This is a genomic window from Streptomyces achromogenes (assembly GCF_030816715.1).
Taxonomy (GTDB): Bacteria; Actinomycetota; Actinomycetes; order Streptomycetales; family Streptomycetaceae; genus Streptomyces; species Streptomyces achromogenes_A.
The window spans coordinates 6,929,563-7,044,905 of record NZ_JAUSYH010000001.1 but is presented as its reverse complement, the minus strand read 5'-3'; the positions used below and the strand labels follow the sequence as shown (position 1 = coordinate 7,044,905).

At 69.8% G+C, this 115,343-nt stretch carries 92 protein-coding genes and 6 pseudogenes (2 of these 98 only partly in view); 52 read left to right on the top strand and 46 right to left on the bottom strand.

Annotated features, from left to right (window positions below):
* The 4 genes from QF032_RS31355 to QF032_RS31340 all read left to right on the top strand — a co-directional run.
* Window positions 1-908 carry the 3' portion of a restriction endonuclease-related protein gene (locus tag QF032_RS31355; RefSeq protein ID WP_307058504.1) on the top strand. The gene continues 124 nt to the left of window position 1, outside the view, so only the last 908 of its 1,032 coding nucleotides appear in the window; the start codon falls outside the window, past its left edge; the stop codon is at window positions 906-908.
* A 29-nt stretch (window positions 909-937) separates the two neighbouring features.
* A complete protein-coding gene (locus QF032_RS31350; protein WP_307058502.1) occupies window positions 938-4,213 on the top strand; it encodes a pPIWI_RE_Z domain-containing protein in 3,276 nt (1,091 codons plus the stop codon).
* Window positions 4,213-6,855, top strand: coding sequence for a pPIWI_RE module domain-containing protein (locus QF032_RS31345; protein WP_307058500.1), 2,643 nt, complete (start codon window positions 4,213-4,215; stop codon window positions 6,853-6,855). Before QF032_RS31350 ends, QF032_RS31345 begins: the two co-directional genes overlap by 1 nt.
* Window positions 6,856-7,228: 373 nt before the next feature.
* Window positions 7,229-7,435: a hypothetical protein gene (locus QF032_RS31340; RefSeq protein ID WP_306948088.1), complete on the top strand. Its 207-nt coding sequence runs from the start codon at window positions 7,229-7,231 to the stop codon at window positions 7,433-7,435.
* Window positions 7,436-7,438: 3 nt separating this feature from the next.
* Here QF032_RS31340 and QF032_RS31335 read toward each other — a convergent pair whose 3' ends face one another.
* Window positions 7,439-7,939: an NUDIX domain-containing protein gene (locus QF032_RS31335; protein WP_307058498.1), complete on the bottom strand. Its 501-nt coding sequence runs from the start codon at window positions 7,937-7,939 to the stop codon at window positions 7,439-7,441.
* A 609-nt stretch (window positions 7,940-8,548) separates the two neighbouring features.
* On the opposite strand from QF032_RS31335, the gene QF032_RS31330 reads away from it, so the two are divergent.
* Window positions 8,549-9,646, top strand: coding sequence for an SMI1/KNR4 family protein (locus tag QF032_RS31330; protein ID WP_307058496.1), 1,098 nt, complete (start codon window positions 8,549-8,551; stop codon window positions 9,644-9,646).
* 70 nt (window positions 9,647-9,716) lie between these two features.
* Here the strand turns inward: QF032_RS31330 and QF032_RS31325 are convergent, their stop codons facing one another.
* The 3 genes from QF032_RS31325 to QF032_RS31315 are packed head-to-tail and all read right to left on the bottom strand — an operon-like array spanning window position 9,717 to window position 12,359.
* A complete protein-coding gene (locus QF032_RS31325; protein ID WP_307058494.1) occupies window positions 9,717-10,661 on the bottom strand; it encodes an FAD-dependent oxidoreductase in 945 nt (314 codons plus the stop codon).
* Window positions 10,662-10,665: 4 nt separating this feature from the next.
* The gene (locus QF032_RS31320; RefSeq protein ID WP_306948098.1) at window positions 10,666-11,235 is read right to left on the bottom strand and encodes an isochorismatase family cysteine hydrolase; all 570 of its coding nucleotides are present in this window, start codon (window positions 11,233-11,235) and stop codon (window positions 10,666-10,668) included.
* 23 nt (window positions 11,236-11,258) lie between these two features.
* Window positions 11,259-12,359, bottom strand: a complete 1,101-nt coding sequence (locus QF032_RS31315; protein ID WP_306948100.1) for a helix-turn-helix domain-containing protein — start codon at window positions 12,357-12,359, stop codon at window positions 11,259-11,261.
* A gap of 252 nt (window positions 12,360-12,611) precedes the next feature.
* Here QF032_RS31315 and QF032_RS31310 point away from each other — a divergent pair, with 252 nt between their 5' ends.
* From QF032_RS31310 to QF032_RS31270, 9 genes and pseudogenes are all read left to right on the top strand, one after another.
* A complete protein-coding gene (locus tag QF032_RS31310; protein ID WP_306948102.1) occupies window positions 12,612-13,079 on the top strand; it encodes an NUDIX hydrolase in 468 nt (155 codons plus the stop codon).
* 6 nt (window positions 13,080-13,085) lie between these two features.
* Complete coding sequence (locus QF032_RS31305) at window positions 13,086-13,727, top strand: hypothetical protein (RefSeq protein ID WP_306948104.1); 642 nt, start codon at window positions 13,086-13,088, stop codon at window positions 13,725-13,727.
* A gap of 16 nt (window positions 13,728-13,743) precedes the next feature.
* Entirely contained in the window at window positions 13,744-15,546 is a 1,803-nt protein-coding gene (locus QF032_RS31300; RefSeq protein WP_307058492.1) for a DUF4254 domain-containing protein, read from the top strand.
* 51 nt (window positions 15,547-15,597) lie between these two features.
* On the top strand, window positions 15,598-16,173 hold the full coding sequence (locus QF032_RS31295) for a phosphoribosyltransferase family protein (protein ID WP_306948108.1): 576 nt from the start codon (window positions 15,598-15,600) through the stop codon (window positions 16,171-16,173).
* On the top strand, window positions 16,170-17,330 hold the full coding sequence (locus QF032_RS31290) for a glycosyltransferase family 9 protein (protein WP_307058490.1): 1,161 nt from the start codon (window positions 16,170-16,172) through the stop codon (window positions 17,328-17,330). Before QF032_RS31295 ends, QF032_RS31290 begins: the two co-directional genes overlap by 4 nt.
* Complete coding sequence (locus QF032_RS31285; protein WP_306948112.1) at window positions 17,330-18,466, top strand: hypothetical protein; 1,137 nt, start codon at window positions 17,330-17,332, stop codon at window positions 18,464-18,466. The genes QF032_RS31290 and QF032_RS31285 overlap by 1 nt, the downstream gene beginning before the upstream one ends.
* Complete coding sequence (locus QF032_RS31280; RefSeq protein ID WP_307058488.1) at window positions 18,451-19,212, top strand: SDR family NAD(P)-dependent oxidoreductase; 762 nt, start codon at window positions 18,451-18,453, stop codon at window positions 19,210-19,212. Before QF032_RS31285 ends, QF032_RS31280 begins: the two co-directional genes overlap by 16 nt.
* Window positions 19,205-19,780 (top strand): histidine phosphatase family protein, encoded by a 576-nt coding sequence (locus tag QF032_RS31275; RefSeq protein WP_307058486.1) that lies wholly within the window; start codon window positions 19,205-19,207, stop codon window positions 19,778-19,780. The genes QF032_RS31280 and QF032_RS31275 overlap by 8 nt, the downstream gene beginning before the upstream one ends.
* 105 nt (window positions 19,781-19,885) lie before the next feature.
* Window positions 19,886-20,686 (top strand): annotated as a pseudogene (locus tag QF032_RS31270) (RNaseH domain-containing protein); the annotation flags it as partial.
* Window positions 20,687-20,706: 20 nt separating this feature from the next.
* Here the strand turns inward: QF032_RS31270 and QF032_RS31265 are convergent.
* The 3 genes from QF032_RS31265 to QF032_RS31255 form a co-directional block, all read right to left on the bottom strand.
* Window positions 20,707-21,597 (bottom strand): DUF5655 domain-containing protein, encoded by an 891-nt coding sequence (locus QF032_RS31265; RefSeq protein WP_306948120.1) that lies wholly within the window; start codon window positions 21,595-21,597, stop codon window positions 20,707-20,709.
* A gap of 680 nt (window positions 21,598-22,277) precedes the next feature.
* Entirely contained in the window at window positions 22,278-23,255 is a 978-nt protein-coding gene (locus tag QF032_RS31260; protein ID WP_306948121.1) for a hypothetical protein, read from the bottom strand.
* Window positions 23,256-23,620: 365 nt separating this feature from the next.
* On the bottom strand, window positions 23,621-25,669 hold the full coding sequence (locus tag QF032_RS31255) for an ATP-binding protein (RefSeq protein WP_307058484.1): 2,049 nt from the start codon (window positions 25,667-25,669) through the stop codon (window positions 23,621-23,623).
* Window positions 25,670-26,260: 591 nt separating this feature from the next.
* Between QF032_RS31255 and QF032_RS31250 the strand changes: the two genes are divergently transcribed.
* The gene (locus tag QF032_RS31250; RefSeq protein ID WP_306948125.1) at window positions 26,261-26,536 is read left to right on the top strand and encodes a helix-turn-helix transcriptional regulator; all 276 of its coding nucleotides are present in this window, start codon (window positions 26,261-26,263) and stop codon (window positions 26,534-26,536) included.
* Window positions 26,537-26,698: 162 nt separating this feature from the next.
* On the opposite strand, the gene QF032_RS31245 is transcribed toward QF032_RS31250, so the two are convergent.
* On the bottom strand, window positions 26,699-27,787 hold the full coding sequence (locus QF032_RS31245; protein ID WP_444875858.1) for an IS110 family transposase: 1,089 nt from the start codon (window positions 27,785-27,787) through the stop codon (window positions 26,699-26,701).
* A 563-nt stretch (window positions 27,788-28,350) separates the two neighbouring features.
* Here QF032_RS31245 and QF032_RS31240 point away from each other — a divergent pair.
* From QF032_RS31240 to QF032_RS40700, 3 genes and pseudogenes are all read left to right on the top strand, one after another.
* Window positions 28,351-28,579 (top strand): annotated as a pseudogene (locus QF032_RS31240) (IS3 family transposase); the annotation flags it as partial.
* A gap of 736 nt (window positions 28,580-29,315) precedes the next feature.
* Window positions 29,316-31,004, top strand: a complete 1,689-nt coding sequence (locus tag QF032_RS31235; RefSeq protein ID WP_373430502.1) for a sensor histidine kinase — start codon at window positions 29,316-29,318, stop codon at window positions 31,002-31,004.
* A gap of 83 nt (window positions 31,005-31,087) precedes the next feature.
* Complete coding sequence (locus tag QF032_RS40700; protein ID WP_373430501.1) at window positions 31,088-31,267, top strand: anion permease; 180 nt, start codon at window positions 31,088-31,090, stop codon at window positions 31,265-31,267.
* Window positions 31,268-31,442: 175 nt separating this feature from the next.
* On the opposite strand, the gene narI (QF032_RS31230) is transcribed toward QF032_RS40700, so the two are convergent.
* The 6 genes from narI (QF032_RS31230) to QF032_RS31205 all read right to left on the bottom strand — a co-directional run bounded on the left by narI (QF032_RS31230) (window position 31,443) and on the right by QF032_RS31205 (window position 40,312).
* Entirely contained in the window at window positions 31,443-32,213 is a 771-nt protein-coding gene (narI, locus tag QF032_RS31230; RefSeq protein ID WP_307058478.1) for a respiratory nitrate reductase subunit gamma, read from the bottom strand.
* Entirely contained in the window at window positions 32,210-32,881 is a 672-nt protein-coding gene (narJ, locus tag QF032_RS31225) for a nitrate reductase molybdenum cofactor assembly chaperone (protein WP_307058476.1), read from the bottom strand. The genes narI (QF032_RS31230) and narJ (QF032_RS31225) overlap by 4 nt, the downstream gene beginning before the upstream one ends.
* A complete protein-coding gene (gene narH / locus QF032_RS31220) occupies window positions 32,878-34,584 on the bottom strand; it encodes a nitrate reductase subunit beta (protein WP_307058474.1) in 1,707 nt (568 codons plus the stop codon). Before narH (QF032_RS31220) ends, narJ (QF032_RS31225) begins: the two co-directional genes overlap by 4 nt.
* On the bottom strand, window positions 34,584-38,273 hold the full coding sequence (locus QF032_RS31215) for a nitrate reductase subunit alpha (protein WP_307058472.1): 3,690 nt from the start codon (window positions 38,271-38,273) through the stop codon (window positions 34,584-34,586). Before QF032_RS31215 ends, narH (QF032_RS31220) begins: the two co-directional genes overlap by 1 nt.
* Window positions 38,274-38,578: 305 nt before the next feature.
* On the bottom strand, window positions 38,579-39,055 hold the full coding sequence (locus QF032_RS31210) for a hemerythrin domain-containing protein (RefSeq protein ID WP_307058470.1): 477 nt from the start codon (window positions 39,053-39,055) through the stop codon (window positions 38,579-38,581).
* Window positions 39,056-39,100: 45 nt separating this feature from the next.
* Window positions 39,101-40,312, bottom strand: a complete 1,212-nt coding sequence (locus tag QF032_RS31205; protein ID WP_307060438.1) for an MFS transporter — start codon at window positions 40,310-40,312, stop codon at window positions 39,101-39,103.
* Between the two features lie 401 nt (window positions 40,313-40,713).
* Between QF032_RS31205 and QF032_RS31200 the strand changes: the two genes are divergently transcribed.
* The gene (locus QF032_RS31200) at window positions 40,714-41,136 is read left to right on the top strand and encodes a pyridoxamine 5'-phosphate oxidase family protein (RefSeq protein ID WP_307058468.1); all 423 of its coding nucleotides are present in this window, start codon (window positions 40,714-40,716) and stop codon (window positions 41,134-41,136) included.
* Window positions 41,137-41,250: 114 nt separating this feature from the next.
* Here QF032_RS31200 and QF032_RS31195 read toward each other — a convergent pair whose 3' ends face one another.
* On the bottom strand, window positions 41,251-42,267 hold the full coding sequence (locus QF032_RS31195) for an Acg family FMN-binding oxidoreductase (RefSeq protein ID WP_307058466.1): 1,017 nt from the start codon (window positions 42,265-42,267) through the stop codon (window positions 41,251-41,253).
* A 319-nt stretch (window positions 42,268-42,586) separates the two neighbouring features.
* On the opposite strand from QF032_RS31195, the gene QF032_RS31190 reads away from it, so the two are divergent.
* The 6 genes from QF032_RS31190 to QF032_RS31165 all read left to right on the top strand — a co-directional run bounded on the left by QF032_RS31190 (window position 42,587) and on the right by QF032_RS31165 (window position 46,575).
* Complete coding sequence (locus QF032_RS31190) at window positions 42,587-42,928, top strand: ArsR/SmtB family transcription factor (RefSeq protein WP_307058463.1); 342 nt, start codon at window positions 42,587-42,589, stop codon at window positions 42,926-42,928.
* Window positions 42,925-44,658, top strand: a complete 1,734-nt coding sequence (locus tag QF032_RS31185; protein WP_307058461.1) for a SulP family inorganic anion transporter — start codon at window positions 42,925-42,927, stop codon at window positions 44,656-44,658. The genes QF032_RS31190 and QF032_RS31185 overlap by 4 nt, the downstream gene beginning before the upstream one ends.
* 134 nt (window positions 44,659-44,792) lie before the next feature.
* Window positions 44,793-45,011 carry a hypothetical protein gene (locus QF032_RS31180; RefSeq protein ID WP_307058459.1) on the top strand — a complete coding sequence of 73 codons (219 nt, stop codon included), beginning with the start codon at window positions 44,793-44,795 and terminating at the stop codon, window positions 45,009-45,011.
* A complete protein-coding gene (locus QF032_RS31175) occupies window positions 45,008-45,433 on the top strand; it encodes an ATP-binding protein (RefSeq protein WP_307058457.1) in 426 nt (141 codons plus the stop codon). The genes QF032_RS31180 and QF032_RS31175 overlap by 4 nt, the downstream gene beginning before the upstream one ends.
* Window positions 45,434-45,468: 35 nt before the next feature.
* On the top strand, window positions 45,469-45,897 hold the full coding sequence (locus QF032_RS31170) for an STAS domain-containing protein (protein ID WP_307058456.1): 429 nt from the start codon (window positions 45,469-45,471) through the stop codon (window positions 45,895-45,897).
* A gap of 327 nt (window positions 45,898-46,224) precedes the next feature.
* Window positions 46,225-46,575 (top strand): ArsR/SmtB family transcription factor, encoded by a 351-nt coding sequence (locus QF032_RS31165; RefSeq protein ID WP_307058454.1) that lies wholly within the window; start codon window positions 46,225-46,227, stop codon window positions 46,573-46,575.
* A gap of 562 nt (window positions 46,576-47,137) precedes the next feature.
* On the opposite strand, the gene QF032_RS31160 is transcribed toward QF032_RS31165, so the two are convergent.
* The 6 genes from QF032_RS31160 to QF032_RS31135 all read right to left on the bottom strand — a co-directional run bounded on the left by QF032_RS31160 (window position 47,138) and on the right by QF032_RS31135 (window position 54,383).
* Window positions 47,138-48,157 (bottom strand): Acg family FMN-binding oxidoreductase, encoded by a 1,020-nt coding sequence (locus tag QF032_RS31160; protein WP_307058452.1) that lies wholly within the window; start codon window positions 48,155-48,157, stop codon window positions 47,138-47,140.
* Window positions 48,158-48,191: 34 nt separating this feature from the next.
* Window positions 48,192-48,638, bottom strand: a complete 447-nt coding sequence (locus QF032_RS31155; RefSeq protein ID WP_307058450.1) for a hypothetical protein — start codon at window positions 48,636-48,638, stop codon at window positions 48,192-48,194.
* Window positions 48,638-51,259, bottom strand: coding sequence for a multicopper oxidase domain-containing protein (locus tag QF032_RS31150; RefSeq protein ID WP_307058448.1), 2,622 nt, complete (start codon window positions 51,257-51,259; stop codon window positions 48,638-48,640). Before QF032_RS31150 ends, QF032_RS31155 begins: the two co-directional genes overlap by 1 nt.
* Window positions 51,246-52,514 carry a TIGR04053 family radical SAM/SPASM domain-containing protein gene (locus QF032_RS31145; protein ID WP_307058446.1) on the bottom strand — a complete coding sequence of 423 codons (1,269 nt, stop codon included), beginning with the start codon at window positions 52,512-52,514 and terminating at the stop codon, window positions 51,246-51,248. The genes QF032_RS31150 and QF032_RS31145 overlap by 14 nt, the downstream gene beginning before the upstream one ends.
* A 401-nt stretch (window positions 52,515-52,915) precedes the next feature.
* Window positions 52,916-53,419 (bottom strand): hypothetical protein, encoded by a 504-nt coding sequence (locus QF032_RS31140; RefSeq protein ID WP_307058444.1) that lies wholly within the window; start codon window positions 53,417-53,419, stop codon window positions 52,916-52,918.
* 130 nt (window positions 53,420-53,549) lie between these two features.
* Window positions 53,550-54,383 carry a DUF2249 domain-containing protein gene (locus tag QF032_RS31135; protein ID WP_307058442.1) on the bottom strand — a complete coding sequence of 278 codons (834 nt, stop codon included), beginning with the start codon at window positions 54,381-54,383 and terminating at the stop codon, window positions 53,550-53,552.
* Between the two features lie 401 nt (window positions 54,384-54,784).
* On the opposite strand from QF032_RS31135, the gene QF032_RS31130 reads away from it, so the two are divergent.
* From QF032_RS31130 to QF032_RS31105, 6 genes and pseudogenes are all read left to right on the top strand, one after another.
* On the top strand, window positions 54,785-58,483 hold the full coding sequence (locus QF032_RS31130; RefSeq protein ID WP_307058440.1) for a nitrate reductase subunit alpha: 3,699 nt from the start codon (window positions 54,785-54,787) through the stop codon (window positions 58,481-58,483).
* Between the two features lies 1 nt (window position 58,484).
* The gene (gene narH, locus QF032_RS31125; protein WP_307058437.1) at window positions 58,485-60,029 is read left to right on the top strand and encodes a nitrate reductase subunit beta; all 1,545 of its coding nucleotides are present in this window, start codon (window positions 58,485-58,487) and stop codon (window positions 60,027-60,029) included.
* Window positions 60,026-60,817 (top strand): nitrate reductase molybdenum cofactor assembly chaperone, encoded by a 792-nt coding sequence (gene narJ / locus QF032_RS31120; protein WP_307058435.1) that lies wholly within the window; start codon window positions 60,026-60,028, stop codon window positions 60,815-60,817. Before narH (QF032_RS31125) ends, narJ (QF032_RS31120) begins: the two co-directional genes overlap by 4 nt.
* Window positions 60,814-61,596 (top strand): respiratory nitrate reductase subunit gamma, encoded by a 783-nt coding sequence (gene narI, locus QF032_RS31115; protein WP_307058433.1) that lies wholly within the window; start codon window positions 60,814-60,816, stop codon window positions 61,594-61,596. The genes narJ (QF032_RS31120) and narI (QF032_RS31115) overlap by 4 nt, the downstream gene beginning before the upstream one ends.
* On the top strand, window positions 61,593-62,228 hold the full coding sequence (locus QF032_RS31110; protein WP_307058431.1) for a vitamin K epoxide reductase family protein: 636 nt from the start codon (window positions 61,593-61,595) through the stop codon (window positions 62,226-62,228). The genes narI (QF032_RS31115) and QF032_RS31110 overlap by 4 nt, the downstream gene beginning before the upstream one ends.
* 69 nt (window positions 62,229-62,297) lie before the next feature.
* Window positions 62,298-62,558, top strand: a pseudogene (locus QF032_RS31105) (DUF6457 domain-containing protein); the annotation flags it as partial.
* Window positions 62,559-62,643: 85 nt separating this feature from the next.
* Here QF032_RS31105 and QF032_RS31100 read toward each other — a convergent pair.
* The gene (locus QF032_RS31100; RefSeq protein WP_307058428.1) at window positions 62,644-63,057 is read right to left on the bottom strand and encodes a NifU family protein; all 414 of its coding nucleotides are present in this window, start codon (window positions 63,055-63,057) and stop codon (window positions 62,644-62,646) included.
* Between the two features lie 361 nt (window positions 63,058-63,418).
* On the opposite strand from QF032_RS31100, the gene QF032_RS31095 reads away from it, so the two are divergent.
* The 3 genes from QF032_RS31095 to QF032_RS31085 all read left to right on the top strand — a co-directional run bounded on the left by QF032_RS31095 (window position 63,419) and on the right by QF032_RS31085 (window position 65,341).
* Complete coding sequence (locus QF032_RS31095; RefSeq protein WP_307060436.1) at window positions 63,419-63,952, top strand: pyridoxal-phosphate dependent enzyme; 534 nt, start codon at window positions 63,419-63,421, stop codon at window positions 63,950-63,952.
* 181 nt (window positions 63,953-64,133) lie between these two features.
* On the top strand, window positions 64,134-64,979 hold the full coding sequence (locus QF032_RS31090) for a class I SAM-dependent methyltransferase (RefSeq protein WP_307058425.1): 846 nt from the start codon (window positions 64,134-64,136) through the stop codon (window positions 64,977-64,979).
* Window positions 64,980-64,990: 11 nt separating this feature from the next.
* Window positions 64,991-65,341 (top strand): cupin domain-containing protein, encoded by a 351-nt coding sequence (locus QF032_RS31085; RefSeq protein ID WP_307058424.1) that lies wholly within the window; start codon window positions 64,991-64,993, stop codon window positions 65,339-65,341.
* A 28-nt stretch (window positions 65,342-65,369) separates the two neighbouring features.
* On the opposite strand, the gene QF032_RS31080 is transcribed toward QF032_RS31085, so the two are convergent.
* On the bottom strand, window positions 65,370-66,071 hold the full coding sequence (locus QF032_RS31080) for a PE-PGRS family protein (protein WP_307058422.1): 702 nt from the start codon (window positions 66,069-66,071) through the stop codon (window positions 65,370-65,372).
* A 168-nt stretch (window positions 66,072-66,239) separates the two neighbouring features.
* Between QF032_RS31080 and QF032_RS31075 the strand changes: the two genes are divergently transcribed.
* Both QF032_RS31075 and QF032_RS31070 read left to right on the top strand, forming a co-directional pair.
* Window positions 66,240-66,818, top strand: coding sequence for an Rv1733c family protein (locus QF032_RS31075; RefSeq protein ID WP_307058420.1), 579 nt, complete (start codon window positions 66,240-66,242; stop codon window positions 66,816-66,818).
* 409 nt (window positions 66,819-67,227) lie between these two features.
* Window positions 67,228-68,208 carry a hypothetical protein gene (locus tag QF032_RS31070; RefSeq protein WP_307058418.1) on the top strand — a complete coding sequence of 327 codons (981 nt, stop codon included), beginning with the start codon at window positions 67,228-67,230 and terminating at the stop codon, window positions 68,206-68,208.
* 422 nt (window positions 68,209-68,630) lie between these two features.
* Here the strand turns inward: QF032_RS31070 and QF032_RS31065 are convergent, their stop codons facing one another.
* Window positions 68,631-69,623 (bottom strand): Acg family FMN-binding oxidoreductase, encoded by a 993-nt coding sequence (locus QF032_RS31065; protein ID WP_307058416.1) that lies wholly within the window; start codon window positions 69,621-69,623, stop codon window positions 68,631-68,633.
* 352 nt (window positions 69,624-69,975) lie between these two features.
* Between QF032_RS31065 and QF032_RS31060 the strand changes: the two genes are divergently transcribed.
* A complete protein-coding gene (locus QF032_RS31060) occupies window positions 69,976-70,896 on the top strand; it encodes a hypothetical protein (RefSeq protein ID WP_307058414.1) in 921 nt (306 codons plus the stop codon).
* Window positions 70,897-71,389: 493 nt separating this feature from the next.
* Window positions 71,390-71,635, top strand: a complete 246-nt coding sequence (locus QF032_RS31055; protein WP_373430500.1) for an STAS domain-containing protein — start codon at window positions 71,390-71,392, stop codon at window positions 71,633-71,635.
* Here the strand turns inward: QF032_RS31055 and QF032_RS31050 are convergent, their stop codons facing one another.
* The 4 genes from QF032_RS31050 to QF032_RS31035 form a co-directional block, all read right to left on the bottom strand.
* Window positions 71,636-72,154 carry a DUF1003 domain-containing protein gene (locus QF032_RS31050; protein WP_307058410.1) on the bottom strand — a complete coding sequence of 173 codons (519 nt, stop codon included), beginning with the start codon at window positions 72,152-72,154 and terminating at the stop codon, window positions 71,636-71,638.
* A 239-nt stretch (window positions 72,155-72,393) separates the two neighbouring features.
* Window positions 72,394-73,422, bottom strand: a complete 1,029-nt coding sequence (gap, locus tag QF032_RS31045) for a type I glyceraldehyde-3-phosphate dehydrogenase (protein ID WP_307058408.1) — start codon at window positions 73,420-73,422, stop codon at window positions 72,394-72,396.
* A gap of 190 nt (window positions 73,423-73,612) precedes the next feature.
* Complete coding sequence (locus QF032_RS31040) at window positions 73,613-74,335, bottom strand: VOC family protein (protein WP_307058406.1); 723 nt, start codon at window positions 74,333-74,335, stop codon at window positions 73,613-73,615.
* An 84-nt stretch (window positions 74,336-74,419) separates the two neighbouring features.
* Window positions 74,420-74,728 carry a hypothetical protein gene (locus QF032_RS31035; RefSeq protein WP_307058404.1) on the bottom strand — a complete coding sequence of 103 codons (309 nt, stop codon included), beginning with the start codon at window positions 74,726-74,728 and terminating at the stop codon, window positions 74,420-74,422.
* Window positions 74,729-74,831: 103 nt separating this feature from the next.
* Between QF032_RS31035 and QF032_RS31030 the strand changes: the two genes are divergently transcribed.
* Both QF032_RS31030 and QF032_RS31025 read left to right on the top strand, forming a co-directional pair.
* A complete protein-coding gene (locus QF032_RS31030) occupies window positions 74,832-75,404 on the top strand; it encodes a TetR/AcrR family transcriptional regulator (RefSeq protein ID WP_307058402.1) in 573 nt (190 codons plus the stop codon).
* A gap of 57 nt (window positions 75,405-75,461) precedes the next feature.
* Window positions 75,462-76,416, top strand: a pseudogene (locus tag QF032_RS31025) (transposase family protein).
* Window positions 76,417-76,475: 59 nt separating this feature from the next.
* Here the strand turns inward: QF032_RS31025 and QF032_RS31020 are convergent.
* A complete protein-coding gene (locus QF032_RS31020) occupies window positions 76,476-77,174 on the bottom strand; it encodes a response regulator (protein WP_307058400.1) in 699 nt (232 codons plus the stop codon).
* Between the two features lie 458 nt (window positions 77,175-77,632).
* Between QF032_RS31020 and adhP the strand changes: the two genes are divergently transcribed.
* Together adhP and ppdK are read left to right on the top strand one after the other, a co-directional pair.
* A complete protein-coding gene (adhP, locus tag QF032_RS31015) occupies window positions 77,633-78,643 on the top strand; it encodes an alcohol dehydrogenase AdhP (RefSeq protein ID WP_307058398.1) in 1,011 nt (336 codons plus the stop codon).
* A gap of 106 nt (window positions 78,644-78,749) precedes the next feature.
* Entirely contained in the window at window positions 78,750-81,434 is a 2,685-nt protein-coding gene (ppdK, locus tag QF032_RS31010) for a pyruvate, phosphate dikinase (protein WP_307058396.1), read from the top strand.
* A gap of 588 nt (window positions 81,435-82,022) precedes the next feature.
* On the opposite strand, the gene pflB is transcribed toward ppdK, so the two are convergent.
* From pflB to QF032_RS30980, 6 genes and pseudogenes are all read right to left on the bottom strand, one after another.
* The gene (pflB, locus tag QF032_RS31005) at window positions 82,023-84,107 is read right to left on the bottom strand and encodes a formate C-acetyltransferase (RefSeq protein ID WP_307058394.1); all 2,085 of its coding nucleotides are present in this window, start codon (window positions 84,105-84,107) and stop codon (window positions 82,023-82,025) included.
* A gap of 275 nt (window positions 84,108-84,382) precedes the next feature.
* The gene (locus tag QF032_RS31000; protein WP_307058392.1) at window positions 84,383-85,006 is read right to left on the bottom strand and encodes a hypothetical protein; all 624 of its coding nucleotides are present in this window, start codon (window positions 85,004-85,006) and stop codon (window positions 84,383-84,385) included.
* A gap of 151 nt (window positions 85,007-85,157) precedes the next feature.
* Window positions 85,158-87,540: pseudogene (locus tag QF032_RS30995) on the bottom strand (phosphoketolase family protein).
* Window positions 87,541-87,704: 164 nt separating this feature from the next.
* Window positions 87,705-87,872 carry a hypothetical protein gene (locus tag QF032_RS30990; RefSeq protein WP_307058389.1) on the bottom strand — a complete coding sequence of 56 codons (168 nt, stop codon included), beginning with the start codon at window positions 87,870-87,872 and terminating at the stop codon, window positions 87,705-87,707.
* Window positions 87,873-88,194: 322 nt separating this feature from the next.
* Window positions 88,195-89,028: a universal stress protein gene (locus QF032_RS30985; protein ID WP_307058387.1), complete on the bottom strand. Its 834-nt coding sequence runs from the start codon at window positions 89,026-89,028 to the stop codon at window positions 88,195-88,197.
* A 159-nt stretch (window positions 89,029-89,187) separates the two neighbouring features.
* Window positions 89,188-89,628 carry a pyridoxamine 5'-phosphate oxidase family protein gene (locus QF032_RS30980; protein WP_307058386.1) on the bottom strand — a complete coding sequence of 147 codons (441 nt, stop codon included), beginning with the start codon at window positions 89,626-89,628 and terminating at the stop codon, window positions 89,188-89,190.
* A 285-nt stretch (window positions 89,629-89,913) separates the two neighbouring features.
* Here QF032_RS30980 and QF032_RS30975 point away from each other — a divergent pair, with 285 nt between their 5' ends.
* Complete coding sequence (locus QF032_RS30975; protein ID WP_207228704.1) at window positions 89,914-90,294, top strand: STAS domain-containing protein; 381 nt, start codon at window positions 89,914-89,916, stop codon at window positions 90,292-90,294.
* 15 nt (window positions 90,295-90,309) lie between these two features.
* Here QF032_RS30975 and QF032_RS30970 read toward each other — a convergent pair whose 3' ends face one another.
* Both QF032_RS30970 and QF032_RS30965 read right to left on the bottom strand, forming a co-directional pair.
* A complete protein-coding gene (locus QF032_RS30970; RefSeq protein WP_307058384.1) occupies window positions 90,310-91,308 on the bottom strand; it encodes an Acg family FMN-binding oxidoreductase in 999 nt (332 codons plus the stop codon).
* Between the two features lie 320 nt (window positions 91,309-91,628).
* Window positions 91,629-92,552, bottom strand: coding sequence for a carbamate kinase (locus tag QF032_RS30965; protein WP_307058382.1), 924 nt, complete (start codon window positions 92,550-92,552; stop codon window positions 91,629-91,631).
* A gap of 498 nt (window positions 92,553-93,050) precedes the next feature.
* Between QF032_RS30965 and QF032_RS30960 the strand changes: the two genes are divergently transcribed.
* The 3 genes from QF032_RS30960 (at window position 93,051) to QF032_RS30950 (ending at window position 95,052) form a co-directional block, all read left to right on the top strand.
* Entirely contained in the window at window positions 93,051-93,515 is a 465-nt protein-coding gene (locus tag QF032_RS30960) for a cyclic nucleotide-binding domain-containing protein (RefSeq protein WP_307058381.1), read from the top strand.
* A 41-nt stretch (window positions 93,516-93,556) separates the two neighbouring features.
* The gene (locus QF032_RS30955) at window positions 93,557-94,261 is read left to right on the top strand and encodes a CBS domain-containing protein (protein WP_307060435.1); all 705 of its coding nucleotides are present in this window, start codon (window positions 93,557-93,559) and stop codon (window positions 94,259-94,261) included.
* Window positions 94,262-94,695: 434 nt separating this feature from the next.
* Window positions 94,696-95,052, top strand: a complete 357-nt coding sequence (locus QF032_RS30950; protein WP_307058379.1) for a response regulator transcription factor — start codon at window positions 94,696-94,698, stop codon at window positions 95,050-95,052.
* Between the two features lie 93 nt (window positions 95,053-95,145).
* Here the strand turns inward: QF032_RS30950 and QF032_RS30945 are convergent, their stop codons facing one another.
* The 4 genes from QF032_RS30945 to QF032_RS30930 all read right to left on the bottom strand — a co-directional run bounded on the left by QF032_RS30945 (window position 95,146) and on the right by QF032_RS30930 (window position 100,045).
* Entirely contained in the window at window positions 95,146-95,562 is a 417-nt protein-coding gene (locus QF032_RS30945; protein ID WP_307058376.1) for an ATP-binding protein, read from the bottom strand.
* Between the two features lie 514 nt (window positions 95,563-96,076).
* Entirely contained in the window at window positions 96,077-96,580 is a 504-nt protein-coding gene (locus tag QF032_RS30940) for a flavodoxin domain-containing protein (protein ID WP_307058374.1), read from the bottom strand.
* A gap of 16 nt (window positions 96,581-96,596) precedes the next feature.
* Window positions 96,597-97,328 (bottom strand): CBS domain-containing protein, encoded by a 732-nt coding sequence (locus QF032_RS30935; RefSeq protein ID WP_307058372.1) that lies wholly within the window; start codon window positions 97,326-97,328, stop codon window positions 96,597-96,599.
* Between the two features lie 23 nt (window positions 97,329-97,351).
* Complete coding sequence (locus tag QF032_RS30930; protein WP_307058369.1) at window positions 97,352-100,045, bottom strand: bifunctional acetate--CoA ligase family protein/GNAT family N-acetyltransferase; 2,694 nt, start codon at window positions 100,043-100,045, stop codon at window positions 97,352-97,354.
* Window positions 100,046-100,218: 173 nt separating this feature from the next.
* Between QF032_RS30930 and QF032_RS30925 the strand changes: the two are divergent.
* Window positions 100,219-100,326, top strand: a pseudogene (locus QF032_RS30925) (polyphosphate kinase 2); the annotation flags it as partial.
* A gap of 8 nt (window positions 100,327-100,334) precedes the next feature.
* On the opposite strand, the gene QF032_RS30920 reads toward QF032_RS30925, so the two are convergent.
* Together QF032_RS30920 and QF032_RS30915 are read right to left on the bottom strand one after the other, a co-directional pair.
* Window positions 100,335-101,240, bottom strand: coding sequence for a universal stress protein (locus QF032_RS30920; protein ID WP_307058368.1), 906 nt, complete (start codon window positions 101,238-101,240; stop codon window positions 100,335-100,337).
* 26 nt (window positions 101,241-101,266) lie between these two features.
* Window positions 101,267-102,172, bottom strand: a complete 906-nt coding sequence (locus tag QF032_RS30915; protein ID WP_307058366.1) for a universal stress protein — start codon at window positions 102,170-102,172, stop codon at window positions 101,267-101,269.
* A 413-nt stretch (window positions 102,173-102,585) separates the two neighbouring features.
* Here QF032_RS30915 and QF032_RS30910 point away from each other — a divergent pair, with 413 nt between their 5' ends.
* The 4 genes from QF032_RS30910 to QF032_RS30895 all read left to right on the top strand — a co-directional run bounded on the left by QF032_RS30910 (window position 102,586) and on the right by QF032_RS30895 (window position 108,066).
* Window positions 102,586-104,298, top strand: coding sequence for a SulP family inorganic anion transporter (locus tag QF032_RS30910; protein WP_307058364.1), 1,713 nt, complete (start codon window positions 102,586-102,588; stop codon window positions 104,296-104,298).
* 336 nt (window positions 104,299-104,634) lie between these two features.
* Window positions 104,635-105,849 (top strand): globin domain-containing protein, encoded by a 1,215-nt coding sequence (locus tag QF032_RS30905; protein WP_307058362.1) that lies wholly within the window; start codon window positions 104,635-104,637, stop codon window positions 105,847-105,849.
* A gap of 38 nt (window positions 105,850-105,887) precedes the next feature.
* Complete coding sequence (locus QF032_RS30900; RefSeq protein WP_307058360.1) at window positions 105,888-106,301, top strand: hypothetical protein; 414 nt, start codon at window positions 105,888-105,890, stop codon at window positions 106,299-106,301.
* Window positions 106,302-106,494: 193 nt separating this feature from the next.
* Window positions 106,495-108,066 (top strand): oleate hydratase, encoded by a 1,572-nt coding sequence (locus QF032_RS30895; RefSeq protein WP_307058358.1) that lies wholly within the window; start codon window positions 106,495-106,497, stop codon window positions 108,064-108,066.
* Between the two features lie 822 nt (window positions 108,067-108,888).
* Here the strand turns inward: QF032_RS30895 and QF032_RS30890 are convergent.
* Together QF032_RS30890 and QF032_RS30885 are read right to left on the bottom strand one after the other, a co-directional pair.
* Window positions 108,889-110,214 carry an esterase/lipase family protein gene (locus QF032_RS30890; protein WP_307058355.1) on the bottom strand — a complete coding sequence of 442 codons (1,326 nt, stop codon included), beginning with the start codon at window positions 110,212-110,214 and terminating at the stop codon, window positions 108,889-108,891.
* A gap of 18 nt (window positions 110,215-110,232) precedes the next feature.
* Entirely contained in the window at window positions 110,233-114,426 is a 4,194-nt protein-coding gene (locus QF032_RS30885; protein ID WP_307058353.1) for a caspase family protein, read from the bottom strand.
* Here QF032_RS30885 and QF032_RS30880 point away from each other — a divergent pair.
* On the top strand, window positions 114,356-114,871 hold the full coding sequence (locus QF032_RS30880) for a gamma-glutamylcyclotransferase family protein (protein ID WP_307058351.1): 516 nt from the start codon (window positions 114,356-114,358) through the stop codon (window positions 114,869-114,871). The genes QF032_RS30885 and QF032_RS30880 overlap by 71 nt on opposite strands.
* Here the strand turns inward: QF032_RS30880 and QF032_RS30875 are convergent.
* Window positions 114,844-115,343, bottom strand: partial view of an amidohydrolase family protein gene (locus QF032_RS30875; protein WP_307058349.1) — the 3' portion only. It continues 487 nt past the right edge of the window; the window shows 500 of its 987 coding nt (coding positions 488-987); its start codon lies off the right edge, out of view; the stop codon is at window positions 114,844-114,846. The genes QF032_RS30880 and QF032_RS30875 overlap by 28 nt on opposite strands.

Sequence of the window (115,343 nt, the reverse complement as noted above, 5' to 3'; positions counted from 1 at the left end):
CGCTGTCCCTCACCGAGGGCGATCTCGAAGCGGTGCTGCTGGAGGGTGATGCCCTGTCTGAGTTCGCCGAGCAGGCCGCAGACCTGATCCAGCACGCTGACGTCGAGGCGGAACTCGTTCAGAATCAGGTTTTTGCCGCCCTGATGCTGTGTGCACGGATGAACGGTAAGGACGACGACGCTGTCCAGCGGGTCTACTGCCGGCTGCGGCGCCTGCTGATCGACCATCCGGTGCTCAGCGACCGCGAGGTCCAGGCGCTGGCGCGGGAACTCCCGGCAGCGGACTCCGACCATGACTCGTTCTTCGCGAAGTTCGTCCGCATCGCCTACGTCCACCACCCGGTCCAGGCGCCGGGGAAAGTTCGCCTGCGGCGTTGTGCCGACTGCCGGAATCCGGTTGACGACGGGGCCGTTGGCTGTGGGGCTCCCGGCTGTACAGGGGTGCCAGAGCGGTACGAGGTGACGTGTCTGGGCGCGTATTGGACCCAGCACCGGGCAACCCGCCAGTTCTTCCACGACCCGGGACTGCTGGAGGGACGGCTGCTGGACCACCTGGGCGAACTCACCGACGGCACACTGTGCGTTGAGGACTGGCCGTGTCTGGATGCGTGGGATATGGCGTTGACGTTCAAGGCCCGGGAACCGGGTGCAGAGGCGGAGCGCTGGGCCGTCGACGCCAAGGACTGCTCAAGCCCAGCCCTGCTCGCCCGGGGCTTTCGCTGCGATCCACGCGTGCCGGCGCGGCGACGCATCATCGTCATCCCCATGCATCGCCTCAGAACTCCCGGGTACCGCGCGGATCTGGAGCGTGAACTGCAGGGCCGCGTTTCCGGCGTCGAAGTCCTCGACGAGAAGACGTTCCTGCGGCAGGCCACCGTCCGTGCGCGTCAGGCAGGAGGAGCGCGATGAGGGACACTCGCGCCTGGAGCAAGTCACTGGTGAAGGAGCTGGCGGACGACAGCGTACGCCCCTTGCTCGGACCCCTCAGGCCCTGGGAGATCTGCGCGCTGGAGATGGGCCTGTCGTTCCTGGACGACCATCTGCCCGGCCAGGGTGTCGGCGCGCTGTGGCCGGTTCTGTCCGGTTACATGCGTCTGGAAGAGGACCTGGGTCCGCAGCTCCGGACCCTGCGGGAAGTGATGGGCCCGCTTGCCAAGGCCGGGACCATGCGGGAGAAGCTCGATCAGTACGTGAAGCTGCCGGTACAGGTGCGGGGCTTCGAACCCTGCGACATGCTTGGCCACAAGCCGGAGTTGTCGACCGTGTTCACCCGGCGGTCCACCCCGTACGCAGCGGCCCGTCATGACCTCTACCGTCAGACGCTGCAGAAAATCGCCCCCTATCAGACGGCGTCCTCTTACCGGCCGGCGCCGCCGGGTTCGGTGTGTTCTTTCGAGCGGGCCGACGGCAGGCGGGAACAGATCCGCGTCCCCGAGACTCTCATCCCAGCGCCGGCACCCGCAGTGTTGCCCGCAGCAGCCTCCCGAGTGCAGGAGCCCCTCCCCCTCACGCGGGATGACTTCCAGTGGGCTGCCGAACAGATCGACAAACTCCTGGAAGCCCATCCGGAGATTGAAAACCGGGACTTCGTCAAACGGTTCGAGCAGATGGAAGCCCTGCTGGCCGACCACGCCGAAGGTCGTCTCCTCGATCAGCAGTGGCGGATGACCATTGACCGCCTGTGGCACGTGGTCGGCCTGATGAACAGCGGCAAGTCCACCCTGCTGGACCTGATCGCCTTCATCGCCGCCCGCCGCGGCGGCAAGGTCGGGTTCGTCCTCGCCTCCGGCAGCGACGTGTTCGCCAAGGTCAGCTTCCTGCAGGCCCTGGGCATCGATGCCGTGCCCATCTTCGGGCGCACCCGGGAAGGCGTCCACAAGGACCGGTTCTGGCGCTCGCTCCTCCACGACGGCGAGACGACCTTCCCCACGGGTCTGGACCCTGCCGCGGAGTTCGCTGACGACCAGTGCTACCTGGAGGAGCTGCGGCTGACCAGCAGGACCGACCGGGCCCCGCTGCCCCGCGAGGAGCGGCCCTGCACAGGCCGTCTCGCCGTCGCCGGCGAGAGCGGGCGTCGAGACTGCCCGCTTCTGTCCCGGTGTCCTTCGCATACGGCGGCACGCAAGGTTGCCGACGCTCAGGTGTGGGTGACGACCGCTGCGGGCCTGGCCTCGACGAGGATGCCTCAGTCCCATATCGAGGTCCGCGTCGCCGAAGCGGCACAGCACCACCTGTCCGTCCTGCTCGTCGACGAAGCCGACACCGTGCAGCAGCAATTCGACGACCGGTTCCTGCTGCACGAAATCCTTTCCCAACCCGGCAGGGGCTGGAGTCACCGGGTAGGCGACCGCATCGGGCAGCGGCTGGAGCACTCCTGGTTCCTCGATCTGCTCAACCCGGAGGTGACGGCCGGCGACAAACATTTCCGTCGGCACGATCAGGCACTGACCGAGTTGTACCGGCTGGTCATCGCCTCTGGTGCTGACGCCCTGCGCGACGTCATCGCCGAGGGACCGTTCACCGGCTACAGCCTCATGCGACGCTTGGCCCGCAGCCTTCACGGCCTTGGTGAACGGACTGACTTCACGGACAAGGCGGAACAGGAAGAAGCCGCCGACTACTACTTCGAAGAGCACTTCGCCTCGCTGCTCTCCGCCCCGTTCCAGGCTCCTGCGGCGAACTGGGCGGAGCTGATCGAGGCGATGACAGCGGCCCACGACACTCGTGTCTCGGCCCAGGAGGCCGCAGAGGCATGGATCACGACGCACCAGCCCGCCATCGACGAGGCGAATGTCCGAGGCACGCTGGCGGAGTACGCACAACTGCTGCAGGCCGGGGTGTGGGCCGCGCGAATCACGACCTCATTCTTCGAAGTTGCCCAACGGCTGCACGCCATCAGCTCCTCCCCGATCGGCGACGGGGAGGACTTCTGGAGCCGGCAGCCGCCACGTGACCTGATGCCCTTCGTGCCGGAACAGGCTGCTGGGAACCTGATGGCACTTCAGTGGCAGCCCAACCCCGGTGGTGACAGCGGATCGTTCAGCATCCTGTGGCTGCGCGGGGTCGGCCGCTGGCTGCTCTACCACCTCCATGATCTCCTGACAACCGAGGGTATCGAGGGACCGCATGTCGTCCTTGCCTCCGCCACCAGCTGGATGCCCGCCTCACCGCGGTTCCACCTGGACGTCGCCCCGAACCTGGTACTACAGGAGCCGGCAAAGGCCAGGGCGGCGCTGAAGGAGAGCAAGATGTTCTTCCGGCCGCCGCGCTATCCCGACGGCCGCCCCGTGTTCACCTCGGGCACCGGCGGCGACCCCGTTCGCCATGCCCACGCGCTGTGCACGGCCGCCGACTGGATCTGCAACCCGGCCCCCGGTGCGCGCGAGTCCCTGCTCCAGCAGGCCCGTCTGCGTCTGGCCGACGACCGTCAGCAGGTCCTGTTCACCGTGCAGAGCACCCGCGATGCTCAGACAGTCGCCGACTACATCAATCACAAGACGCCCTACACGGCCCTGCACGTCATCCGCGACGACGACCCGCCCACTCGGCACAGCATCCCGAGGCGCCGCCTGCCCACCTTTTCCGCTTCCGGGGCCGACATCCTGGTTGCTGCCGAAGGCGCCGTCCAACGCGGCCACAACATCCTCAACGCCCGCCGCGTCGCAGCCCTGGGCGCGGTGTTCTACCTGGCCCGCATCCACCCGCCCGCCGACGATGCCACCTTCCCGCTGTCCCTGCTCAGCCGCGAGGCGATGCGCCGCCTCCGCAACCCGATCGAGTTGACCGACCCCTTGGTCGATCCCGTCGACCTCGCACGCAAACTCCGCCACGGCGAACGCCGCCGATGGCAGCAGCGGGTCGGAGAACCGGTGCTGTTCTCCCGCCTGACCGACCCGGTCGAACACGCGGCGTTCGTCGGCAACTTCCTCGTCCCGCTCCACCAGACGATCGGCCGAGGCATCCGCGGCAATGAACCGGTTCTGGTGTATCTCTGCGACGCCGCCTTCGCGCCCCGAACCGCCACGCTCGACGAAACCGCGGCCGACACTCCCCGCACGAGCGTGATCGTCGCCGCCCAGCAGCTCCTGCACGGCTGGCTCAGCGATCCAGGCCCGACCGCCACTGCGGCGCAGAGCCTCGACCATGAACTCGCCCACGCCTGCTGGGGCCTGGCCTCCCATCTCCTCGACAACATCGACTGGGGTCACCGCTGATGCCCGCCTACCGCGCCACCCAGGCCACCGTGCTCACCTTTTCCTCCGGGGCCAGTTGGCCCGTCACCGGCTACCGAGCGACCTGCCCACCGGGGATGCTCAGCCTTCTGCAGGACGCCTGGGAGGCACGCCCCGGCCGCCGAAAGCGCAACGGACCGGACAGCCTGCCCACCAGGTCACTGAGGGACTTGATCACCCTCATCGACCCGGACATCACCTCCGTGGGATGGAACCCGCGCCATCCGGCCTGGCTTCGCGCGCGTACCGAGATCGACCCGGACCTGCTACTGATCGCGCTGTCGGCATGGGCCTCCGCTCACGTCGCGCCCCACGTGCCGGACACCGACTGGTACGGCCGTCTCGAAAGCGCCGGCCAGTTCGCATGGATCCCTGAAGACCTCGACCTCGCCCAGCACGGCCTTCATCCCAACGGCACCGCCAACCCTCCCGCGCACGTCTTCGACCTCCTGCCCAGCCTCGTCGCCGAACATCTCACCACCACCGGGCTTCAGCTCCTAGGCCACCGCCGTGACCTGCGGCTCGGCCCCACCCAAGCCGACGGCCGCCGCACCCTGCACCTCGGACTGCCGGAGCTCCTCATCGATGACGACGGCGCGGCCGGAGCCAGCGTGGACGTCCTCACCCTCCACCTGGAAACCGTGCCCGGGGTCCCCGAAGTCCACCTCCACATCGACCTGGGTATGACCCGCTTCGCGACGAACGCGCTCGACTACATCCCCCGCCGCGGAAACGGGGACCCCACCGCCAGCGTCCTGCTCTCCGCCAAAGAGGGATTCATCCACCGTCGCGAACGTCCCATGCTCCTGCAGAGCTCCGTCACCATCCGCCGACGCGGACAGGACACCTCCTGGACCTGGCAGCCGGGCGTCACCAGCATCCTCGCCCGCCTCACCCACCACGAGCCACCCAGCCTCGACGAACTGCGCGCCGCCCCTGGCACCGCGGCGGGTCAGCCCTTCGCCGCCCATCTCGTCCACAGCACCGGCATGACCTACCGCCATCCGGACCAGGACGGCGCCCCGCCGGCTCGTGCCACCCACGAGCACCCCGTCGGCCACGGTTACCAGCCCCGCGACCATATGGAGGTCCTCACTCAGGTTGCCCGACAGCTGGAGGACAAGGGGCTGGTCCCCCTGACGCCCAGCCCCAAGGCACGGACCCGTTCGAAGACACGCCTGCCGATGCAGCTGCCCGGCTCCCCCACGTACGAACTCGAAGTTTGGGCCTCCTCCGACCGCACCTGGCAAGGTCTACAGACAGCCGCCGCCGACAAACTCGGCCTGACTCCCGCCGCCTCAACAGCGGCGTGCGCCAGCTTCACCGGACCGATCGACCTCACCCTCCACCGCCACGACCCGCAAGACCTGACCGCCGGTCTGCCACGCTCCACCGAGTCAGACCCGGCAGCCCGGCGGGCCGCCTACGAAGCCAGCGAGGCCGAACGCACGGCGCGAATCACCCGTGCATTCCCCCGCCTTGCCCACCCCAGCGCCTGCATCGTGGAGATGGAAGGCGCGGCCTACTTCTCCCGCACACACCAGCGCGACCCCAAACCCCTCTTCAAGAAGGTCCTCCCGAGCCTGCGCCGCAACGTCCAGGGCCTGCGCCCTATCCCGCCGGCCAACCCCAATCCCAGCAAAGCAGCCCTCGCCAAGCGTTTCCCCGGCACCGACTTCTCGACCACCGACATCGAGCGCGCCACTTCCGCCCTCCGGGACGCCCTCCGCCAGGCCGGTCACCTGCCCAAACTCCCCGCCCCACCCGGCATCGAAGGCCCTTTCGAGCTGATCACCGTCTGGCTCGCCCCCGCTGGCGAGCGGATGCTCGTGCCCATGCTGATCCGTCAGCACACCCACGAGGAGTCCACAGCACAGCTCATGACGACGACGGGCAGCCCCACGGAGCGCCCCATGCCGCTGACCGCCCTGCCGGAAGCCCTCGTGGCCGGCCGCGGACGCGTGCCCCGTACCGCTCGCGCGGCCCTCGCCGAATTCCTCACCAACGCTCTGTCGCTCGACTCCACCGTCAATCGCCTGCTGCTCGTACGCCGCGCCCGGACGAGCGACAAGGACATCTGGCCCTGGCTCCAGGACAGCCGCATCACCTTCGACCAGCTCGTATTGCCGGGCATCGACCTCACGGCCCCCAACGCGGACCCAGACCGCCGTAAGCCCGGCGACCAACCGGGCCTGCGCATCATCCGGCTACGCGAGCGCAGCGATCGCTCTGCAGTGCCCAGAGCTTTCGGTGTCACCCAGGAAATGGTCAGCGCCGGCGACGACACCGACGAACTGATCCCCGTCACCCGGCACGGACGATTCTCCGGTCTGGTCGAAGTCGGGGAACGCGCCTTCTGGGGCATCAACCCGCGCCCCGATCAGAACCAGACCCCTCTCACGCTCACCAAGTTCGACCCGGCCCAGACCGGCAATCGGACCTGGACCTGCTCCAACCCCACCTCCCTGGAGATCGTGCCCGCCTTCCTCCAGGACGGCGACAATCCGGCCGACTGGGCCATGTACGTCCACGCCCAACGACGCTTCCACGCTCACACCAACATCGCCACCACCTGGCCCGCCATCGTCCACCTCGCCGAACTGATGGAGGAATACATCGTCTGATCGGCCAGCCCGTGCCACTGCTGACTGGTCAGTCACACGCGCTAGCCGGATGGGTCGGAGGCCATCCGGCTACGCGTCACCGCACCCAGGTAGGTTCCGCCGGATGCCGCCCAGGTAGGGCTGGCGGATTCTTCGGCGGGTCGTTGTCGTCACCGTACGAACCGCAGCGGCCATGCATCCAAGTCGCGGACAAACAGATCGTCCCACGTGGCTGGTCCTCGCCGTCCACGTCTTCCATGGTCACTGGCAGCTCCGGGTCAGGAGTCGTACGCCCATGCCCGGCCGGTCTGCCGGTACTCCTCAACGCGGATAGGCAGAACCCCTGACCGCATACGATCCGTGGCTATGGGGCAATTCCCTCGCCGTGCCGGCCTTGGCGGAACGTGTGTGGAGCGAACGCCGGTCGGACCTGGAGAGCACGACCGGCCGACTGAGGGCGCCGTTCTTCTGCGCCAAGGTGGCGGGGCCACGCGCGCACCCCGAAAATCCCCGGCTGGAGCTGGCCAAGAAGGAAGCCGCGCGGCTCATCGCTGAGCTTCACACCGCTGCAGGGCGGCCCTACGGCAGCTGCCGGGACTGACCGTCATCCTGCCTCTGGCCAGCCGTCGAACGACAGGATCGGGCCCCCGTCCAGATACCGTTTGACGGCGACCAGAGTGGTGTGTGTGAAAGGTCGTGGAAGGTCGTCTGCCGGCACCCAGGCGATGGTGTCGTGCTTGTGCGGTTCCGCATTGTGCGGAGTACCGCTCCACCGGTCAGTGTGGAAGACCAGAGCCATGAACATCCCCGGAACCTCCGCTCCCCAGGAGCCATGGACGACGTGGACGAGGCGCAGGTCCGCCTCAGCGGCCACGACGCCCGTCTCCTCCTTCAGTTCCCGTACCGCTGTCGCAGTGATCGGTTCCCGTGGTTCGCCCTTGCCGCTGGGGACATCCCATTCGCCAGGCGCGAAGTCCAAGTGACTGCCCCGCCGCAGGATAAGGAGTCTGCCATTGTCAGGATCCGTGACGAGAACAGCAGCGATGAGCCGCGTCGTCATCGGTTCGCTCTTCCACCGGGCAGTCGGCTGTTCGGACTCAGTCATCGCCTTCCTCCAAACGGTCTCAAGGCGTGGGTGCGATGCGCCCAGCGCTGGGGCTCGGTCAGTCTGTCGCAGATGCGTCACGGTCGCCTCAACGTTTCGCGGCACGAACGCCTGCTGCCCGCTCTTCATCACCGTCCCTCGCGTTGGTCATCCCGAGCCTGTGGACGAGCTGGCACCCTGTCTAAGCCCTTTGGGACAGCGGCTCGACGAGCCGGATAGGCCCCACGGTCGCCTCACCAGCGTCCGAGGTCCTCGCCTGAGGTGATTGTCCTTTGTTGAATCCCGGCGGGCCTGCGAGCGCACGGCCGCGTAGCGGAAAAGCTCCCAAGACACTCGCATTACCCGCCAGATACTCGAGAGGGATAGGCGCTGCCTGGCGATGAGCCGAGAGCGGCTGGTTGGTTTGTAGGGTCTCGCGCCACACGTCATGGGGCGTCGCGCTGATCAGCTGTTTCTCAGGTTGTCTCACGCAGTGGCCGGGGCTCTTGTCTCAGGGCCGGTGGCATTTCCTCACGACCGCTGTGGCGCTCATGGCGGGACGGGCGGCGATGTGCTGGCGCTCGGGTCCCAGTGTGTGATGGGTCGGGGCGCAATGCAAGCGTGGTGACTATGACCACTGACACACCAGCAGATGTGCGAGTCACCCGGGCATGGGGCCAGATCGTGGAATGGCTGGCCGACTACGCCCCGCCGTCGTACGCGGCCCTCAAGCCCGGCGCCTCCGACAACGAGATCGTGGCTCTCGAAGAAGCCCTCGGCGTGAGCGTTCCTGAGGAGTTGAAGGCGCTGTGGCGGCTGTCCGCCGGTGAGGACGGCGTGGCCGGTTCGGGGCTCATGCTGGGCAGCTGGGCCCTGATGCCGCTCGACGCCGTGATCGAGGTCTACCAGATGCAGACGCGGTTCCAGGAGGAGAACGGCGAGGATGAGGACGCCCTGGTGCTGTGGAAGCCGTCTTGGATACCGTTCTGCTCCTTCAACCCCGACGACACCGTCTACGGCCTCTACCTGAACGGCGAGACCGGGGAAGTATGCAAGTGGAGCAGGTTCGGGGAGCGCGAGCGGGAGTACGAGTCGCTGCCCGCCTACCTGGAACTCATGGCGCTCAGCCTGGAAGCCCCCTTGGCGGCGGCCGGCCCGGAGAAGCCCGGCATGATGGGCGGCGCCCTGGTGTGGGGACCCCCTTCTGACGAGGAGCGCAGGGACCAGTGGGTGCGCCACCTTGGCCAGGCCCCGCCGCGCCATCCCGCGAAGACTCTCGGCGCGATCCGGGAAACTCTGCCCGGCGATGAGTGCGCGGGGTTCGACGAGCAGCGCGACGCCCTCGACCTGGCCGACCCCGAGGCCGTCGCCGCCTTCCGGGACCACTGGTGGGAGCGTGCCGTGCAAGCCCAGGAGAAACTGGAGGACGACGTCGCCGCCGCGCTGGGCGGGAACATCATGGTCCAGCCCGGCCACGAGCTGGCGCCGGAGTACGAAGCCACGCTGCCGCCCGCCATCCGCCACCGCCCGCCGTCCATGGACGACATCCGCGCCGCCCTGCGCTACGAGAGCGTCCGCGCACGGTTCGACCGGGAGTTCATGGACGCGATCCCACCGCACTATCCGGCGCTGCTGCTGCGGTGGTGGGACATCGCCCGCCTGATGGCCGACCCTCGCGGCGACCGGGCCGTACGCGCTGTCATCAACGACCGCCGCACCTCGGGCTAGGCCGTGCCGAAGGGCACAGTCATTGAGTCAGCCGTGAGAATGTGCAGCCGAACTTGAGATCCCACATGGTTCAACGGGAGTTCCCAGGGAGCATGTCCCGTGCCGCATAGTAGGCGTGCAGGGCCGCTTCGCTGCCGGAACCCATAGCGGTCATGATCCGTTGGAAGCGGGGCGAGCGAAGGTCTCCCGCGATGATGACACGAGGGTGCTGGTTGGAAGGGGGACAGTAGCCGGTGGCATCGCGAATGAGGTCGCCATTCGGGGCGGTGGGTGCGGTGCCGATGCTGAGGAAGGTGAGGTCGGCTGTCACGTGCTGGTGTTCGCCGTCGCGACCCACGATGTCGGCCGACAGAACTGTCGTTTCCAATAGGTCCAGGGTCAGATGGTCTGCCGGGATGAGGGTGACACGAGGGTCGTCGCGAATCTCTTCGATCTTGTAGTCGTCGCTCGGCGGGTAGGCCACAAGCAGGCGCGTGTCGGTGGTCGGATTGGCTCGAAGGAAGGTTCCGATCGGGCGGTCTCCGCCGAGGATGAGAAGAGTGCGGCCTTCTGCCTGATCTTCTTCGGCCTGCCACAGCGGCATCAGGGTGAGGCCGGAGGGGGCTGTGATCCAGGGGGCGTCTTCTGGTTGAACGGGGCCGACGCCGGTGGCGACGATGGTGTGGGGCGCGACCAGTTGTTTTCCGGTGTCCAGGGTGACGGTGACGTGGTCGTCAGCGGAACGGATTCGGGTGGCGTGTCGGCCCAGTTCGATGCGGCACAGCGTGGTGCTCTTCAGTTCTGCCGTGATGGAGTCGGCCAGTTCCGGGCCACTGGCGTATCCGCCCAGGACATTGTTGAGCGCAGGGATCCGGTAGAGGTTGCGGCACAAGGCATCCGGCTCGATCAGCACAGATCTGGTGCCGACGCTGGCGGCCATGCGGGCAGCCGCGCAGCCGGCCGGGCCTCCGCCAATGATGATCACGTCGGTATCGGGGGGCACGGGTGTTCCGGTGCGTGAGGGTGTGACGGCCATGGAGTTATTCCAGCACCATGGCCGGGTCGTACGAGGCGAGTTGCTGCATCACTTGGTTGGTGGTGACGAGTTGCCCGGGACTGATCAGGCGGCGTGCCACGGTCAGGCCGGCGTCGTGGACGTCGGGTCCGGCATCGCTGGCACAGGCGTCGGTGACGATCCAGGGCGCGTAGCCGTGCTCGAAGGCGTCGGCGGCGGACTTCAGGACGCAGCTTTCGGTGGCCACTCCGCAGAAGACCAGGTCGGTCCAGCCAGCCTGGTGGATCAGCCCGGCGGCTTCTGGTGTGAAGAGGGTGTAGCCGGTCTTGTCGAGGACGGCGTGGGCGCCGACGGCGTGGTCGGCGAGTTCGGGCACGATGTCGGTCTCGGGCGGCCCCTGGAGACGGCGCCAGTGGAAAAACCGCTCGTAGGGGCTGTCGGGGTAGTTGAAGTAGCGGGTGAAGAGCACCGGCCTGCCCGTCGCGGCCCACCTGGTGACCAGGCCGGCGATCGCGGGAACGGCATGCACACTGTGGCGGTTCACGAAGCCGTTCTGCATGTCGATCACGACCAGTGCCGCGTTGCCGATGTCCATCCGGTGTCTCTCCTAGCTCGCTGTCAGCCGACGCTTTCGCGCAAGGCGTCCTGCGCGGCACTCAGGCGATCGGCGAGGCCGCTGGTCTTCATGATGGCCTCCCGCATGAGGACGTGCTGAGCGGTCTCCTGCGCGCGGGCCGTGGTGAGCCGGGAGGACGCGGCGCGAAGGAAACGCCAGCCGTACTGCTCGGGCATGGAGGGGTCCTGGCCCTCCTCGATCATCTGCTGGATCTGCCGGGTGAAGCACCATAGGGCCTGGACCGTCAGCTCGCAGGCCACCAGCTCGTCCACGGTGAGGCTGCGCTCGGGCGCGATGGATGCGTAGGCGACGCCGGACCATCCCGCGTAGCCGGCGGAGACACCGCGTACGCCGAAGGACACGATGTCCGGATGGTCGAAGCCCGTGGTCAGGAGCGTCTCTTCCACCGTGCCGTCCAATGGCGCGGGGCCGCCGGCCGCGCCGCGGTCCACGAGTACGGACGGGGTAGACAGCAGGCGCAGAGCGATGTCGTACTCGCTGCCCGTCCACGGGCTCGCGGTGAGCCAGTACAGGGACAGGACGTACTCGGGGCTAGGTACCCACGTGTGGTCCTCGCCAAGGAGATCGCGGATCTTCGCCCTGGCCCAGGGTAGGTCGGTGGCGTAGGAGCGGTAACGCCACACGGCAAGTTCGGTGAGCGACGCGGGCGTGTGGGGCTGAACGAGGTGGAACACCGCGACGCCGCAGGCGAAGACGTGAAGCGTGCACTCCTGGGCTTCCGGGTGGTCTACCCGGGCTGCTGAAGACTGCAGCCACTCGTCCTCGGCGCGCTGCGTCATGTCGGCGCGGAGCCCGTGGGCGCGCTCGGCGCCGATGAAGACGGGCAAAAACTTGTGGGAGTCGACTTCGATCCCGCCTGCTGCGGGCGGTGGCCCGGCGCCGTTCAGTCCAAGAGCTTCGCCAAACCGTGCCTTGGCCTCGTCCGAAGCGCGGACGAGAGCGGTATCGAGAGCTGCCTGCGAATCAGCGCGCGGACGGTAATTCTCCCCGCCTGCCTCCCACTTCGATACCGCACGGTCGCTCACGCCCAGGTACGCGGCAAATTCACGGACACTCATGCGCAGGGCGTCGTCGCGCAGCACCCGGGCGCTTCGACCGGTCCACTGCCTCACCGTGACCACCGCCGTACCCCCGTTCACCGTTGATCGACCACCGAAGTACCCAGCGTAACCAGGCATGTTCGGCGCTGGTGCGGCACTGGTGCAGCACGCGTACGTCACACCCTGGCCACGAACTGCCCCATGCTGGGTCCGCCAGGCTGGAAATCCGATCGCCGCAAGGCGACGCTCCGCCTCTATTTCTTGCTGTACCCGCGACCAGAAGGAACCCATGCCATGACCGACGTCGTCAAACGCAGCGCCCGCGTCATCCTCCTCGACGGTGACGAGCTTGTCCTGATCAAGCGCACCAAGCCGGGCCGCGAACCGTACTGGGTAACGGTCGGCGGCGGAGTGGAAGCCGACGACGAGACCATCGAAGCGGCCCTGCACCGCGAGGTGTTCGAGGAACTCGGCGGCACGGTGGAGCGCGCAGAACTCGTCCATCTGATCACCGACGAACTCGAAGGCGGCATCGGTATCCAGCACATCTTCGCCGCGCGCCTGGTGTCGATGGACCTGACCGCGCGGACTGGCACGGAGTTCAGCAAGCCGGAACGGGGCGGCTACGAGGTGGTACGAGTGCCGTTCACACCAGCTGTTGTTCGCGAACTGAACTTGATGCCACCGCAGTTGGCCGACTTCATCGTCGCCAACACGGGGGCGATCGACTCCGTTCTCGATACGCCGGTCCGCAAGGCGTGAACGCCGATGCCCGCCGCGCAGCCTGACTTTGTCAGTCTCAACGGTCCTGACAATGTCGGCAAGACGACGCAGCTGCGACGCCTGGACCGGCACCGCTCCGGCTTCCAGCCGCTGGGTGCGATCCATGACCACGATCCTGAGCCGTGGGCACGGGTGGCGTCCGACGACTACGCGCGGTGGTGGTTCCGGACCTCCACCACGGTCGAGCTGACCGAGATGCTGTTGGCCGGCCACGCCAAGCGGGCCGCCGCCCGGGCGGCGGGCCGTACGGGGCTGCTCGACCGGGGCCTACCCATGCTCCTCGCGGTGGCCTCCGCGACCTGCGTGATCAAGGATCGGGTGACGGTGCAACAGGCCATGGACACCGTGGCCGGCATCGTTGGTTCACACGCCGTCCCGGCGGAAGCGTCCGTCCTCCTGCTTCCCTCCCTCGACGCCGAACGCAGCTACGCGATCACCAGTGCCCGAGAGGGACGTCCCTGGACCGGCGTCTACCCCGCCTACCAGAGGACGCTGCACGCAGTCCTGCTCCAGCAAGCCGACCACAACATCTATACCTGGGTCGTGAACTGCGAGGACCTATCCCCCGACCACGTCCACGCCCAGGTGTGCGCCCTCCTCGACACCCACTTGCCGGCCCAACGCTGACGGACGGGAACCTCCGATGACCCCACACACAACACCCCTGGTGATACCGCCGGGGCTCGCCCGCGCCATCGCCACTCTGGCGGAGAAGGACCGGCGGCGCCTGGATGACGCCGTCACCCGCCTCCACACCGTCAATGGACTGCTGTGGGACGCCGAGGACCGCGTGCGCGGCACGGCACTGACCACCGCGCAGGTCACCGACTGCAAGCGGGAGATCGACCAGCTCAACGCCGAGCGCAACCAGCTGGCCGAGCGGGCCGACGAGATCCTCAGTACGTTCGCCGGCGGCCCCACCCGCCCTGATGCCCCGCTGCACACCGAGACCCTCGCCTCGGTGCTGGACCGGCTCTCCGTCCTCACCCTGCGCATCTGGCACAGCGAACGCGTTTCGGATCGCGCTGAGCTGACGCGCCGCCGCATCCCCGCTCTGCACCGCCAGCGCGAGGAACTGTGCGCTGGGCTCGACGCCCTGATCCATGACCTCCTCGCCGGAAACCGGCGCCTGCCCGTACCGGCCCGTTACAAGCTGTACGGCCAGGACGAGGCCGTGGCGTTGGAGATCCAGCCGAGTCCCCGTCTGCAGCGGGTCCTCGCCTTCGGCGGGCTGAGCGAGTGCGGTAAGAGCACGAGCGCCGAGTTCGTCCGGGACACCTGCGGCGCCCAGCGCTTGAAGATCGGTTTCCTTCTGCGGCAGGCCGCGCTCCGGCGCGGTCTCGCCGACCCCTATGCGCTCTCCGCCCGCCGCCAGGCCGAGCTGCTGCTCGATGAGCTGAACCGCTTCGCCGAAGGAAACCCCGGCACGCGGCTGTTCACCATCGAGTCCGTTCACGACGACGCCTCGATCGCCGAACTCAAGCAACTCATGGGCGAGAAGCTGCAGATCGTCTTCCTGGACGTCGCCTTCGGGGTGCGGGTCGCCCGGTCCGGCACCGCGCCGCAGGCCGTGGCCGCCAAGGACGAGGTGAAGATGAGCCGCGGTGCCCACCAAGTGGCGGCGCTCGCCGACCACGTGATCGACAACTCCGGCAGCATCACCACCCTGCGCGCCCAACTGCGGCGGATAACCGCCCCGCCCGCCCCCTCGGCCCTACGCGTCGCCACCCCCTACGGGCTCGGTCTGCCGGCCGACGTCGCGTCGGCCACCGCCGACTTCGTCGACGCCCTCCGCGCGAACGGCCATGGCGTACGGCTCGCCGCCCTGACCGGCAGCCCGGGCGAAGGAACCTGGTTTTCCGGCTGGTCGGACCTGGATCTGCTCGTGGTCGCCGACCACGAGGCCACCCCCCAGGTACACACGGCCCTCGCCGACTACCGAAGCTCTCTGGAGGGCGTCACCTCCCTCGGCCCGTCCCTGATAACGCCGGGGGAACTGACCGCACGGCACCTCACCCCGCGCCTCGCCTTCGCGCTGTACCAGCTCCAGCAGGGGCACCCTGTCCTGCACGCCGCACCCGGCGTCGAGCTCCCCTCGATCACCCGCGCCGAACTCGACCTGGCCGCCGTCCGTGAACTTCCTCAGGTCATCCTCACCATGCGCCGCCTGCGCGCCAGCGCCGAAGCGAATGCCCTACGGCCGCTGTACAAGCACCTCGTCCTGGCCTGCCGCCTGCTGCTACGCGAGCACAACCAGTGGGAGACCGGCCCCGACCGCATTCTCGCCGCCGCCTCCGTCATGCCCGGCCTGCCCGCCTTCAGGGTGCCGCCACTTGCCGACATCTCCGCCGCCTGGCGCGACGGCGACCGGGAGAAGGCGCTGAAGCCGGTCACGATCGCCATCGACTGCCTCCTGGACTGGTACGCCACACAAGTCGCGGCCTGACGCCCTGCCGCCCCACTCTCCCCTGCTTCTCCTCGCCCCAGGAGCTTCGCCATGCCCGAAACCCTTGCCGTGCCACCCTTTTCGGCACGCGTCGTCGAACGCCTCAGCATCGGCGCCACCAGCCGCCGCGAGCGCGTCATCCACTCCCTAGACGGTCTCGAAGACCCAGTCCACCCCGAGACTCTGGCCGTCGTTGGAGGGCTGCTGTGGGAGCGCCTGCACGCCCAGCTGTCTTACGCCGACCGCACCGCTGACTTCCTGCTCGGCCTGGATGCCGGTGGCATCCTGCCCACCCTCAGCCTCGCCACCGTCTCCCGGCTGCCGTACAAGATCGCCTGGAAGCTCCACCTGCCGCTCAAAGGCGCGGTCCGCTTCCGCGAGCCGCACGCGATGCGCACCGACGTCTTCGCCTACGGCATCGCTCCCGGGCAGCGGATCATCCTCGTGGACGACGAGATCACCACCGGCCAGACCCTCGCCGACCTCACCCGCCGGCTCCGCGAGGCCGGGGCCGAACCGCTGGCTGCCGCCTGCCTCGTGGAGGACACCACGCGCGGGGCCCGCGCCCTGCTCGACGGGCTCGGCCTCCCGCTGGTCTCCCTCACCACGATCGAGGCAGCCCCGTGACCACACTCGCCCCCGTCGACATACTGTTCCGCCCCGGAACGAAGATGGTCTCCGCTCAGGCAGTCCACACCACACCCCTGGGGTACGACCGCGCGAGTATCCCACTCGGCGCATCCCTGCCCATGCCCGCCGCTACCGAACTCGTCGACCGTCTCAACACCTGCGACGAGATCGAAGTCAGCTTCCACGGCAAGCTCGGCGACACCCTCCTCGCCCTCGCCACCGTCCGCGCGCTGTCCGACTGGCTGGCTCTGCGCACTCTCTCCACCACCATCCGGGCAACCGGACCGTACGCGCACCTGATCTCCCGCTCCGGACTGTTCACACACACGCCACCCGACGCCCGGCCCGGCATCGGCCGACGGGCTGTCATCGGCGATCGGGAAGGCATCGAGGCATCCGGCGCGGGGGCTGAGGTGAGCCTGGTCTGCGACCCCGCAGCGCCTCCCTGCTGGTCCAGCGACGACCGCGCCCACCCCGACCTCCCCGCCCGCTACTACCTGGCCCTGGAACGCCGTCTCGGCATCCGCCTGCCCGCCACCACGCCCTTCGCCCCACTCCTGGTCAGTCAGCGAAGTCGACTGGTCGAAGAGCTGCACACGACCGGGTGGCTGGAGGGTATGACCATCGCGGCCATCACCGCGACCAGCTGGCCGGAACTCAAGGACTACACCCCCCGCCGGTACATCCAGATCGCCAGCCATATCGCCGACGCCTACCAGACACAGGTCCGCCTGCTCGTCATCGGCGGCGACCCCGGCACGGGGACGCATATCTCCACCCAGACCACGCGCAGCGGCGTAGAGATCCTCTACCTGGACGGGATACCAGCCATCGACCTCGCCGATGTGTTCCCCCACTGCCGCCTGGTCATCGGCAACGACACCGGCCTCACCCACCTCGCCGCCCTCTCCCGTACACCCAACGGGAGCGGCCCACCGGTCGTGGGCCTGTACGCACGGCACAGCCACAGCAAGTGGCGCACCGGTTTGCCCCACCACCACGCGGTGGCTGCCGCTCTGTCTGAGCGTATGCACCAGGGCGATCTGTGCCCCGTACGCGACGCGATCACCCCGGACACGGACATCCACATGGACGCCTTCACCCCTGCCGCTCTGGCACAGGTCTGCCTCGATCTGCTGAATGGAGTCCGCTGATGCCCCTACAGCCACGTCTGCGTATCGGACCAGTGCGGCGCTTCACCCGCAACCTGCTGTGCCCCGTCGACGTCCAGGGCCATCGCCTGCTGATGAAGTACACCCGTGACCCGGCCGAGGCCCGCCAGGAAATCCGCGGTCACGCCCGCTTGGCCGGCCACTACCGTGTACCGGCACTCCACGCCTACCTGCGCGTCCCCGGCGGATACCTCCTGGCGTACGAACGCCTGCCCGCTGACAGGAACCGGGGACTGCTGCTCGACCTGTTCAACACGGCTGAGACGCCCGAAGAGTTGTCCGCTTACCTCCGCCAACTCGCAGCCACGTACCGGGAGGTCATCCTCAGGACCGCTCAGCTGGTCGATCCGTCGCTCGTGGTGGGCAAACTGTACCGAGACCGTGCCGCGCCGGGAGGCCGCCTCGACGCGTACTACGCCGGAGCGGACTTCCCCGTCGCCGACGGTCTCGTCGACGTCCCTGTCTCCCGCCTCGGCGGGTACGCGCTGCGCATCAACGGCCAACGACATCATCTGGACTGGCCCGCCGTCCTGACGCGCCTGCGGGAAGACTTCGGCGCGACGGCACCGGTGTGGGCAGCCCTCACCCAGGGCGATCCCACCGACGTCAACCTCGCCCACCCCCTGGCCTGGCTCGACTACGACACCGCGGGACTGAACAGCATCGCGGGCGAGTTCGCGAACTTCCTCTGGTACACCTCTGCCCTCGGCGGATGGCTCGTCCCCACTTACAACTCGCCCGCCTTCGCCGACCACTCAGCCACCTTCGACCACGTCCCGGCCAACACACCCGAGATACACAGGGCCGACGTCGAACACACCGCCCGCACCATCCACATCGACTACACGCTGCGCCTCTCACCACCGCGCCGAGCCGCCGTCACCGCCTACTGGCACCACTTGGTCCACCCCGTAGCCGAACAGCTCTGGCCCGGCGGCAGCCTCGCCGAACTGCTGCGCCCGTATGTGGCGATGCGCATCCTCGGCGTCTACAACCTCGCCAACCTGGCACCCCACGACCGGCTGATCCTCCTGGCCCGGCTCGCCGAAGCCATGAGCCCGTCCTTCGACCCCACCCTCTACTTCTGCCCGCAGGAGACCTCATGCCTGGCGACCTGAAAGGACACACCGCCCTGGTCACTGGGGCCACCGGCGGCATCGGCCCAGTCCTCGCCGAACGCCTCGCCGCCGACGGGGCGGACGTCGTCCTCGCCCACCTCGACGACCACGAGGAAGCCGCCGCACTCGCCAAACGCTTCTCCCGGGCCGCCGTGACAGTCTTGTCCCTGGCTGCAGATCTCCGCGACCCAGCCTCTGTCCACGCACTCTGTCAGCAAGCCCACGAACGCCTCGGACCGATCGACATCCTCGTCAGCAACGCCGGCGCCTACCCCCGCATGCCCTGGGCGCAGACCACCCCCGGCCGCTGGCGCGAAGCCCTGGACACGAACCTGACCAGCCACTACCTCCTCGCCCACGAGCTCACCCCCGCCATGATCGCCCGCGAGTGGGGGCGCATCATCACTATTGGATCCGTTCTCGCCACCGCAGGCCGCCACGACCTCTCCGGCTACATCAGCGCCAAAGCCGGGCTCGAAGGGCTCACCCGCGCCCTCGCCCGCGAACTCGGCCCATCCGGCATCACCACCAACTGCGTTGCCCCCGGCTCCATCCGCGTCCCCGCCGAGGACACCGTCGTCGACGACCCCGAAGCCATGGCCGCCCGGCAGTTCGCCCGCCAGTGCATCCAGCGACGAGGCCATCCGGACGACGTAGCGGCTGCCGTCGCCTTCCTCGCCTCCGAGAGCGCCGGCTTCATCACCGGCCAGACCCTCCGCGTCGACGGAGGCTGGGTCCTTGGCTGACATCCATCTCATGCGCCACGGAGCCTACGAAAACCACCGGCCCGGCTATCACGCCCCACTCGACGCACCCCTCACCGCCGAGGGCCGCGACCAGGTCCGCCGCTCCCTACCCCTCCCCGACGGCATCACAGGCATCCTCACCAGCCCCATCCTGCGAGCCCGCCAGACCGCCGCCGAAATCACACGCCTCACCGGCCTGCCGATCATCACCACCACCGGCCTCCTGGCCGAATGGCGCGCTCCCACCATTGTCCTCGGGCACACACCCGACACCTATCCGCCTACCTACCGGGCATGGAAAGAACGCCGACTGGAAAACCCCTCTCTGCGATGCAGCGACGGGGAAACCCTCACCGAACTCCATATCCGCGCCACTCGCTGTGCCGACTTCCTCCACGCCACAGCCGAAGCAAACGGCCGCCTGTTGGTGATCTCCCACGCCGTCTTCCTGGGCGTCCTCACCCACCTTCATGAAGGACCAACTGCCTTCACCGCCGCTGCAAGGCACCCATGGCCATTCACCGAACGCCGTCCGCTCGCCCAGCCACACAACAGACCACTCGGATAGCCGTCACGCCATCCGCCTGAAACACAAGACACGGAACGCACCCGGCTCGGTCCCCGTCCCCCAGCCCCACAGACCTACCACCGGCCTGGCCATCTCCTACCCAGCCGTGCTCGACAGCGTCCCCGAGACCTATCGGACGAGGTGCCACAGCCGATCAGCGTCAGCCGGTTCGACGCGGACAGGAAACTGATCGGCACGAACAGCACCACGACCTCGCTGTACCGGCTCGACACCGACCTCGGCACTGCCGCCTGGATCCTGTCGAACGTCCCTCACCAGTACGACGGGAACGGGGCGGGGCGCCTCGGTGGAGACAAAACCCGCTGGACCGCCAGCCACGGCTCCAGGGAGGAAGGCAACGTCTCAAAGAACGAGGGCGCCGCCAACTGGTACACGATGAACGGCACCGAGAACTACCCCTCCCTGGCACAGGGGGTAGACCCGGAGGCGCTCGCCAACCTCACCGCCCGCCTGTGCAACCGCCCCCTGGCATGGAGCAACCGAACCCGCTACCCCGTCCATCTCCACGCCGCCCAGCAGATGGACCCAGACCACCCGCAGTACCGTCGCACCGCCCCCAGGAAGACAACGAGGCGGAAGCACCCGGCGACACACCGCCAACCGCCGACCCGGAGTAGCCCAGCCATCCTGGCGGCGGGCCGTGACGCCGAACCGCGGGGATGCCGACGTAGTGCAGTGCACGTCAACGCGACACGCTACGCGCAGCGACGATCGCTCAGAGCGCCTCGCTCAAGTAGATCAAGACGGCGGGACAACATAGCGGGGGATCGCCGGTTAGCCAAACCGGCGATCCCCCGCATCATTGATGGTCCACCGCCGCTACCTGCCCGTACATCGAAAGGCATCCGAGACGACCATCGAATCGACGCCCGAAGACGCGCATGATCGAAGTGACCGTTCGCATTTCACGCCGCCGCGTAGCTCGTGCGGAACAGCTCCCGAGCACGCTCCAGATCCCGCGCGGTGCGGAGCTGCACCTCCAGGTCGCCCGTTCCGTGGTGCCCAAGCCCCCTCACGTCCCGGGTGAACCCGGGAACCAGGTCGACATCCTTGGGATCAGCCTTGAGATAGACAAGGAGCTTGGTCTGCTGCGGCGGGCAGACGCAGGCGAAGTTCCGCAGCCGCTGGTAGGCGACGTACTGCTTGCGCCGTACCCGGGTGACGCCGTCCCCGAGACCGAGCAGCGCCTCGTCGACCGCCTCGGCCAGCTCCGCCATCGCTCCGTCCTGTCTTCGGGCTGACGACAGCCCGGCCGCACGCCGACGGGCCCGCTTGGCAGCGGCCGAGTACCCGGTGACCGACGCCACGGTCTCAAGGCCGATGTGCTCATTGCCGAAGTACCGGTAGCGGACCAGGTCGATACTGCGCCGGTACTCGCGTGCGGCGTGCGTGTCGTAGCGCGTGAAGTCGCCAGCGACGCAGATCAACCGGGGTGCGCTCCACAGGACCTGGGACGCGGCCGAAGCCCCGAGTCTGTCACGGACCAGATTCCGGAAGGCGTCCTTGTGCGCCATCAGCCACGCAATGTAATAGAGGCCCTGATTTATCACGCCGGCTGCCGTGCCGCGCTTGTACTCGATCACCACGGGTGCGTTGTTCTCGTCGAGCCCCAGGGAGTCGATCCGCCCGCCGTCGACACAGTCGATGACGTACTCGCTCGCCAGGAACCGTACCCCCAGCATCGTCTCCATGTGCGCCTCGACGAGGCCCTGCACATCCGCCTCGACCTCGGCAAGCCGCGGCGCGACCTCCGCCACGCCGCCATTCGTCGTGTGGAACAGCTTCAGGCCCGACACCTTCCCCTCCTCGGCTCGAAGATCGAGAACGCAAGAGGGGGTAGATCTATTTCCGCGCGGGCGCACCGAACAGGTGAGGAGACGTGAGACGGTGAGCACCTGACACAGTCGGGAGCCCCTGCCTCCCATCCGTCCCAGCGATGCCCTCGTCCCACATACGTCCCACAAAACCCCTGACAGCGCGTCAGTGATGAGGAAAGTGGCAGGTCAAAGCACCTGCCGACGAGATGCGCCAGGCGCCTTCTAAGCACCTGCTACACAAGGCATCCCGCACCTCTTCCCCGCCGGCCTGCGGCATGCCTCCGGGGCCGCGCCGGCGGCTGAGCACACGAAGGGCCGGCAGCCAATGCGATGCTGTCGGTGATGCCCGCCGGCCGGAAGATGGCCGTGGGCGCAGGTCAGCAGGTGGACCAGGACGGCGAACAGCACGAAGACGGCCGCCGCTCTCCCATGCGTCGAGGCCGTCGGCAGGGCGCCCGAACCTCACCCTTACAGGTACGGGCTGTAGTTGAACTAAGCACATAGAGTGCGCGTGAAGGAGGAGGGTGTGCCCAGCCCGGATCCGGTCGTGGGTCACCACCAGGTCCTTGGTCGCGAGCACCGGTGGTGTAAGACGCACCCCTGGCCGATTCCCGGATCGGGTCAATCGGATCGCCGTACCCTGACCTCCGACTACACCCTCAGAAGTTGGCCAGGCGGATCTCGTAGCAGTCGCCACACATGTCCATGTCGGGGACGAGTTCGGCGGCCTGGTCACAGAAGGTGCAGACGCCTTCGTACGTGGATCCGCAGTCGAAGCAAATCCAGGAGTCCTCTCCGGGCGAGCTGGCCAACGGAGTGCTGATCACGGAGTAGGCGCCGCAGCTGCTACAGCCGTTGAGGTCGCAGCCTCCGTCGGTGATGCTGACGTGCTTGCTGGAGCCGATGAACTCCCACGCGGCATCCTCGCCGGTGCCGTACTGCCTCGCGCACAGGAGGCAGGCGAGATCCTGGGCTCCTGCGTCGAGTACGACGGTGAACTGACCGCAGGAGCGGCACGAGGCCGTCGAGCTCTCATAGCCGTCCAACCGACTGCGCAGGGTCTCCATGCGCAGGGCGAGGAAGTCCGTGAGGTGCTTGAAACCGTCGCGTACCTGCTCCATGTGCTGCTCAACCGACCATGCCTCATCGGTCTCGTGGACCTGGGGCAGGATGTCGGTGTTGATGAAGCCGACCAGCAAATCGAGTACGGGAACGGTGCGCGCCTGTACGGCGAGGACCGTGTCCTTCAACCCGAAGTGCATGATCCGGTTGCGGAGGCTGCCCAGGGCCCTGAGGCCAGCGTCCTCCGGATCGATCGTGCTCTCGATCCGCACAGTGTCACGCAGACGTTCGATCGCTGTTTTGACGCCGCAGCTTTTGAAGTCACCGGCCTCGTGCTTGCGCTGGTCGAACAGCTCGACCTTTGTCCACACCAGCGCCGGATCGTGCATCTCCAGCCGGGCCTTCAGCAGCGTCTCAGCCGCAGCCTGGAGGTGCAGGACCGCGTACTTCATATCGCGCGGTCCCGGCTGCCCGTCGTCACCAGACAGTGAGCCGACGGCACTCACCAGGAAGTCGAGGCCGTTGACCAGAGCGGGGAAGTGGAGGTCTGCCGGTTGCTGCCCGGTACCGGTCACCAGCGAACCCCGTACGCCTTGTCGTCTTTCACCCTCATCGCCCTCCCCTACGTCAGGTGCCGGATTCTCCAGGAAGAGTACCGGCGAAGGGCTGCCCCACCTCCGGGACAGCAGACGTCGGGAATGAGCGAAGGACCCTGCAAGCCCCTCATGCGCCACCTGTCCACCTGCATCCTGTCCACCACGCACCCCTGATCGCGGTGACCACTCTGGCCAGACACCTACGCGAGGCAACACAGTAGTCCTGAGCCGACGGATGGGCACCGGGCCTCGACTCTGCACGAGCGGCCCCTTCCGAGCTCTCTGGGGCCAGCCGGAGCATCGACGCCTACTGATCCTCCGGGGGTCGGACGGAATAGCTCCACTCATTGCCAGCTGGAGGGGAGTCCGAGTTTGTCGAAGAACGCCCGGTTGCGTTCGGTGGCGGCGTTGACGAGACGGTCGAAGCTCACTACTTCGATGTATGCCTTGCACGGCTCGTTGAAACCGAAATAACCCATGCCGTCATGGGTGGGCCGCAGGCCCGCGTATTCGCATCTGTCCACCATCGTCTTCGTGAGGTCCGCGAGGACGTAGCAGAAGGCAGGTGCCTCACGCGTCGGGGGGATCGGCCGCCCCAGCGCGGTCTTCACTCCGCCGGCGCGTACACGCTTCACGTACTCCAGGCACTGCTGGATCGGGTCCTTGTCTTCCGAGGCGTCATTGCGCATCGGCCGTTTGACCTCGATCACGACGATGGACGGCAGTGGGAGCGTTCCCCCTTCCGCGGCCAGCACCGGCGAGCCGACGAGCCGAGTCGCGAGCAAGTCGGGCTCCCGCGTCGAATCGGAACCCGTGATCGGCATGCTCTTGAGCGTCTTGTCAGAGGCGAGGTAGTCGTGGAACGCGAGCCGCTCGTCGATGATCCAGAGGTTGGAGGCATCGGTGCCGATCTCGTTCGAGTCGGTCCGCATCGGCATGAGCAGGGAGTGGATCGCGTCCTCCTTGCTGTACCTACCCTGGTCGTCGGACCTGATCTGCCTGGCGAGCACGTCGAGGATCGTTCTTCGGCGCGAGACGTAGGCGGCCAGGTCGGACTGGTTGATGTCGGTCACTGTGTTCAAGTACCTGGCGAGCCGTTCGTCGTAGCCCTCCGGCTGGGCGGAGCCTGCTTCGCCCAGGACGGCGTGGCCCTCGGCGAGCGCGGACGCTTCGAGCTTCTGGAGGTTGCTGTGCAGCAGTAGTTCGAGGTCTTGGTCCTTCATGGACGGATCCACGGATACCCCGAGCTGCTCGAGTCGCGACAGGACGGGCCGGTACCTCGGAGCGCGGTTGCTGACGAACTCGTGGACCCGGGCCTTGCCCTCCTCGCGTGCTGCGCTGAGCGGTCCGGCGAGGATGCTTTCGACTTCCTTGAGCACGCTCTCCCGGATGTCGTCCATCGACACATCTTCGATCAGTGGGGTGCCCGGCACACGTTCGCTGATGTCGAAGGCCGTACGGTCGGCGCGGACGTGGCTGTCCAGGAAGTCGGAGGACAGGTAGCAGACGTACGTGAACGGGGAGGACTCCGCGTCTTTGAGCCTTCCGTAGAGCCCTGGCACCTTGCTGGTGAGGTTTTCCTCCACCACCACACGGTTCGCAGCGCACCAGTACAGCCGTGGCGCGAGATTCCTCGGCGAGGACTTCAGGCGGAGGCTCACCATCTCAAACCTCTCCCCCTTGACCTCGATCGATGTCCTTTGCATGTCGGAGTACACGAAGTCGTGCATGAGGCTATTGAGCGAGACCGCCCCGTCATCGTCGGCCACCGTGATGTCGGGCGCGCCGCCGGGGCGCAGGAAGTACCAGATGCAGTGCTCGAAGACCTCACGGGCAATAGCCTCGACGGTCTTCAGCGCGCTCTGCTGGAAGGGCCTTTTAAACCCGTCGAGGCTCACGGTCGTGCCGACCTCAGCTGGAGTTTCCCCTTCCCCGTCCGGCTCGACCTCTCCCTGGACGGAGAAGCGGAACTGCCGCCCGTTAAGGCATCCGGCTTCGTCCTCGTAGGCGCTGCGGACCGAAACCCTGTCGAACGCCTTAAGCCAGAGCAGGCGCCCCACACCGCGGCAGCCCATGTCGGCCTTGTGGTCGCTGTCCAGCGTCTCGAACGATGTCATGTTCTCCGGAGTGAAGCCCACTCCGTTGTCCTCGACGCTGAAGCCGACGATGGGCTTCAACGCCGCGCGCCCTGGGCCGACGTGGCTGAAGTCGAGTGCTTCCTGCTGACTGCGCCGGATCCTGATGCTCAAACGACCGGGCTCCATGTCGTCGCCGAACCGGGCGTCGATCGCCTGGATGCCGTTGACCACGGCCTCCAGGAGCGGCAGAAGGGCATGGCTTTTCGGCAGACTCGTGTTCCGGACCCGGCCGGCCAGCGACGTGGTCAGCGCCATCGTCTTCCTCCTCGCTCCCAGGCCGCCCACCCTATCGGCGGGCTCGGAGCAAAGCGTGCTGGGCGGCCGAAGTACCGACGAAGTGACTTGCTCGCCACGGCCCGTTGCTGAACCCGCAGTCCGCCACCCGCAGCCCCGGCTGAAGCTGCCAAGTGCCTGGCTTGATGTCCCGCCGACTCGCAGAGCCTAACCAGCCCGGCAAGCCGCCTGACACCCCATCAGAACGAGCGTCAAATGAGCGTCACGGGCGTCATTTCAGCGTCAAGATATCGCCCGCAACGCCCACCCCGCACATAACGCACACGCACAAAACCACAGGTCAGGAGCCTTTCACGGCCGATTCAAGGATCGCGACGCACTCCACATGGTGCGTCATCGGAAACACGCGGAGACAATGCCGACGGCCTCACTAGCGGTGCTGGCACCGTTTGAGCCCTACGCAACTCACCTCCAACGCTGAGCGGAGCAGGGTATCCGTCAATGGCCGGTTACCGAAACCGGTGATTCCGCGGACTATTGGCAGTCCACCACGTCTCCCCGCTTCCTCACTACCGCGGAAGCAACTAAACCCGAAAGGCACTGCTGACAGGAATGCCCAGTCAGAGCGGCGAAACGCCTCACGGCCAGTTCAGCCCCGAGCACATCCGCGCCACCTGGAGTGGGACGGCGAGCGTAGAGGACGCCGCCCAGGCGTTCGGCTTGTCGAGATCGAAGAGCTACGACCTCGTTCGCCGCGGAGAATTCCCATGCCGCGTGCTACCAATAGGCCGCACCGCCCGCGTCGTCACCGCCTCGCTCCTCCGCGTACTCGAGAGCGGCGAGCCGGAGTACAACGGAGCCTCCGGTGCAAGCCCCAATCCGTCATGACCAACTGCACGACGACGCCCCGCCGCAGCAACCCGGCGGGGCGTCGCCGTATCAGGTCCCCGTCTACGCAGGACCCCCGCCGGAGCAAGCCGACGGGGGGGCCTCACCTGTCACGAGCGATCACAAGCGATCACGGGCGGGTCACCAACTCCACGGACGCCCCTATAACGCGGGGGTGCGGGAAACCGTTCTGACCAGGTTGAAGACCTCTCGGGCGGCATATCGCTTGAGGCATCGGATGATCTCACGTCGGGTCTTGCCCTCCTGGGTGCGGCGTTCGTAGTACGCCTGGGTGCGCGGGTCGTGGCGCAGCCGGGTGAACACGATGCGGTGCAGGGCGGCGTTTGCCTGGCGGTCGCCACCGTAGTTGAGCCGGCGCGAGCTCCGCCGGCCCGACGAATACTCGACGGGGCTGGCTCCGCAAAGGGCAGCAAAGGATGCCTCAGTGTTCAGCCGCTCGGGGTTGTCTCCCATGGTGATCAGCAAGGTGACTGCGCTGTCCGGGCCGATGCCCACCCGTTCGAGCAGCTGTGGGGCGTGGTGTTCGACGAGCTGGGTCAGGCGTTGGTTCAGCTCATTGATCTGCCCGGTGAGCTGTTCGATACGCTCCGCGAGCATTCTCAGGGTCATGTGGGTGGCCTGGGCCACCGCGTTCTCGCCGTCGCCTGGCCCGAGGCGTGCACAGGTGCGGAACAGCTCGCGGTTGCCCAGGCTGGACAGTCGTTCCCGCAGTGCGGGATCGGCGATGACCAGGACGGCTTTGAGCTGGTTGATCGCCTGGGTACGGGCCTTGACCGCGGAGTCCTTGGCGAGCTTGAAGATCCGGGCGCTGTGCACCGGGCCGTCGCCGGACTTGGCCCGGGCCCGGGCGCGGCCACTGAGCACGGCTCGCGCGGCGGCCTGAGCGTCGAGCGGGTCCGACTTCCCGAGCAGTCGGCGGGCCGAGCGGTCGGGCCGGTTCACTTCGAAGACCTGAATCTGCTGGGACAGCAGGTAGCGAGACAGGCCCGCGCCGAAGGTGCCGGTACCCTCCACACCGGCCCGGCGCACCGTCCCCCGCTTGCGGGCCCACACGAGCAACTGTCGGTAGCCGGCCGCCGTCGCGGGAAAGGACTCCGTCCCCAGGATCTTCCCGAGCGGGGAGATCACGGCGGCAACATGCACCTCGCCGTGCGTGTCCACGCCCAGGACGACCTCGCGCCGAACGGGCGGATCTGTGCTCGAGGAGGTGCTGCGCTGTCGGGTCGTCATGATGGTTCGCCTCCCATGTGGTGACGTGCTGGCTAGGGTGATGGCACCGGCCTGCTCGGGCGGTCTGAACCGTGATGGCGCCTGAAACTCGGCAAGGCCCCTATTGGGACACGCCCTGTGGCTCGGTGGCAGGCAGCATCCCGCAACGACAGTCGACAGGCCCGTGACTGGACACTTCGGTCATAGATCTCATGAGTCAGACCCCCGTCCGGGACGGCACTGCGCAACCGTCCCATTGATCCCGGCACGACGGCATGACCCGATCACGGCCGGATGCCTTCGTCCGAACCGGCGCTCAAACAGTCCCGGACGGGCCGACAATGAGTTGACTTCCCGTCCACTCGTGACCGGCATTGACGGAAAGCCGTACGGCCCGCCTTACCGGCTATCGTTCGTCGGCCGGGCCTTGGCCCTTGATCCTTGACACACGAGACACTGGATCCTCAGGATCTGAGAACGGACATCTCGTGGTCATGAATATCTATCCGCCGCATTTCAAGGCGGACGCGGTCGCGCTGTACCGGTCGCGGCCCGAGGCGACGACCCGGCAGGTCGCCGCCGTCCCCAGGATCACGGCCCAGCTCCGCGAGGCGGGCGAGCGCGTCAACCGCAAGCGGATCGCGCGGGTGATGCGGGACGCCGGTCTGTCAGGCGTGCGCTTGCGCCGCAGACACCGCACCACTGTGGCGGACCCGACCGCGGCGAAGGCCCCGGACCTGATCGGCCGAGACTTCACGGCAAGCGAGCCGAACACGAGGTACGTCGGCGACATCACCTATCTCCCGCTGCACGGTGGGGTACGTGAGGCCCGCCTCGACGCGTTCCGCTGGCTCCACCGCTGCAACACCCGACGCCGTCACTCCCGCCGGCTTGCGTGCCGCAGCTTCGTTGACCGGTTTGCGTTCGGTCCACCGGCGGATTTCCCACCGGCCGCATCGGGCTGCACGGGATACGGCCCAACGCACGCGCGGCATTCCTCACCCGCTGCTGCAGGCGGGCCGTGCCTTTCCCACCCATGACCGCCGACGCCCTGCCCCCCGAAGCATTCGACGCCCGCCCGGCCATGCAGTTGATCACCGCGAGCCGTTCTCTCTTGACCTCGCATTTCACGCACCGACAGTGCGCTGGGAGCAGGCTGGCCAATGGCCGACTCCATGTGCCAGGCCGCGCACCGGCGGGGGCCGAGGATCTGGCCGTTCGCGTGGCCCAAGGGGTATCTGTCATGACAACCCCAGGGCTCCTCACGGCGCCGGGGAACTTTCCCCAGCGATCTGGCGGGAAGCCGGAAGTGGAACGGACGGTGGCCGGGTTGTGGGGGGGGGCGGGTTTGGCCATACACGGCGCTTGAGTCACGGCACCGGGCCGTAGGATCTCGGGTACCGGGGCCATCGCGATTAATACATGCGTTCGGGTGCCGATGGGGCTGTTCAGGCATGATGGCAGGGTGCCAGCGGCACCTTTTCTGGGAGGAGCGGCAGTGGCGGAGAGTCCGGCGCAAGATCGGAAGGGCGGCCCTGCGGCGCCCCAGTTGCGGCTGGACGAGCTGCTGGAGGGCCTGCAAGCACAGGTGGCACAGGTCCGCGCGACCCGGGACCGGGTGCACACGCTGCTGGACGCGGTCCTCGCCATCGGCTCCGATCTCGATCTCGACGTGGTGCTGCGGCGGATCACCGAGTCCGCGGTCACCCTGGTGGACGCCCAGTACGGAGCCCTGGGCATTGTCGGCGAGGAGGGGAAGATCCGGCAGTTCATCACGGTCGGCATGGACGAGGACACCATCCACGCGATCGGCCACTATCCCGAGGGCCAGGGCATCCTCGGGCTGCTGATCCGCGAACCGGAGCCGCTGCGCCTGACTGACCTGGGCCGCCACCCCGATTCGGTGGGCTTCCCCGCCGGGCATCCACCGATGACCACCTTCCTCGGAGCCCCGGTGCGCGTGCGCGACCAGGTCTTCGGCAACCTGTACCTGACCGACAAGCAGGGCGGGGCGGAGTTCGACGAGGACGACGAGGCGGTGCTGCGCACGCTCGCTGCCGCGGCCGGCGTGGCGATCGACAACGCCCGCCTGTACGAGGACTCCCGCCGCCGGGAGCAGTGGCTGGCAGCGAGCAGCGACCTGACCCGCAGCCTGCTGTCGGGCACCGACCCGGACCAGGTGCTGTACAAGGTCGCCTCGACCGTCAGGACTCTGTCCGGAGCGGACCTGGTGACGCTGGCGGTGCCGTTCGACGGCGGCGACGAGCTGGTGATCGAGGCCGCCGACGGCGAAGGCGCCGAGCAGGTCCATGGGCTGGTCCTGCCTGCTACCACGCTGGCCGCGAAGGTCCACCTCTCCAACGAGCGGATCACCAGCAGTGCGCTGTCCGACGAACCGCAGGCCGGGGGCGGCTCCGCTGCGCAGATCGGCCTGGGGCCCGGATTCCTGCTCCCTCTGGGCGGTGCCGGGCATGTTCGCGGGGTCCTGCAGGTCGCCAACCTGCCCGGCGGCGCGGAGTTCTCGGACACCACCATGGCCATGATCAGCAGTTTCGCCGACCAGGCCGCGCTGGCCCTGGAGATCGCCGAGCACCGGCGCGAGGCCGACCACCTGCTGGTCCTGACCGACCGCGACCGCATCGCCCGCGACCTGCACGACCTGGCCATCCAGCGGCTGTTCGCCTCCGGACTGACCCTGAACTCGGTGCTCGGCCGCGTGTCCGACCGGCCCGAGGTGGCCGAGCGGGTCCAACGGGTCGTCGACGACCTCGACGACACCATCAAGACCGTGCGCGGCACGATCTACGCTCTGCGCGAGCGCGACCGCTCCGACGGGCGCGGCGGGCTGCGCGCGAGACTGCTCACCGAGACCGACCAGGCCGCCGCCGTACTCGGCTTCACCCCCGCCCTGCGCATGACCGGCCTGCTGGACACCGTCGTACCAGCCGACCATGCCGAGCACCTGCTGGCTGTGCTGCGCGAGGCTCTCTCGAATGCCGCCCGGCACGCACACGCTACCGCGGTAGAAGTCACCGCCGAGACGGACAGCATCCGGCTCCAACTGCGCGTCGCCGACAACGGCACCGGCATCGACCCGGCCGTCAGCCGCCGCAGCGGCCTGGACAACCTCCGTCAGCGTGCCACCGACCTCGGGGGCAGCTTCACTCTCAAGCCGAACGATCCCACCGGCACCATCGTGGAATGGACGGCGCCCCTGTCCGTGCAGGTCGAAGCCTGAGTCCCGTAGATCGCCGACCTTCCTCGCGGCCGCCACCGCCACCGGCGCGCCGCCCATGATGGCCGCCCTGGTCCTCCGGCTTCATCAGCTCCCTGTACGGCGGGCTGACCCACTACGCCTCCGGCCCGGCCCCCGTCCTCTTCGGCGCCGGCTACGTCACCCTCGCCGAATGGTGGCGCACCGGGCTGATCGCCGCCGGTGCCAACCTCGTCATCTGGATGGGCGTGGGCGCCCTGGGGCTGAAGGTCCTCGGCCACTGGTAAGACCCTCCCGGGGCGTGCCGACGGCCCGGCTGAGCAGCTGGTCCGTCGGCACGCCCCGGGGTATTCCGGTCCAGCGGTTCTGCCGACAAGCCGGAGACCGGTGGCGGCCCCACTCAGGCCACTACCCCGCGGTGCTGTCGCGGGCGCCCAGGCCGCGGGGCGGTGGACCGGGTGCTCATGACCCCACGCGCTCCCAGCCACGGCGTGGAGGACGGGCGCCGAGCCGGCTGTCGCGACTGCGGTAGACGATGTAGGGGCGGGTCAGGTAGCCCAGCGGTGCGGTGAGCATGTGGACGAGCCGGGTGAACGGCCATGCCGCGAAGAGCAGCAGGGCGCTGATCGCGTGCAGTTGGAACAGCACCGGGGCACTTGTCATCAGGTCCGGGTCGGGCTGGAAGTAGAAGATCGACCGGAACCACGGGGAGATGGTCTCCCGGTAGTCGTACCCTCCGCCGACGACGTTCGCGGCCACCGTGGCGGACAGGCCGAGCACGATGGTCAGGGTCAGGGAGACGTACATGGCCTTGTCGTTGCGGGTGGTGGCGGAGAAGACCGGGCCGACGGTGCGGCGCCGGTAGATCAGGATGGCCAGCCCGCCGAGCGTGGCGACGCCCGCGATCGTGCCGAGGACGACCGCGCCGATGTGGTAGGTGTGCTCGCTGATCCCGGCCGCCTCCGTCCAGCTCTTGGGGATGACCAGGCCGCCGATGTGGCCGAGGAGCACGACGAGGATGCCGAAGTGGAACAGCGGGCTGCCGATGCGCAGCAGCCGCTTCTCGTACAGCTGGGAGGAGCGGGTGGTCCAGCCGAACTTGTCGTAGCGGTAGCGCCAGATGTGGCCGAGGACGAAGACGGCGAGCGAGACATAGGGCAGGACGACCCAGAGCAGGATGCCGCCGGTGCCTGCCTCCGCCGCCAGGGTGAGGGGCTGCGCCGGTGCGGTCATCGGGGTCCTCCTACGACGGGGTCGGGCAGGAACACGGGGGATGCGTACGGGTCGAGGCCGACCTGTTCCTCGGGCGGGCCCTGGGCGGCCAGGCGCATGACGGCTTCGCGGTCGTCGCCGGCGAGGGCGGGCAGGGTGGCGGAGACGGAGTCCAGGACGTGGGCCCAGGGCGAGCCGTCGTCGTTCAGGGCCAGGCGCAGGAGTTCCAGGCCGGCGCGGTGTTCGGTGAGCAGGCTGTGTCCGGTGGCCGGGTCGGTGGCGGCGAATTCGAGGACGACGGCGAGGTGGTCGGGCAGTTCGTCATCGCCCAGTTGCCAGCCGGCCGCGGCGTAGGTCTGCTTCAGCCGCAGCAGGCCGATGCCGCGCTTCCTGGTGTCGCCGTGAGCGTAGTACGTCAGGTACGGGCAGCAGCGTTTGCGGTGGTCGAAGGTGGCCACATAGGCGGTGGCCAGGTCGGCGGGGGTGGTCCGCTCGGCGTGTTCGGTGAACCGGAGCAAGGGCCGGGCGACCGGTTCCGGCAGGGTGGCGGCGACCCGGCCGGCCAGGGCCAGGTGGCGCTCGAACTGTTCGTCGGGGTAGGCGAGCAGCAGGGACTGGGCCTGCCAGGCGGCGGGGTGCCAGTGGTCGGTGGGGGTTGTGCGCGTGGTCTTCCTTTTCGGGGCTTTCATGGCTTCGGCTCGACCTCCCCGCCGTTGTTCTCGCCGGCGCCGCTGCCGCCGCCCGATGGGTGGTCCGGGAACAGGCCCGGTGGGGAGCCTTTGCCGTCCCAGTTGAGGAGGTTGACGCGGGTGGCCTTGTCGGTGGGGGTGGCCGGGGTGTCGGAGGTCTGCCGGTCCCGCAGGGCGTGGAAGTTCTCCACGGCGATCGGGGCGGCGCCGCCGGAGGTTTCGCCGAAGGGGCCGGAGCCGCCCATGCCGGGGCCGCCCTCGTAGTCGAGGCTGCACTCGGTGGCGAGTTCTTCGAGTTTGTGGGCCTGTTCGGCGTGGGCGGGCGGGATGACGTACCGCTCGTCGTACTTTGCCAGGGCCAGCAGCCGGTACATGTCGTACATCTGCTCCTCACCCATCCCGACCGCCTCAGGGATGGAGGCGTCCGGCTCGCGGCCGAGGTTGATGTCGCGCATGTACGCGCGCATGGCGGCCAGTCGCCGCAGCACCGCGTCCACCGGCTGTGGATCGCCGGCGGTGAACAACTGGGCGAGGTAGTCGACGGGGATGCGCAGGGCGTCGACGGCGGCGAAGAGGTTGCGGTGGTTCTCGGCATCCTCGCCGGTGTCGCGGACGGCGTCGACCACCGGGGACAGCGGCGGGATGTACCAGACCATCGGCATGGTGCGGTATTCCGGGTGCAACGGCAGCGCCACCTGGTAGGTGTTGATCAGGGCGTGGATCGGGGAGCGCTGGGCGGCTTCGATCCAGTCCCGGGGGATGCCGGCCTTCTCCGCCTCCCGCACGACCGTGGGATCGTTCGGGTCGAGGAAGACGCCGCGCTGGGCCTCGTAGAGGTCGGTGTCGACGGGGGTGGAGGCGGCTTCGAGGACCTTGTCGGCGTCGTAGAGGACGAGGCCGATGTAGCGCAGCCGGCCGACACAGGTCTCGGAGCAGACGGTGGGCAGGCCGACCTCGACGCGCGGGAAGCAGAAGGTGCACTTCTCGGCCTTGCCGGTGCGGTGGTTGAAGTACACCTTCTTGTACGGGCAGCCGGTCACGCACATACGCCAGCCGCGGCAGCGGTCCTGGTCGACCAGGACGATGCCGTCCTCCTCCCGCTTGTAGATGGCGCCGGAGGGGCAGGAGGCCGCGCAGGACGGATTGAGGCAGTGCTCGCAGATCCTCGGCAGGTAGAACATGAAGGTCTGCTCGAACTCGAACCTGATCTTCTCCGACACCTGGTTCAGCAGCACGTCCTTGTCGCCGTGGTCGGGCGAGCCGCCGAGATCGTCGTCCCAGTTCGCCGACCAGGAGATCTTCATGTCCTTGCCGGTGATCAGGGACTTGGGGCGGGCGACCGGGGTGTGCTCCTGCAGCGGGGCGTTGGTCAGGGTCTCGTAGTCGTACGTCCAGGGCTCGTAGTAGTCGTCAAGAGCAGGGAGTTTGGGGTTGGAGAAGATCTGGATCAGCTTCTTGAACCGGCCGCCGGCCTTGAGGGCAAGCCTTCCGCGCTTGTTGACCTCCCAGCCGCCCTTCCAGGTGTCCTGATCCTCGTAGCGGCGCGGATAGCCCTGGCCGGGCCGGGTCTCGACGTTGTTGAACCACACGTACTCGACGCCGGTGCGGTTGGTCCACGCCTGCTTGCAGGTGACCGAGCAGGTGTGGCAGCCGATGCACTTGTCGAGGTTCATCACCATCGCCATCTGGGCCATCACGCGCATCAGTACGTCACCTCCTGGTTGCTGCGGCGGCGGATGACGGTGACCTCGTCGCGCTGGTTGCCGGTCGGGCCGAGGTAGTTGAAGGCGTACGTCAACTGGGCGTAGCCGCCGATCAGATGGGTCGGCTTGACCAGCAGCCGGGTCAGCGAGTTGTGGATGCCGCCGCGACGGCCCGTCGTCTCGGTGCGCGGCACGTCGATGAGCCGGTCCTGCGCGTGGTGCATGTAGACCGTGCCTTCCGGCATGCGGTGCGACACGACCGCGCGGGCGGCGACCACACCGTTGCGGTTGACGGCCTCGACCCAGTCGTTGTCGTGCACGCCGATCTTCGCCGCGTCCTCCTTGCTCATCCAGATCGTCGGGCCGCCCCGGGACAGGGAGAGCATGAACAGGTTGTCCTGGTACTCGGAGTGGATCGACCACTTGTTGTGCGGGGTCAGGTAGCGGACTGTCACGCCGAGTTCGCCCGTCTCGCCGATGCGGGGCTCGTCGAACAGGGCGTGCATGTTCAACGGGGGCCTGTACACGGGCAGTTGCTCACCGAGGGCGGTCATCCAGTCGTGGTCGAGGTAGAAGTGTTGTCGGCCGGTGAGGGTGTGCCAGGGCTTGAGGCGTTCGACGTTGACGGTGAACGGTGAGTAGCGGCGCCCGCCGGTCTCCGAGCCGGACCACTCCGGTGAGGTGATGACCGGGACGGGGGCGGCCTGGGTGTCGGCGAAGGTGATCTGCTTGCCCTCGTGCTCGGCGGCCAGATCGGCGAGCCGGGTCCCGGTACGCGCCTCCACGGTGTGGAAGCCCTGGGTAGCGAGGTGCCCGTTGGTGGTGCCGGACAGGGCGAGGATCGCCTCGCAGGCGTGCGTGTCGCGGGCGATCGAGGGCCGTCCGTCGGCTGCGCCGCCGCGCACGGTGCCGTTCTTGTGCCGCAGGTACTCCAGCTCCCGCTCGAGCTTGAAGGTGACGCCCTTGGTGGTGGCGCCGAGGGTGTCGAGCAGCGGGCCGAGCGCGCCCATCTTCTCGGCCACCGCGCCGTAATCACGCTCCACCGTGATCAGCTTGGGCATGGTGCGGCCGGGCACGGGCTCGCACTCCCCGGCCTTCCAGTCCCGCACGATCCCGTGCGGGTTGGCCAGTTCGTCCGGGGTGTCGTGCAGCAGCGGGGCGGCGACCACGTCCTTGCGTACGCCGAGGTGGTCGGCGGCCTGGCGGCTGAACTCCTTCGCGAGGGTGTGGAAGGCGTCCCAGTCGGTGCGGGTCTGCCACGGGGGTGCGATCGCGGGGTTGAAGGCGTGCACGAAGGGGTGCATGTCCGTGCTGGACAGGTCGTGCTTCTCGTACCAGGTGGCGGCCGGCAACACCACGTCGGAGAAGACCGTGGTGCTGGTCATGCGGAAGTCCAGCGTCAGCAGCAGGTCGAGCTTGCCCTCGGGTGCCTCCTCCCGCCACACCACATCCCGTGGGCGGGCGTCCGGCGGTGCCTCGGTGGCCCGGACCGCGTGGTCGGTGCCCAGCAGGTGCTTGAGGAAGTACTCGTTGCCTTTGGCCGAGGAGCCCAGCAGGTTCGCCCGCCAGATGGTCAGCACCCGTGGGAAGTTCTCCGGGGCGTCCGGGTCTTCGCCCGCGAAGCCCAGCCGGCCCGCCTTGAGCTCCTCCACTACGTGCTCGCCGACGGCGCGTCCTGCCGCCTCTGCCTCGTCGGCCAGATCGAGGGGGTTGCGATCGAAGGTCGGATACGACGGCATCCAGCCCATCCGTGCCGACTGTGCGATCACATCCGCAGTGGTTCTGCCGGCGAACGGGCCGCCCGTGCCCGGGCCGGCCGCTGCGAGGGTGTCCGCGGAGAACGGGTCGTAGCGGAACTGGTCGCCGTGCAGGTACCAGTACGCGGTCTGGATCATCTGCCGGGCCGGACGGTTCCAGTCGGCGGCGGTCGCGATCGTCGAGTAGCCGGTGATCGGGCGGACCTTCTCCTGGCCGACGTAGTGTGCCCAGCCGCCGCCGTTGACGCCCTGGCAGCCGGTGAGTGTGGTCAGGGTCAGGAACGCGCGGTAGATGGTGTCGGAGTGGAACCAGTGGTTTGTCCCCGCGCCCATGATGATCATCGAGCGGCCGCCGGACTCCTCGGCGTTGGCCGCGAACTCCCGGGCGATACGTGCCGCCCGGTCCGCGTCCACTCCGGTGATGGCGGACTGCCAGGCAGGGGTGTACGGCTCCTCCGCGTCCTCGTACGAGGACGGCCACCGGCCGGGCAAACCCTCGCGGGTTACCCCGTACTGGGCCAGCAGCAGGTCATACACCGTGGTCACCAGGCGCCCGGCCACCCGTCGCACCGGCACCCCCCGCCGCAGCCGGGCCGCGTCCCCGTCGGGGGCGTCGAAGCGGGGCAGGGCTACGGCGACCGGCGGCTCGCCGCCGCCCTCGGCGGACAGCAGCGGGTCGGTGTCGCCGAGGTCGAGGTTCCACTTCCCGGCCCCGGCTTCGCCGTAGCGGTCCCCCAGCGTGCCGTTCGGCACCACCGGACTCCCGGTGGTCGCATCCAGCAACACAGTACGGAACTCCGCGTGCTCGGCCTCTGCGGCCTCGCCCCCGAGGTCGGCGGAGGTCAGGAACTTGCCCGGCACGTAGGCGCCCGGCTCGCCCTCGGCCTCATCGAGAGCGACCAGGAACGGCAGATCCGTGTACTGCTTGACGTAACCGGTGAAGTACGGCGTGGACCGGTCGACGAAGAACTCCTTGAGGATCACGTGCCCCATGGCCATCGCCAGGGCACCGTCGGTGCCCGGCTGGGCGGGCAGCCACTCGTCGGCGAACTTGACGTTGTCCGCGTAGTCCGGCGCCACCGCGACGACCTTCTGCCCGCGATAGCGGGCCTCGGCCATCCAGTGCGCGTCCGGCGTGCGCGTCACCGGCAGATTGGAACCCCACATGATCAGGTAGCCGGCGTCCCACCAGTCCCCCGACTCCGGTACGTCGGTCTGGTCGCCGAACACCTGCGGCGAGGCCACCGGGAGGTCCGCGTACCAGTCGTAGAAGGACAGCATCGCCCCGCCGAGCAGCGAGTAGAAGCGGGCGCCTGCCGCGTGCGAGACCATCGACATCGCGGGAATCGGTGAGAAGCCCGCCAGCCGGTCCGGGCCGTACTCCTTGATGGTGTGCACATGTGCGGCAGCGACCATCTCGGTCGCCTCCTCCCAGCTCGCCCGCACCAGGCCGCCCCTGCCGCGCGCCTTCTTGTAGCGGCGCGCGCGTTCGGGGTCGGAGACGATGTCGGCCCAGGCCGTCACCGGGTCGCCAAGGCGGGCCTTCGCCTCGCGGTACATCTGCAGCAGCACGCCGCGCACGTACGGGTAGCGCACACGCGTCGGCGAGTAGGTGTACCAGGAGAACGCCGCACCGCGCGGGCAGCCGCGCGGCTCGTACTCGGGGCGGTCCGGGCCGACCGAGGGGTAGTCGGTCTGCTGCGCCTCCCAGGTGATGATGCCGTCCTTGACGTACACCTTCCACGAGCAGGAACCGGTGCAGTTCACGCCGTGCGTGGAACGCACCACCTTGTCGTGCGACCAGCGGTCACGGTAGAACTCGTCCGCCTGTCGGCCGCCCTTCTTGTGCAGGGTGCGCAGGTCCTCGGAGACCTCCGCCCGGGTGAAGAACCGGCGGGAGCGCACCAGGGCCTCCGCCAGATCACCGTCCATGCCTGCTCGTCCCGAGCTGGTCTCCGCGCTCACCGTGCCACTCCGCTCCGGGCACCGCAGGCCCGTTCGAATCGTGATCGGTTCCGGCCGCACACGACTCTACGACCGCTGCCCACCCGAGGGTCAACAGCCACACCACGGACAACATGCGGCTCGGTAAAGATCGTCTGCTTGTAGGGGTGGTTGCCCGGCCTCCTCGATGCCATTGATGCCATGCCGGCGGCTACACCCGCACCCCCGCTCGGGAAGGGCGGGGGTGCGGGCTCTGGTCGGTGTGCTCCCACACGGGCGGGATGGCGCAGCGGTCAGGCTGCCGGCCGGGCCAGCGCGCCCCCCGCCTTCGCGCGTTCGGCCTCGACTGCTTCCCACTCCTCGGTGCTCAGGTTGGCGAGTGCGGCTGGGAAGACGCCGTCCTGCTCCTTGAGGATGTGGTCGCGCAGCAGGGCCATCGCCTCCATCAGCCGGTCCGGCCAGGCCGGATCCGAGGGCGTCGCGCCGTCGGCGGCCTCCTCGAGCACCGACTCGATGCGGCGGTGCTCGGCCTCCAGGGCGGCGATCTGCTCGGGGAAGTCCCCGGCCAGGGCGGGGAACAGGCCGTGCTCCTCGACCTGGGTGTGCGGGCCGAGCACGGCCACGATCTTCCGGGCGACCTCCGCCATCGGGGCCACCCCGCCCTCCTGGTGGGCGGGGCGGAGGTGGCTGATCAGGCGGACCACCTCGTCGTGCTCACGGGTCAACTCGTCGATCGACGCCAGCGACTGGCATCCGCAGTACTCGCACACCGGTCTTCTCCTGTCCTTGGTCCTCTTGATCGCGTCCGCTCGGCCTTACGCGGTGGTGCCGGCGGCGCGGTGCGCGCGTCGACCGCCGGTGCGCGGCTTCTGCTTGCCGCCCTCGGCTGCGGTGCGGACACCGGTGAGGGTGAAGGCCAGCGCGGCGGCGGCAACGATGGCGAGCAGGACGAGACCGATGGCGTAGGAGCCGTATTCGCCGTACAGCGAGCCCATCACCAGCGGCGGCAGGAAGCCGCCGAGCCCGCCCGCGGCGCCGACCACGCCGGTGACCGAGCCGACCTGGTTCGCCGGGGTCAGCAGGGCCACCAGGGCGAAGGTCGCCCCGCTGCCCGCGCCGAGCGCGCCGGCCATGGCCAGGAAGGCGATGGTCCCCACCGGGGCCAGCGCCGGGGTGAACGACTGCACGACCGCTCCGGCCACGACCACGGTCAGCGCGCCGGCCAGTACCCGGACCGGGCCCACGCGGTCCGACAGCCAGCCGCCGATCGGACGCATCGCGACCGCCAGCAGCACGAATCCCGCCATGCGGTTCGCGGCGTCCGCCTGGGTCAGCCCGTAGCCGGTCTTGAGGTAGGTGGGCAGGTAGACGGAGAAGGCGACGTAGCCGCCGAACGCGACCGCGTACAGCGCGGACGCCTGCCAAGTGATGCCCAGGCGTGCGGTGGCGGCCAGGCGGCGGGCCAGCGGCTCGGTCGGCACCGTGCGTCCCGGCGCGTCGCGCAGCAGCATCGCAGCGGCCACCGCGTACACGGCCAGGACTACGGCGGTGATCAGGAAGGGGGTCTTCATGCTGTTGGCGTCGACCAGCTTGACGGTGGTCAGGGCGCTGATGGCGGTGCCGCCCATGCCGGCGCCGAAGACGCCGATGGCAAGGCCGCGCCGCTCGGGCGGGAACCAGGCGTTGACGAAGGGAACGCCGACGGCGAAGGCGGTGCCGCCGATGCCGAGGAAGAAGCCGCCGATCAGCAGTGCGGCGAGGGAGGAGTGCCCGGCCAGGCCGAGGTAGAGGACCGGCACGATGGTGATTGCCGACACGATCGGGAACATGATCCGGCCGCCGAACCTGTCGGTCAGCGCGCCCACCGGGATCCGGCCCAGTGAGCCGACCACGACGGGCACTGCCACCAGCAGCGACTGCTGGAACGACGACAGGTCGAGGCCGTCCTTGAACCGTGGGCCCAAGGGGCTCAGGAGCGCCCACGCCCAGAAGTTCACAGCGAAACCGACCGTGGCCAGAGCCAGCATCAGCCACGCCCGGCCGGACACCGGAGTACCCGACGGCGAGCTCCCGCTCTTCGACTTCAACGACTGGACCATGTTGTCCGTCCCTTTCCTCTGCCTGGTGGTACGGCGCCACCGGGATCGCACGGGCACGGCAGGTCCCTTGCCTGCCGGGCGGCGTCCCGCTAACCACTGTCCGCATCCGGGCTCACCGACGGGATGGGCCATGAGTCCCTGTCGACGGGCAGACAGGCCCTGGGTGGCGGTCCGGCCGTCCCTCCCTTCCCACCACCCCGCGCACCGGGTTGCCGGCGCGGCCTCCCGCGAAACAGCGGCCCCGGCCGGCGCTCCCGTAGGGATGGATCCTTCAAAAGGAGGGCCGGTCGGCCCTACCGCCTCCCTGCACCTGCGGGGACCCTGGGCTGATGTCCCAGAACGACGCCTTTCGCGCACTCGACCGACAGGAGTGCCTGCGCCTGCTGACCAAGGTGCCTGTCGGCCGTGTGGTGTACACCCGGCAGGCACTCCCCGCGGTCCTGCCGATCAACTTCTCCCTGGACACGGACGCCTCCGTCCTGCTGTGCACCTCGCCGGACTCGGACCTCGCACGTGCCATCGACGGCGTCGTGGTCGCCTTCGAGGCGGACGAGTTCGACGCGGCCGCCCGCTCCGGTTGGAGCGTGGTCGTCACCGGACGGGCCACCGTGGTGACCGACCCCGCCGAGCACGAACGCCTGTCGCAGGCTGGCCCCAGCTCCTGGATGCCTCTGCAGGACGCGGCCTTCGTGCGGATCGAGTCCGAGATGGTCACTGGACGCGAGCTCAGGGGAGCGCGCGGCACGCAGTGAGCCGTGTCCCGCAGCGACCGCCGGGTTCTGACGCCTGTCGCGCGGGCACGGCGCGAGCCGACGGCGCGGAGGCAGTCCGTCGGCTCGGACCTCGTATCGTCCTCGCGTCAGCCTTCACATGAGGGCCCCCGGCTCCGGCCCCGCGGCGGAACCAGGCACAGGGATCGCAGACGCGCGGGGGGTCCAGCCCCCGTCCGGGCCATATCCCAAACGGATCAGCAGCTGCGGGCAGCAACGCTGCCTCGATCCGGCCATCGCCGCCCGCAGTTCCGGCCACTCCATCGCCTGGTGCAGCATCGAGGTGCGCACCCCGCGCCGGGTCGCCGTGAGAAGCACGCGCTGAAGGGCCTGGCCCGCCCTCAACCAGTCCTCCCGCCGGTCGCGCGCGGTCCACAGCAGGGCCACCTGGGCATGGCGTTCGAAGCGCAGGGCGGGCAGGTGTGGCGCCGACAGCTCACGGGTGAAGTCCCGCACCGGCATCCGCCCGGACGCATCCCGCGGGCCCAGAGCTGTCATGGGAATGCCGTAGGACGTATCCGCTCCCGGGGCGGTGACCCAGGTGCGTGTCTCGGCCGTGCGGTCCGGGTGGCCCGCGTTGCGGGTCTCGGCCGTCTGGGTCAGGCGCAACAGGTGCCGGGTCCCGATGATGTCGGGGACGTCCAGGTGCGCGCCCTCGGCGCGGGCGGCGGTGATCATCTCCGTCACGATCGGCTCCGGCACCGGCCGGCCGGTGAAGGGCATCCGGCTCGTGTGGCGCCGCTCGATGGCCTCATACAGACCGTCCTGGGACGGCTGCCCGTCGGCCACGGGCGCGATCGTCAGTCGCACCGTGGCCAGCGGATCGGAATCGTCCGTGGCGGGGAGGAGCCGCACGACGGGGGTCCAGCCCAGATGCGCCGCGGCCAAGCGGAGGTTGAAAACGGCCGCGCCCACCGACAGGCACTGGGCCCGCCGCTCCGGGTCGGCCCTCGGCAGCACCCGTCCCTGGTCGGCACGGACCTCGATCGACCGGCTGTCAGGGTCCAGGCGGAACCGCCAGGGCTGGGTGTTGTGGATCGACGGTGCCGCCACCGCCGCGGCCAGCAGAGCCTGAACGGCTTCGGCGTCGACTTCCCGGCTATGGGTATGCATCTCGGCTCCTTCGAACGCTCCCTCGTATCCGTCAACCCTCCCCCGTCACCGGCGCTCAGAGGAGGGTTGACCGGCCCCTGGCAGCGGGCCATGGGGCCTCGAAGGACGAGCGGGACGAGCAGAGCGGATCCGCCGCGAACAGAACCATGGCCCCAGGGGCCCATGGCAGACCTCGGATGCGGCGACCACGGATGCTCACCTATGTAATTGCAAAATCTTGCAATTCGTTAGATGCTGCATTGACTGTTCTCGCAGATGACGCGGGCGCAGCTTCGCTTGCCTCCGGTGGAGGCTCTGCCGGGGAAAGAGGGGGCCTGCCGTGTCCGTTCCGCTGTACCAGGCCAAGGCCGAGTTCTTCCGCATGCTGGGACATCCCGTACGGATACGGGTGCTGGAGCTGCTGCAGGACGGGCCGATGCCGGTACGTGATCTGCTGGCCGCGATCGAGGTGGAGCCCTCCGCTCTGTCGCAGCAGCTGGCGGTGCTGCGACGCTTCGGCATCGTCACCTCCGAACGCGAGGGATCGACTGTGGTCTACGAACTGGCCGGCGGGGACGTCGCCGACCTGATGGGGGCCGCTCGCCGGATCCTGACCGAGATGCTGGCCGGGCGGAACGAGCTGCTAGCCGAGCTGCGGAAAGCCGAGGTCGTCGCGCGATGAGGATCTCGTTCGGCCGGGTCGGGGCCCGGCTCACCGCATTGCTGCCCGGCCGTACGGATGTCGCGGAGATGCGCCGCGATCCGCGCCGTGATCTGCTGGCCGGTCTCACGGTGGCGATCGTCGCGCTGCCGCTCGCGCTCGGTTTCGGCGTCTCCTCCGGACTCGGCGCCGAGGCCGGCCTGGCGACCGCGGTCGTCGCCGGTGCGCTCGCCGCGGTGTTCGGCGGGTCCAGTCTTCAGGTGTCCGGCCCGACCGGCGCGATGACGGTCGTGCTGGTGCCGATCGTCGCGGAGCACGGGCAGGGCGGTGTGCTCACAGTGGGGCTGATGGCGGGAGTGATGCTCGTCGCGCTCGCCCTGCTGCGGGCCGGGAAGTACATGCAGTACGTGCCGGCTCCCGTCGTCGAGGGCTTCACACTGGGCATCGCCTGCGTGATCGGCCTGCAGCAGGTCCCGAACGCGCTCGGGGTGCCCAAACCCGAGGGCGACCGTGTCCTCGTGGTGACCTGGCGGGCCCTGGCGGAATTCACGAGAAACCCGAACTGGACCGCCGTCGCCTTCGCCCTGGCGGTAGCCGCCGTCATGGTCGTCGGTGCCCGCCTGCGGCCCACGGTCCCCTTCTCCATCCTCGCGGTGATCACGGCCACTCTGGTGGCCCAGGTGGCCGGCCTGGACGCGGCGAAGCCGATCGGCGACCTGCCGTCCGGCCTGCCCGTGCCTTCCCTGGCGTTCCTGGACCCGGGTGCGCTCGGCTCGCTGCTCGCTCCGGCGCTCGTGGTGGCGGCGCTGGCCGCGCTGGAGTCGCTGCTGTCGGCCTCCGTCGCCGACGGCATGACGGTGGGCCAGAAGCACGATCCGGACCGTGAACTGTTCGGCCAGGGGCTGGCGAACATCGCCGCGCCGCTGTTCGGCGGCGTACCCGCGACCGGCGCGATCGCCCGCACCGCGGTCAACGTCCGCACCGGCGCCGGGTCCCGGCTGGCCGCGCTCACCCACGCCGCGGTCCTCGCTGTGATCGTCTTCGCTGCCGCGCCCCTCGTCTCCAAAATCCCGCTCGCCGCGCTCGCGGGTGTGCTGCTGGCCACGGCGATCCGCATGGTCGAGGTCGGCTCGCTGCGGGCGATGGCCAAGGCCACCCGCTCGGACGCGCTGATCCTTGTCCTGACCGCCGTCGCGACCCTCGCCCTCGATCTGGTGTACGCGGTGATCATCGGCCTTGTCGTCGCGGGGGCCCTGGCCCTGGGGGCGGTGGCGGGGCAGGCCCGCCTGGACCAGGTGCCCCTCGACCGCGGCGACCACAGCGCCGAGGAACACGCGCTTCTTGCCGAGCACATCGTGGCGTACCGCATCGACGGCCCGCTGTTCTTCGCCGCCGCCCACCGCTTCCTCCTCGAGCTGGCGGAGGTCGCCGACGTACGTGTGATCATCCTGCGCATGTCCCGGGTCACCACCGTCGACGCCACCGGCGCCCTCGTCCTCAAGGACGTGGTCGAGAAGCTCAACCGTCGCGGCATCGTCGTCATGACCTCCGGAATACGCCCCGAGCAGCGGCGGGTCCTCGATTCCGTCGGCGCGTCGGAGCTGCTGGGTCTGCGGGGGCGCGAGTACCCCACCACACCGGCGGCGATCCAGGGCGCACGCGCCCATCTGGAGTGCGCCGGTGTCCTGCCGTCGCTCCCCGCCCGGACGCACCGGCCCCGCACCCAGGAAACAGAGGAAACCGTCGGATGAGCACTCCGCCCGCATCACCGCCCATGGTCGAGGTCTCCCGGTGTCGAGGCCCGGTGGCTGCCGGAGGACAACGCATGGGGGCGACTGGTGTACCCGCAGCGGGAGTCGGCCGTCGCCCCGCCCGGCATGCGCACGTGGAAGGACGGCCGCATGGCGGTGCGCCCGCCCACCCCGGCCCCACTGTTGCCGCCGCGACGTCCCACGTGGACGAGGTCCGCACGGCGACCGTCACCGACCGGACGGTCGCCGTCGCCGGACCGGTCGACGTGATCACCGATCCCGCACACGCCACCCTGCGCCTCCGCCCCAAGACAGTGAGCGGATTCCGTATCGCCCGTGTGCAGGCACGATGAGCACCCGGCTCGAAACCCTTCCCCACCGCCACGTGCTGACGCTGGCGGCAATCCCGTCAGCGGTTCGGACGGCCCGGCAGACCGCCGAGCAGGCCCTGGTCCAATGGGGCATAAACCCGCGCCATCCCACCGTGGATCCAGCCCTGCTGATCCTCAGCGAGCTGGTCACCAACAGCGTCCGGCACGCCGCGGCCCTCTCCCCACAGGTGACGGTCATCTACGCGGCGGGCGCGGACTGTCTGGCCTTCGCCGTGCACGACCGGCACCCCTACCAGCCGACGCTGTACGCGACGGTCACCGACACCGGGACCGGCGGCCTGGCCACCGTCATGGAGCTCACGCTCGGCCTGGGCGGCACCGCGGTGGTCCGGGGCGACGCCGACGGCAAGGGCAAAAGCATCTGGATCACCCTTCCACTCTGACCGAACAGAACGGCCACACAAGGAAGTTGACGACCATGACCATCGAGTGGCGCTATACCGTCGAGCGGGAACGCTGCATCCTGTCCGTCTCCGGATACCTGGGCCCGGACGCCGCTCGCCGCTTCGCCGGTGCCATCGGCTGGGTGGTGGGACGCGGCAGCGGTCCGGTCATCGTCGACCTGACCGAGCTGCGCGGCTGGTCGACCGAGGGGCAGCTCGCCATCACCGAGGCCGCGCGGCGTCTCACCGAAGCGGGCCGCCACCTGGAACTGGTCGCGATCCCCGCCGACGGGTCCCTCGTTCCCTGTGGGGACTGTCCGACTGTCCCCGTGCACGCGGACCTGGCCGGCGCGCTCGCGGCACACCGCACACTGCACGGCGAGCCGCCGGAGGGCCGCCATGAGTGGCGGACGACTGGGTGGCCGACCGGAGACGACGCGAGCGAATGGACCCGGCGCAGATGACGGGCCGGCGAGAGGGAGCAGGGACTGTCGGGCGTTCCGCGCGACGGGCCACGCTGCGACGGCGACGACAGCCGCGCTCCGGAATGGCACGCGGAGAGTGCGGCGGCCTTCTCCCGTTCCTCTCGATCGCTGCGACACGTAGGGAGTTGGAAATCTCGGCAATTGTCGAGTTCGTCACCGCTGAATTTCTCGGTGCTCGTGCGCGGATTCGGCGTGGCCTCTGCCGGAGACGAGGATGGGCCACATGTGTGTGACGAGTGGGTGGATGCGATGCGCCGAGGACCGGCCGGTACGGCCGTGCCGCTTCGCCGGGGAGGAGCCGGCACGATGAGTACGCCGCTGTATCAACTGAAGGCCGAGTTCTTCAAGACGCTGGGGCATCCCGTGCGGATCCGGGTCCTTGAGCTGTTGAGCGAGCGTGAGCACGCGGTGGCGGAGATGCTGCCGGAGGTGGGGGTCGAGCCGGCCCACCTGTCGCAGCAGCTCGCGGTGCTGCGCCGGGCGAACCTGGTGGTGACCCGGAGGGAAGGTTCGACCGTGTACTACTCGCTGACCAGCCCGCAGGTCGCCGAGCTGCTGAGGGTCGCGCGCACCATCCTGTCCGGCGTACTCGCCGGACAGGCCGAGCTGCTCGCCGACCTGCAGGCCGTCCGGACTCAGGCTGAAAAGCAGTCGTAACGACCGCCCGCAAGTGGCGTCCTCCTCCCGCGAGTTGACAGCGCTCTGTGGTGCGGGAGGCGGTCGCTTCACTTGGCGAATGACGTAACTCCGGTCGCGTGGGTGCCTGTGGGGCGCCCGCCGGCGAGTCCTGACCGTGTCCGGGACGGTTCCTGTGCCTGTCACGCAAGAGCCGGACACCGGCGAGGTGGCCGAACCCGCCCCACGGCACATCACCCGGAGGGTGACGTGCCGCCGAAGGGATGGGAGTCCGGTGGTCCAGGTGCAGGTGCGCTGCGTCGACGCGGGGTCCTGCGGCGGCTGCGACATCGAGATCGTGTCCGTCTTCAACTGGTGTACGACGCAGAGCGGTACGGCGTGCGGCTGGTGGCCTCGCCCCGGCGAGCGAACGCGGCCTGGTGACCGGGCCGGTGCCCCGGAATCTTCCTGTCTGTGCCGACGACGTCGACCGGCCCCGCGAGCGCGGGGCATCCCCGACGAAGGCTGACGGGCCCTCCTTGCGGCGGACAGGAGTGGTCTGTCCGCCACGTCCCCTGGGTTGAGGTCCGCGAGACCGCAGCGTTCAGCTCGTCTGCGTATCGGCTGCGGGTGGTGCCGCGGGGCGGGCCGCGGAGTGTGCGGGCGCGCGCGGCGTGCGGGCGCCGTCGGGGCCGTAGCCGAAGCGGATCAGTAGCTGCGGATGGCACCGCTTGTGCTGCGGGAGCGCTGTCGCAGCCCGCAGGTCGGGCCATTCCATGACCTGGTGCAGGAGCGAGGTGCGCAGCCCTCGTGCGGTCGCCGTCAGCAGGACGTACTGCAGGGCCTGGCCCGCCCGCAGCCAGTCCTCACGCCGGTCGTGACCCGTCCACAGCAAGGCCAGTTGAACGTGGCGTTCGAACCACAGGGCGGGCAGGCGGAGAGTGGGGAGCGCGGCCGTGAAGTCCCGCATCGGCATCCGACCTGCCGCGTCGGGCGGGCCGAGGGCGGCGACGGGCATGCCGTAGGGGGCATTTGCTCCTGGGGCGTTGATCCAGGAGAGGGTTTCGGCGGTGCGGTCCGGGTGGGCGTGATTGCGTGCCTCGGCCGCCGCAGTCAGACGCAGCAGCCGCCGAGTTCCGGCGATGTCCGGCACGTGCAGCCGCGCTCCCGCGGCATGCGCGGCTGCCGTCATCTCCGCCACGATCGGCTCGGGCACGGGTCGGCCGGTGAACGGCTTCCGGCTGGTGTGCCGCCGCGCGATCGCCTCGTAGAGCCCGGGGTCCGCCCATTGGTCGTCTGCGCCGAGTGGTTCAGCCAGTCGTACGGTGGCCAGCAGCCCTGGTCGGCGTGGATCCGGCAGCAGTCTCACCTCTGGTCGCCGGCCCTGGTGGACGGCGGCGAGCCGGAGATTGAGGACCGCCGCGCCCACGGACAGGTACTGGGCGCGGTGCATCGGGTCGGCCAGCGGCAAGGTGCGCTCCGGCGTCGAGTGCACCTCCAGTACCTGGTGGTCGGGGTCCAGGCGGAAGCGCCAGGGCTGGGTGTTGTGGATCGACGGGGCCGCCACGGCCGCCGCCAGGAGCGACTCCACGGTGGCGGCGTCCAGCCGGGATCGGGTGCGCATGATGCCTCCTCTATCTCTTCGTCGTGGCCGCGGGTCAGGTGGCGGGCAGGGCGGTGGCCAGGAGTACGACGCCGAGCGAGCCGACGAGGGAGACCACCGCCAGGATGCGGGCCAGGTCGGCGCGGCCCTTGGCGTGGGCGATTCCGTGTCCGGCCGCGGCGAGCATCACCACGGCGAACAGGGCGAGTTTGGTCGCCAGGGTGCGGCCGTAGCCGGGTTCGGCGAGGGAGGCCCAGGTGACGCCCCGGTGCCAGGCCATGGCCCAGCCGGTGGCCAGTTGTGCGGGAAGGAACAGCGCCCCGGTCAGCATGCCGAAGCGGCGGCCGGCGGCCGCGGTGAAGCGGTCCTTGGCCTCCGGGGCGAGCAGATGGCGGGCCAGCGGCAAAATCACCAGGGTCAGGGCCAGTTGGCCGCCGACCCAGAGAGCGGCGCCGGCCACGTGCGCGAACCGCACCAGGGACCACCAGCCGACGGTGTCCATCAGCCGCTCACCTCCACCATGCCGTGCGCGCCGGCCTCGGCATGGCGCATGTCGTGGTCGACGAACGCGTAGTGGCCGGCCGCCGGGAACGTCGTCTCGACGAACCCGCCCTGGCCTGTAGCCAGGTCCAGCACCTGCGATCCCCCCGCCTGATGGGGCTTGAGCAGGTAGCCGCCCTCCTTGTACACGGTGTCGAAGACGGTTCCGACGATGTGGAAGGCGATGCCGTCGCTGGGGCCGGCTGCGACGACCCAGAAGCGGGCCCGCTCGCCGTCCCTCACCGTCAGGGGCCGCTGGGTGTACTGGTTGGCGACGCCGTTGAACACCCAGGCGTCCGGGGTGTTCTGGCGCATCTTCGTCACCTGGGCGGTGCTGCCCGGTGTACCGAGGTAGAGCTCGGAGGAGACCAGCACGTACTCGTGATCGGCCTTGGCCAGGCCGGGCGGGTCGATGATCACTGCGCCGTACATGCCATTGCCCATGTGCTGGAGCATGGGTGCGGTGCTGCAGTGGTACAACCATGCCCCGGCCTTGTCGGCGCGGAAGCGGTAGACCAGCCGTTTGCCGGGCTGGATGGTGCGCATGGGCTGGTCGGGGGCGAGGGAGCCGGCGTGGAAGTCGATGCCGTGGCCCATGGCGGTGTCGTCGTTGACGAGGGTGACCTCGAAGACGTCGCCGACCTTGCCGTGCAGGGTGGGGCCGGGTGCGGTGCCGCCGAAGGTCCACATCTGCTGCCTTACACCCGGGGCGACTTCGATCTGGGTGTGCCCGGCGTGCAGTTCGATCTTGTGGACGGTTCCGCCGGGCGCGGGGGCCAGGTCGGCGTCGCGTGGCTGCCATCCGGTGGAGAAGTCGGCGGAGAGGTCCAGGCCGCCGTCGGTGGTGGCGGTCATGGAGTGGCCCTCGTGCGCGCCGGCATCGTCGGTGGAGCCCGTGACGACGATGTCCATCGTCATCCCGGCCGCCCGGTGGCCCGGCAGAGTGCACCACGCCTCGCGGTTCTTGGTGACGGGTCCGAGGTCGAGTGTGCGGGTGTGGCCCTTGGCGAGCATCGGGGTGGTGGGGCCGTCCTCGACCTTGAGGTCGTGGCGCTGGGCGTCGGTGTTGGTGACCTTCAGCTTCAGGGCGGTGCCCGCGGTGACCTCGATCCAGGCCGGGTGGATGCGCATGTCGAACAGGGTGACGGAGACCGTGCGGGTGGTGCCGGTGCCTGCGCCTGCGCCTGCCGTCCCGGCGGCGAGGGGAGGGCCGTCGGTGTTCCCGCCGCTGTTCGCCACGAGCACGGCCAGCACGATCAGTACGGCTCCTGCGGCGGTGCCCCACAGGACGGGGCGCCGCGCTGCACCCGCCTTCTCCGTATCTTGGAGGACACCCCGTGCGCTGCGGACCAGCACGCGAACCGCCAGGGCGAGGAACACGGCCCCGGCCGCTCCAGCCAGCAGGATGCCCGCCGTACCGGATGGGCTGGGAAGCGGAAGCGCGAGCAGCGCCACGCCGAGATTGAGCGTGGCGAGGCGCGGCATCCAGCCCCGCTCGAGCACCGCCCGCAGTGCGGCCCGTTCCTTGGGGCCACTGGCGAGCACGATGGGCAGCAGGTAGGTGAGGGCCCCGATGAGGACCTGTGCGACGAGCCCGACGAGCAGCACCGGGACCAGGGACCCGATGTCGTCCCGTACCGCGGCGAGCGGCCGCGCGGCCAGGAGTGCCAGGTCCACGACCACGCCGACGAGCAGCCATCCCGCAGCGGCTGCCAGCATCCACGCGGCTGCCGCCGAGATCGCGGGCCGCCTGCGCACCGTACGGGCGAACAGCTGCACCGCGACGGCGACGCCGACCGCGTAGAGGGCAACGCCGAATACGGCGGGGACGCGAAGGCCGGCCGCCAGTCCGGCAACGGCGGTCAGCAGGCCGCCCCCGGTCAGTGCCAGCACCCGGCGTGCAAGCCGGGTGGTGCGCTCGGCCATGCGCACGCCCAGCACGGTGGGCCACAGCATGAACAGCGTGCCCAGCACGGGCAGCCCGATCCAGCCGAGGAGCGTGACGTGCACGTGGGCCAGCTTCAGGCCGGTGTACTGCTGCGGGCCGACGTTGCCGGTGGCCAGCAGCCAGCCCAGGACCGCGCCGACGATCAGTGCCGCCGCGGCGGCCCGGTAGTAGTCCGCGATCGGGGCGAGCCGTCCGCCCAGCGCGCCCCGGCCCATGCGAACCAGCACCACCAGGTGTGCGGTGGCCGCGGTGACCAGCAGCGCGCACCCGGCACCGGTCAGGACGGGCAGGTCGGCCCACACGCCGGTGAGGACGCCCAGGGTCCCGGTGTTGACACCGGCCAGCCGAGCGTTGTTCCACCGCCGGTCGGGCAGCGGGGCGTGGAGCATGGCGACGGCGAAGTGCTCGCTCCACACCACGATGGCGGTGGTGGCGGCGCCGAGCAGGAACAGGTGGATGGCCAGCCAGCGGGCAACCGGCAGTGTCTGCTGGGCGCTCGCCGCCAGCAGCGCGAGCACCACCCAGGCCGCCACCAGGACATGGGCGGCCAGATGGCGGCTGCGCAGGCCGGACGCCTTGAACCTGCTGGGCGGGCTGCCACCGCCCACGGCCGGGTCATCGTTATTGCTGTACACGGTGCTCCTTGCCACCCTCGGCGGCGGTCGGACCTCGACGAACCGGCGGTTCCGCGCCCCCGCCGCGGGACAGCAGCGCGGCCAGTTCCCGCTGGTGCGGGAAGGAACCGGGGACGTAACCGCACCATGGCTCCTCGGCGAACGGGTCGCCGGTGACGCCGTAGGCGCGGGAGCGCGAGCCGCCGCACACGCGGCGGAACTCGCACTGCCCGCAGCGGCCGCCCAGCATGTCGGCGGCCCGCAGGCCGGTGAACAGCGGTGAGGTCCGGTAGATCGATGTCAGCGGAGTCTTGCGCACGCTTCCCGCGCTCAGCGGCAGGAAGCCGCTGGGATGCACGGTGCCGGTGTGCGAGACGAAGACGAAGCCGCGGCCCGCGTTGACGTCCAGCGGCGGTCGCCGTACCCGGCGCGTGGCGGCATCCAGGCCCAGGGCGGCGGCCCGCTCGCGCAACTCCTGGTAGAGCCGCCCGAGTCCGAGCACCGCCACATGGTCGTCGCCGACGTCGGCGAGGACCTGGCGTTGCAGGGCGACGCGGCGGAAGTGGTGGGCCTCTGTGGTCTTGGCGGGGACGGTCAGGCCCACGTCGTAGACGAAGTTGAGGACGTCCTCGACCTCGTCGGCGGTCAGTGCGCCGAGGGTGCGGCCGCGGCCGGTGGGGACCAGGAAGAACGCGCTCCACAGCATCGCGCCGTGCTCGGCGACGAGGCGGACGATGTCGGGGAGGTCGTGCAGGTTGTGCCGGGCGACCGTGGTGTTGATCTGCACCTTCATCCCCCGGGCGCGGGCGGTGTCCCAGGCGTCCAGGGTCCAGCGAAACACCCCGGGCACGCCGCGGAAGTCGTCGTGGAGTTCGGCGGTGGAGCCGTCCAGGCTGAGCGAGAGGCCGGTCGCGCCGGCGGCGTGCACGGCCCGCAGCCGCTCCTCGGTGAGCGTCGGCGTACCGGAGGGGGACACGGCCACCCGGACCCCGATCTCCCCGCCGTAAGCGATGAGTTCGATCAGGTCGGGGCGCTGGAACGGGTCACCGCCCGTGATCACGAACAGCGGGGCGGGCTGCCCGAAAGCGGCCACCTGGTCCAACAGGTCCTTGGCGGCGGCGGTGTCCAGCTCCCGCGGGTCGCGGTCGGGCACGGCCTCGGCGCGGCAGTGACGGCAAGCCAGCGGGCAGGCGCGGGTGGACTCCCAGATGACGATGAAGGGCCGGTCGGCCGCGTCGTGCCGCTGGCGGCGGATGGCGTGGGCGGCGGCGCTCATCGCACGGCCCTTCCCAGCGCCTTGGGGCTGTGTCCGGCCGCCCTGGAGTCAGGGCAGACGAGGCGGGCGGCCGGACGGTGACCGGACCGGACCGTGCGCGGCACCCACCACGAGCGACAGCGGTGGAATCGGCCTCGAGGGCGGTCGACATGGTGGTCGTGCACGGGACACCTCCGGTTCGGTCGCCGTCAGCATCCACCGGCGGCGGTGGTCGGCGCGGCGGCCGATGGTCATCTCCAACAGGGCCGACAGTCCCTCTTCACCGCGGGTGCAACAGGGCCGGACAGGCCATCAGAAAGGGCGACGACGTGCCGGGGGATGCTCGGGAAGCGCCCCTGCGCATCCCGAGCATCCCCCGGCTGACGAGAGTCAAGGTCCCGTCCGTGCGCGCCGCGACGTGGTCAGGAATGGTTCGGGGAGCGGGGTGCCAAGGCGTCAGCCGTGGCGACCAGCGCGGCCCCCAGGCCGGTCAGTGCGGCGCCCAGGCCCGTGACCAGGGTGGTGAGGTGCCATGCCTGGTAGGCGGACATCAGTGACGCGCGCAGGGACTGGCCCATGAACGCGGTCTGGCGCAGTTCAGTGAGCTTCTCGTCGTCTCCTCCGGCGGCGTGCAGCTCCGCGGTGATGTCGGCGTAGGTTCGGCCGCCGGTGGCGTGGGCGAGATTGCCCTTGATGAACTGGGCGTAGGCATGTGCCTCGGGGCCGGTTTCCACTCGTCGGCCGGCGTAGGCGGCGAGTTCGGCGGGCAGCCCGCGGTCGGGGAAGGCGATCTTCTGAGCGGCCAGCTCGGTACGGATCTCCTTCCTGCCGCTGCGGCCGCGCAGCACCATGACCGGCCCGGCGACTGCCAGGGCTGTACCGACTGTCCCGAGCAGGGCGCCGGCCCGACGGTGTGATCCGTCCATGATGTGTTGTCCTTCAATCCTCGTGTGCTGGGGCAATCCTTGTGCTGGGGTTGCCGGGGTGCTGGGGTACGGCAGGCGCGCATGCCGGTGGAGCAAAGCCCGCGCGCCGGCGAGGAGTGGGGGCGCCGCGTCAGCTGTGGCTGAGCCGAAGCCGCCAGGCTTCCGGGCCGCGTTCCAGGTACTCGACCGAGAAGACCCCGGGGCTGCGCTGTTCGATCTGCGCGAGCAGCGGCAGTGGGTCGTGCGGGGCGACCAGCACCATCGCTGTGCCGGCGGGGATGGCGTCCAGCGCGCCGAAGACCGTGGCATGGCGCAGCGTATGCGGAACCTCCCGCACATCCAGCTCCGGCTCGGCCGTCTCCTGCGCACCGCCGCAGCCGCATACCCCGCCGCAGCCGCCGCTCTCCTCGATCGGTTCTTCCTGCACGTCCTGTCCTTCCTCGGTGTCCTGGGTTTCGCAGGCGCCCTTGGCGGGCGTGTCGTCGGCGAGCCGGTGGTGCATGTCCGCGAGCAGTTCCGCCAGATGGATGTCGGGCGTCATGGCGAGCAGCGGCAGCACGAGGCCGTTCTCCTTGGCCACGTGTTCCTCGAAGAGCACCTGCAGAGCCCGCGCGTCGGCCGCCGCGCCCGCGGGGCTGGGCGCGGTGCGCAGGGCGTCGACGAGCGCGGTGAGGCAGCGGTGTTCGCCGATCAGGCTCTCGATGAGCAGGCGGGCCTCGGGCATGCCGTGGGCTACGGGGTAGAGCGCGGCTTCCTCGGCTACGGCGTGCGGCAGCAGCGAGCGGTCGCAGAAGGCCACGAGTCCGGCGTGGATCTTCTCGGCTGTGCTCGGGTCGCGCTCCATGGCGGTGAGCAGCATCTTCACCCGTCCGGCCAGCTCCCCGGCCAGGCGGGCGTGGTGTGCCTCGGCGCCTTGAAGGGCCGTGGCGTCCTGGGGGTCCGAGGCGAGGGTGAGCACGCTCATGGTCGTGTCTCCAGCAGTTCGGGCCGGCTCGGCCGGCCGATGCGGGCGTGGATTGCATTCCGGGTGCCGACTGGGGAGCGGATGCCGCGTCCGGCCGCGCAGGGCGGCCGGACGCTCGACCGGACCGGGCGCCACGCGCCGTACGCGCTGCACCTGCGGCAGCCAGGGACGGGGGAATTGGCCGCCAGGCAGGCACGGAATGCGGTCGTACAGATGGGCATCTGCGGTTCGATCAAGGCCCAGCATGCAACGCCGGGCACGCCCGACTCCCCGGCCGACCGGACCCCAGCACCGGGACCATTGGGCCCTATTACGACCGCCCGGACTGGGCCGGACGGTCGTCCGGCGGGGACCGCCGGACCCAGGTGCACCAGGCCCCGCCCCGCTTAGCGTTCCCAGCCATGGAGAACGATCAGAACGCACGACAGCGCGAGTCGAGCGGCGCGCAGACCTGGCCGCTCGCGGCCCGGCGACTGCTCACCCGCCGCGAGGTGTCCGCCGACGGACGCGCCGTCTTCGGCACGGGCGACGCCAAGTGGGAGGGCTTCTACCGGGACCGCTGGTCGCACGACAAGGTGGTGCGCTCCACTCACGGGGTCAACTGCACCGGTTCCTGCTCGTGGATGGTGTACGTCAAGGACGGCATCATCACCTGGGAGCACCAGGCCACCGACTACCCGTCCATCGGCACGGACTGCCCCGAATACGAGCCGCGCGGCTGCCCGCGCGGAGCGTCGTTCTCCTGGTACACGTACTCGCCGAGCCGCGTCCGGTACCCGTATGTGCGCGGTGAGTTGCTGAAGCTGTGGCGCGAGGCCCGTAAGCGGCTCGGCGACCCGGTGGCGGCCTGGGCCGAGATCACGTCCGACCCGGCGAAGGCACGCGCCTACAAGAAGGCCCGCGGCAAGGGCGGTCTGGTGCGCGCCGACTGGGACGAGGTGAGCGAACTGGTCGCGGCCGCCCAGGTGCACACCGTCAAGGCGTACGGTCCCGACCGCGTCGCGGGTTTCTCCCCGATCCCGGCGATGTCGATGGCCTCGTTCGCGGCCGGCGCCCGCTTCATGTCGCTGATCGGCGGCACCCTGCTCTCCTTCTACGACTGGTACGCGGACCTGCCGATCGCCTCTCCGCAGGTCTTCGGTGACCAGACCGACGTACCGGAGGCCGCGGACTGGTGGAACGCGGGCTATCTGATCATGTGGGGTTCCAACATCCCCGTGACCCGTACGCCCGACGCGCACTTCCTCACCGAGACCCGCTACAACGGCACCAAGGTCGTCGCGGTGAGCCCCGACTACGCCGACAACGTCAAGCACGCCGACGAATGGGTCGCCCCGCACCCGGGCACGGACGGGGCGCTGGCGATGGCCATGGGCCACGTGATCCTGCGTGAGTTCCTCGTCGACCGTGAGGTGCCGTACTTCCAGGACTACCTGCGCAAGTTCACCGATGCCCCGTTCCTGGTGACCCTGCGCGAGCACGAGCGCGGTCTGGTCCCGGACGGATTCCTGACCGCCGCCGACCTCGGACACGACACGGAACACGCCGAGTCCAAGACGGTTCTCCTGGACGGGGCCACGGGCGAACCCGTGGTCCCCGGCGGCTCGCTCGGCTTCCGGTGGGGGGAGGCCGGGCGAGGCCGCTGGAATCTCGATCTAGGTGACGTCGTCCCCGAGTTGACCCTTATGGAGCGCGCGGAAGACACAGTGGCCGTGGCTCTGCCCCGCTTCGACGAGGGCAGCACGGAGGGCGGCTCGGTCATGGTGCGCGGGGTACCCGTACGCCGGATCGGCGAGCGCCTGGTCACCACGGTCTTCGACCTCATGCTCGCCCAGTACGGGGTACAGCGTCCCGGCCTCCCGGGCAGCTGGCCGTCGTCGTACGAGGACGCGTCGCAGCCCTACACCCCGGCCTGGCAGGAGACGATCACGTCCGTGCCGGCCGAGCAGGCAGCGCGCATCGCCCGGGAGTTCGCCCGCAACGCCGAGCGCACCAACGGCCGCTCGATGATCGCGATGGGGGCCGGCACCAACCACTGGTTCCACTCCGACACCATCTACCGCGCCTTCCTCGCGCTGACCACCATGACCGGCTGCCAGGGCGTCAACGGCGGCGGCTGGGCTCACTACGTCGGCCAGGAGAAGGTCCGCCCGGTCACCGGACAGCAGCACCTGTCGTTCGCCTTCGACTGGCAGCGGCCCACCCGGCACATGGCCGGCACCTCCTACTGGTACCTGAACTCCGACCAGTGGCGCTACGAGGCGTTCGGGCCCGACGAGCTGGCCTCCCCCCTCGGCAAGGGCCAGTTCGCCGGCAAGGGCTTCGCGGACTGTCTCGCCCAGGCAGTACGCCTCGGCTGGACTCCCGGCCACCCCGGCTTCAACCGCAACCCCCTCGATCTCACCGACGAGGCCGCGGCAGCCGGTCGGCCGGTCGCCGAGCACATCGTCGACGAGCTGAAGGCGGGGCGGCTGCGGTTCGCCGTCGAGGACCCCGACGACCCGGCCAACTTTCCGCGTGTCCTGACCGTGTGGCGGGCCAACCTGCTCGGCTCCTCCGGCAAGGGCAACGAGTACTTCCTGCGGCACCTGCTGGGCACAGACGCGGCAGTCCGCTCCGAGGAGACCCCGCCAGAGGGACGCCCGAAGGAGGTGGTGTGGCGGGAAGAGGCGCCCGAGGGCAAGCTGGATCTGCTGGTCACCATGGACTTCCGGATGACCTCCACCGGCCTGCTCTCCGACGTGGTCCTGCCCGCGGCGACCTGGTACGAGAAGGACGACCTGTCCAGCACGGACATGCACCCCTTCGTGCACGCCTTCACCCCGGCCATCGCCCCACCCTGGCAGGCCCGCACCGACTACGACACGTTCCTGACCATCGCCGACAGGTTCAGCGAACTCGCCGCCGAGCACCTCGGCACCCGCACCGACGTCCTCGCCGTGCCGCTGCTGCACGACACCCCCGACGAACTCGCCCAGCCCGGAGGAGTCGTACGGGACTGGAAGAGCGGCGAGTGCGAGCCGATCCCAGGCAAAACCATGCCGAAGCTGGTCGTCATCGAACGGGACTACACAGCCGTCGCCGAGAAGATGCGGGCCGTCGGACCGCTGCTGGACACCCTGGGCACCACCACCAAGGGCATCACCGTCCACCCGGACCAGGAGATCGACGAGCTGCGGCGCCGCAACGGCACCGTCAGGGAGGGGATAGCCGCCGGGCGGCCCTCCCTGGCCACCGCCTCCGACATGTGCGAGGCGATCCTCGCCCTGTCCGGCACCACCAACGGGCGCCTGGCCACCGAGGGGTTCCGCGAGATGGAGCGGCAGACCGGCAGCGAGGGTCTGGTGGCACTGGCCTCCGAGCGCGAGGCGGAACGGATCACCTTCGCCGATACCCGCACCCAGCCCCGTTCCGTGATCACCTCCTACGAGTGGTCGGGGTCGGAGACCGGCGGGCGCCGCTACTCCCCCTTCGTCATCAACACCGAGCACAAGAAGCCCTGGCACACCCTCACCGGCCGTCAGCACTTCTTCGTCCAGCACGACTGGATGACCGAGCTCGGCGAGCAACTACCCGTCTACCGGCCTCCGTTGAACACCCCTCGGCACTACGGGGACGAGCAGCTGCACGAGAGCGGCCGGGCGGAGGTCACCGTCCGCTATCTGACCCCGCACTCGAAGTGGTCCATCCACTCGAACTACCAGGACAACAAGTACATGCTCGACCTGTCCCGGGGCGGCCCGGTGATCTGGATGTCCACCGCCGACGCCGAGAAGATCGGCGTGAAGGACAACGAGTGGATCGAGGCGTACAACCGCAACGGCGTCGTCGCCGCCCGCGCCGTGGTCACCCATCGCATGCCCGAGGGCACGGTGTACATGTACCACGCCCAGGACCGCAACGTGAACGTCCCGAAGACCGAGGTCAGCGGCAAGCGCGGCGGCATCCACAACTCCCTGACACGGCTGCTGCTCAAGCCCACCCACCTCGCGGGCGGCTACGCCCAGTTCACCTACGCCTTCAACTACTACGGCCCGACCGGCAACCAGCGCGACGAGGTCACCGTCATCCGCCGCCGCAGCCAGCAAGTGGAGTACTGACATGCGCGTCATGGCCCAGATCGCGATGGTGATGAACCTCGACAAGTGCATCGGCTGCCACACCTGCTCCGTCACCTGCAAGCAGACGTGGACCAACCGCACCGGAGTCGAGTACGCCTGGTTCAACAACGTCGAGACCAAGCCCGGCGTCGGCTACCCGCGACGCTACGAGGACCAGGAGCAGTGGAAGGGCGGCTGGATGCTCGACAAGCGCGGACGTCTCGTCCTGCGCTCCGGCGGACGCCTCAAGCGGCTGCTGTCGATCTTCTCCAACCCGGACCTGCCCGCCATAGAGGACTACTACGAGCCGGTCACCTATGACTACGACAACCTGGTCAGCGCCCCCGCCGGCCCGGACATGCCGGTCGCCCGTCCCCGCTCGGTGCTCAGCGGCAAGCCCACGTCCATCACCTGGGGCGCCAACTGGGAGGACGGCCTCGGCGGGGCGCCCGAGAACGCCGGCGGCGACCCGAACCTGACCGGGGAATGGGCGCAGAAGGTGAAGTTCGAGTTCGAGCAGACCTTCCTCTTCCACCTGCCCCGGCTGTGCGAGCACTGCCTCAACCCGGCCTGCGTGTCGGCCTGCCCCTCGGGCGCGATGTACAAGCGGGTCGAAGACGGGATCGTCCTCGTCGACCAGGACAAGTGCCGGGGCTGGCGGATGTGCGTGACGGCCTGCCCGTACAAGAAGGTCTACGTCAACCACGCCACCGGCAAGGCCGAGAAGTGCACCTTCTGCTTCCCGCGCATCGAGGCCGGACAGCCCACCGTCTGCTCCGAGACCTGCGTCGGCCGCCTGCGCTACCTCGGACTGCTGCTGTACGACGCCGACCGTGTGGGCGAGGCCGCCGCCACCCCGGACGAGAAGGACCTCCTCGACGCCCAGCGCGGGGTGTTCCTCGACCCACACGATCCCGAAGTCCGCGCGGCGGCGCGGGAGTCGGGTATTCCGGAGGACTGGCTGGACGCGGCCCGCCGCTCCCCGGTGTACGACCTGGTCATGCGGTACAAGGTGGCGCTGCCGCTGCACCCGGAGTACCGGACGATGCCGATGGTCTGGTACGTGCCTCCGCTCTCGCCCGTCCTGGACGCCGTCGACGCGGCGGGTGGCAGCCAGGACGACCCCGACCACGTGTTCGCCGCCGTCACCCGGCTGCGCATCCCACTGGAGTACCTGGCGGAGCTGTTCACAGCCGGGGACGCCGATGTGGTCGCCGGGGTCCTGATGAAGCTCACCGCGCTGCGCTCGTTCATGCGCGAGCGCACCCTCGGTGAGGAGGGCGACGAGGCCGTGCTCAAGGCGGTCGGCCTGACCGCCCGTGAGGCCGAGGACCTGCACCGGCTGCTCGCCGTCGCCAAGTACCAGGACCGGTACGTCGTCCCGGCCGCGCACAAGGAGGACGCCGCCGCGCTGAGCGCGATGGAGAACCGCTGCCCGGTCGAATCGTCCGGCGATCCGGCGGACGCCGGTGGCCGACGGGTGATGCTCGGCCTCCCCACCCTGCGCCGCCGTACACCCGAAGCCCCCGCCGGAGGACGTCCGTGAGCCCGCTGCCCTCAACGATTCCCGCCCTCGTCCGCACTCGCGTCCGCGCGGCCGTGCGCCGCCCGGCCTGGCTCACCCCCGAGGAGACGGCGGGCCGAGCCCTGACCCTGCGGCTCGTGTCACTGCTCCTGCAGTACCCCGACGCCGAACTGACCGAAGCTCGCTCGGAGTTGATCACCGTAGTGGGAGCCCTTCCGGCCACGCCCGCGGCAGAGCACCTGGCCCGGTTCACCGACTGGTTCGCCGCACAGGAGCCCGAGGCGCTGGAGCGGCACTACGTCGAGATGTTCGACCTGCGCCGCAAGAGCAGCCTCTATCTCACCTACTACCTGCACGGCGACACCCGCCGCCGCGGCATGGCCCTGCTCACCCTGAACCAGCGCTACAAGGCCGCGGGCTGGGACACCGACGGCGGCGAACTGCCCGACCACCTCCCGGTCGTGCTGGAGTTCGCCTCCCTCGTAGGGCCGGGTGGTGGCGAGGCGCCGCTGCGCCAGCACCGGCGCGGGCTGGAGCTGATCCACCGGTCGCTGACCGACGCCGACTCCCCCTACCGGCACGTACTGGCGGCACTGCTCACCCTGCTGCCGCCGCCCACCGAGGCGGACCGCGCGGCGGTGGCCCAGCTCGTCGCCGAGGGTCCGCCGAACGAGGAGGTCGGCCTCGACCCCTACGGGACCTACGGGGAGGGCGAGTTCGCCCCGCCGGGCACCTTCGTGCCGCCGGCGCCTGCACCGCCGACCTGTGTGCCGCCCGCTCCGACCAGCCGTACGGGAGGGCCCCGATGAACGCCGTACCCACCCCCCTGGCCGCCGCCTCCACGAGCGGCGCGGATCTCCTGCTGTGGGTCGCCTTCCCCTACATCTGTCTCGCGGTGTTCGCCGTCGGGCACGTCTGGCGCTACCGGCAGGACCAGTTCGGCTGGACCTCCCGCACCAGCCAGCTCCTCGAACACCGCTGGCTGCGCTGGGGCAGCCCGCTGTTCCACCTCGGCGCTTTCATGGTGATCGCCGGGCACGTGGTGGGCCTCGCCATCCCCGACTCGTGGACCGAGGCCGTGGGCATCACTGAGCACACGTACCACACCACGGCCGTCTGGGCGGGTTCCGTGGCAGGCGTCGCCATGGTCACCGGACTCGGTATGCTGTGCGCCCGCCGGCTGCTGACACGATCGATCCGGCTGGGCACCGACCGCAGCGACAAACTGCTCTTCCCGCTGCTGACCGCGACCGTCCTGCTCGGTATAACCGCCACTGCGGCCCACAACGTCTTCGGTCCCGGCTACGACTACCGCGCCACCGTCTCCGTCTGGTTCCGCGGCCTGTTCGTCCTCCAGCCGCAGCCCGAGGCGATCGCCGACGCACCGCTGCTGTTCCAGCTACACGCCCTGACCGCCTGCCTGCTCTTCGCCGCCTGGCCCTTCACCCGGCTGGTCCACGTGTGGAGCGCGCCCATCGGATACCTCGCCCGCCCCTACCTGGTCTACCGCAGGCGCACCACACCGGCACAAGCCCCGACGGCCCCGGGCCGGCCCCGGCCGGCCTCCGGCTCCCGGCGAGCCGCATGAGTCACACACCCGCGCTCGCGCCGGACGCCACGACCGCCCGGCGCACGCACGCGGTGGGCGCGAGCCGCCGAACGGGATGGGTGATGGTCCTCACCGGGATCGTCGGCTGGCTCAGCTCCTTCCAGCTCACCGTGGACGACTGGCGGCTCCTGCGTGACCCCGCCTACCAACCGCCCTGCAACATCAGCCCGATCGTGAGTTGCGGCAGCGTCATGTCCAGCGCGCAGGGCAGCCAGTTCGGCTTCCCCAACATGCTGCTCGGACTCGGTGCCTTCGCCGCCGTCACCGCCCTGGGCGCCGCAGTGCTCGGCGGAGCGCGCCTGCACCGCCGGCTGTGGCTCGCGCTGGACGCCGGAGCGCTGGTGGGGGTGGTATTCGCGCACTGGCTGATCGGGCAGTCGCTCTACGCGTTGGGCAAGCTCTGCCCCTACTGCACCGTCATCTGGATCGCCACCATCGCCCTGTTCTGGTACGTGACCCTGCACTGCCTGGAACGGGGGATCATCGCGGTGCCCCAGGGGGTCCTGCACGTCGTGCGGGACACACACTGGATGCTGCTCGGCGCGTGGTACGGGGTGATCGCACTGCTCGTCCTCACCCGCTTCTGGCCGTACTGGAGCAGCCTTCTGTAGCCAGCCGTCGCGCTGTGCACCACCTGCTCGCGGGTCACACAGACGAAAGAAAGCATGGTCATGGACGACGTACTGAAGGAATGGACGGCCGCGGTAGAGGCCGACCTGGGCATCGACCTCGAAGTGGACCGGGCCCTGCTCCTCGCCCTCGCGGGTGATGCCGCACACGGCGTCGCCCGGCCAGCCGCCCCGCTGACGACCTTCCTGGTCGGATATGCGGCGGGCCGTGCAGGCGGCGGCCCTCAAGCGGTGGCCGATGCGGCCCGACGTGCCGGTGAACTCGCCGCCCGGTGGGCCGGCGAGGCCGACCACGGCCCCGGGACCGCCTGAGAAGACCTTCGCTCCGCCACGCATGGCACATCTGCGCCCCTGACCTTGCGATGGTCTGCAAGGCCAGGGGCGCAGGGGCTTACGGCTATACCGGCGCGGTCAGGCGGTCGCCTCGTGAGCGTCGCGCGGACGACCGAACAGGCTGACCGGTGAGGCGGCGTTGCGGACCTCGCGCAGACCGGGATGCCGTCGCCGCGCGCTCCAGCCGCTGGTGCAGCGTGAACCAGGAGGCGGGGCAGCCGTGGCAGGTACCGCCGAGGCGGACCGTGACGATGCCGTCGCGGACATCGAGGAGTTCGATACTGCCGCCGTGGGAGCGGGCGAAGTCGCCCACCTCTCCGGCGAGGACCTCGCGTGCCACGCGGTACAGCTGTGCGTCGTCATCGCAGGAGGCAGTGCCGGCGGCCGTGATCCATCCGGCGGGGGTGTCGAGGGCGGCGTGCAGCGTGCTCCGGGCCCGGGCGCCCTCTGGGGCCAGGTTCGGTCCGCACCGAGACACGTGACGACGGCCTCGCCTTCGAGGGTGATCTGCGCGAGGGTGCCGTCGGCCAGCAGAGCGGCCAGCGGGGCAGGTACTTCGGCCAGCGGGCCGGTGCCGGCGAGGATCCCGGCGGGTATGACCCAGCGCAGCCGGTCGGGCCGGCCGGACACCTGCTGAGGGTGCATGGGAACCATGGCTGCTGCTCACCCACCCGGCAGGACGGTGACCGTCCGGGCCAGGTAGGCCATCAGCCGGTCACTTTCACCATGCCCGAGAGCATGAGCACCGAGCGGCGTGCCCTGCTGCGCGCCTACGGTGCGGAGCTCGTCCTTACCCCGGCAGATGAGGGCATGACCGGCGTCGTGGCCCGCGCTACCAACTGGCCGAGCGTCACGGCTGGTTCATGCCGCAGCAGTTCCGCAACCCGGCCAACCCGGACGCCCACCGGCGCACCACCGCCCAGGAGATCTGGCATGACACCGCCGGCCAGGTCGACATTCTGGTGGCCGGCGTCGGCACCGGCGGCACCGTCACCGGCGTCGGCCAATTGCTGAAGGAAAAGAAGCCAGAAGTCACCGTGGTGGCCGTGGAACCGGCGGAGTCGGCCGTCCTGTCCGGAGGGCGCCCCCGGCCCGCACCGTATCCAGGGCCTCGGCGCCGGCTTCGTCCCGGGACGTCCTCGACACCGAGGTCTACGACGCCGTGCAGCGCGTCTCCGCACCCCAGGCCCGCGCCGAGGCTCGCCGCCTGGCCCGCACCTGAAGGCATCCTCACCGGCGTCTCCGGCGGAGCCGCCCTCCACGCCGCCAGCACCCTGGCCCACTACCCTCAGCACAAGGGCGCCCTGACGGTCGTCGTCCTGCCCGACACCGGAGAGCGCTACCTCAGCACTGACCTGTTCCACGACCAGTAGGGTGCCGCGCGGTCGGTCAGGCCGACGTTCTCCGCCCCCTCGCACGAGTTGCCTCCGGCCGTGCCGGAGCAGCCTGGCCCACTGGGCCCTCACATCGGGACGTTCGGCCCCCGCACAGCACCGCCACCTCAAGTTAGGTTCGCCTAAGTGTTACCCGTGCGGCAGAGAGCGAGGCACGACCATGGCATCGACCGACCAACAGGCCCGGCAGCAGCACACTCCGCTTCCCGGCGACGGACTGGACGCCGCCCGCATGCCCGGCCACTGGCTGCTGGCCCGTCTGGGCAAGGGGGTACTGCGCCCCGGCGGTGTGGAGCTGACCGGGTGGATGCTGGACGCCCTGGGCGTGGATCCGCAAGACCGGGTGGTGGAGCTGGCCGCCGGGCTCGGAGCCACCGCCCGGCTGGCCCTCACCCGCCGCCCGGCCGCCTACACCGCCGTCGATCGCGACGCCGTCGCCGTGGCCGCCCTGAGTGCCCTCACCGGCCCCGGTCCGACCGAGGTGCGTGCCGTGCGTTCCGATGCCGCGGACACCGGGTTGCCGGAGGGCGCCGCCACCGTCGTGTACGGAGAGGCGATGCTGACCATGCAGCACTACCCCGCCAAGCGGCGCATCGTACGCGAAGCACGCAGGCTGCTCGACGACCCCATCGGCCGGTATGCCATCCACGAACTGTGCCTGCTGCCCGACGGCCTCGACCCCGCGCTCGCCGACCGGATCGCCGCAGACCTGCAGGACGCCATCCACGTGGGCGCCCGCCCCCTGACCCCCAGCGGCTGGGGCGAGCTCCTCGCCATCGAGGGTTTCACCGTCACCGCTCAGAAGACCGCACCGATGGCGCTGCTCGAGCCGCGCCGGCTGATCGCCGACGAAGGACTGATCCCCGCCCTGCGCATAGTCGGCCGTGCCCTGCGCGACCCGGCCGCCCTGCACCGCGTACTCCACATGCACCGCATCTTCCGGCGCCACAGCGCTCACCTCGGCGCGATCAGCCTGGTCGCCGTCCGCACCCCGACCCACGCCTGAGGAGGCACCCCATGCCCGCCACCGTGATCACCGACCTGACCGCCGAACTGACCGTCCCCGAGGACGGCACCCTCAGCCGGGTCCTGTACCGCGACGACCGCCTGCGCGTGGTCGGCTTCGCCTTCGCCGCGGGCCAGGAGCTGACCGAGCACACCTCGGCCCTGCCGGTGGTCATCCAGGTCGTCTCCGGCCGCCTCGACCTCGTCCTGGGCGAGGAGAAGACCGAGGCGACGCAGGGCAGCTGGATCCATCTGCCCGCGCGGCTGCCGCACACCGTGCGTGCCACCGAGCCCAGCGTCATGCTGCTGACCATGCTGCCCGCGCCGGAGCGGGCCGGATCCGGGGCGCCTTCCACACCCTGACCGGCGCCCGGCCGTGTGCCCTGCCCGATCAGCGCACCAGCGCCGCTGCCACGGTGGGCGGCAGCACGTCGCACAGGTCGGTGACCCGGACATGGCCGGCATGGTGGGCCGTGAACCGCGCGACGGAGACGTCCAGGGAGCCGAAGGACTCCTCGAACACGCGGCGTGCGTGCCGGGTGCGGTCCAGTGCCCAGGCCGCCGTCGCCCTGGAGGTGCGCAGGAAATGGCCGGGCTCGGGTCCGACGACGAACAGCTCGGCGCGGCGGCCCGGACGGTCGGCGGCCAGCGTGACCAGGTCCTTGAACGTCTGCCGTTTGCGCGTGGCGTCCGCGCCGCGCCATCGCGCCAGTTTGAACTCCGCGACGCGCCGGTCCGTCTCCAGGTCGAAGGGCCGATGCGGGTCATTGCCGGCGGCCAGCGAAGGGCGCACGGCTATCTCCTCGCCGTCCTCCAGGAGGTGCGGCAGGGCCAGCACGATCCCGGCCGCGTGAATGAGGTCGTTCAGCCGGCCGAGGCTGTCCCGAACTGTCAGGGCTGCCACCATCAGTTCGGGACTGATGCCCCGGGTGGCGGCCAGGTCGCCGACCTCCCTCGCGGGCCGGCTCGCCAGGTCCCGCTCCAGTGTGGCGATGGCCGCGGTCAACGGCTCGGCGCCCAGGAAGTCCGCCAACAGCGCCACGGCTTCACCCAGTTGAGGACCGTGTACGCCATCAGCCATTGCGTCAGTCATGAACGGCATTGTGCCCGGCGGCACTTCGGTTGGCCGGGCCCGGCCGGCTTTCGCAACAGGGCCGGTCGGCCCTCCCAAGACGACCCCGGTGGTCTCTACCGCGATCGATCGCCGATCCGTCACCGTAGGTGTGATGGTCATGTCCGTCGTGCCCGGAGGGATGCACGCATGCTGAAGAAGGTTGGCAGGGTGTTGCTCTGGCGCTGGCGGCGCAACCCGCTCAAGCGGCGCTCCGATGTCGCCGAAGCCTGGATCGGGATGGCAGCGGCGATGCTGCTGCTCATGGCGCCTGCGGTGGGCGTGGTGATGGCTGGACTCGGCGAGCGATCCGCTCTCGAGCAGGCGCGGGGCCTGCACCGCAGCGCCGCTCACCTCGTCGAGGACGCCTCCGCGACGCCGGCACGGTTCTCCGGGATGGCAGACGGCCAGGCGCGCACGACCGTGCGGTGGACGATGCCCGACGGCTCTCGCATGACGGGTACAGCCCCGGTGGCAGCGGGCGCCAAGGCCGGCTCGTCCACCACAGTGTGGCTCGACGACGCGGGCCGCCTTCACCCCGCCCCGCCCACCCCGGCCCAGGCCCGCTCCCAGGGAGCCGCCCTCGGCGCCGCCGCCGGGTCAGGCGTCTGCGTACTGGTAGTGGGCAGCTGGTGGGCCGTCCGGGTACGCCTGGATGCCCGCCGCAGGACACAATGGGACCGAGCCTGGGTCGAGTTCAACGCCAACCGGGGCCACCGGCACGCGTAAGACTCCGCTGACAGCAGGCCCCGAACCCGTATCCATCCGGTGTCGCCGGTGGGCCGAATCCAACGTGTCGGCCGGACAGCGTTGCACGCCCTCACCAGCGCGATACCAAACAGCCATCAGCGGAGAAGCATTCGGGCCACCGCGGAATGGTGGCGAGATAAAGCAGTCAGCCTGATTCTTGCGTTCCCTGCGCGCCCTACACCCCCTTGGAATAGGATCTCCCTCAAGCTGAATCGCGCGCCACCATGGGGGGAACTACGTGCCACGCAAGATATCTGAAGCTGCGGCGATCGAGGCCCTGACAAGCCGCGGAGCGCGCCCGATCGAGCCCTTCCCGGGAACACAACTTCCCTGGAAATGTCTTTGCCTGACATGCAATGAAGTGAGCGCTCCGCGTTACAACGACGTCGTGAACAAGGGAACCGGAGTCTGCAACAAGACCTGCCGATCCCTCGCCATCGCAGCCAAGCTCACCCGCGACGGGGCGCAGGCTGCTGCCGTCATGCTCACCTGGGGCTGGGACCCGCTGGAGGACTATCCTGGAGCGGGCAAGCCATGGCATGCCCGCTGCGTCCACTGCGGGGCCATCAAGCCGAAGAAGCTGTCACACGTCCAGAACGGGCGCGGCGGCTGCACCAACTGCGCCGGGCGCGATGTCACCGATGAGTCCGCACGCAAGCTGATGACGGAGGCTGATCTGGAGCCCCTCGTCGGCTATCCGGGGTCCATGCAACCGTGGTTGTGCCGCTGTATGCGCTGCAGTCATATCGGAACTCCCACGTACGCGAAAGTCCGCGCCCGCGGTCACCAATGCTGGTCCTGTCGCTCGGAGAAGATCGCGGACGCGCTGCGGCTCGACGCCACAGAGGCCATGGCCAGCATGCTGGAGAAGGGGCTCGGACCACTCGTCCCCTATCCGGGCAGCACGGAGCTGCCCTGGAAAGCGCGCTGCGTGACATGTGAGACGGTCTTGGCTCCTGGGCCGACGCTGCACAACATCCGCGGCAGCCAGGGGGGTTGCCCGACCTGTGCCGAGCGCGGCATCAACCCGGCCCGGCCGGGCTACTTCTACCTCGTCGTCCACGACGGCCACGGCGCTTTGAAGTGGGGCATTGCCAACCTCGAACAACGCATCTCCCAGCACGTGTCCCAGGGCTGGCGGCTGGTCGCGCGCTGGAACTTCAAGCAGACCAGTGACGCGTGGGCCGTCGAGCGCCAGATCAAAACCTGGGTACGCGGCCAGGGAATCCCGCGGGCGCTGACTGCTGGCCAAATGAAGTACGGCGGACACACAGAGACCGCCTTCCTTGCCGATATCGACGTTCATCTGGTTCGCCAATACATCGAGTCCTTGATGGGCCGCCGCCCTGAGTCACCCCCGTTGTCGTAGCTCAGTTTTCTGCGCCGGCTGACCACAGGTCCGCGCAGAAGACTTCGTGGCGGAGGTGGCGGGCAGGGATGCCGGCACTGGAGGAACTGGGCTTGTATGGCGTATATGAACGGTAGCGAGCCACGCAGGTAGACGTCCCCGTCCGAGGGCAGATCCACATCGGCCAGGTCCATGAGGCCGTTGCGGGCTCTGGCTTCGCCGGGAGCGTTCGCCGACAAGTCGGCGGATGGCAATCGGCCTTCGCGGCGGCCCTCAGTTCACATCCGGCCGGACACTCTGCGGGCCGGGGCCCGATGGGGGTCACCGGACGGCGACGGTTCTGGGCTCTGCCGATCCCTCCACGTCAGGCTGTCAGCCTGGTCTTCGCCACCGAAGGTTTTCGGTCATAAGCGCGGCCGTCCCGTAGGCCGCCCTTCAGCCGCTCACACGATCTCGAGGACGTCCCTTACGGGGCGGCGGGGTGTGGCCGGGCCCCTCGGGCCGTAGCCAATACGCAGCACCATCTGCACCTGGCCCGTGCCCGACCCCGGGTCGCGGGCCAGCAGGCGCAGCTCGCGGTTCTCCAGGGCGTGGGAGGTCAGGGAGGTGGCCAGGTCGGCCAGGGTGGCCTCCAGCAGGACGCGTTCCAGTGCCTGCCCGGCGCGCAGCCAGTCGGTGGGGGCGTCACCGAGGGTGCTCAGCAGGGCCAGGTGGGGGGTGTGCTCGAAGGTGGTGGTGCCGCGGTCGGCCACGGCACGGCGCCCGGCGAAGTCCCGCACGGGAGCCTTGCCGTCCCGTTTGCGCGGTCCGAAGGCGTACTCGGGGACGCCGTCGACGGCGGTGTCCGCCTCCGGCCCGAGCCGGGTCCAGCGGACCAGGTCCTCGCTCTGGTCAGGGTCCATGACGTCGCGGCTCTCGGCGTCGCGGACGAGGTCGAGCAGGGTCTCGGCATGCCAGGGGCCGGGGAAGAGCAGCTCGGCTTCCTCCCGCGCCGCCGCGTCCTGCAAGGTGGCGCGCATCTCCTGGGGGATGTCCTGTTCGGCGAAGGGGTGGCGGCTGGTGTGCCGCTGCCGGATCGCGGGATACAGCCGCTCCAGGCCGTCGTCTCGCGAGCTCCCGGACCCGTCGGCGAGATGGACGGCGGCGAGCAGCAGCGGGTCCTGCGGCTCGGGCAGCAGCTTTGTCTTCGGGGCAAGGTCCGCGTGTGCGGCGGCGACGCGCAGGTTGAACAGCGCCGCCCCGCAGCCGATGTGGAGCGCCCGGTTGCCGGGATCGGAGCGGGGCATGGCCCGCTCGGGATCGGCACGCAGCAGCAGGAGGCGCTCGTCGGCCAGGAAGCGGAAACGCCACGGCTGCGCGTTGTGCATGGACGGGGCCGCGGTGGCCTCGGCCACCAGCATGGCCACCGTCTTGTCGTCGAGCTGTCGCAAAGTCATGCCAGCCTCCTCGCACGCTCCCGCTGTGACGGTCCTCCCAGCATCAGGTACCCCACTGGGTAGTGAGGCGCACGGGCTGACATCGCTCACCACAGCGGCGGTCGGTCTGCACCCGGCATGCTGATCCCAGTGTCCTCCCGACGGGGCCCGCGGTCCTGCGGATTCCGGACTGTGACACGCACCGGGGGCCGCTCCTGCGGGCGGGGGCTGCGGCCGCTGCGGGGGTCACGGAGCGATCCTGCCCGCTGGCTCGGCTGGTGGGCGGCGGGCAAGCGGCCCTCTTTCGGGGACCTTCGGCCCTGCTCGGCGGCCTGGCGTGCTGCCTACTGTGGGCGCGGGAAAGGGGTGTCCGATGGCCGACCTGCACATCCCCCGCAGCACCTCCCAAACGCCGGACGCGCCGACCGGGGCACGCACCCGTGGCCGACTGCTCGGCACTGGGCTGCTTGTCCTGGCCGCGTTGCTCGTGGCCAACACGCTGTTGGGCCCCGTCGGGTTCGCGGCGATCGACTACCCGATCCCCGCCGACGGGGCGCTCATGAGCCAGCTCGTGGCGCTGGACATCTTCGCGGTCGCGGTCGTCGCTCCGCTCGCCGTGTTCGCGGCCGTCCTCGTGTGGCGCCGGCATCGGCTCGGCAGCATGGTCGCCATCGCACCGGGCGTCTATACGGCGTACATGGTGCCGCAGTACGTGCTGGGACCGCAGTATGTGCGCTACGACGGCAACAGCGAGGCGTTCTTCCCTCTGCAGCTGGCGCTGTTCGTCCTCGGCTGGACCACAGCCCTCCTCGCCTGGCAGCAGGTCAACCCGGCCGCCTGGGCACCGCCCGGCCGACGGGAACGGATCATTGGCGGCGGGCTGATCCCGCTCCTGGCGATCGTGACCTTCACGCGGTACGTGCCGGCCATCCTCGATGCCTCCGGCGCGCATCCATCGGCCGCGGACTACCAGGAGGGCCCCGGCTACTTCTGGACCATCGCCCTGCTCGACCTCGGCGTGGGCCTGCCCGCCGCCATCGCCGCCGCAGCCGGAGTGCGCCACGGCAGCGCGTGGGCCCGCAAGATCGCGCTGACGCTCTCGGGCTGGCTGGCGCTGGTCGGCCCGGCCGTCGCAGCCATGGCGATCAGTGCATGGCTGCGGGATGTCCCCGATGCCTCCCCCGGGCAGGCCGCCGCGATGACGGCGCTCGGTCTGCTCTTCAGCGTCCTTGGTGTCACCTTGCTCACCGCGGAGCGGCCGAGCGCACCGCCGTCACGGAAGAACGTGCACTGACCCGAAAACTGCGCACGCTCTCCTCGCAGCCTCCGTGACGGGCGGCCGCCTGGGAAGGTCCGACCGTATGGTCCGTGGCACGGGGACCACCGAGGAGCTGCATGCGCCTCCGACGCGAACGCATCATCGCCAGCCGGCGGGCGCGTGATCAAGGCCCCCCCGCTGGAGCAGCGCAGTCCGTGCTCCGCCGACGGTACCCACCACCCGCACACCGATTCCGCGCCTTCAGCACCGTCTGATGGGCGATACTCATTGCCTGTGGGCAGCACGGCGGCGCCGTCCACAGGGCCTGGTCCCGGGCCAGGCACCTCTCCCGCAACGCCTGTGCGCGCCTTGCTGGAACCGTGCCCGGTAACGTGGCCCGATGTCCCGACGGGAGGTCAAGCAGCCGTCGCCGGATTCGAGCTGAGTCTGCGAGGTGTCGCGGACGACTGCGTCATCGCCACGGCGGCCGGAGCGTTGGACTACCTAACCCGGCAGACCCTCCAGACCGATACCCAGACGCTACTCGGCCGCGGCCGACGTCTCCTCAGGTCTGAACGCGTTGCTGAGGCTGCACTGGCAGGCCGCTGAAATGGGCGGTTCCCTGGCCCTGGCGCAGGTGCCGACGCGAGTACAGCAAATCCTCTCCCTGACCGGAACGGATGCGGTGCTGGAGGTGTACGTCGCCCTCGACGACGCGGTGGCCGGGCCGCTGCGGGAAGGAGACGCCGGCCATGTCCGCCTCGACGAGCGATGATCAGAGGTTTTTGGGGTTGATCGGCGTACCGTCGATGCCCGCTTTGCTCTGCGCGATGATCTCCTGGACGTGCTCCTCGATCTCCTGCGGGTCCAGGCCCAGCACCTTGCCGATGTGGACCGACCACACCTCGGAGCGCAGGTTGGTCTCGAAATCCAGATCGGCCCGTACGTTCTCCCGCGCCGCCTGACGGTTCTGGCTGACCATGACGAACGTGGACAGGAAGATCGCCTCCAGGCTGACGATCATGGTGAGCAGCCCGAAGGGATACGGATCGAAGATCCCTGCCTTCCCCAGGAGGCCCTCGTTCAGTGCGATCCACATCGTGAACCAGAGGCCGTGGAGGTAGACGAAACGCATCGTGCCCGCGAACGAGGTGATCGCGTCGGCGACCCGGTCCTGCGAGCTGCGCATCCGGGCGAACTGGATCCGCTCGTGGGAAAGGCGCACGACGGGATGCCGAGGGGCGCTCCCGCCCGCGCGCGAAGCGCTGCCGTGGCCGTCGAACTCCGACTTCATGCCGTCCATCCTGCTCGGCCGGGACCCGCCCCTCGCGGCAAGCTGTCACCGGCACCGGAAAGGCGATCTCCGGGCCGGACAGCGCGGGGGCGGATCCCGGTGATGTCCTTGTTGTCGATCTGCCCAGCCCGCACAGTTTCTGCGGGGTGCCCCGTGCGCGGACGACTCGGCGCGGAGGCCGCCGACCGGAAACCGCGCCAGCCCGGCGGACGCTCCGTCGCGTGTCAGCCCCTGACCTGTCAGCGCTGCGGGAGCCGGGCGGCAACGTATTCGGTGAGGTCGAGCAGGCGGTTGGTGTAGCCCCACTCGTTGTCGTACCAGCCGAAGACCTTGACCAGGTTGCCGTGCGCCTGGGTCAGCGGGGCGTCCAGGACGCAGGAGGCGGCATCGCCCACGACGTCCCGGGAGACGATCGGGGCGTCGGAGACCCGCAGGATGCCCTTGAGCGGCCCGTCGGCGGCCTCTCGGAACGCGGCATTGACCTCGTCCGCGGACACGGGCCGTTCCAGGACGACACTCAGGTCGGTCAGCGAACCGTCCTCGACGGGCACGCGGACAGCGATGCCGTCCAGGGTGCCGGCGAGCTCCGGCAACACGAGCCCGACGGCCCGGGCAGCGCCCGTGCTGGTGGGGATGATGTTGACGGCGGCGCTGCGGCCGCGCCGCAGGTCCTTGTGCGGGCCGTCCAGGACGACCTGGTCGTTGGTGTAGCCGTGGATGGTGGTCATCAGCCCCTTGACGAGACCGAAATGCTCGTCGAGCACCTTCACCATGGGCGCCACGCAGTTGGTGGTGCAGGAGGCGTTAGAGACAACGTGGTCCTTGTCCGGGTTGTAGGTGCCTTCGTTGACGCCCATCACGATGGTCGCGTCGACGCCCTTGCCCGGCACGGACAGCAGCACCTTGCGGGCGCCGCCCTTCAGGTGCAGCCCGGCGTCCTCGCGGGTGCGGAAGCGGCCGGTGGACTCGATGACGACGTCGATGCCGAGGTCGGCCCAGGCCAGGGCGGCCGGATCACGCTGGGCGGTCACGGCGATGCGGTGTCCGTCGACGGTGATCGAGGTGTCGTCGTGCTCGACGGTGCGGTGCAGCCGGCCGTACGTGGAGTCGTACTCCAGCAGATGGGCCAGCGCGGCAGGTGAGGTGATGTCGTTGATCGCCACGACCTCCACGGCCGTACCGGCAGCGGTCTCCGCGCGCTCCAGCACGCAGCGCAGGTAGTTGCGTCCGATACGGCCGAAGCCGTTGATGCCCACGCGCACGCTCATGTCCGTCGTCCTCCCGGTCGGCGCCCGGTGGTCTCCGGGCTGCGCTGCCAGCCTGCTCGCTGGGGAGGCATTCGGGCTTGGGCCGTACGGAGTGCGCCGGAGGGACGTTCGGCCCAAGAGCCCGGTGTGCGCTCGGCCTTTCAACATGGTGCGCGATTGCCTGGGGCAACGCGTCCCGGGCGGAGCGGGACTATCGAACGTGCCGGGTAAGGCCGAACAGAGCACCGGTGGGATCTCGCATGACCACGTCTCCGTTGGAGTCCTGGCGAACTTCGGTCGCACCGAGCTGTCGGGCCTGCTGGGCATCGGCATCGGGTCTGTTGCTGGCGAAGCTGACCAGCCAGAGTGATCGCTGCACTGTTGGTTTCCCTGGCGGCGGGCTGGTGGCGGCGATGGAGTTGTCCGGCAACCGGAACTCGGTGTGCTCAGGGTTGGAGTTCCAGTGCAGTGCTGGTCGGTAGAAGGCGGCGGCATGCGCGGAGTGGTCGGTGAGAAGGCTGATGCCGGCGAAGGTGCCCGATTCATGGTTCAGCTGCATGCCAGTGTGGGTGCCGGGCTGCCAGAGTGACAGTGGTGCGCCGACGGGGTCGAGAGCGACGGCGTAGTGGCCGAGTGTCCCGACTTCGGTGGGTGCCACGATGATCTGGGCGCCCAGGTTCGTGAAGCGGGTGGCGGTGGCTTGGATGTCCGACACGGTGACGTTGATCGTCCAGTAGGGTGCGCCTGCGTCCTCGGCCGGCCCCAGGGCGGCGACAAGATGTCCGCGCAGCGTGCAGAGCCGGTAGCCGTTGGGGTCCGGTGGGGCGACGGTCCAGCCGAACAGCGCGGCGTAGAAGGCCGTCGTCGTCTGCGTGTCGGGAGTACCGAGGTCGATCCAGCTCACGCTGTTCTCGGGGTGCCGCGTGATGTTCATCGAGATGACTTTCCGTTGGGGCCGCCTCGCCCCGGAAGTGGAGCGAGGCGGCGTCCAGAGCTGACGCTGCAGCGCCCTGCGGTGTCAGGTGTAGTAGGGGGAGTTCAGGTCGATACTGGCGGCCTTGACGATGTCGCCGTCGAACAGTCGTGTCGTTGCCGGGGCTCCGGCCCGGCGGGCTTCTTCGGCGAAGGGGCCCTGGGCGAAGGCCAGGGCGTTCTCGGCGCTGTCGAACTCGTAGAAGCCACCGATGGTGTGGGTGCCGATCCCGGACAGCCACGTCTTGCGGATCAGGCCCGGTGCGGTCTTCAGGGCCACGTTGACCTGGTGCCAGTCGAACTGCTCGAACGGCACTGCTGCCTGGATCTCGGTGTAGAGAAAGGTCTTGCCCATCACGAACCTCCGGTTTCGGGGCTGTCCAGCCCGCGCTACTAGTACGTGCGTCCTAGTGGAGTGAGCATGGACTAGGATGTCCGTACTAGTCAAGGGAGGCGCGATGGCCGCGGACACCAAAACCCGCATGATCAGCGCAGCGATCGGACTGCTGCAGCGTCACGGCCTGGCCGCGATGTCCTTCACCGACGTCCTGGCCGAGAGTGGTGCCGCGCGCGGAGCGATCTATCACCATTTCCCGGGCGGCAAACAGCAACTCGCACTCGAAGCCGCCCGCCGCAATGCAGAAGACGTCCGCAGCCACCTGCACGAACTGCCGGCCCGCACGCCACGCGAAGTCGTGGAGGCGTTCCTTGGCAACGTCCGCCCTGTCGTGCAGGCGTCCGCCGGGGGCGGCGGCTGCGCAGTCGCGGCGGTCACCGTCGACGGCGGTGCGGCCATCGCCGACCAGGGCAGCCTGCGCACTGTCGCGGCCGAAGGGTTCGCCGGCTGGGCCGGCGAGCTCACCGGAAAACTCACCCACGCCGGAATGAGTGCATCCCAGGCCGCTGATCTGGCCACCCTCATGATCGTCACCCTCGAAGGCGCCCACATCCTGTGTCGCGCTGCGGGCAGCATCGCCCCTTTCGACCGAGCTGCCGCGGCCCTGCTCTCTGGCCTCCCGAGCTCGGGTTGAGCCGGTGCCGGAACACCACAACGTGGCGCGCTGACACGATCAGGCTTCTGCCATGGCATGCCCAGGGCCGCGTGGGCTGGGTGCCGCTGTGAGCAACACCTTGGCCGCACGGCCTTGTCCCATCGTGTCTTCACCGGCCTCCAGCGCCGTCGACTCGGTTCGCTGATCGCAGAGTTGGCCGAGGCGTGGATGGCCGCCGAGGAGGGCCGACTGCGCGAGCGTCGAGGCCGCAGCCGGTTGCGTGCGCCCGGCGCGGGACCGAATCACCAGCTGGTGTTCACCGACCGGGTCATCGCCACGCTGGTCGTCCTACGGTTCCAGCTCCCGCACGGGGCTCTGGCCCTGCTCTACGGAGTGGACCGCCCCACGATCACCCGGGCTGTCCACCTGGCCCGTCCCCTTCTGGCAGCTCGTGGCTTTGCTGTTCCCGGGCAGGGTGACCGGCGGCTTCGCACTCTCGCGGACGTCTTCGCCTACGCGGCGGCTGAGGACGTCGAGCTGCGGCTGGACGGGACGGAGGTCCGGGTTCGACGACCCCGGGCGAACAAGCCAGGCCGTCGCGCCTACGTCTCGGGCAAGATGCGGCAGAACACCAAGAAGGCCACCGTCGTCACTGACGGGCAGGGCCGCACCCTGTGGGCCGGGGCCTTCCGACCCGGCCGAATGCACGACCAGACAGCCGTGAAGACCGAGGGAATCTGCGAGCTGTTCGAGCAGTACCCCCAGGTCAGGGCCAAGGTCGACGCGGGCTACCGGGGACTTGCCAAGCAGTTCCCCGACCAGGTCCAAGCCCCGCCGCTCAAACCAAAGAAGGGCGCCGCGCCCGAAGACGTCGCCGCCTGCGGACGCAGCCCGCCATCAGCAGTCCTCGGAGCGCATCTGCGTCCAGCACGCCAACGCTGAACACAAGCAGTGGCGAACCCTCCAGCGCTACCTCGGACGCCGCGAGTACTTCGCCGAGACCTACGCGGCAGTCGCCGCCCTGGTCTCCGACCGCGCCGCCGAGAGGTGAGCACCCATCAGACAACCCGCCAGGCCAACACGCCCCGACCTCATTCGCACACAAGGCCGTTAGCGTCCTCGGCCGTCCTGCTGGAGGCGGTCCTGGGCCTGGGTCGCGATCACGGCGGCCTGGATGCGCCGCTCCACACCGAGCTTGGCCAGCAGCCGGGAGATGTGGTTCTTGACCGTCTTCTCAGCCAGGTACAGGCGCTGTCCGATCTGGCGGTTGGTCAGGCCCTCGCCGATCAGGGCCAGGATCTCCCGCTCCCGGTCGGTGAGCCCGGGCAGGGCGTCCGGCTTCTCCTCGGGCTGCTGGTCCTGGCGCAGCCGGGCCATCAGCCGGGTGGTGGCACTCGGGTCGAGCAGGGACTGCCCCGCGGCCACCGTGCGTACGGCCGAGACCAGGTCGGAGCCCTGGATCTGCTTCAGCACGTAGCCGGAGGCGCCGGCCATGATCGAGTCGAGGAGGGCCTCCTCGTCGTCGAACGAGGTCAGCATCAGGCAAGCCAGTTCCGGCATGCGGGAGCGGAGCTCGCGACACACGCTCACTCCGTCGCCGTCGGGCAGGCGGACATCGAGCACCGCCACCTGCGGGCGCAGCGCCGGAACCCGGACGAGCGCCTGCTCGACCGTGCCGGCCTCCCCGACCACGGTGATGTCCGGCTCGTCGTCGAGCAGGTCATGCACTCCGCGTCGTACAACCTCGTGGTCGTCCAGCAGGAAGACCCGGATCGGGTTGTCGGGTCCCGGCCGCTCGCTGTCCGCCATCGGATGCTCCTTGTCCTGCGCCGTCTGCTGTCTGTACCGGACTTCGCCCACTGGGCGTGACCGTTCCTTGCCTACCGGAGATCTTGCGTGATTGCGGGCCGAAGGGCCAGGGCCGGTCGGCCCTACAGCCCCGGCGCCCCGATTTCCAACGCGGGACACGATCGGATCGTCTACCCGAAGCCGGGCGCTGCCGAACAAGGATCTGGTCAGCGTTCACGTGGTCGGCCCCTAGGCCACGCCTCCGACGTCGTGCGGACCGCCGCAGGTTCCAGCGGTGCTGCATCACGCCGCCTCACCGGCGCATCCCGCAGCAGTGAACCGTGTGGATCGACGGGTCGGTGGCCGCGGGGTTCGGGGCCGACAGGCCCCATCCGCAAGGACGTCCAGCACCTGCCCTGGCAGCGGGACGCAGCCGACGCTGGAACCGCACCGCACCGACAGAGATTGAGGAGCATTCCATGAAGGCAGCAGTCGTCCGGTCCTTCGGCGAGCCGCTGGTCATCGAGGAGCGGCCGGACCCGCAGCCAGGACCCGGCCAGGTCCGCATCCGTCTCGAAGCGTCCGGACTGTGCCACACCGACATCCATGCCGCGCACGGCGACTGGCCCGTCAAGCCGACTCCGCCGTTCGTCCCCGGCCACGAGGGCGTCGGCATCGTCGAGGCACTCGGCGACGGCGTGACCCACCTGGAGGTCGGGCAGCGGGTGGCGGTGCCCTGGCTGGGCTGGGCCTGCGGGCGCTGCGAGCACTGCCTGTCGGGCTGGGAGACCCTGTGCGAGCAGCAGCAGAACACCGGCTACAGCGTGGACGGCGGGTACGCCGAGAAGATGCTCGCCCCGGCCGACTTCGCCGCCGTGGTCCCCGACGGCATCGACCCGCGCGACGCCGCCCCGCTGACCTGCGCCGGCGTGACCACGTACAAGGCGCTGAAGGTCGCCGGTGTCCGGCCGACCCAGCTGGTTGCCATCTCCGGCGTCGGCGGGCTCGGCCACCTCGCCGTGCAGTACGCGAAGATCGCCGGAGCCACCGTCGCCGCGATCGATGTCACCGACGACAAGCTCGACCTGGCCCGGGAGCTCGGCGCGGACATCCTCATCGACGCCCGCAAGGAGGACCCGGCCGAGGTGCTCAAGCGGCACGGCGGCGCCCACGCGGCGATCGCGCTGGCCGTCGACGAGCAGGCGTTCGCTTCCGTTTACGGGGGTCTGCGGCGCGGCGGCAAGCTGGTCATGGTCGCCCTGCCGGCCGGCGGCACCATCAGTGTGCCGATCTTCGACACCGTGCTGAACGGCACCTCCGTCATCGGCTCGATCGTCGGCACCCGCCAGGACCTGGACGAGGTCTTCCAGCTCCACGCCGCCGGACGCACCAAGGTGATTTATGAGACCCGGCCGCTGGAGTCCGTCAACGAGTCCATCGCGGAGGTCCTGAACGGGCAGATCAAGGCCCGCATCGTCTTCGAGATGTGAGCACGCTCGCACCGGTCCGCCGCGCCTCGGGCGCGCTCCGGCACGGCGGACGCCCCGGTCACGGCAACTCCCCCAGACATCGGCAGCGGGAAGGAAGAGCACCGCCATGGTCCGTTACGTGTACGCGTTCACCGAGGGCGGCCGCGACATGGCCGACCTGCTCGGCGGCAAGGGCGCCAACCTGGCCGAGATGACCCGCATGGGTCTGCCGGTGCCGCCGGGATTCACGGTCTCCACGGAAGCCTGCCGTGCTTTCCTCACCACCGGCGCCGAGCCGGACGGCCTGGCCCGCGAGATCTCCGACCGTCTGACCGTCCTGGAGCAGGCCGCCGGACGGCGGCTGGGACAGGCGGACGACCCGCTGCTGCTGTCCGTCCGCTCCGGAGCCCGCTTCTCCATGCCCGGCATGATGGAGACGATCCTCGACATCGGCCTGAACGACGCGTCCGTGCTGGGCCTGGCGAAGTCCTCCGGGAACGAGCGCTTCGCCTGGGACTCCTACCGCCGTCTGGTGCAGATGTTCGGCAGCACGGTGATGGGTGTCGACAGCGCGCTGTTCGAGAACCTCCTGGCCCGGCTCAAGGACGCCCGCGGCGCGGTGGACGACCTGGGCCTGGACGCGGCCGACCTGGCCGGACTCGTCGAGGCGTACAAGGACCTGATCCGCCAGGAGAGCGGCGACTACTTCCCGCAGCACCCGGCCGAGCAGCTACGCCGGGCCATCCTCGCCGTCTTCCGGTCCTGGAACGGCGAACGCGCCCGCCTCTACCGCCGCCGCGAGCACATCCCCGACGACCTGGGCACCGCGGTCAACGTGCAGACCATGGTCTTCGGCAACCTCGGCCCCGACTCCGGCAGCGGCGTCGCCTTCACCCGCGACCCGGCCACCGGCCGCCCTGGCCTGTACGGCGACTACCTGCCCAACGCCCAGGGCGAGGACGTCGTCGCCGGCATCCGCAACACCGTTCCGCTGGACGAACTGGGCCGCCTGAACCCGGAAGCGTTCGCCCAACTACGCGACCACACGGAGACGTTGGAGACTCATTACCGGGACCTGTGCGACATCGAGTTCACCGTCGAGCGCGGCCGGCTGTGGATGCTGCAGACCCGGGTGGGCAAGCGTACCGCTGAGGCCGCGTTCGCCATTGCCGCCGAGCTGGTCGACGAGGGTCTCATCACCTCGCGCGAGGGGCTGGCGCGCGTCAGCGGGGACGGGCTCGCCCGGCTGATGTTCCCCCGCTTCGACACCTCGGCCGTCGGGGCGGCGCTCGCACATGGCATCTCCGCCTCGCCGGGTGCCGCCGTCGGTGCGGCGGTGTTCGACTCCGCCGAGGCGGTCCGGCGGGCCGCGGCCGGGGAGAAGGTCGTCCTCGTACGGCAGGAGACCACCCCCGACGATCTGCCCGGCATGGTCGCCGCCCAGGCCGTTCTGACCAGCCGTGGCGGCAAGACCAGTCACGCGGCCGTGGTCGCCCGCGGGATGGGCAAGGTGTGCGTCTATGGTGCCGAGGAGATCAGCGTGGACGTGCGGGGACATCGCTTCACGGTGGGCGGCACCACCGTCGAGGAGGGCACGATCCTCTCCGTCGACGGCTCCGAAGGCGCCGTCTACCCAGGCGCGGTCCCATTGGCCGACTCCGCGGTGATGCGGTACTTCGAGACCGGCGAGACCTCGGACGGGCTGGTCGACGCCGTGGCCCGCGCGATGCAACAGGCGGACGGCGTACGGCGGTTGGGGGTACGGGCCAACGCCGACACCCCCGAAGACGCCGCCCGCGGCCGCCGGTTCGGCGCCGAGGGCATCGGCCTGTGCCGCACCGAGCACATGTTCCTCGGTGACCGCCGTCAGCTGGTCGAGGCGATGATCCTGGCCCGCACCGACGCCGAACGCGAGCGAGCTCTCGACGCGCTGCTGCCGCTGCAGCGGCAGGACTTCGTCGGCATCCTGGAGGCGATGGACGGCCTGCCGGTCACCATCCGCCTCCTCGACCCGCCACTGCACGAGTTCCTTCCCGACCGCACCGAACTCGCCGTCCGCCTCGCCGCCGACCAGGCCCACGGCACCCCGCCCAGCCCACACGACGCTGAACTGCTGGACGCCGTGAACCGCATGCACGAGGAGAACCCGATGCTCGGCCTGCGCGGCGTGCGCCTGGGCCTGGTCGCGCCCGGACTCGTCGCCATGCAGGTACGGGCCATCGCCGAGGCGGTCGTGGAACGCAAGCGCGCAGGTGGCGATCCTCGAGCGGAGATCATGGTCCCGCTCATCGACACAGTCGAGGAGCTGCGGCTCGTCCGCGAAGAGGTGGAGCAGGTCCTGGCCAAGGTCTCCAAGGCCACTGGCGTGTTCGTCCAATGCCCGGTGGGAACGATGATCGAGCTGCCCAGGGCCGCCCTCACCGCTGGCCCGATCGCCCAGGAGGCGCAGTTCTTCTCCTTCGGCACCAACGACCTGACCCAGACCACCTGGGGCTTCTCCCGCGACGATGTCGAGGCGGCGTTCTTCTCCGCCTATCTCGACAAGGGCATCTTCAAGGTGTCCCCGTTCGAGACGATCGATCGCGACGGCGTGGGACGCCTGGTCGAGATCGCCATCGCCGAGGGCCGCGCCGCACGGCCCGACCTGAAGATCGGGGTCTGCGGGGAGCACGGCGGGGATCCGGAGTCGGTGCACTTCTTCCACGCGGCGGGACTCGACTACGTCTCCTGCTCACCGTTCCGCGTCCCGGTCGCCCGGCTGGAGGCCGGACGGGCCGCGCTCACCGAGACGGAGGCCGACGACACCAGGTGAGGGTCAGCCCGGCCTTGCTGGATGGCCGGTCAACCACAAAGCGGTCCCTCAACGAGTCGATGCGGGCCGCCGAAGGCGCCGAACTGCCCTCCGGAAGCACAGGGGCGTCCTGAGCGAGCGGACCTGGCTCTGCCCCGGTCTGCACCGCGAAGCGCGGACCGGTCCCCAGTCACTGCCCAGTCCATGGACGACGGCCCAGGTGGCGGCGGACGGCGTCAGGGTACCCCTTGGCGCGGCGACCTGTGCCGATGCTGATCGGCCTCGGTACGTGCGGCAGCGGAGGTGCGATCCGGCTGCGGACCCTGACGGCCGTGCCGGCTTGAGCGATCGTCGGGCAGCCCGGCGAAGCCTTCGTGTGCGGGCCGGGACACGGGCACGGGGTGTGGCCGCGTACCGAACGGGCCCATTACGCCGGGGGCATTCGGTCCCCCGGTTCCAGGACGGTCGGCCCTCCTGCGGGTGGAGGGGTGTGCGGAACGCTGGAGAGGCATCAGGGGACGGTCCGAGGGGCCGGCGACGACCGCTCGGCCGACACTGCCCGTGCGCCCCGGCCCCGATGCCGTCGCAGATGCCGCGGCCCACACGACTTCACGCCGACGGGCGTCCCGGCACGGCAGCATCCATCGCCCTCCGCTCACGGGCGGCGGAGGCGGAAGGGAGTCGGACATGAGCCGCACCGTCTCGCGCGGACACCGCGACCGCCGCGGCCCAGGCCCCGACCCCCACCGAGAGGGCCGAGGCGGCCACACCGTGCCGGTCCCTGCCGTTCATCGGGTTGGCGCCGGGCGCGAACGGGGCGCCCGCGCGGCGGCCGTCGGGCGTGTGGCCGGTGTGCTTGCCGTAGACCACGTTCGAGGTGATGGTCAGCACCGACTGCGTGTGCTCGGCGTCGCGGTAGGTGGGGTGCGTGCGCACCTTCGCCATGAACGAGCGCACCAGGTCGGCGGCGAGGGCGTCGGCGCGGTCGTCGTTGTTGCCGTACGCCGGGTAGTCGCCCTCGATCTCGTAGTCGACGGCCAGTCCCGTCGCGTCCCGGACGATCCGCACGCGCGCGTGCTTGACGGCGGACAGGCTGTCGGCGGCGACCGACAGTCCCGCGATGCCGCAGGCCATGAAGCGGTGCACCGGGTGGTCGTGCAGGGCCATCTCGATGCGCTCGTAGGCGTACTTGTCGTGCATGTAGTGGATGACGTTGAGCGCGTCCACGTAGGTGGCCGCCAGCCAGTCGAGCATGTGGTCGTACGCCGCGACAAGCTGCTCGTAGTCCAGGTACTCGCCGGTCAGCGCGGGCGCCTCGGGGGCGATCTGCTCGCCGGTCATCTCGTCCCGGCCGCCGTTGATCGCGTACAGCAGCGCCTTGGCGAGGTTGACCCGCGCCCCGAAGAACTGCATCTGCCTGCCCACGGCCATCGCCGAGACGCAGCAGGCGATCGCGGTGTCGTCGCCGGTGCGCGGGCGCATCAGGTCGTCGGACTCGTACTGGATGGCGCTGGTGTCGATGGAGACCTGCGCGCAGAATCGCTTGAATCCCTCGGGCAGCCGGGGCGACCACAGGACGGTGAGGTTGGGCTCGGGTGCCGGGCCGAGGTTGTACAGGGTCTGCAGGAAGCGGAAGGAGGTGCGGGTGACGAGTGTGCGGCCGTCGGTTCCGATGCCTCCGATGGACTCCGTCACCCAGGTGGGGTCGCCGGAGAACAGGGCGTCGTACTCGGGCGTGCGCAGGAACCGTACGATCCGCAGCTTGATCACGAAGTCGTCGATCAGCTCCTGGGCGCGGCTCTCGTCGAGGACGCCCTCGTCCAGGTCCCGCTGCAGGTAGACGTCCAGGAAGGTGGAGGTGCGGCCCAGCGACATCGCGGCGCCGTTCTGCTCCTTCACCGCGGCCAGGAAGCCGAGGTAGAGCCACTGCACCGCCTCGTGCGCGGTGGCGGCGGGGCGGGTCACGTCGCAGCCGTAGGAGGCGGCCATCTGCGCCAGCTCTCCCAACGCCCGTATCTGCTCGGCGAGTTCCTCGCGATCGCGGATGACGTCTGGGGTGGAGGGCTGGGCGTCCAGGAGGGCGCGTTCGGCCCGCTTGGCCTCGATCAGCCGGGTCGTGCCGTACAGCGCCACGCGCCGGTAGTCGCCGATGATCCGGCCGCGGCCGTAGGCGTCGGGCAGGCCGGTGATGATGCCGGCCTTGCGGGCGGCGCGCATCTCGGGGGTGTATGCGTCGAAGACGCCCGCGTTGTGGGTTTTGCGGTAGGTGCCGAAGACGCGGGTGACGAAGGGGTCGGCCCGGTAGCCGTACGCCTTGAGCCCGTTCTCGACCATGCGCAGCCCGCCGTTGGGCATGATCGCCCGCCGGAGCGGGGCGTCGGTCTGCAGGCCGACGATCAGCTCGCGGTCGCGGTCGATGAAGCCCGGCCGGTGGGAGGTGATGGTGGACGGGTTGCCCGGGTCGACGTCGAGGATGCCCCGGCGCCGCTCTTCCGGGAACAGGGAGGCGACCTTGCCCCAGACGGCGAGCGTGCGCTCGGTCGGCCCGGCCAGGAACGTGGAATCGCCTTCGTAGGGCGTGTAGTTGGCCTGGATGAAGTCGCGCACGTCGACGTGGTCCCGCCAGTGCGTGCCGGCGAAGCCCCGCCATGCCTCGGTCCTCGCACGGGGTCCAGCTGTCACCGTTGCCGTCATCGCCGGTCTCTCCCTCAGTCACTCTGTATGCGAACCTCTGCGATGTCGATGCTCGTCTCCCGCCCTGCCCGCCGAGAGGGCCTGTCGGCGCACCGGAGGCCCGCCATCCGTCCCTGCTGTGCCGGGCCGTTGGGCCCGTCAGGCCGAGCCCGGATTTCTGACCAGCCCTTCCAGGACGCTCTCGGGCTGACCCGCGAGCCGGCCCTGGTGGCACAAACGGCCGGGGCACCTCCGCCGACGAGCGGAGGTGCCCCGGCCCGACGAGCGGGCAGTGCTCAGAGAAGCCAGCGGTTGCGGCTGACGAAGGGCAGCCGCGCCCAGGCCCTGCCCAGGCCCCAGGTGGCGCCGGCGCCCGCGGCCGCGAGGGCGATGAGGACGACGGCGTAGATGAGGTGGTAGTCGGCGAACGGGTTGGTCGACATGCTCGCCGAGCCGTCGGACAGGTGCTTGGCCGGCGGCCACTCGGCGATCCACATCAGCGCCATCATGGCCGTGCCGGCGATCGCCGCGAGGCGCAGGCCGATGCCCGCGGTCAGGGCAAGGCCGATGCCGAGCAGGCCGAGCATGAATAGCCAGTCGGCCCAGGCCGCCCCGGCCCAGGCGTGGAAGGTGGACTCCATCGGTCCGGCGGCGACACCGCCGAGGAAGCCCCTGGTCGGCGAGCCACCGTCGATCCAGCCCTTGCCGGAGCCGGTCGCGTAGCCGAGGCCGAAGGTCTTGTCCAGGAACGCCCACAGGACGACGAACCCCGTCAGGATGCGGAGCCCGGCGAAAACGTAGGCACGGGTCGCGGTCGCCGCGGCGGTCGTCTCCTCGGCTGAGAGGGGAGCCGCCCCCGCCCTACGACCAATCGTGAGGTGGAATCCCAGGTGCCGCTGGGGGTGGTCGTGCACTGCCATGATGCTCATCCCTTTCGAGGGGCGCGACGCGCAGGATGTGGACGACTCTCGTTGCGTCCTCAATGTCCCGCGTCGCCGGCCTCCGGCCGAGGGGCTGCTGGGCCCGGCAAGCGGGCCGAACGGCCCACCGGCCGGGCCCTGTTGGCGGCGGTCAGCCGTTCCAGGTCCAGTCGGCGACCTCGGGCAGGTCGGTGCCGTGCTCGCGAATCCAGGTGTCGTGGCGCAGTCGCGTGTCCTGCATCCGCTGCCGTACGACCGCGGCGCGTACCGCGAGCCCCGGAACGCGGTCGATGACGTCCATGACGAGGCGGTAGCGGTCCATGTCGTTGCGGACCACCATGTCGAACGGCGTGGTCGTGGTCCCGATCTCCTTGTAGCCGCGCACGTGCAGGTTCTTGTGGCCGGTGCGGCGGTAGGCCAGGCGGTGGATCAGCCAGGGGGTAGCCGTGGTAGGCGAAGATCACCGGCTTGTCCGGGGTGAACAGCCCGTCGTATTCGAAGTCGCTCATCCCGTGGGGGTGTTCCTCGCCGGGCAGCAGCCGGGCGATGTCGACGACATTGACCACGCGCACGGCCAGCTCGGGCAGGTGGCGGCGCAGCAGCTGGGCGGCGGCCAGCACCTCCTGGGTGGGCACGTCCCCCGCGCAGGCGAGCACCACGTCGGGCTCGCCGCCGTTCTCCGTGCCGGCCCAGTCCCAGATGCCGGCGCCACGGGCGCAGTGGACCTTCGCCTGCTCCATGGACAGCCAGTCGAAGCAGGGCTGTTTGCCCGCGACGACGACGTTGACGTAGTCGCGGCTGCGCAGCACGTGATCGGCCACCGACAGCAGAGTGTTGGCGTCCGGCGGCAGATACACCCGTACCGCCTCGGGGCTCTTGTTCAGGATGTGGTCGACGAAGCCCGGGTCCTGATGGGAGAAGCCGTTGTGGTCCTGGCGCCAGACGTGCGAGGTGAGCAGGTAGTTGAGCGAGGCGATGGGCGCCCGCCACGGCAGGCGGCGGGTGACGCGCAGCCACTTGATGTGCTGGTTGACCATCGAGTCCACGATGCGGACGAACGCCTCGTAGCAGGAGAACAGCCCGTGCCGGCCGGTCAGCAGGTATCCCTCCAGCCAGCCCTGGCAGGTGTGTTCGGAGAGGATCTCCATCACCCGGCCGTGCCGGTCGAGGTGTTCGTCCACGTCCAGGGTGCCGGCCTGCCATGCCTTGCCGCTGGCCGCGTAGACGGCCTGCAGTCGGTTGGAGGCGGTCTCGTCGGGACCGACCAGGCGGAAGTCGCGCCGCTCGGCCGTGGCGCGCATGACGTCCTCCAGCATGTCGCCGAGGACGCGGGTGGGTTCGTGCAGGGTCGCGCCGGGCTTGTCGACCTCGACGGCGTACCGCTCCAGCGGGGGCAGGGGCAGGTCCCGCAGCAGCAGACCGCCGTTGGCGTGCGGGGTAGCGCCGAGCCTGCGGGCGCCGTCTGGGACGCAGGCCAGGACGGCGGGTACGGGGCGGCCGTGCTCGTCGAACAGTTCCTCGGGGCGGTACGAGCGCAGCCACGCCTCCAACTGCCGCAGGTGTTCAGGGTTGTCGCGGACTGCGGCCAGGGGGACCTGGTGGGAGCGCCACGTGCCTTCCACCGGCAGTCCGTCGACCTCGGCGGGGCCGGTCCAGCCCTTGGGGGTGCGTAGCACGATCACCGGCCAGCGCGGGCGCTCGGTCGCGCCGTCCTCGCGGGCAGCGCGCTGGAGTGCGGCGATGCGGTCCAGGGCGGTGTCCATGGCCTCGGCCATCGCGCGGTGGACGGCGGCCGGGTCGTCGCCGGTGACGTGGAGGGGGTCGTGGCCGTAGCCGCGCAACAGGTCGTCGAGTTCGGACTCGGGCAGCCGGGCGAGCACCGTCGGATTGGCGATCTTGTAGCCGTTGAGGTGGAGGATCGGCAGGACGGCGCCGTCGTGGACGGGGTCGAGGAACTTGTTGGAGTGCCAGGAGGCGGCCAGCGGGCCGGTCTCCGCCTCGCCGTCGCCGACGACGCAGGCGACCAGCAGGCCGGGGTTGTCCAGCGCGGCCCCGTAGGCGTGCGAAAGGGAGTAGCCCAGTTCGCCGCCCTCGTGGATGGAACCGGGCGTCTCGGGGGCGACATGGCTGGGCACCCCGCCGGGGAACGAGAACTGCTTGAACAGCCGGGCCATGCCGGCCGCGTCCTGGGTGATGTCGGGGTAGGTCTGGGTGTACGAGCCCTCCAGCCAGGAGCCCGCGACCACTGCTGGGCCGCCGTGGCCGGGGCCCCAGATGCACAGGGCGTCCAGGTCACGGGCCCGAATGACGCGATTGAGGTGGGTGTACACGAGGTTCAGCCCGGGCGAGGTACCCCAATGGCCGAGGAGGCGCGGCTTGACGTGCTCCGGTCGCAGCGGCTCGGTCAGCAGGGGGTTGGCCATGAGGTAGATCTGGCCCACGGACAGATAGTTCGCGGCGCGCCAATGGGCGTCCAGCATCATCAGTTCGTCGTCGGGGAGCGGGGTCGGCGCCTGCCGCGTGGTGACGGACATCATGGGTGCCCTTCCGGATCGGGGTCTGGTCGGAGGTCATGCGGGTCCGTACCTCTCCACCCTTCCCGATCCACCGGGCACCCGACAGGGCCGACCGGGCCATCACCGGATCGCGGTGTCCGCCGGGCCGATTGGCGACCTCTGTCGTGAGCCGACCGAGACAATCAAGGTGCCCAGCCGCCTGCATAGCGGTCGTCGTCGTCCTTCTTGATGGCCAGCCCCATGGTTCCGATCACGCCCCAGATCACACCGCACATGGACACCATGGAGCCGGGACCGGCCCCCAGGAACCACGCGAGAGCCCACCCCAGGGCCAATGACGCGAAGCCCACTACGACCAGCGTCCCCGCCAGGTTGTCCAGGAACCGCCGCATCGGGCCGACTTCGGTCGGCCGGCGATGGTGATGGCCAGGGCTATCAGCACCGGCGAAATGTTCCAGGCTGCCACGTCGACCGCGGTGCGCGCGCCGGAGATACCAGAGGCGTCGAAGGCCCAGGCAAGCCCGTGGGTGGCCGCCGCCGACAAGGCGACGATCGCCAGGCCGGCCCCGTGTCTCCGGCGCCGAGATCTGGAGGGCTCCCTCTGTGAAGGGGGTGTGGGCACTCCTCGAGGGTGGCAGACGGCAACAGACCGGCGTCAGAGCGCGGTGCCCGTCATGCGGTCGTCGGCACCAGTACCACCGGGCAGTGGGAGTCGTGCAACAGGACGTGCGCGACCGGACCGAGCGGTGGGCCGAGCCGGCCCGCGCGCCGACGCATGCCGATGACCACGACGCCGGCCTCACGCGTGCTCGCCAGCAGGGCATGGGCCGCGCCGGTGCGAACCGTGCGGCTGTCGACCTCAACCTGGGGGTACTCCTCCCTCAACCGGGCGATGCTGAACCGCGGGACGGCTTCTTCCGCCCGGTCGTCGCGGACCTGGCGCAGTTGGCCGGGGCTCGTCGCGGCTACCAGCGAGGGAAGTTCGGGTGTGATGTGCCGGTGCGTCGCGGCGTGCAGGACACGCAGCCGGACCCCGCGCTGCGCCGCTTCCTGGAAGGCACAGGCGGCCGCGGCCTCGTCGGCGTCACTCTCCAGACCTAGCAGCACCTCACGCCCCTCATCGCAGGGATGGTCCCCGCGGGCGACCAACAGCGGACCATGCACATACGCAGCCAGACGCCAGCTCACCGAGCCGGCCAGCAGGCCGGAGACGCTGCCGAACCCCCGGGTGCCCACGACGGTGAGGACCGCGGCCGCGCTCTCCCGCGCCAGCGCCTGCACGGCACCGTCCTCCACGGCCCTGGTCTGCACCGGCAGACCGGGACGGCGCTCGTGGACCCGTGCGGCTGCCGACGCCAGAACCGGCCCCGCCTCGTCGCGGTCGGCCACGGCGTAGACGATGCGCAACCCGGTGCCGCGGTGAACTGCTTCCTCGGCGGCCCAGTCCAAAGCCCGTACGGCGACCGGTGAACCGTCCACTCCGACGACCACATGACGATCAGTCATTGTCTGTTCCCTTCTGTTCCGTGCGAAAGATGCTCATCGTCCGCGGACGCTGCGGGCAGAGGCCGATGGAACCCATCGGCACGCCTTACGGCCCGTCCCGTCGGGCCGTTGGGCCCTGGTCCGGCCGGACGAAGGCAACCGGGAAGGATGGAGACAGGTTCAGGCGGTGAGGTCCACCCCGTACAGGGTGCGTCCGCCGATGAGCTCACGCCCGGTGACCAGCTCGGGCTCGATACGAACGAAGACCTCGTGCGGCGCGGGCACCCAGGAGACCGGGCCGGGGCGGGCCAGGCGTTCGTGCTCGGCGGGGTCGGTCACGGCCGTGGCCGTGCCTGTGACGACAACGCTCCAGCCGGAGTGCCGGGATGCGTCGACGTCGTCTGCCTCGAAGGCGACCACAGCGCCGTCGATCGCGCGCACCAGATCCGAGGCTGCGGAGGTGCGCAGCAGGACCGCGCCGTCGTTGTGGAGGCTGAAGTTGACCGGCAGTACGGCGGGCAGGGCCTGGCGCGTGTAGACGATGCGGCCGACGGGCGCCTTGGCCATCAGCCGCAGGCATTCCTGCCGCCCGAGTTCGCGGAAACCGTCGTTGGGATACATCTGCCAACCTGTCTTTCGCCTGGTACAGCGATACTGCGTCTTGTCCAGCCTGAACCGTGTGAGGCTCGGAATGAGGGGGCCATGGGTCCCGGCCATGGCGGAGAACGACCCGTGTCACGCTGCGATCGATCCCCCAGTGGGCCCGGCCTTGCGGGGAGGTGCTGGTCCTGCTTGGGCCGGTGGGCTGCTTCACGCCCGCGCGGCGGGCACGGCAGCTCCACCCGAACCGGGCGGTAGGGCCGACTGGCCCTACCGTCACTTCGCTTTGCCCTGTTGTCTCAGGCCATGTCCGGAATTGACCCCAGGTCCACGCCTCACCACAGGGAACACACCGTCGGTGAAACCACCGTCGTGGAGCTGCGTGGCGAGATCGACATCTTTACTGCGCCGCCCCTCGCGGCCCGCCTGGACGCCCTGACCGCCGACCCGCGCCCCGATCTGGTGCTGGACCTGCGCTCCACGGCCTTCATCGACTGCACCGGCCTGGGAGTCCTGTGTCGGGCACGGAACCGAGCCGAGGCACGGTACGGCCGGTTGCGGCTGGTCACCGACAGCGCCGGCTTGCGGCGGATCCTTCGCGCCGTGGGCCTGGCGGGTGTCTTCGAGCTGCACTCCAGCATGAACGAAGCCCTGGCCCGTACGTCCGCGGTCGTCGCCACGGGCTGATGACCAGCCCGGGGCCTACCGGCTCGGCAGCGCCTCATCGAGCACCTCGCCCGGGGCGCACCGCGGGCTCGCAGCGCCTTCGGGGCCGTATCCGAGGCGGATGAGCATCTGCGCATGCCCGGTCCGCTCGGGCGTCGGGCTCAGGGAACGGCGCAGGTCCGGCCACTCCAGTGCCTGGTGCAGCAGGGAGGCGCGCAGACCGTGAGCGGTGGCGAGGAGCCACACGTGCTGGAGTGCCTGTCCGGCTCGCAGCCAGTCGGCGCGGCGGTCGTGCTCGGTGATCAGCGCGGCAAGGACGGGTGCCGCCTCAAAGGGTCGGGCGAGCAGCCGCTCAGTGTGCCGCTGCGCGGTGAAGTCCCGCAGGGGAAGGTGTTCGCGGGCGTCCTGGGGGCCGAGCACCGTCTGCGGCAGGCCCACATCGGGAGTCGGCTGCAGGTCGTGGTGCACCCAGCGGTTGCTCTCCGCGGCGCGGTCGGTGTCGATGCGGTTGCGGCGCTCGGCCTCCGCGGTCAGTCGGAGCAGTCGCGCCGTCTCGACGCGGTCGGGGAACCATAGCCGCGCGCCCTCCACACGGGCGGCTTCACCGAGTTCGCTGCGCAGATACGGTGCCAGCGGCCGGCCCGAGAACGGCAGACGGCTGCTGTGCCTGCGCCAGATCGCCTCATACAGGTCCGCGCGGTGCCCTGTGGGGCGGGCGACGGACCCGGCCAGGCGCACGAGGGCGAGCAGTCCGGGGTCCTCCGGGCAGGGCAACAGGCGGCTGACCGGCGACCATCCGCAGTGCGCGATCGCGACCCGGAGATTCAGCAGGCACGCCCCCACCGAAAGATGCAGGGCGCGGGCTGCGGGGTCCGTGTGCCGCAGGCCGCGTTCAGGGGCGGCGCGCACGTGGAACGTGGCCGACTCGGCGTCCAGGCGGAAGCGCCAGGGCTGGGTGTTGTGGATCGAGGGCGCGGCAACCGCGGCCGTCACGCAGGTTTCCGGAATCACGGCGGCCAGGGTTGTGCTGTGCATGATGTCCTCCTCACGCGTCGGCGTAGGACAGGGTGTGTTGTGCTACGAGCGTGGGTGCCCGGCCACGGCCTTGTGAGGGGCCGATGGTCCCGCCGCCGGGCCCGGCCGGGTCACAACTCGCCGAGTGAGCGGCATGCGGGGACACCCCTGCGATTCCCGCCTCCGGTCCCCGTCCGGGCATGGGCGGAACGGCTCACTTCTGGCTGCGAGTTGGCCCCTGCCGACGCGCAGCCGCCATCAGGCGGAGGTGGCGGACTACGGGTCGAGCCCGCCCGCCCGTGCTGCCTGGTCGGCCCATGTCAAGGCTCGCGGGCGGCATCTCAGCTGACGATCAGGTCAGGGCGCACGAGCGTCCCCGACCTCCCGTGGACGATCTCGTACGCCGCGTCGAGGGCGCCGATGGCCGCCAGTCCTCCGGTGCGTTCGACGAACCTGGCGGCGGCCTCCGCCTTGGGGCCCATGGAGCCGTCGGGGTAGCCTCCGCGGCGCAGGTCATCGGGGGTCGCGTCGAGGACGGGCTGCGCGTCGTGGGTGCCGTAGCCGGCGTAGACGCACGGGACGTCGGTGAGGATGAGCAGGAAGTCGGCCTTGAGGTCCTCGGCGAGCAGAGCCGCCGTGAGGTCCTTGTCGACGACCGCCTCGACGCCGGTCAGCGCGCCGGTGTCGTTGTCGGCGGTGACGGGGACGCCTCCGCCGCCGGCGCACAGGACCAGCGCGCGGGGGCCAAGTAGTTCGTGGATGGTCTCGATCTCCAGGATCCGTTCGGGCGACGGTGAGGGGACGACGCGCCGCCAGCCCCTGCCGTCCTTGGCGATGTGCCAGCCGTGCCTGCGGGCGAGGGTCTCGGCGATCTTGCGGGAGTACACCTGGCCGACGAACTTCGTGGGCCGGCCGAAGGCGGGATCGTCGGCCCGTACCAGGGTGTGCGTGACCAGCGCGGCGATCCGGTGCCCCGGCAGCGCGTCGTGCAGGGCGCGGACCAGCAGCGAGCCGATCATCCCCTGTGTCTGGGCGCCGAGCAGGTCCAGCGGATAGGGAGCCCTCAGCGCCGGATCGGCGGCGCTCTCCTCGGCGAGCAGACCGATCTGTGGCCCGTTGCCATGGGTGAGGACAATCTCGTGTTCCAGGGCGAGGGCGGCGATCGCCGTGGTCACCCGGTCGATGTTCGCCTCTTGAATATCGGCGTCAGGGCGTTCGCCCCGGTGCAACAGTGCGTTGCCGCCGAGGGCGATGACGATGCGCATGGCTTGGGTCCTCCAGGGGGTGGTCACAAATGGCGCTGTTGGTGTGCAGCCCGTTCTCCGCTTGGTCGAAGGGCGAGAGTCTCCCGACTCACTGCTCTCACTGCTCACTGAGGTACTGGGATCCGATCAGGTCGGCGGGGGGCCTCGGCCGCCTCCACGACGGCCGGTCGATCGCAGGCACGACGCCGTTGCGTCCGCAGTGCCAGTGCGTCGAACACCGCACTGAGCACAAACGTGATCGCTGTGGAGAGCGCCAGGAGAACCGCGAACAGTTTCCACAACTGGGAGGTCAGTGACGTAGCCACTGTGCACGCCCCCTTCCACCGAGTCGTCTCTCGTCTTCATCGAACATCCAGAGCTGTTCCGGCACAGGGTGCCGATGGGCCCGGACGCGGTGCCGCTCGGCCCGGCCATGGGGCCGGGTGGCCCATCGCCCGGCCCAGGACACGGGCGCAGGCTGAAAGCGCCAGACCCGTACGACCTGACTGGAGGCACGTCATGAACGCTCCCGCCACGGCCGGCATGCTGCAGGCGCTTCCCGCCGAGCACCGGCAGCGGCTGATGCGCTTTGCCGGGGAGGTGTCGTTCCCCCAGGGGGCCCGGCTCTTCGAGGAGGGCGGCCGCGCCGACCGGTTCTGGATCATCCGTACCGGCAGCGTCGACCTCGACATGCGTGTGCCCGGTCGCCGGGCCGCCGTCATCGAGACCCTCCGGCACAACGAACTCATCGGCTGGTCCTGGCTGTTCGCCCCGCACACCTGGCACCTGGGCGCCGAGGCGACCAGCCCGGTGCGCGCCTACGAGTTCGACGCCACCGCGATCCGCTCGATGTGCCAGGACGACTGCGCGCTCGGCGCGAGCGTCACCCAGTGGGTGGGCAGCGTTCTCGCTCACCGCCTGCGCTCGACCCGCAGCCGGCTGCTCGACCTGTACGCCCCCTACGGAAGCGGCAGCCTCCTGTGACGGCACCGACGACATGAAGCGACAACGCCCCGGGAGGCATGATGCACAGCAGTCCGCACATCGTGAGTGACGTGATGACGCACACTGTCGCCGCTATCGGTAGCGGCGCCAGCTTCAAGGAGATCGTGCGGATGATGCACGACTGGAAGGTCAGCGCCCTGCCCGTCCTGGAGGGCGAGGGCCGCGTCGTCGGGGTCGTCTCCGAGGCGGACCTGCTGCCCAAGGAGGAGTTCCGCGACAGCGCCCCCGACCGGCACACCCAGCTGCGGCGCCTGTCTGACCTCGCCAAGGCCGGCGCGGTGAGGGCCGGGGAGCTGATGACCTCTCCCGCCCTCACCGTCCACGCGGACGCGACGCTCGCCCAGGCCGCCCGGACCATGGCGCACGCCAAGGTGAAACGGCTCCCGGTCGTCGACGAGCTGGGCATGCTGCAGGGCATCGTCAGCCGCGCCGACCTGCTGAAGGTGTTCCTGCGCGATGACGAGGAAATCGCGGAGGAGGTCCGCCGGGAGGTGGTCTCGTACCTCTTCCCCACGCCGACGTCCGCCGCACGGCTGGCCGTGCGGGACGGCATCGTGACGCTCAGCGGCCGCATCCGGGACACGTCCCTGGTCCCCGTGGCCGCGCGTCTGATCCGGGCCGTTGAAGGAGTTGTGGACGTGACGTTCGACGTCTCCGGGGACGGCCGTTCCTCGGAGCCGGCGCCTGCTCCGTCGAGTCACAGCGAGGACGCCTCAACCTCGTGACCCACCCGAGGCCAAATGATGAAGGTTCGCAGCCACGAGGCCGGCCGCGTGCGCAGCCGCGGCGGCCATCACTCGGCCGAAGCACTGCTGCCACAGCAGAAAGTGCGTCTCCTTCCAGAGCAGAGCGAGTTCGGTCTACGTCGGGACAGGCCAGGCCGCGCCGAGTTCCTCCCGCACGCGGTGACTCTGCCCAGGCCGGCGCTGTCGCCGCTCTCGCCGTCGCGTTCCGGACGCCTCCGGCTTCGCCATGCTCCCCGCCGTCAAGTCATCGCGGTGCCACGGCGAGACCCGATCGCGCCGGCCGCGCCGACGGCCGCCTGACAATCCTCGCCGCCGCGTCGCCCACCCCTTACGCTCGCGACTGGGGGCAGTGGGTTATATGCGGCAAAAGTGACTGCTTGCATCGCCCTGGAGGAGTAATGGCTCATGTCCTCGTGGCCGACGACGACACGGACATCCGGGATCTTGTGACGCTGAAGCTTACCCAGAGCGGTCATCAGGTCACGGCCGTGGACGACGGCACAGCGGCGCTCCGGGCGGCACGCGAGAACACGGTGGACCTGGCGCCGCTGGACATCCGGATGCCAGGGATGTCGGGCCTGGACGTCTGCCGGGAGCTTCGCGCTGCACCCGAGAGCGACGCTTGCTGTCATCTTGATCACCGCCAGGTCCCAGGAAGGGGACATCGAGGGGGCTTCGCGGCCGGCGCCAACGACTACATCATCAAGCCATTCAGCCCGCGCGAGCTGGCCAGCCGGGTCACCGCGCTGCTCGACCGTGCAGACAAATGACCGGCGTTCACAGGATGCGCGCTTCGGACGCGCACGACTTGCGCTTCATCGCACAGTGACGGGATCGCACGTTCACGCTCCGGCGGCAGCCGTTCAGCCGCGCGGGGCGACACCGGTGGGGCATGGCACGACGGCGGTCACCGTCTTGCCCGCCGCCGAGACGTCGACCCGCACGTCCACCGACAGCTCCTGCACCAGATGCCAGCCGAATCCGCCCGGCCTGGTGGCATCCAGCGGCAAAGGACGCGGCGGAACGGGGCGGGCATCGTGGACCGTGACCGCCACCGTTCCCGGCCCGGCCTCCAGCCGGAACCCGGTCACCCCGCCAGCATGCCGCATCGCGTTCGTGAACAGCTCCGACACCACCAGCAGCACCGCGTCAAGCGCATTCCCACCCTCCGGCGCGGCAGCGGACAAGAACCCGCGGGCCACATCTCTGGCCTGCTCCGCCATCCGGAGACTGCCGTCATCGTCAAAGGGCCCGCAGTCCCGCTCGCGGGGATGCGCCATCACGGTCTCCGGCGGCTCGGTTCTTGAGATTCCTTCCGTCTTCCCCCGACAGATCAGATCATCCGGGAAGCACGAAGCCGTCACTCATTCGGGCGTAGTCGACCTCGGTACCCGGGCCCGGAAGCCAGACCGACGGCATGCGAGATTTCAACTCGGGGTTCGAAAACCGCCGGTCACCCTCTCATCACCTGTCACAGCAGCCACCACAGTGGCGTTCGGGCAGCAGCGGGCCGGAAGACAAAATTGTCTCCGAGCACTCCGGCGGGGTGGAGGCGGTGTCCGATCTGCCGTCCGAGTCGCCGCTGATGGGCGCGATGGCCCCGGCGATGGCCTCGCGGCGGCCACCCAGTACGAGATCCGTGTGGTCGCGGTCGGGACGGCAGGCGCCGAGGGGCCGCAGCCTCGCGGAGCTGCCTCCGCAGGCCGCTGAACAGGGAACTTCACATCGCTGTACACCAGCGAGCCCAAAGTCAGCGCCTTCTCCATCTCGTGGCTGCCACGATCCCCGACAGCGTCACGCATTCATGTGCGTCAGCTCGTCGGCAACGTGAGCGGCCCATGTCTCGATCGCGGTGAAGTCGCGGAAGTCCCCGCCCTTTCCGTTGCGGAGGATCATCCGCGCGACCCAGCCCTTCGCACCCTCCTCCAGACAGCCACCGAAGGTGACGTGTTCCCTGGCGTCGAGCTCGGCCATGGCCTTCCTCACCCCGGGTACGGGCGGGATGTCCCGCTCCGAGGCCGAGGCGTCGAGCGGGCCGCTGCTGAACAGCCACAGCGGGCGTTCGGCCAGGTCGCGACGGTGCCGACGCAGGAACCGGCGGGCGTGCTTGTGCCAGCGTCCCGCGTACAGTCCGCCACCGACCACCACGGCGTCGTACGACGCCACACTCGCGACGGATGGGGCCGGAATAACCTCGACCGTCAACCCGTACTTGCCCAGGACGTCGGCGATGGTCTCGGCGATCTGCACCGTCGATCCGTTCGTCGTCCCGTAGGTGACCAACACCGTGCTGGTCATGGCGATACGCCTCCTCTCACAATCGGCGCAGCCAGTCGTCGGCCACACCGTGCAGCGCCTGTTCCGGAGTGGGCAGGTGCGCGTCGTCCAGCCGGTAGGTGAGCTTGTCGACCACGCCGACCACGCCGTCGATCCGGCGGGTCATCGACAAGGCGATCTCCGTCTCGCTCTTGCGTTCCGTGTGCCCGGTGAGTGTGACAACGCCCTCCACCACGGACACGTCGATGCCGCGGTGAGCCAGCCACAGGGTGCCCACCAATACGTCGTCGATCACCTCCTCGCGGATTTCCTTGTCGGGGCGCAGGAAGACCTGGAGCAGGTCCCGGCGGGTGACGATGCCGACCAGCCGGTCCTCCTCGTCGAGCACCGGCAGCCGTTCCACCTGGTGCTGGGCCATGGTGCGGGCGGCCTCGACGATGGTGTCGTCGGCGTGGGCGGTTATGGGCGGCTCGGTCATGAGCCGGCCGGCGGTGCGGGCGTTCGCCTTCGCCGCCTGCCGTCGGGCCACGCGCGTCAGCCCGGGGAACGTGAAGCGGCGGCGCGGTTCGTACTGTTCTGAGGTGGCGGCCTGGCGTGCGATCAGGTCCGTTTCGGAGATGACGCCGATGACCTTGTCGTCCTCGTCGACCACCGGCAGTCCGCTGATCCGGTGGGCCGCGAGCAGCCGCGCGACCTCCTTGAACGGGGTGCCGTACTCAGCGCGGACGACGTCCGTGGTCATCACGGAACCGACCTTGTTGTGCTTCATGTCTGTTCCCTCCTCGGCTTCACTCAGCGGAGCCGGCGCAGGTACGGGTCCTGGGCCCTGCACGGCACCAGGCGGATCCGCGCGTCGAGCACGGTGACGCCGCCCGGTGTCGCGAGGACCGGGTTGAAGTCGGCTTCAGCAAGCTGTGGCAGGTCCGCCGTCATGCGGGACAGCCGCAGCAGTAGTTGCTCCAGGCCCGCGAGGTCGACGGGGCCGTTGCCCTGCGCGCCGAACAGGAGCGGGGCGCAGCGCGGGGCTGTGATCAGGTCGTGCACGTCGTGGTCGGTGAGCGGGGCGAGCCGGGCCGCGTGGTCGGCCAGTACCTCCGTGGCCGTGCCGCCGAGCCCGAACAGGACGAGCGGGCCGAAGACCTGGTCCTGGACGACGCCGGCGAACAGCTCGGTGCCACGGGCGGCGAGCGGCTGCAGCACGACGCCGGTCATCAGCCCGGCGAAGCGGGTCTCCAGATCACGGAAGGCGGCCCGAATCCCGGAATCGCCGCGCAGGTCGAGATGGACGGCGTGCTGCTGGCTCTTGTGCACCAGCCCGGGCCAGTGGGCCTTCATGACCACGCGGCCGTCGACGCCGCGCAGCCGGTCGGCGGCCAGCACAGCCTCGTCCTCGGTCTCGGCCCACGCCCACGGGATCTGCGGGATGCCATAGCAGGCCAGCAGGTCGGCGCAGGTGCCTGGTTCGAGCCAGCCACCGTCCGGGTGTGCGGCGAGGTAGTCCTCGACGACCGCGTGGGCACGCTTCCCATCGACGCCGTCGAGGTCGGGTACGGTCCCGGCGGGCCGGGCGAGCCAGGCCGCGCGGTGGGCAGCGTGGGCCAACGCCCGTGCCGCCGCCTGGGGTTCGGCGTACGCCGGGACGGTGCCGCCATCAGCGGCGGGCAGCAGCTCGACGGGCAAACCCTGTTCGAGCCGTACCGCCACGAGCGGCTTGGGCCGTCGGCCAGAGGCTCGGGTGAGGGCCCGGACGAGGTCGTCGCCGGTCGCCGCGGCGACCGCGGTGGGCACGAGGGCCACGAGGACGGCATCGACGCCGCCATGGCGCATGATCCGCTCCACACACTCGGTGAGCTGCTCCTCCGCGACGGCCGCGGTGGCGTCGACCGGGTTGCCCACCGCAGCCCCGTCCGGCAGGACCGCGAGCAGGTCGTCGATCAGCTCGGAGGTCGGGGCCGGCAGCGACAGCCCGGCCTCGGCGCAGGCGTCGGCTGCCAGGACGCCGGCTCCGCCCGCGTTGGTGACGATCACCACTCGGCTGCTCGCGGGCAGCGGCTGGGAGTGCAACAGCGCGGCGGTCTCGAGGAGTTCGCCGACCGAGCGGGTGGCGGTGATGCCGGCCTGGGTGAACAGCGCGCCGCGCGTCATGGTGCGGGTGGCGGCAGCGGCGGTGTGGGAGGCGGCGGCGCGCCGGCCCGCGTCGGTACGTCCGGCGTCGACGGTCAGCACCGGCATGCGGCGGGTGACGCGCCGGGCGGTGCGGGAGAACGCGCGCGGGCTGCCGAACGACTCCAGGTGCAGCAGGGCGAGGTCGGTGCGGCCGTCGCTCTCCCACCACTGGAGCATGTCGTTGCCGCTGACGTCGTACTTGTCGCCGAGGGAGGCGAAGGAGGAGACGCCGATGCCGAGCCGGGACAGCCCGTCGAGCAGGGCGATGCCCACGCCGCCGGACTGAACAGCGACTCCGGCGGTGCCTGGGCGCGGGTGGCCGGCGGCGAAGGTGGCGTCGAGGCGGAGTTCGGGGGCGGTGTTGGAGATGCCGAGGCAGTTGGGTCCGACGAGCCGCATGCCGTACGAGCGGCAGGCCGCCAGCAGGGCGTGCGCCTGGTCGGCGTCCAGGCCCGCCGTGACGACGAGCAGGGCCCGTACGCCCGCCTTACCGCACTCCTCGGCGGTCTCCGGGACCGCGGCGGCGGGTACGGCGACGACGGCCACGTCGGGTGTCTTGGGCAGGGCGCTGACGGACGGGTAGGTCGGCACGCCGAAGATCGAGTGCGCGGTGGGGTTCACCGCGAACAGCCGCCCGGTGAAGCCGCCCGCGTGCAGCTGGTGCAGGACCGCCCGGCCCACCGAGCCCGGCTTGCGTCCAGCGCCGACGACGGCCACCACGTGCGGCTGCAGCAGCGGCCGGAGGCTTGCGACGTTGGCGGCCCGGCCGCGTTCCTCGACGGCCGTCAGGTAGGTGTCGCTCTGGTCGAGGGCGATGGCGCAGCGCACCTCCGGGCCCTCGAAGCGGCGGGCGGTACGCAGGCCGAGGTCGGCGAAGAGCCTCAGCACCTCGTGGTTCTCGCTGAGCGCGTCGGCGGTGAGGGTGGTGATGCCCTCCGTGCGGGCGGCCGAGACGAGGTGCTCCAGGAGGAGAGTGCCGACGCCCCGGTGGTGCAGTCCGTCGGCGACGGCGATGGAGATCTCCGCCGTGTCCTTGTCATCCCCGGTGTCGTACTCGGCGAGGCCGATCACCCGGCCCTGCGTCTCGGCCAGCAGCGCCCGGTAGCCGGGGTGCGCCCGGGCGCAGGCCCGGTCGGCGGCCAGACGGGCCGACCGGTGGCTCGCGGCGAAGAACCGCAGGCGCAGGTTCTCCGGAGACATCTCCTCGTAGAAACCCTCCAGCTGGTCGTGGTCGCCGGGCATCGCGGGACGGATGCACACAGTGGTGCCGTCCGCGAGCAAGGCGTGGACGGGGGGTCGGTCGGTCACGTCGTGCGTCATCGCGGGACTCCTCCAAACCTTTTAACGCTTCGAGCATCCGGCGGATCGGGGGGTGGTCCCATGGGCTGTCCGGGGGCGAGGTGAGGGCCAGTCGGCCCAAGGTTCGCCGGTCGGCCACCCCGGCGGCCGGCAGATTGCCGCCTATTCCCCGGCCATGACGCCTGTACCGCTAGGTGCCACCGCCGGTGCTAGAGCTGCCGGAACGGCCGCCGTCGACGGGCTATGAGCGCCCGCCGCGCGATCTGCAGCCCTATGTCCCCGATCACGCGGCAAGCCTCTGAGGTGCTAGTCAGGCGTCGTGCGCCTGGTGCGGTACGACGGCGACCGGGCAGGCGGAGTGGTGCAGCACGGCGTGGGCGACTCGGCCGAGTTGGAGGCCGAGGTGCCCCTCGCGGCGCGTGGCACCGACGACCAGGAGGTCAGCACTGTGCGAGGCGTCCGCCAGCGCCCGGTGGGCGTGGCCCTCGACGGTGCGCCGGTGCACATCGGCGTCCGGCGGGAGGTCCTGCAGCGCCGCTTGAAGTTCCTCAACGGCCCACTCCTCGTGCAGCCGGGCGGGTTCGCCGGATAGCAGCGGGTGATCGGTGGACTCGTGCGCGGGGCAGCGCCAGGCCCGTACGGCCTCCAGAGGCACGCCGCGTCGCCGAGCCTCCTTGGCGGCGAACCGCACCGCCGCCGGCTCTTTGGCATCCTTGCCGACGCCCACGACGACCCGCCCGTGGACCGGAGGGATCGCCTGGTTGTCGTGGCCGCCGCGCAGCACGATCACCGGGCAGTCGGCATGGGCGGCAACGGCCAGGCTGACGGAGCCGAGCAGCATCTCGGCGATGCCACTGCGGCCGCGGCTGCCCACGACCAGCGCGCAGGCGTGCCGGGCCTCGCGGACCAGGGCGTACTCCGGCTCCTCGAACACCACATCGGCACTCACCCGCAGGCCGGGATGCCGGTCGCGTGCCCGCTGAGCGGCGGCGCCCACGACGTCCTGGGCCAGGGGCAGCGCGGTCGGCTTGCCGATGTCGTGGGCGAGGGCGGCACCCTCGTACCTTTCCCACAGGCAGGCGTACACCACCCGCAATGGCACCCCGCGCAGCACGGCCTCGTCGGCCGCCCAGTCGACGGCTCGCAGGCTCGGCTCGGAACCGTCGGCGCCCACGACCACGGGCTCGCCGAGGGGTGGCTCGACTGCTGCGTTCATGATCTCCGCTCCTGTAAAGAGTGCGTTCAGTCGTGCGCGACGATGGCGACGGGGGCGGCGGCGTGGTGCAGTACCGCGTGGGTGACGGTTCCGATGTGAGCGCCGAACGGGCTGCGGCGGCGACGGCGGCCGACGACGACGAGGGATGCCTCACGGGAGGCGTCGATGACGTGGTTGGCGGGGCTGCCGGACCGGGACTCCTCGACGACCTCGACGTCTGGGTACTTTTGCCGCCAGGGGCGCAGCACTTCGGTCAGTTCGGCGGCGTCCTGCCGGCCCAGTTCGGTGTTGAGGTCGGGGTCGGCGGGCAGGCCGTAGGCGAAGTAGGGCGGAAGGTTCCAGCCGTGGACAGCCCTCAGCGTGGTGCCGCGGCGGGCGGCCTCCTCGAAGGCGAAGGCGATCACCGTGTCATCGCGGTGGCTGATGTCGAGGCCGAGCACCACGGGCCGGTACGCGGTGGCGGCGGACGGGATGCCGGCGGGGTCCTTCTCGTGCTCGTCGGCGGCCTGTTGCCCGGCCCGTACGAGGACGACGGGGGTGTCGGTGTGCGCGATCACGGCCATGCCCACGGACCCGACGAGGAATCCCCCGATCCCGCTCAGCCCGCGCGAGCCGAGGACCAGCAGTCCAGAGTCCTTCGACGCCTGCGCCAACACATCCGCCGGCCTGCCGGAGATCTGTTCCATCTCCACGTCCACCCCGGGGTGGCGCAGGCGGAGTCCCTCGGCCGTCTCGCGCGGGATCCGTTCACTCCAGTGCGCTTGGGTCTCGGCGCCCAGAAGGGGGGCTTGCGCCATGGGCTCCGGGACGGGTTCCCAGACGTGCACCAGCCGCAGCGGCAGGCCGCGCAGCTTCGCCTCCCGGGCCGCCCACTCGGCAGCCGCGCGGCTCTCCGGCGAGCCGTCGAGGCCCAAAGTGACGTTGCGGGACATGGTGTCCACCTCCTGAATCGGTGTTCCGATCCCCAGGGTGGTACCAGGGCGAGGCCGGGATGCAGAGACCACAGGTCCCCCGGTCTGGGGCCGACAGGCCCCATGCGCCCGAGTGGTGTCCGCGCCGACGCGGCCTCGCGACGCCGTGGACGGCAATTGAGCGAACGCACGCAAGCAGAGCCAAGTCCATGCCGAGCAGGGCCGATTCAGCAACCCGAGCCGCCGCCCGGCCACGCCGGCTCCGGTCAGGGGGCACACGTGTGTCCCCTTCCGCAGGACGTGTTGACTGTCGCTCGCCCGAACGCGTCGCCCGGCAGAACCTCCCGGCCGATGAGACCCCTCAGGGCCGTTCGATATCTCGCAGTGGGCCAGGGTCGCAAAGGATCCTGAGACCTTTCGGCTAAAGGAGGATCATGTCCCAGAGCTCGGCCGGCCGTACTGTGCGGTGGCGCCTGCTGCTACCCGGGCTCGGTGCGCTGCTCGGCTATCGTCGCTCGTGGCTGAAGGGTGACGTCCTGGCCGGAATGACCGTGGCGGCGTATCTCGTGCCCCAGGTGATGGCGTACGCGGGGGTGGCCGGCCTGCCGCCGGTCGCCGGGCTGTGGGCCATCTTGCCCGCCCTCGCCCTGTACGCCCTGCTCGGCTCCTCCCGCCTGCTCTCGGTCGGGCCGGAGTCGACGACCGCACTGATGACGGCGACAGTGGTCGGGCCGCTCGCTGCCGGAGACCCGGCCCGTTACGTAACGCTGGCCGCCACCCTCGCGATCGCGGTCGGACTGCTGTGCGTGCTGGCATGGGCGGCGCGGCTCGGCTTCGTCGCGGATCTGCTGTCCCGGCCGGTGCTGATCGGCTATCTGGCGGGGGTGGCACTGATCATGATCGTGGACCAGCTTCCCAAACTGACCGGGGTGCGCACGACAGGGTCGGCCTTCTTCCCCCAACTGTGGTCCTTCGTACGGCACCTGTCGCGGATCCACGTGTCCACGGTGTTGTTCGCCGGGGTAGCGCTCGGCGTCCTGTTCACGGTGGCCCACTTCTTGCGCACCGTCCCCGCCCCCCTGCTGGTCGTGGTGTTCGGTACGGCTGCCGTGTCCCTGTTCGACCTGGACGACCGATACGGCATCAAGGTCATCGGCGACGTCCCGTCGGGCCTGCCCGCCCTGGCCCTGCCGGACCTGGCCGAGCTGCCACACCTGCTGCTCCCCGCCCTGGGCGTCCTCCTGGTCGGTTACACCGACTTCGTCCTCACCGCGCGGGCCTTCACCCCGCGCGACGACGAAAGTCCCGCACTCGACCCCAACCAGGAGTTCCTCGCCCTGGGCGCGGCCAACCTCGGCGCGGGCATGCTGCACGGCTTCCCGGTCAGCAGCAGCGCCAGCCGCACCGCCCTCGCCTCCTCGGCGGGCGGGCGCAGCCAGGCGTACTCACTGGTCGCCGGAGCGGCCGTCCTCGCGGTCCTGCTCTTCCTGAGCCCACTGCTCTCCCGCACCCCCACGGCGGTCCTCGGCGCGCTCGTCGTCTACGCGGCCGTCCGCATGATCGACCTGGCGGGCTTCCGGCGGCTGGCGTCCTTCCGCCGCCGGGAACTCCTGCTGGCGCTCGGTTGCCTGGCCGGGGTTCTCGCCCTGGACGTCCTCTACGGTGTGCTGGTCGCCGTCGGCCTGTCCGTGGCCGAACTGCTCACCCGGGTGGCCCGCCCGCACGACGCCGTCGAGGGCCTGGTACCCGGCATGGCCGGCATGCACGACGTCGACGACTACCCCCAGGCCCGCACCATCCCCGGCCTGCTGGTCTACCGCTACGACTCGCCCCTCTTCTTCGCCAATGCGGAGAACTTCCGTCGCCGGGCCCTGGCCGCCGTCGACGAACAGGGGGAACCGGTCCGCTGGTTCGTCCTCAACACCGAGGCCAATGTCGAGGTCGACATCACCGCCCTGGACGCAGTCGACGACCTGCGCCGCGAACTCGCCCACCGCGGCATCGTCTTCGCTCTCGCTCGCGTCAAGCAGGAACTGCTGGACGACCTGACCGCGTACGGCCTGGCAGACGCCGTCGGGAGCAAGCGCATCTTTCCGACCCTTCCCACGGCCGTGGCCGCGTACCGGACGTGGTGCCGCGACCAGTAGGTCACCCGGGACGCGGCAGGCTTCATGGCACCCCGCTCGCGGAAATCGGCAGTCTTCTCTCCAGTGGCAGGTCGGCGCCCACGCATCCGCTGTCGCTGCTCGCTCGCGCCGCCGACGGCGGGCAGGGCCGTTGGGAGATCGCTGCGGCGCCGTCCGGCCCTCTCTTCGGGACGCCCCGTTGGGCCGATGCGCCCGAGTCGGTGGGGCCGGTCGGCCCCTCTTCGCCCAGCACCGCGAAACGACGCCGAAGCGCGGCCCGGTGCCTGATAGACAGAGGTCGGCCGCCTCGTGGGATGCGGTCTCCTTTCCCCTCATCAGCCCTGCCCGGGAGGCTTCATGCTGTCCACAGAGTCCGCCGCCGTGGTCCGTGCCACCCTGCCCGCCGTGGCAGGAGCGCTCGACGAGATCACGTCACGCTTCTACGACGCGATGTTCCGCGACCGGCCGGAGCTGCTCGACGGGATGTTCAACCGTGGCAACCAGGCCAGCGGAGCCCAGCGCCGCGCGCTGGCCGGCTCGATCGCCGGATTCGCGACCGCGCTGCTCGACACCCCCGACACCCGCCCGGACGTCTTGCTGGACCGGATCGCGCACAAGCACGCCGCGGTCGGCGTCACCGATGACCAGTACACGATCGTGCACAAATACCTGTTCGGCGCGATCGCCGAGGTCCTCGGCGACGCGGTCACCCCCGAGGTGGCGGCCGCCTGGGACGAGGTGTACTGGCTGATGGCCGGCGCCCTGATCGGCCGTGAGGCCCGCCTCTACCAGGACGCGGGCCTGGAACCCGGCAAGGTATGGCGGCAGTGGACGGTTGTCGAGCGCCGCACCGAAACCCCGGACGTGGTGTCCTTCGTCCTGCGCCCTGCCGACGGTGAGCCGGCACCGCAGGCACGGGCAGGCCAGTACGTGAGCGTACGGGTCCTCATGGCCGACGGCGTGCACCAGCTGCGCCAGTACAGCCTCTCCAGCGACCCGGGGGGACAGCTGCGGCGCATCACCGTCAAGCGGGTCGCCGGCACCGCCGACGCACCGAACGGCGAGGTCTCCACCCTCCTGCACGACCAGATCCACGCGGGCGACGAACTGACGCTCTCCGCTCCCTTCGGCGACGTGTTCCTCGACGACCCGGCCGACGCCACCACTGCGGTCGTCCTCGTCTCCGCCGGTATCGGCGGCACCCCCATGACCAGCATCCTGGCCCATCTCACCGCCCTCGGCTCGACCCGCCCGGTGCTGGTCCTGCACGCCGACCGCTCCCCAGCCGACCACGCCCTGCGCGCCGAAACGAGCCACCTGGTCGACCAACTGCCGGGCGCCCGCGCAATCTTCTGGTACGAGCACCCCGGCGCGGAGGAACCCGGCTCCCGCGAGGGCCTGATGAACCTCGACGGCATCGACCTGCCCGAGAACGCCACAGTGTTCCTGTGCGGCCCGCTGCCGTTCATGCGTGACGTCCGCGCTCAGCTGCTGGGCGCCGGGATTCCGGCACAGCGCATCCGCTACGAGGTCTTCGGCCCCGACCTGTGGCTGCCCGGCCCCGCGGCCTGACCATCGAGCCCCCCACCGCACCTCCAGGAGGAACCGACATGACCAGGAATGACACCCCGGCCACCACTCCCACCGTGTTGCTGCGTTCAGACGGCGCAGTGGACGCGGAGACCCTGGCGTACGCCCGCACGAAGATCGACGCCGTCGTGAGCAGGCCGGGACTGCCCGCTGTCACCGGCGAGGTGCACATCATCAGAGCCTCGGCCAACCACGCGGACCGTCCCTGGTCAGCGACGGCCACCCTGCACCTCGGACAGCGTCAGGTGGTCGTGCTCGCCGAGGAAGCCACCGGCCGGGAGGTCGTCGACCAACTCCAGGACCGGCTGCGCCGCCAGACCGACAAGGCCGCACACTCCGACCGCCGGCCGGTGGCACCACCGTGGCGCGACGGCTCCGCAACCGCTCCTCCTGCCGCAGGCAGCGACAGCTCAGCACACTTCCACGGGGCCTGAAGCCGCGCCGGGGAGTACAGGCCCGGCCGGTGACGGTTCACCGGCCGGCCTCTGTGCTTACGCAGGAGATCGCCTCGCGGGCCGTTCGGCCCCCACAGGCGACCAACGGCCCACTGACGGCGCTCATCGTCGCCGGAAAAGCTGATGCCGTGCGGTGGTTCCCGATCAACAGGTGAGAACGAGGAGTTGTGTGATGGCAAAGGCATATCTGGTGGGCAGCGGTATAGCGGCGCTCGCCGCGGCCACGTTCCTGATCCGCGACGGCGGGTTCGACGGAGCGGACATCCACCTGTTCGAGGAACAGCGCAACGTCGGCGGCAGCCTGGACGCGGGCGGCACCGCCGACGCCGGCTACTCCATGCGCGGCGGGCGGATGTTCGAGGCCGAGTTCCGCTGCACCTACGACCTGCTGTCCACCATTCCCACCCTCGACGACCCCATGGTTTCCGTGACCCAGGAGATCCTGGCCGGTCACGAGGATGCCACCTGGGACGACATCGCACGCCTCGTCGACGGGGACGGAAAGATCGTCGACACCACGTCGATGGGTTTCTCCGAACGTGACCGACTCGAACTGGTCCGCTGCCTGGCAACCCCCGAGGGGCACCTGGACGGCAAGCGGATCACCGACTGCTTCGCCGAGCACTTCTTCACCACGAACTTCTGGTTCATGTGGTGCACCACATTCGCCTTCCAGCCCTGGCACAGCGCCATCGAGTTCCGCCGCTACCTCAGGCGCTTCATCCACCTCTTCCCTGACTTCGCCACCATGTCGGGCATCCACCGCACCCGCTACAACCAGTACGACTCCATCGTGCGGCCCCTGACCGCCTGGCTGCGCGAACGGAGCGTCACCATCCACACCGGAGCCCACGTCACCGACCTCGGCCTCGCGCCGGGCCGCCGCAGTACGAGGGTCGAGCGCATATACCTGTCCCGCAGCGGCCGTGACGAACAGATCGAGGTAGCCCCCAAGGACCTGGTCCTGGTCACCAACGGCTCCATGACCGACGCCTCCAGCCTCGGCTCGCACACCTGCGCACCGCCCCCGCACCCCCATCGCTCGGACGCCTGGCTGCTCTGGCACCGACTGGCCCGGGGACGCGACGACTTCGGCAACCCGGCCGTCTTCGACAAACACGTCAAGGACTCGCGCTGGGAGTCGTTCACCGTCACCGCGAAGGATTCCGCCTTCCTCGACGCCCTGGCGAAGTTCAACGGCCGCGAGACCGGCCGCGGCGGCCTGATGACCTTCACCGACTCCAACTGGCTGCTCACCATCGTCGCCCAGCGCCAGCCCGTCTACCGCGAACAGCCCGAAGGCGTCTCGGTCTGGTGGGGCTACGGCCTGTTCCCCGCCCGCACCGGCAACCACACACCCAAGCCCATGACGATGTGCTCCGGGCGCGAAATCCTCGAAGAGGTCCTGCACCACCTGCACTTCGACGAGCCGACGGCGGCCCGGGTCCTTCAGACCTCGATCGTCGTGCCCTGTGTGATGCCATACATCACCAGCCAGTTCCTGGCCCGCCGCCGCGACGACCGGCCCAAGATCGTGCCCGATGGATCAGTCAACCTCGCCTTCATCGGACAGTTCGCCGAGGTGCCCGACGACGTCGTGTTCACCGTCGAGTACTCCGTACGCACCGCCTGGACAGCGGTGGCCCAACTCCTCAAGCTCGACAAGCACCCGCCCGCCGTCCACAAGGGCCATCACGATCCCCACGTCCTGGCCGCCGCTCTGGAGACCATGCGCCGCCGGTAACCCGGGGCCAGCCGACGCGTTCTGGCCCGCAGCGGGGCGTCAGCCCCCATCTCCGCGTTCGTCTCACAACGCGCTGCGAGGCGGAGGGCGCCCTCTACGAACGGATTTCTTGACGTCTCGCAGAGCGGCCTTCCGGAGCCTCTCTGTGAGAACCAGGCGTCGCCAACCCACCTGAGCTGCATCGCCAACAAGCTGCTGGCCCATCAGGACAGTCGACCACACAGACGATGTCTGGTACCCCGACTACTCCTGGCGCACCATGCGCCACGACAGCATGTCCTGCTACGGATTCACCCGGTCCCTCTCAGGCTGGACCCGAGTAATGCCCCGAGACCGAGCACCGCCTCGTCGACCACCTCGGCCAGCTCCGCATCGCGCCGTCCTGCCGTCGGGCCGGCACCAGCCTCACCACGCGCCGGCGAGGCCGGGTGTCGGAGCCGTTGCCCCGACGGAGTAGCGGAAGGCCGGGGCAGTGGCACGACGCCCTAGCTCCCCGGTCAGGTGCCGGGTTGCGGGCAGCGTCCGGCAGCGAGCGGCGTGTAGCGATGCCACCCGCCTACCAGACCAGCAAAGCAATGCGGCCGCGCGATGAAGAGGGTGAATTTCTCGGCGGTGAAGCGTGAGAGGCTGGCGACCGCCGTCTCCGGCAATGCCGCGGCGGGCGCTCCAATGCTGCAGACGCCTGTGAGGGCCCGGGGGTGGGATCCCCCGGGCTACTCGGCGATCTAGACTCACTGACCCAGCCGCGGACGGACGCAGCATCGACGTTGACCGCCCGACCGACCTTTTGAGATCGAAATAGCTAGGAGAGCACCGAGTCGCTCAAGCGGCGACGACCAGCTCGGAGATGCGCGCCTGGCGGGAGCTCGACGCCGTCTCGACGACTACGCGCCAGGTGCCCGGGACCACATCGAGCTGACAGGAATATCCACCGTGGCCATCCGGGATTAGCTCTGTCAGCTGCACGGGCGGCCCACTCGACTCGTTTTGAACGTAGGCCCGGAGAAGTAGGTGGGGGTCCTCGGCGTTGACCACGATTGGCAGCGGCGCCGACGACAAGACGAATTCGGGGACATCCAGGCTGAGGCTGATCGACTGGTCCATGTACGCGCCCAGTTCGATCCCAGTTAGCTTGTCGATGAGCTGGTCGATGAGCCGGCGATTGCTCTGCAGTCCGGAGTGGCGGGCCGCGAAGAGGCTTGCGTCGGTGTCGTCCGGCCAGCCATCGGGGACGGACGAGAAGCGCGGAACCGTTCCGTCACCTCTGATCTCCTGCTGTCCGTGACGCCGGTCGTATCGAAGGGTGCCGCCGACGACGCGGACGGCATTGTCGGTGGGCTGCTCTTTACCTCCGAAGACGTGCAGCTGGTACGGCCTGGGGTTGGCGTTCCGCGCAATCGCCTCGGTGATCTGACGTTTCAGCAGGACCGCGTCCGCGACAGCGGCCGAAGCAATGCCGGGGACCGGCACGTCGGCCAGCCGGCGGTAGTCTCCGTCAGTTTCGACGCAGGCGTAGGTTGGCAGGAGCTGATGTACGGCGGGAAAGGTGCGCGCCACCTCGGTCAGCCGCTCGGCCAGCGACCCGAGTGACAAGCCGATGTCGCCAGCCAGCATGCGCACCGCCTTGACCGAGCCGCTGAACGGTGTGCCGATGGTGATCAGCCGGTTGACGCCGTCCCGGCCGCCGAGCACCTCCAGGTAGTAGCGGGCGATCAGGCCGCCCATGGAGTGACAGAGGAGGGTGACGTCGCGAGCGCGCGTGCGGTCGACGGTCTGGTCCAGGAAGTGTCCGAGCCGACGCGCATTGACCCGGACGGACAGCCGCCAGTCATACGCGAACGGCATGACCCGGGCCACTTCGCCGAGTCGTTCGCCGAGTATCGAGGCCAAGCGGCCGTACCCCGACCCGGCCCAGAAGCCGGGCCAGATGTGCCAGCCGGAGATTAGCCCGGCCGGCTGCAACGCCTCTTCGGCGTCCGGCTCCTCGTCGCCGATGCCGGCGGGCAGGCGCAAACGGTCCATCGTCTCGACGGTCCGCGTCAAGCCCCGCGACAGGGCGCTCAGGGAGAGGTTCCAGACTTCCTCGTCCCGGTGCCGAAGGACCGACCCTGTGATTCCGGGGATGATGACGATGAGTTTGTCGTCCATTGCGCTCCTCTCAGCCGTCTACTCGGGTTCGACGAACAGTTCGACGACCTGGGTCACGTAGTCGTCGGCCGCCGCCAGGTAGACAGATCCGGAATGGTTGGCTAACGCCACGTGCTGGGGACCGCGCGGCGCTTCGCCGATCACGTCGACCAGCCCGCCGCCGTCGATGTCCCAGACCCGGACGGCGAACTTGTCGCCCGCCGTGAGCAGGCAACTGCGGCCCTGATGTGTTGCGAAAGTGACGAAGCCGCACCAGTCGGGCTGGGCGAAGCGATGCACCTTGGCCCCGGTCAGCGGATCCCACAGCCCGGCGGTGCAGTCGTCACTGCCGGAGGCCAGCAGCCATCGCCCGCCGATGCGGCCCAGGGCTACCGAGCTCGTCCACGCCGTGTGATCGGTGATCGTCGCGAGGGCCACCCCGGTGACGGCGTCCCAGGTCCGGACGACGCCGTCGTCGCCGGCGGTGGCCAGCACCGCCCGGCCGGACACCTCGGCTAGGGCGACGCTGACGATCCAGTTCTCATGACCGTCGACGGTCAGCAGGACGGAACCGTCCAGGGGGTTCCAGACCCGCGCGGTGCCATCATCGCTGGCCGAGACGATGACCGGCCGGTCGTCGATCGCGCCGAGCGCTACCTGCCGAATCCACCCCCGGTGCCCTTCGAGCCGCTGCAGTTCCCGCCCCGACTGCGGGTCCCAGATGCGGATCGTCGTGTCCTCGGCCGCGGTGACCACGACGTCCCGTCCCCGCAACCGGCCGATGCAGACGGAGTAGATCCACCCGCGGTGTCCGTCAAGGGTCGCGACGAGCGAACGCGTTTCGACATCCCATAGTCGGCAGGTCTCGTCATAGCCAGCCGACGCGAGGACCGTACGACCGCCGACGACGCCCGTCGCCACCGATCGGACCCAGCCCCGGTGCGCCGACAGCGCTCCCGAGAAGTGGCCGCTATCTAGGTCCCACAACCGGACCATCCCATCGTCGTTACCGGTCGCGATCAGCCGACGGCGGCCGTGCTCGATCACGGCGATGCAGACCACGAAGCCAGTGGTCGCGGTTCGGTCGATGAACCCGCGCCAGGTACGACCGGCCAGCCGCCCGGTCCTACCGTTGAAGAAGCGAATTTGCCCATCGTCGGTGCCGGTGACCACCAGGAGTGTGCCAAATGCCGGGAGCACGGCGGCCGAGGCGACCCGGCTCGGCGAGTGCTCGAACTCCTGGCGTGGTTCGCCGGTCCGCAGCGACCACAGCCGGGCCGTACCGTCGTCTCCGGCGGTGACGACGAGCGGTTCGCCGTCGAGGACGGTGGACGTCACGGTCCGGACTCGTCCTCGGTGCCCGCTCAGCATACGGATCGTCGTGCCGGCGGCCACGTCGGAGATCCGGACGGTGCCGTCGTCGCCGGCGGTGATCGCTACCATCGTGCCGTCGAGGTCGGCGACCGCCAGCGCGTGCACGGCGCCGTGCGGCCCGGGCAACGTCGTGATGGTGTCGCCGCGGTCGAGATCCCGGACGCGGATGACGTCGTCATCTCCGGCTATGACGGCCAGCGTCGTGCCGTGGAGGTCGGCGATTGCCACCGCGTGGATGGCACCGTGCGATCCGACGAGCCGGCGAAGGAGGTGGCCGGTGTGCAGATCCCACAAGAGGACGTCGGTGGCGGTGGCGGTGGCGGCCGCCGGCCGCCCGCCGATGTCGCCCACCGCGACTGCGCGTACGGCGCTCTCGGCGCCGGGCAGGCGCCGAACCAGCCGGCCCGTCGCCAGCTCCCAGATGTTGGCGGCAGTTCCTTCGGCGGCCATGGCGAGCTCTTGACCGGCGACCCGGCCGATGACAATCGGCGTCCCGCGGTGCGATGCGCCGTCGGGCGCCGTGGCGCGCAAGCTCCAGCGGCCGGCCCACGGAAGATCGAGCGCGGTATTCAGCAGAGGCAGCGCCTCGGGCTCGTCGAGCAGCGCGGCCGCCTGCATCAGCGCCGCCCGGCGTTCCGGGCCCTCGTTGTCCATCCTGTCGTTCGCCTTGCACCAGAGCCGGGCGAGCGGACTCTGCTGAAGGTCGACGTACCCGATCACCTTGGCCAGTTTGTATTGGTCGCTGTGCACCATGAACTGCGAGTTCTCGGCGAGAGCGGGCAGGCGTTCGGCGGCCGCCGCATGGGTGGACAGGTGTTCCCGGATGTACGCGTTGGCGGTGCTCCACGAGCGACGCCCGTCCGCGTCGGCGATGGCAACCAGGGTGTCGGTGATGATTTCGTGAGCCAGCTGCGGGGTGAGTCGCGTCCGGGCCCGTAGGTAGGCACCGAACTCCTCGTGGAACGGACGGTAGACGGTCTGACCACCGTCGCTGAGCGCCTGTAAGTAGTCGCCGGCGTGGTAGACGACCCAGGCCAGGTCGGCCTCGGCGTAGCTGGCGCCGGGTGCCAGCGCGTTCGCCAGCGGCAGCCACACCTCGCTGCTCGGCAACCCTCGGCCGTACGCCCAGGCCAGCGGACGCAGCAGGTCGTGAACGGCGACTTCGCGGTCACCAAACCGCCGCAGGTCGGCCTCGAACGCGGTATGCAGGTCGGCTTGGAGCAGAGTGTCCAACGCCATTGACGCCACCGCGAATGTCCCGGGATTTCCGAGGATGGTGTCCGCCAGCACGCGGGCGAGGAGAAAGTTTCCGCGGCTAACGTCGGCCACCTCGGATGCCAGGGCGTGCACGCGGGCGCGGTCGCCGGAATAGGAGGTCCCGGGTGCGGTCAGGAGCCGATGGGTTACGAAGTTTGTGATGGCCACCTTTTGGAGCGGATCCTCGTTGAGCCGGACGACGACGTCGGGCTGGAGCAGGTCGACGATGGTGGCCGCCAGCGTGGGCGGCGGGAACGCCACCTCTCGACCGGTGGAGTGCATCCGGGACGACACGAGGATCTGGTGGCCGGCCCGCGCAAACGGCTGCACCAGCGTCATGATGATGTCGTGCAGATCGGGCTCGTACGCTTCATCAAGTGCGTCGATCACCACGATCCCCTCGTTCCGGCGGCCCTGGGCCGACCGTACGATGGCGCTGGCGTCTGGCTCGTCCGTGGTCTCCTCGAGTGGCGGGAAGATCTGGGCGAATTCGCCTACCACGTCCACCAGGCTCTTACCGGAGAGGTTCACCCCGCCGATGACCCGGGGGGCGAGACCTGGGTCGGTGTCGGCGCGCAACGCTCGCCGAACGATCTCGCGGGCGAGGGCGGACTTCCCGCTTCCCGGCGGACCCGTGATCAGCAGGAGGTTCCCTGCCGATCCGGCAGCCCAGCCGCTGATGCGGCTGAGCGCGGCCTCCCGGCCGAAGAACGCCCACGGCCGGCTCGCCTCCTCGCTGGCACCCTCGTAGAAGGTCAGGAACTCCTGCAGGCTCGCGGCGGAAGTGCCGTCCGTGGCTGCTCCAATCTCGGTTTCGTCGATCGCGCGGCGTCGAAACCGCGGATTCGGGAAGAAGCGTCCCACCATGCCGAACATGTCGAACTCCGGCGCCTGGGTGCTGCCGTCGGATTCCAGTTTTTCGCGAATCGCCGCGGCCAGGTCCGACGGAGAGATGTGACTGTCCTGGTCGGTCCACGACAGCCACCGGTCGGACGGCACCGCACCCTCGTCCAGGACGGCCAACAGGGCCGAACTGAAGGCGCCTTCGCGGGCCTGCTGGAAGCGGCCGGCAGAGCTGATCACGGCGATGCCCCGGCGGACGCCGCGTGGGTAGCGACGTTGTTCGACCACCCCCCGGTAGGCGCCGACGATCTCCTGCGAGCCGCCACCACCGTGACAGGAGTCGACGACGACGACGACTTCTTCGTAGGGCGACTCGGCCAGCAGTTCGCCCAGGGCGTGACCGGAGATCGCCGTCGCCGCCAGGGCTTTCGGCAGGCTGTCGGTGCAGATCAGGTAAAGCCGCCCGTCGCCGCGGGTTTCGCCATGCCCGGCCCAGTACAGCAACAACCGCCGGCCCACGTCGGGCCATCGGGTCAACGCGCGCAGCAGCACGGTGGAGGTCGTGTCGCCGTTGGTCGCGAGCTCGCGCGGGTTGAAACCGGTGGAGTGGAGTTTGGCCGATACCTTGCCGATGCACCGAACAATTCGCGGCAAATCCGAGAAGTGTTCGTATTTTTCGATTGCTACGATGGACAGGTGGTCCGGATGCGGTGTCGGACCTTCGGCGGAGCCGGTGGGATCAGCCAGAGGGGACACCACGATGAGCAACCTTCCGGTGTTCGTCTACGGCACCTTAAGACCGGGTCAGTGCAATCATGATGATTACCTGGCGGGCCGATACCGGCAAGCAGTTCCGGCGATCGCACCAGGACATGTTATGTACGCCCAGGACGTCCCGATAGTCAGCGACGGCGACGGCAGCGTCGCCGGGGATCTGATCTTCCTACGGTCCGAGGTCTACGACGACACCCTGCGGAGACTCGACCGCCTCGAGGGAACCGCCGACAGTGGAGGAGCGGGGTTGTACTGCCGGGTGATTCGAGCCGTGCTCCCCGTTCGGTCGGACGGCGGCGGTGTCGACGCCTGGATTTATCACGCAACGCCGGCGACCCAGCAACGGTTCCACGGGGCGCCCCGGGTGCTCTCGGGAGACTGGCTCGCGCGCAGTCCGCGCGGTCACGGACCGCGTCCCAACAAGCGATGATGATTACCGGCGTACAGACGCTCCAGCACCTCTCCCGGCAGGCCCAGCCCGTCAACGGCGGCGGCCGCGCCGGTCATGGTATATGCGCCGTCCAGGGTGAAGGTGTCGCGCGATTCGAAGAGCCGGAACAGGGTCCGGTACAGCCGCTCGGACAGCGGATAGTCGGAGCCGAAAAGGACGCGATCTGAATGCTTGATCAGCAGCCGTCGAGCCGCGTCGACGCTCTGCCCGAGCCACTCAAAGCGGGCCGAGGTATCCACCCCGAGATTGCAATGCTCGGAGAGCGCCGCGTCCAGGCGCTCCAGGTCGTCGCCGACATTGCCGAGGTGGGCGGCCACGAAGCGGGTTCGCCGGTGGCGTCTGACCAGCGCGCAGAGCTGCTCGAACAGCACGTCCCGGCTGAGGCCGGCGGACGGGTCGACGCGCCATTCGGGATGGGGGTCCAGCACCGGGATGGCCTCCCGGGTCGGCG

Coding starts and splice junctions, on each gene's coding strand:
- QF032_RS31345 (WP_307058500.1), top strand. CDS start 4,213: ATGCCCGCCTACCGCGCCACCCAGGCCACCGTGCTCACCTTTTCCTCC.
- QF032_RS31335 (WP_307058498.1), bottom strand. CDS start 7,939: ATGACTGAGTCCGAACAGCCGACTGCCCGGTGGAAGAGCGAACCGATG.
- QF032_RS31330 (WP_307058496.1), top strand. CDS start 8,549: ATGACCACTGACACACCAGCAGATGTGCGAGTCACCCGGGCATGGGGC.
- QF032_RS31325 (WP_307058494.1), bottom strand. CDS start 10,661: ATGGCCGTCACACCCTCACGCACCGGAACACCCGTGCCCCCCGATACC.
- QF032_RS31320 (WP_306948098.1), bottom strand. CDS start 11,235: ATGGACATCGGCAACGCGGCACTGGTCGTGATCGACATGCAGAACGGC.
- QF032_RS31310 (WP_306948102.1), top strand. CDS start 12,612: ATGACCGACGTCGTCAAACGCAGCGCCCGCGTCATCCTCCTCGACGGT.
- QF032_RS31305 (WP_306948104.1), top strand. CDS start 13,086: ATGCCCGCCGCGCAGCCTGACTTTGTCAGTCTCAACGGTCCTGACAAT.
- QF032_RS31300 (WP_307058492.1), top strand. CDS start 13,744: ATGACCCCACACACAACACCCCTGGTGATACCGCCGGGGCTCGCCCGC.
- QF032_RS31295 (WP_306948108.1), top strand. CDS start 15,598: ATGCCCGAAACCCTTGCCGTGCCACCCTTTTCGGCACGCGTCGTCGAA.
- QF032_RS31285 (WP_306948112.1), top strand. CDS start 17,330: ATGCCCCTACAGCCACGTCTGCGTATCGGACCAGTGCGGCGCTTCACC.
- QF032_RS31280 (WP_307058488.1), top strand. CDS start 18,451: ATGCCTGGCGACCTGAAAGGACACACCGCCCTGGTCACTGGGGCCACC.
- QF032_RS31255 (WP_307058484.1), bottom strand. CDS start 25,669: ATGGCGCTGACCACGTCGCTGGCCGGCCGGGTCCGGAACACGAGTCTG.
- QF032_RS31250 (WP_306948125.1), top strand. CDS start 26,261: ATGCCCAGTCAGAGCGGCGAAACGCCTCACGGCCAGTTCAGCCCCGAG.
- QF032_RS31245 (WP_444875858.1), bottom strand. CDS start 27,787: ATGACGACCCGACAGCGCAGCACCTCCTCGAGCACAGATCCGCCCGTT.
- narI (WP_307058478.1), bottom strand. CDS start 32,213: ATGACCGCACCGGCGCAGCCCCTCACCCTGGCGGCGGAGGCAGGCACC.
- narJ (WP_307058476.1), bottom strand. CDS start 32,881: ATGAAAGCCCCGAAAAGGAAGACCACGCGCACAACCCCCACCGACCAC.
- narH (WP_307058474.1), bottom strand. CDS start 34,584: ATGCGCGTGATGGCCCAGATGGCGATGGTGATGAACCTCGACAAGTGC.
- QF032_RS31215 (WP_307058472.1), bottom strand. CDS start 38,273: ATGGACGGTGATCTGGCGGAGGCCCTGGTGCGCTCCCGCCGGTTCTTC.
- QF032_RS31205 (WP_307060438.1), bottom strand. CDS start 40,312: ATGCTGGCTCTGGCCACGGTCGGTTTCGCTGTGAACTTCTGGGCGTGG.
- QF032_RS31200 (WP_307058468.1), top strand. CDS start 40,714: ATGTCCCAGAACGACGCCTTTCGCGCACTCGACCGACAGGAGTGCCTG.
- QF032_RS31195 (WP_307058466.1), bottom strand. CDS start 42,267: ATGCATACCCATAGCCGGGAAGTCGACGCCGAAGCCGTTCAGGCTCTG.
- QF032_RS31185 (WP_307058461.1), top strand. CDS start 42,925: ATGAGGATCTCGTTCGGCCGGGTCGGGGCCCGGCTCACCGCATTGCTG.
- QF032_RS31175 (WP_307058457.1), top strand. CDS start 45,008: ATGAGCACCCGGCTCGAAACCCTTCCCCACCGCCACGTGCTGACGCTG.
- QF032_RS31170 (WP_307058456.1), top strand. CDS start 45,469: ATGACCATCGAGTGGCGCTATACCGTCGAGCGGGAACGCTGCATCCTG.
- QF032_RS31165 (WP_307058454.1), top strand. CDS start 46,225: ATGAGTACGCCGCTGTATCAACTGAAGGCCGAGTTCTTCAAGACGCTG.
- QF032_RS31160 (WP_307058452.1), bottom strand. CDS start 48,157: ATGCGCACCCGATCCCGGCTGGACGCCGCCACCGTGGAGTCGCTCCTG.
- QF032_RS31155 (WP_307058450.1), bottom strand. CDS start 48,638: ATGGACACCGTCGGCTGGTGGTCCCTGGTGCGGTTCGCGCACGTGGCC.
- QF032_RS31145 (WP_307058446.1), bottom strand. CDS start 52,514: ATGAGCGCCGCCGCCCACGCCATCCGCCGCCAGCGGCACGACGCGGCC.
- QF032_RS31140 (WP_307058444.1), bottom strand. CDS start 53,419: ATGGACGGATCACACCGTCGGGCCGGCGCCCTGCTCGGGACAGTCGGT.
- QF032_RS31135 (WP_307058442.1), bottom strand. CDS start 54,383: ATGAGCGTGCTCACCCTCGCCTCGGACCCCCAGGACGCCACGGCCCTT.
- QF032_RS31130 (WP_307058440.1), top strand. CDS start 54,785: ATGGAGAACGATCAGAACGCACGACAGCGCGAGTCGAGCGGCGCGCAG.
- narH (WP_307058437.1), top strand. CDS start 58,485: ATGCGCGTCATGGCCCAGATCGCGATGGTGATGAACCTCGACAAGTGC.
- narI (WP_307058433.1), top strand. CDS start 60,814: ATGAACGCCGTACCCACCCCCCTGGCCGCCGCCTCCACGAGCGGCGCG.
- QF032_RS31110 (WP_307058431.1), top strand. CDS start 61,593: ATGAGTCACACACCCGCGCTCGCGCCGGACGCCACGACCGCCCGGCGC.
- QF032_RS31090 (WP_307058425.1), top strand. CDS start 64,134: ATGGCATCGACCGACCAACAGGCCCGGCAGCAGCACACTCCGCTTCCC.
- QF032_RS31085 (WP_307058424.1), top strand. CDS start 64,991: ATGCCCGCCACCGTGATCACCGACCTGACCGCCGAACTGACCGTCCCC.
- QF032_RS31080 (WP_307058422.1), bottom strand. CDS start 66,071: ATGACTGACGCAATGGCTGATGGCGTACACGGTCCTCAACTGGGTGAA.
- QF032_RS31075 (WP_307058420.1), top strand. CDS start 66,240: ATGCTGAAGAAGGTTGGCAGGGTGTTGCTCTGGCGCTGGCGGCGCAAC.
- QF032_RS31065 (WP_307058416.1), bottom strand. CDS start 69,623: ATGACTTTGCGACAGCTCGACGACAAGACGGTGGCCATGCTGGTGGCC.
- QF032_RS31060 (WP_307058414.1), top strand. CDS start 69,976: ATGGCCGACCTGCACATCCCCCGCAGCACCTCCCAAACGCCGGACGCG.
- QF032_RS31050 (WP_307058410.1), bottom strand. CDS start 72,154: ATGAAGTCGGAGTTCGACGGCCACGGCAGCGCTTCGCGCGCGGGCGGG.
- gap (WP_307058408.1), bottom strand. CDS start 73,422: ATGAGCGTGCGCGTGGGCATCAACGGCTTCGGCCGTATCGGACGCAAC.
- QF032_RS31040 (WP_307058406.1), bottom strand. CDS start 74,335: ATGAACATCACGCGGCACCCCGAGAACAGCGTGAGCTGGATCGACCTC.
- QF032_RS31035 (WP_307058404.1), bottom strand. CDS start 74,728: ATGGGCAAGACCTTTCTCTACACCGAGATCCAGGCAGCAGTGCCGTTC.
- QF032_RS31030 (WP_307058402.1), top strand. CDS start 74,832: ATGGCCGCGGACACCAAAACCCGCATGATCAGCGCAGCGATCGGACTG.
- QF032_RS31020 (WP_307058400.1), bottom strand. CDS start 77,174: ATGGCGGACAGCGAGCGGCCGGGACCCGACAACCCGATCCGGGTCTTC.
- adhP (WP_307058398.1), top strand. CDS start 77,633: ATGAAGGCAGCAGTCGTCCGGTCCTTCGGCGAGCCGCTGGTCATCGAG.
- ppdK (WP_307058396.1), top strand. CDS start 78,750: ATGGTCCGTTACGTGTACGCGTTCACCGAGGGCGGCCGCGACATGGCC.
- pflB (WP_307058394.1), bottom strand. CDS start 84,107: ATGACGGCAACGGTGACAGCTGGACCCCGTGCGAGGACCGAGGCATGG.
- QF032_RS31000 (WP_307058392.1), bottom strand. CDS start 85,006: ATGGCAGTGCACGACCACCCCCAGCGGCACCTGGGATTCCACCTCACG.
- QF032_RS30985 (WP_307058387.1), bottom strand. CDS start 89,028: ATGACTGATCGTCATGTGGTCGTCGGAGTGGACGGTTCACCGGTCGCC.
- QF032_RS30980 (WP_307058386.1), bottom strand. CDS start 89,628: ATGTATCCCAACGACGGTTTCCGCGAACTCGGGCGGCAGGAATGCCTG.
- QF032_RS30975 (WP_207228704.1), top strand. CDS start 89,914: ATGTCCGGAATTGACCCCAGGTCCACGCCTCACCACAGGGAACACACC.
- QF032_RS30970 (WP_307058384.1), bottom strand. CDS start 91,308: ATGCACAGCACAACCCTGGCCGCCGTGATTCCGGAAACCTGCGTGACG.
- QF032_RS30965 (WP_307058382.1), bottom strand. CDS start 92,552: ATGCGCATCGTCATCGCCCTCGGCGGCAACGCACTGTTGCACCGGGGC.
- QF032_RS30960 (WP_307058381.1), top strand. CDS start 93,051: ATGAACGCTCCCGCCACGGCCGGCATGCTGCAGGCGCTTCCCGCCGAG.
- QF032_RS30955 (WP_307060435.1), top strand. CDS start 93,557: ATGCACAGCAGTCCGCACATCGTGAGTGACGTGATGACGCACACTGTC.
- QF032_RS30945 (WP_307058376.1), bottom strand. CDS start 95,562: ATGGCGCATCCCCGCGAGCGGGACTGCGGGCCCTTTGACGATGACGGC.
- QF032_RS30940 (WP_307058374.1), bottom strand. CDS start 96,580: ATGACCAGCACGGTGTTGGTCACCTACGGGACGACGAACGGATCGACG.
- QF032_RS30935 (WP_307058372.1), bottom strand. CDS start 97,328: ATGAAGCACAACAAGGTCGGTTCCGTGATGACCACGGACGTCGTCCGC.
- QF032_RS30930 (WP_307058369.1), bottom strand. CDS start 100,045: ATGACGCACGACGTGACCGACCGACCCCCCGTCCACGCCTTGCTCGCG.
- QF032_RS30920 (WP_307058368.1), bottom strand. CDS start 101,240: ATGAACGCAGCAGTCGAGCCACCCCTCGGCGAGCCCGTGGTCGTGGGC.
- QF032_RS30915 (WP_307058366.1), bottom strand. CDS start 102,172: ATGTCCCGCAACGTCACTTTGGGCCTCGACGGCTCGCCGGAGAGCCGC.
- QF032_RS30910 (WP_307058364.1), top strand. CDS start 102,586: ATGTCCCAGAGCTCGGCCGGCCGTACTGTGCGGTGGCGCCTGCTGCTA.
- QF032_RS30905 (WP_307058362.1), top strand. CDS start 104,635: ATGCTGTCCACAGAGTCCGCCGCCGTGGTCCGTGCCACCCTGCCCGCC.
- QF032_RS30900 (WP_307058360.1), top strand. CDS start 105,888: ATGACCAGGAATGACACCCCGGCCACCACTCCCACCGTGTTGCTGCGT.
- QF032_RS30895 (WP_307058358.1), top strand. CDS start 106,495: ATGGCAAAGGCATATCTGGTGGGCAGCGGTATAGCGGCGCTCGCCGCG.
- QF032_RS30890 (WP_307058355.1), bottom strand. CDS start 110,214: ATGGACGACAAACTCATCGTCATCATCCCCGGAATCACAGGGTCGGTC.
- QF032_RS30880 (WP_307058351.1), top strand. CDS start 114,356: ATGGACAGGTGGTCCGGATGCGGTGTCGGACCTTCGGCGGAGCCGGTG.